This is a genomic window from Streptomyces sp. NPDC091649, assembly GCF_044756785.1.
Classification (GTDB): Bacteria; Actinomycetota; Actinomycetes; order Streptomycetales; family Streptomycetaceae; genus Streptomyces.
This window is the reverse complement of record NZ_JBIVTR010000001.1, coordinates 286,577-401,919: the sequence shown is the minus strand read 5'-3', so window position 1 is coordinate 401,919 and position 115,343 is coordinate 286,577. Positions and strand designations below refer to the sequence as shown.

Below are 115,343 nucleotides of genomic sequence, written 5' to 3'. Positions count from 1 at the left end.
TGGTTCCGCCGCCGGGTCCCGCTCCGAGTGGGCGTGGTATTCCACCGAACCGGCGGTCATCTGCATGAACGCTTCTTCCAGGGAGGCCCGCTGGGAACTCAGCTCGTGCAGCACCACCTGGTGCCGGGCCGCCAGTTCACCCAGCTCCTCGGTGGTGGCGCCGTCGACCTCCAGGACGCCGCCCGCCGTCTCGACGGGAGTGAAGCCCTCCTGGTGCAGCACGTCGCGCAGCCGCTCCTGCTGAGGGGAACGCAGTCGCGTGTAACTGCGGGAGTTCTCGTGGATGAAATCCGCCATCGAGGTGTCGGCGAGCAGCTTGCCCTGGCCGATCACGATCAAATGGTCGGCGGTCAACGCCATTTCGCTCATCAGGTGGGACGAGACGAAGATCGTCCGGCCCTCCGAGGCGAGCGCCTTCATCAGATTGCGGATCCAGTGGATGCCCTCCGGGTCCAGTCCGTTGACCGGCTCGTCGAACATCAGGATCTCGGGATCACCGAGCAGAGCCGAGGCGATGCCGAGCCGCTGGCCCATGCCGAGGGAGAACCCCTTGGACTTCTTCTTCGCCACCGCGGTCAGGCCGACCATGTCGAGCACCTCGTCGACCCGGCTGCTCGGGATGCGGTTGCTCTGGGCCAGGCACAGCAGGTTGTTGTACGCGCTGCGGCCGCCGTGCATCGCCTTGGCGTCGAGGAGTGCCCCGATGTACTTCAGCGGTTCCTGGAGTTCGCGGTAGTGCTTGCCGTCGATCCGCACCGTACCGCTGGTCGGGTTGTCGAGATCGAGCATCATCCGCATCGTGGTGGACTTGCCCGCCCCGTTGGGACCGAGAAAGCCGGTCACGATGCCAGGTCTGACCTGGCACGACAGATGATCGACGGCGATCTTACTGCCGAATCGTTTGGTGAGTCCCTCGAGCTCGATCATGCGCTCACGCTAGAACGCCTGAGCGCCCGGCGCCACCACAAAGGCGGAACCGGGCGCACACGGGGGTACCGCGCGTGCCGGGGTCAGCGGGTCTGCTGGGCCGGGACGCCGCGGGTGGCGGACTCGTCCTCCGCCGGGGAGCCGGCGGCGGCCACGGCGGCGCCGGTCAGCGTCGCCAGCATCTCGCGGACGTTGGTCAGCTGCGCGTTGATCGAGTCGCGGCGGTTGGTGAGCGCCGCGAGCTCGCGCTCCGATTCGCTGCGGATCCGGTCGGCCTTGGCGTTGGCGTCGGCGACGATGTCCTCGGCCTGGCGCTGGGCGGTCTCCACCGTCTGGCGGGCCCGGCGTTCGGCGTCCGTGCGGAGCTTCTCGGCCTCCAGGCGGAGCTGCTCGGCACGGTGCTCGATCTCGGCGAGCCGCTTCTCGGCCTTGGCCTGACGGGACGCGAGGTCGCGCTCCGACTGCTCGCGGCGCTTGGCGAGGTTGGTCTCGAAGTCGGCCGCGGCCTGGGCGGCCTTGGCGCGGGTCTCCTCGAAGAGGGCGTCGGCCTCCTCGCGCTTCTGCTGGGCGTCCTTCTGGGCGTCGGTGCGGAGCGTGTTCGCCTCGCCCTGCGCCTTCTCGACGATGCGGACGCCCTCGTCCTCGGCCTTCGCCTTGCGCTCGGCGGCGAACGACTCGGCGTCGTTGCGCACCTGCTGGGCCGCCGACTCGGCGAGCTCGCGGTGCTGCTCGGCCGCGCGACGGGCCTCCTCACGCAGGTCCTTGGCCTCCTCCTCGGCGAGGCGGAGAATCTTCTCGACACGGGCGCCGAGGCCGGCGTACGACGGCTCGGCGTCGTTTACCTGGGCCTGGGCGTTCTGCGTTTCGAGGTGCAGCTCCTCGATGCGCTTTTCCAGAGAGGTGATTCGGGCCAGAGCGCTGTCGCGGTCGGCGACGAGCTTGGAAATGCGGTCGTCCACCTGACCGCGGTCGTAGCCACGTCGCACGAGCTCGAAGCCGAAGGGGGAGGAAGGGTCACTCATGAGGTTCCTGTCGAATGAGACCGGTGAGGTGATAGAGGGAATCCTAGGGGCCATAACGGCGTGTCAGCGTGCAGATGCCTATTTGATCTGGAGAATGACACCCCTTTTGAGTGGCCGGCCCCCGGAGCGCTTGCCACTCGCAGGGTCTGAACGTCCATGACGAAGCGCGGCGCGCCGGGGACCGGCTACCGCTCGGACGACTTGCCCCCCGATCGCGTGCCCGCCGCCGCGGGAGCCTTGGCGCCTCCCCCGGAACCGCCGGCCGGTTTCCCGCCCCCGGTCGGAGCCTCGAAAGACTCCAACGCCTCCAGTACGTCCTGGACACGGGAGATCTCCGTATTGATGTCCGCGCGCCTGCGCACCAGGACGTCCAGCTCGCGCTTGCCCTCCTCGACCGTCCGCTTCGCCTCGGCCTCGGCGTCGGCGCGCAGCTTCTCGGCCTCGCGGATCAGGCCGGCCTTCTTGGCCTCGGCCTCCTTCAGCAGCGACTCGGCCCGCTTCACCGCGGCGATACGGACCTTGCTCGCCTCCGAATTGGCGTCCGCCATCAGCTCCTTGGCCTTCGCCTCGGCCTCGTCGCGCTGCTCGGTCGCCGCCCTCATCAGGTTGTCGACACGCTCCCCCGCGGTCTTCATCTGCTCGGACGTCTCCCGGCGGGCCCGCTCGTGCAGCTCCTCGATCTCGCTCTCCAGCCGGGCCCGCAGCTCCTCGGCCCGCTCCCGGATCGCGGTCGCGTCGCGCCGGGCGCCGACCAGCAGTTCGTCGGCGTCGGCGCGGGCACGCTCCACCAGGGTGTTGCCCTCGACGGTCGCCTCCGAGGTGATGCGCACGGCCTCCTTGCGGGCCGCGCCGACCATCGTGTCGGCCTGCCCCTCGGCCTCGGTGGCCGTACGCAGCGCCTCTTCGCGCGCCTTGTCGATGAGCTGGTCCGCCTGCTCGGCCGCGTCGGCCCGGCGCTTGGCCGCCGCCTCCCGTGCCTCGTCCAGCAGCCGGTCCGCCTCCTGGCGGGCCTCGGAGCGCAGCTCCTCCGCCGCCGACTCCGCCTCGGCGCGCAGCTGTTCGGCCTCCTCGCGGGTGCGGGCCGCGTGCTCCTGCGCGGAGCCCAGCCGCTCGGCCGCCTCCGCGCGCAGCCGTTCGGCCTCGCCGGTCGCCTCGGCCAGCATCCGGTCCGCCTGCTCGGTGGACTCGGCCCGGCGGCGGTTGGCCTCCGTGGTGGCCTCGACGACGAGCTGCTCGGACGCCTGGGCGGCCTCGTTGCGGATGCGTTCGCTCTCGGTGGTCGACTCGCCGATCAGACGGTCCGACTGGGCCGCCGCGTCCGAACGGATCCGGTTGGCGTCCTGCCGGGCCTCGGCCCGGGCACGCGAGGCGTCCTGCTCCGCCGACGCCAGGGCGTCGGACGCCTCGGTCCGCATCCGCTGGCTGTACTCGGAGGTGTCCGCGCGCAGCCGCTCCGACTCGCTGATCGCCTCGGCGACGGTCCGCTCGGCCAGCGCCTTCGCCGCGTCGGTCTCCTCCTCGGCCTCCCGCCGGAGGCGGGCCGCCTCCTCGTTCGCCTCCCGGCGCAGGCGGACCGCGTCCTCGGCGGCACGCTCCCGCTCCGCGTGCGCGTCGGCGCGGACCCGGTCCGCCTCCTCCTGCGCCTCGCTCCGGGTGCGCTCCGCGACGTGCTCCGCCGTCGAGCGCAGCCCGGCGATCTCCTCCTCGGCCTGCTCCTGCAGACCCGCGACGGAGTCCCGTACCTGCTGGGCGGTCTGCTCGGCTGCCGTGACCAGCTCGGTCGCCCGGGCGTCCGCCTCCTCGACGAGCCGGTGCGCCTCGGCCTCCGCCTCCTCGACCCGCTTGCGGGCGGAGGCGAGCAGCTCCTCGCTCTGCTCGCGGGCCCGCTCGCGCTCCTGCTCCGCCTCCGTCCGGGCCGCGCCGAGGATCTCCTCGGCCTCCCGGCGGCGGCGCGTGGCCTCCTCCTGGGCGGCGTCCAGCGCCTCGGCGGCCTCGGCGGAGACCCGCTCGGCGGCGGCTGCGGCCTCCGCGCGCACCCGGTCGGCGCTCTCCTGGGCCTCGGACCTGAGCCGCTCCGCCTCGGCGGCGGCCTCGCCGCGCAGCCGTACGGCGACGCTCTCGCCCTCGGCGCGGGACTGGGCGGCGTCGGCGGCGGCCTCGTCACGCAGCCGCTCGGCCTCCGCCTCCGCCTGCTCGGCCAGCGCCCGCAGCCGCTCGGCCGCCTCGTTGCGCAGCCGCTCCGACTCCTCGCTCGTCTCGCGGCGGACGCGTTCGGCTTCGGTCCTGGCCTCGCCGAGCGCCTCCTCGGCGGCGGTGAGCCGGCTCTCGGCCTCGGCGTGCAGCCGGGCCAGCTCGTCGGCGGCCTCCGTCTGCCGGGCGGCGACGGCGCGCTCGGTCTCCTCGCGCAGTTCGGCCGCGGCGCGCTCGGCGGCCTCCGTGACGGCCGCCGCCTGCTCCTCGGCCTCGGCCCGCAGCCGGTCGGCCTCGGTCCGGGTGCGCTCCAGCGTCTCCTCGGCCTGCTTGCGCAGGGTCGCGGCGCGCTCGGCGGCCTCGGTGCGGATGCGTTCGCTCTCGCTGTTCGCCTTGGTGCGCAGCTCGTCCGCGTCGGAACGGGCCTCGGTCAGCAGCTCCTCGGCCGTGCGGGCGCCCTCCTCCAGCTGCTGGACCGCCTCGCGGCGGGCCTCGCCGCGGATGCGCTCGCCCTCGGCGACCGCCTCGGCGCGCAGCTGCTCGGCCTCGCCGCGCAGCCGGCGGGCGTCCTCCTGGAGCTCGACCGTCTTGGCCCGGTACTCCTTGGTGTCGTCCTTGGCCGCGCCCTTGAGCTCGTCGGCCTGCTCGGCGGCCTCGCCGCGCAGCCGGTCGGCCTCGGCCTCCGCCTCGCGGCGGATGCGCTCGGCCTCCTCGCTCGCCGCCTTCGTCGTCGACCGGGCGTCCTCGGATGCCTTGGTCAGCACCTCCTCGGCGCTGCGGGCCGCCTTGGCCAGCTGGGCGGCGGCGTCCTCGGCGGCGGCCGTACGGGCCTTCTCGCCCGCCTCGGCGACCAGTCGCTCCGCCTCGGCACGGGCGTCGACGAGGGCCTGTTCGGCCTCTTCCTTCAGCGCCTCGGTGTTCTTGGTGGCCTCGCCGACCAGCCGGGCGATCTCCGACTTGGCCGTACGGGTGCGCTGTTCGTTCTGCGACTCGGCGGCGGCCAGCTGCCTGGCGGCGGCGTCCTTCGCCTCGGAGAGGAGCTTCTCGGCCTCCAGGCGGGACTCGCGCAGCCGGGTCTCGGCCTCCGAGAGGCGCTGCTCGGCGGACCGGTTCAGCTCGGCGGTCTGCTGGCGGGCCTGGTCGGTCTCCGCGGTGGTGCTGGAGCGCAGCCGCTCCGCGTGGCTGGTGGCCTCCTGGGCCTGCGCGGAGGCGGTCTGGACGAGGCGCTCGGCGTCCTTGCGGGCGCGCAGCAGGATCGCTTCCGCTTCGGTCCTGGCGGCCTCGGTCTCCGAGCCGGCCCGCCGACGGGTCTCCTCGGCCAGCCGGGCGGCCTCGTCGCGGGCGGCGGCCAGGGCCTGTTCCGCCTCGGCGCGGGACTCCTCCAGCAGGCGGCGCGCCTGCGACTCGGTGCGGGCGCGCAACTGCTCGGCCCAGGCGACGTTCTCGTTGACGTGCGACTCGACGGTCTGGCGGCGTTCCGCCAGCTCCTGGTCGAGCCGCTGCCTGCGCTGGACGGCCTCGGCGTGCAACTCGGCCTGGAGGCGCGCCTGGTGCTCGGCGTGCTCCTGCAGGATCCGCTGGGTCTGGGCCCGCGCCTCGCGCAGTTCGCGCTCGGCGTCGCTGCGCAGCTGCTCGGCCTGGACCTGCGCGTTCCGCAGCATCTGCTCGGCCTGGTAGCCGATGTCAGCGCTGTCGTAGGCGGGACGGGTCGCGAGATTGCGCCGGGCCTCGTGCAGCTTGGCACGCAAGACCTCGACCTGGTAACCGAGGTCCTCGGCGTGCTGGACGGCCTTCTCCCGGTCGGTCCTCAGCCGGTCCATCTCGGCTTCGAACCGCGAGAGATGGTCGTCTTCAGCCCGGTGGCTCTCCTGGCGTTCGTAGCCCCGCACTGCGCGGTCCCATCCTTCCCCGAGCTCTCAACTCTTTCCCCAGACTCTCGACTTCGTTCGAGCAGGGGATGCCCCACTGAGCAGGGGGAGACCCCAACCCTGGTCGTAACTCTCCACACGGCGCGTACTGCACGCCGGCGAGCGGTCCCCCGGGGAATGGTGACAGACAAATGACGAGGACGTGGTACGGCCCCGACCCGGCCCCGGTCCGGAACCGCCCACTCTACCGGGCCGGGTATGCGGTGGTCAGTGCTCCGCCCGGCTCGTGACCAGTTCGGTCAGGACGCCGTGGCAGTCCTTGGGGTGCAGGAACGTGATCCGGGACCCCATCGACCCCGTCCTGGGCTCGTCGTACAGCACGCGGACGCCCTTCTCGCGGATGTCCGCGGCGTCCCCGTCCACGTCCTCGGTGCCGAAGGCGATGTGGTGCACCCCCTCCCCGTTCTTCGCCAGCCACTTGCCCACGGCCGAGTCCTCGCGGGTGGGCTCCAGCAGCTGGAGGTAGGAGGCCCCGCCGTCCGAGGTCCCGTTGATCCTGAGCATGGCCTCCCGGACGCCCTGCTCCTCGTTGATCTCGGAGTGATACATCTCGAACCCGTACGTGGCACGGTAGAACTCGACGGTCCTGTCCAGGTCGAAACAGGCGATCCCGATGTGGTCGATTCGCGTCAGCATGAATCCAGTGCAGCGTTCCCGCCATGGTTACGCAACGTGCGCGCCGTCACACCGGTTGCCGGATGACGGGCGCGGTACCGCTCAGTACATTCAAGTAAACCCTCGTTCACATCCGATCCCAAGGGGCCGTGCCCATGCCAGCAACGACCGGTACCACCACCTCAGTGATCGTCGCGGGCGCCCGGACGCCCATGGGCCGCCTCCTCGGCTCCCTCAAGAGCTTCTCCGGCGCCGACCTCGGCGGCTTCGCCATCAAGGCCGCCCTGGAGCGGGCCGGCATCGGCGGTGACCAGGTCCAGTACGTGATCATGGGCCAGGTGCTCACGGCCGGAGCGGGCCAGATGCCCGCCCGGCAGGCCGCGATCAAGGCCGGCATCCCGATGAACGTCCCGGCGCTCACCGTCAACAAGGTGTGCCTCTCCGGGCTCGACGCCATCGCGCTGGCCGACCAGCTCATCCGCGCCGGGGAGTTCGACGTGGTGGTCGCGGGCGGCCAGGAGTCCATGACCAACGCCCCGCACCTGCTCCCCAAGTCCCGCGAGGGCTACAAGTACGGCGCGATCGAGATGCTGGACTCGATGGCGTACGACGGTCTCACCGACGCCTACGAGAACATCCCGATGGGAGAGTCCACCGAGAAGCACAACGGCCGCCTCGGGCTGGACCGCGCCGCCCAGGACGAGATCGGCGCGCAGTCCCACCAGCGGGCCGCCGCGGCGCAGAAGAACGCCCTCTTCGAGGCCGAGATCACCCCGGTCGAGATTCCGCAGCGCAAGGGCGGCCCGGTGCTCTTCGCCCAGGACGAGGGCATCCGTCCGGAGACGACCGTGGAGACCCTCGGCAAGCTGCGCCCGGCCTTCGCGAAGGACGGCACGATCACCGCCGGCACCTCCTCGCAGATCTCCGACGGCGCCGCCGCGGTCGTCGTGATGAGCAAGGCCAGGGCCCAGGAGCTGGGCCTCGACTGGATCGCCGAGATCGGCGCCCACGGAAACGTCGCGGGCCCCGACAACTCCCTCCAGTCGCAGCCCTCCCAGGCCATCCGGCACGCCCTGAAGAAGGACGGCCTGACCGTCGACGACCTCGACCTGATCGAGATCAACGAGGCGTTCGCGGCCGTCGCCGTCCAGTCCATGAAGGACCTGGGCGTCACCTCGGACAAGGTCAACGTCAACGGCGGCGCCATCGCGCTCGGCCACCCCATCGGGATGTCCGGCGCCCGGGTCGTCCTGCACCTGGCCCTGGAGCTGAAGCGGCGCGGCGGGGGCACCGGCGCGGCGGCGCTGTGCGGCGGCGGCGGTCAGGGCGACGCGCTGATCATCCGCGTTCCCGGCAAGTAGTACCCGGCAGGACACGAGGGCAAGGCGAACGGAGCGGTGAACGTGGACATGGACGTCCCCACGCTGGTCGAACAGGCGAGAGCGGGCAGGCCGCGTGCGGTGGCCCGGCTGATCTCGCTGGTGGAGGGGGCGTCCCCGCAGCTGCGGGAGGTGATGGCCGCGCTGGCTCCGCTGGCGGGCCACGCCTACGTCGTCGGGCTCACGGGATCGCCGGGCGTCGGCAAGTCGACCTCCACCTCGGCCCTGGTCACCGCCTACCGCCGCGCGGGCAGGCGGGTCGGCGTCCTCGCCGTCGACCCGTCCTCGCCGTTCTCCGGCGGGGCGCTGCTGGGCGACCGGATCCGGATGGCGGACCACGTCTCCGACCCGGGCGTCTACATCCGCTCGATGGCGACCCGGGGCCACCTCGGCGGCCTCGCCTGGTCCGCGCCGCAGGCCATCCGGGTGCTGGACGCGGCGGGCTGCGACGTGATCCTCGTCGAGACGGTCGGCGTCGGCCAGTCCGAGGTGGAGATCGCCTCCCAGGCAGACACCTCCGTCGTGCTCCTCGCCCCGGGCATGGGCGACGGCATCCAGGCGGCCAAGGCCGGAATCCTGGAGATCGGTGACGTCTACGTGGTCAACAAGGCCGACCGGGACGGCGCGGACGCCACCGCCCGGGAGCTGAACCACATGCTGGGCCTCGGGGAGTCCCGGGGCCCCGGCGACTGGCGCCCCCCGATCGTGAAGACGGTCGCCGCCCGGGGCCAGGGCACGGACGAGGTCGTCGAGGCCCTGGAGAAGCACCGGGCCTGGATGGAGGAGCACGGCGTCCTGGCCGAGCGCCGCACCGCCCGCGCCGCGCACGAGGTCGAGACGATCGCCGTCACCGCGCTCCGCGAGAGGATCGCCGACCTGCGGGGCGACCGCCGCCTGCACGCCCTGGCCGCGCGCATCGTGGCGGGGACCCTGGACCCGTACGCGGCGGCGGACGAGCTGGTGGCGGGGCTGACGGGCAACCCCTGAGCAGGTGCTGACGCCCCGGCCGCCGTGAAGCGGCCGGGGCCATGGGGTCAGGGCGTGTCCGGCGGATCAGTGCCGGACAGGCCGTGCCCGGCGCCGCGGGCCCGGTCAAGATCCGCCGGACGCGCCCCAGCGCACCGGACCCGGCGTTCCGGTCGCCGCGATTCCCGCCGCTGCGACCGCCGCACGGCAGAATCTCTCGGGTGGGCGGTAGCGGTGCGCGGTGATGTAGTGGATGACCAGATTCGGCGCGGCGTAGACCGTTCCGTCCTCTCCCCGCACCCGGATCTCCGCCGAACCGAGCCATACCCGGGCGTCCCCGTTCGGCCCGCCGGAGACGGAGATCCGGTCCGTGTCGCAGAACCCGCACCGATGGAAGCCGCGCATCTGGTTGTCGTAGGCGGCGCTGAGGAGCACCAACGCCCGCACCACCCGTGCGTCCACGACCCCGGTGGCGTGACCGCGTCCGGGATGCAGCCAGCCGACGTTGAGCATGGCGTGGGGTGACTCGTCGTAGACGTACGGTGACAGGTCGGGGTAGTGGCTCATGTGCCGGTCCTCGGCGTCGTGGGTGGAGGCGCCTCCGGCGGATCGCCGGAGGGGCCCGGCCCATATTCGGTCCGAGAATCCCGCCGAGCAAGGTCTCCTCGCCCACCGTGACGGAACCGCTCGTATCCGGGGGTCGCACCCGGACCCGGACGCCACGGCGCGGGGCGGGAGTGGCGTGCCGGGGCCGGTGATCTCCGTGGGCCCGGTCTTGTTCCCCGGGCCGCGCCACGGTGGGACCGGCGGACTGGCGCAGACGGTGGGCGGCGGGTCAGCCGTCGTCGCCGTCCCGGTCGTCCGCGCGGTCGTCCCGGTCGTCGTCACCGTCGTCGTCGCGGTCCGCGGTGACCTCGCCGGTCTGCGCGTCGACGCGCAGTTCGTGCTGCTCGCCGTCCTTGCCCGCGATGTCGATGTCCCAGTGCGAGACCTGGCCCCGGCGGCTGTCGTCATCGTCATCGTCGTCGTCCAGGTCGATCGACGTGATGCTGCCCGGAGCGTGCTTCCCGGCCGCGTCCGCCGCCGCGTTCAGCGTGACGGCGGAGGCGCGGGGCGCGTAGCGGTCGCGGTCGTCGTTGTCGTCGTCGCGGGTCTTCAGGACCTTGCCGTCGCCGGCGTCGACGGTCACGTCGTGCCAGGTCCTGTCGGAGCCGTACACGTCGAGCTCCCAGACCGTGCGGCCGCCGTGGTCGTCGTCATCGTCCAGCTCGGCCTCGGTGACCGTGCCCGGGACGCTCTTCAGGGCGGCGGCGACGGCCCGGTCGAGGGTGATCCGGGTGGTCTTCGCGGCGGCCGGGGCCCCGTCGTCGTCGGGGGCGTCGTCGGCGAGGCTCACGGCGCTCGCGCTCCTGACGGGCGTACGGTCGCCGTCGCTGTCCGCGAAGGCGACGGTGGCGGCGGTGGTGCCGCCGATGAGAACGGCCGCGGTGATCGCCGCGATGGTGACGTTGCGCTTCATGAGGGTTCCTCCCCGAGTGCTGCCGCTGTGTTGACGTGAGCCACACTGCCGGGGCGATGCTGAACGCAGCCTGAAGCCACCTGAAGCCGTCTTCAGGTGGAGTTTGCGAGGCTGTGCGCATGCGCCTGTTGATCGTGGAGGACGAGAAGCGACTCGCGGTGTCCCTGGCCCGGGGACTGACCGCCGAGGGCTTCGCCGTGGACGTCGTGCACGACGGGCTGGAGGGGCTGCACCGGGCGAGCGAGGGCGTTCACGACCTGGTGATCCTCGACATCATGCTGCCCGGCATGAACGGCTACCGCGTCTGCTCGAACCTGCGCGCCGCCGGACACGAGGTGCCGATCCTCATGCTGACCGCCAAGGACGGCGAGTACGACGAGGCCGAGGGCCTGGACACCGGCGCCGACGACTACCTGACCAAGCCCTTCAGCTACGTCGTCCTCGTCGCCCGGGTCCGCGCTCTGCTGCGCCGCCGGGGGGCCGGCACCGCCGCGCCCGTCCTGGCCGTCGGGTCCCTGCGCATCGACACCGCCGCCCGCCGCGTGGTCCGCGGCGAGGACGAGATCGCGCTCACCGCCAAGGAGTTCGCGGTGCTGGAGCAGCTCGCCCTGCGCGCGGGCCAGGTGGTCAGCAAGGCGGAGATCCTGGAGCACGTGTGGGACTTCGCCTACGACGGGGACCCGAACATCGTCGAGGTCTACGTCTCCACCCTGCGCCGCAAGCTCGGCGCGCCCACCATCCGCACCGTGCGGGGCGCGGGCTACCGGCTGGAGGCGAAGTGAGGTCCGTACGGGCCAGGGCCGCCCTCGGGGCCACCCTGGTCGTCGCCGTCGCTCTGGTCGCGGCCGGCCTCGCCGTGCTCCTGGTCCTGCGGGCCAACCTGATCGACCAGGCGGACCTCCAGGCCGAGGTGGCGGCCCGGGAGGTGGCCGGACAGCTCGCCACCGGCACCCCGTACGGCGAACTGGAACTGGACGACGACGAGGACCACCCCGTCCAGGTGACCGACGAGGAGGACCGCGTCGTCATCGTCTCCAAGGACCTGCGGGCCGTCACCGGCACCGGCACGCCCGGCGTCACCCCGGTGCCCTCGGCCTCGGCCGGGGCCCCCGTCCCGCCGGGCGACGACGACGAGGACGACGACGCCGACGATGACGACCGCGGACGCCCCGGCCGGGGCGAGGTCTCCTCCGACGACCCGGACTTCTCCGACGGCGCCGCCACCGTCGACCGCACCACCGCCGACTACCGCTTCGCCGCCGTCGAGGCGACCACCCCCGACGGGGTCACCCTGACCGTGTACGCGGGGGCGCCGCTCGCCGCCGAGCAGGAGGCGGTGAACACGGTGCGCGGGGCGATGCTCACGGGGCTGCCGCTGCTCCTGCTGGTCGTCGCCGGGGTGACCTGGCTGGTGACCCGCCGGGCGCTGCGGCCGGTCGAGGGCATCCGCCGCGAGATGGCGGCGATCACCGCGTCCGAGGACCTGGCCCGCCGGGTGCCGGAGCCCGGTTCGCGGGACGAGATCGCCCGGCTGGCCCGGACGACGAACGAGACGCTCACCGTGCTGGAGGCGTCCGTGGAGCGCCAGCGGCGGTTCGTCGCGGACGCCTCGCACGAGCTGCGTTCCCCGATCGCCTCGCTGCGCACCCAGCTGGAAGTGGCCGAGGCCCACCCCGAGCTGCTCGACCTCCCGGGCGCCGTCGCCGACACCGTACGGCTCCAGGTACTGGCGGCGGATCTCCTGCTGCTGGCCCGGCTGGACGCGGGGGAGAAGCCCGGAAGCGCCACGGTGGAGCTGGGGGCGCTGGTCCGGGAGGAGGTGTCGCAGCGCGCCGCGGACCGGATTCCGGTGGCGGTCGAGGTGCCGGAGGGCGGTGCGTTCGAGGTGAACGGGTCGCGCGGGCAACTGTCCCGGGTGATCGGCAACCTGCTGGACAACGCCCAGCGGCACGCCGAGGAGAGCGTCGCGGTGTCGGTGGCGGCCGACGGGCGCGGGGTGCGGGTGGAAGTCCGGGACGACGGGGCCGGTGTTCCGGACGGCGAACGCGAGCGGATCTTCGAGCGGTTCGTCCGGCTCGACGACGCCCGCAGCCGGGACGACGGCGGCGCCGGCCTCGGCCTGGCCATCGCCCGGGACGTCGCCTCGCGGCACGGGGGGACGCTGACGGTGCACCGGGCGGCCGAGGGCGGCGCGGCCTTCCGGCTGTGGCTGCCCCGCCCGGCCTGACCTGCCGCCCGGCCCGATCCGCTGCCCGGCCCGGCCTGCCGACACGGCTGACCGGGCGGGCGGCGGATCGGCCCGGTGCGGCCCGCCCGGGGCCGCCCGCGCCGAGCCGGCCGGGCCGCACCCGCCCGGCCCGACACGGGTTTTACAGCTTGCCCCGCTTGCCGCGCAGGTGTTCCGCGATCGGGGTCAGCGCCGCGTTCAGCTCGGCGAGCGCCTCGGGGGCCAGCAAATCCATGAAGTGCTGCCGCACCGAGGCGACATGGTGCGGTGCGACCTTGCGCATGGTCTCCGCGCCGTGCTCGGTGAGGACCGCGAAGAGTCCGCGCCGGTCCGACTCGCAGTGGGTGCGGCGGACCAGCCCGGCGGTCTCCATTCGGGTGATCTGGTGCGAGAGCCGGCTCTTGGACTGGAGGGTGGCGGCGGCGAGGTCGCTCATCCGCATCCGCTGGTCGTCCGATTCCGAGAGGTTGACCAGGATCTCGTAGTCGTTCATGGTCAGGCCGAACGGCTGGAGGTCCTTCTCCAGTTGGTGCATCAGCAGCCTGCTGACGTCCAGGTGGGTGCGCCAGGCGCACTGCTCCGTGTCGCTCAGCCAGCGGGTGGCCGTCTCGGTCTCCATATATGGATTCTACCTAAGAAGTTGAAAGCCGGACGAAATAGGGAGGTGTGACGACCGGCACTCCCGGACCGACGGAGTGCTGACGGGCCCGTCGGCAAGCACCGCAGGCTGGGCGCAGACGTTCGACGTCACACTCCGCAGACTACCGCTCACAACCCGAAGCGACGCTGGAGATCCCCCAGCTGGCCGGGCATGCGCGGGGCGGACCCGTGTTGACCGCCACCGCCCGGGACGCCCGGTTCGTTCGGTACCGCCCCCGCCGCCTGCTCCGCCATCAGCGCCTCGCTCGACTGGAGCAGCACCGTGCCCGCCCCGGCGAACTCGAACTGGTGCTCCTCGCCCGACGTTCCGCCGATCCCCGTGAGTGACCGGATACCGCCCATCACGCCCGTCATGTAGCCGTGGTCGTAGTGGTGGCACGGGGAGGGGCAGTCGGCCCAGCCCACCAGTGCCTGCGGGTCCACCCGCAGCGGCGGTTCCATGAAGACCACAGGACCGTTCGACGCGGCCACGAACTTCCCCGTGCCGATCAGCGTCACGAACCCCGGCACGATCGACTGCTTCAGCGCCATCGTCGGCTGGTACGCCAGCAGGTTCCCGGACCGGATGGTGAGGTTGCCGTCCTCCAGGTCGAAGGAGTTCACATCGAAGGCCCGGTCCGCCAGCAGCATCTTCCCGCTGCCCTCGGCCACCACCCAGTCGCTCGCGTGCAGCGGCGAATGGAAGCCGGCGCGCACCAGCCGCTCGAACCGGCCGTGCCCGATGCCGTCGAAGGCGATCTGCCCGTAGTAGGCGATCATCTTGCCTTTCTGCAGGAACCACCGGCTCCCCTTGAGCTCCACGCAGAAGGTGTAGGAGTTGACGTTGTCGTCCGACGGCAGCGTCATCGGGTCGAAGACCACGGGCGTGCTCACAGCTTCTCCTCCGACGCCTGGACGTACACCGCACCGCTGCCGCTCAGCTCCAGCTGGAACGCCTCGCCCGAGCCCCGTCCCACCATGTCCCGCCAGCCGACCGCCGTGGACAGCTTGTTGCGGACCTCGCCGTGGTGGGCGACGTACGCCTGCGGGTCGACATGGACGTCCCGGCCCGGCGTGATCGGCAGTTCGATCACTCCGCCGTGCGCCATCACCGCGACCGCACCGTGTCCCTTGAGGGTGGTGGTGAACAGGCCCTGGCCGGTCACCTGGCCGCGCACCATGCCCATCACCCCGCCCTGCGAGCCCATGAACATCGTGCCCTGCTGGAGGGTCCCGTCGAACGCGAGCAGCCGGTCGGCCTCCACGTACAGGGTGTCGCCCGCCAGCTCGATCACCTGGATGTGGTGGCCGCCGTGGCCGAACATCACCGTGCCCGAGCCCTCGACCGTCATCAGCGGTGTCGACTCGCCCGCCGCCCGGCGGCCGATCATCGACGCGACGCCGCCCTGGCCGCCCTGGACGTTCGGGGTGAAGGACACCTCGCCCCGGTACGCCAGCATCGCGCCGCGCTGGCTGAACAGCTTCCGGCCCGGGGCGAGGGTGGCCTCGACCATCTTGGAGTTGATCTCCCGGAACGGCATCAGACATCGCCCCCGACGGTGTTGCGCTCGCTCGGCTGTACGTAGACCAGGCCGTCGCCCTCGAAGCGGATCTGGAACGCCTCGCCGGAGCCCTCGCCCATCAGCGTCCGGAAGTTCACCCCGGCCTGGAAGCTCTGCTGGAGCCGGCCCTGGTGGGCGATGTACGCGCCGGGGTCGACCGTCAGCGGATACTGCGGCGACACCCGCAGCAGCACCGCCGTGCCGTCCGACATGACCGCCGCCTGCCCGGTGCCCTCCACCGTGGTGGTGAACAGGCCGTTGCCGCTCGCCCCGCCGCGCAGCCCGGTGAACGTCGTGCCCGTGCGCAGCCCGGCGTCCGTGGCCAGCAGATTGCTCGACTCCACGTACAGGGTCTCTCCGCGCAGCGCGACCAGGTTGATCTCGCTCGCCCGGTCGGCGAAGTAGCAGGTGCCCTGCCCGGACACCTCCATCACCGTCAGCTGCTCGCCGGTCAGCCGGCGGGTCACCATGCCGCGTATCCCCTCACCGCCGCCGGACATCTTCTTGAAGGTCATCCGGCCGTCGTACGCGACCATCGAGCCGTTCTTCGCCTTGACGGCATCGCCGGTCAGATCGACGGCGAGCGTCTTGCTGCCTTGGAGTCGGAACATCGCCACGCATCGAAGGTAGCCCTCGACCCCCTGCCGGGGCCAGGGCCCCCAAGCCGAGGGCCGAGGGCCGTGGTGCTCGGGCCGCGCACCGGGAGGCACCGCCGGTGCGCGTGCGGGGCGGCCCTGATATGCGGCGATACGCCCGCCGTGCCCGGTGCGGCCCCCGACGCCGGGGACGCGGCGGCGCGATGCCACAATGGGGGCGGCTTGTGCCTGGGTTCACAAGCCCTCGCGACCCTCCCACCGAAGGTGCCCCTGTGGACATCAAGACCGCTTCCGCCCTGCACCGGCTGCGCCTCATCTCGATTCCCGAGGCGCTGTCCTTCCCCGCCCTGATCCTCTTCGGCTCGGTTCTCAGCCGCGTCTCGGACATCGACTTCCTGATGATGCCGCTCGGCATGATCCACGGCGCGCTCTTCGTGATCTACGCCGTGTTCCTGCTCGACGTCTGGGTGAAGGCCAAGTGGCCGCTCAAGCGCGTCGCCCTCTTCTTCGTCCTGTCCGTGATCCCCTTCGGCGGGCTCTACGGCGACAAGCTCCTCAAGAGTTACGAGGCCGACGGCGTCATCGCCGCCCGCGCCCGCCGCGAGGGCACGGTCAGCGCATGATCGTCGCGTTCTCGGTCTCCCCGCTCGGTGTCGGCGAGGACGTCGGGGAGTACGTCGCCGACGCCGTGCGGGTCGTCCGCGCCTCCGGGCTCCCCAACCGCACCGACGCCATGTTCACCTCCATCGAAGGGGAGTGGGACGAGGTCATGGACGTCGTCAAGCGCGCCGTCGCCGCCGTCGAGGCCCGCGCCGGCCGCGTCTCCCTGGTACTGAAGGCCGACATCCGGCCCGGTGTCACCGACGGCCTGACCTCGAAGGTCGAGACCGTGGAGCGTCACCTCTCCCCCTGACGCACCGTTCGCGCGGAACGGTCCGCGTTCACCCGATAAGCCCCCGGCGCCACACGGCCGGGGGCTTTTCCGGTTCCGGATCAAAAACCGCTCACTCGGACCTGCCAAGTCGACACACCGTTAGCTGTCCCCTTCTGTGGGGATATCAACCCGTTCGACAGTGGGAGGCACGGTGCGGTCGGAGGGCTACGACTACGACACCTACAGCCGGCTCGCGGGTCCGCTCACGGAGCCGGATCCGACGGGGTACCGGGTGCGGTACAAGAGCCTGCTCTCGACGGAGAAGCACCGGGTGAGGGCCGTCCTGCTGATGACCCTCGCCCCGGTGCTCACCGGCATCCTGCTGCTCTACCTGGTCTGGCCCACGCACTGGACCGAGCGGGAGAACGGGGAGCGCTGGCTGGTCGTCGCCGACACCGTGATGCTGGTGTCGATCGCCCTGATCGAGCTGTTCATGCTGGTCAACGTGGCCTCCATCGCCCACGCCACGCTCGTCGCGCGGGACCCGGTCCCGGTGACGCCCGAGCCAGGCACCCGGGTCGCCTTCCTGACCACGTACGTCCCCGGCAAGGAACCGCTCTCGATGGTCCGCGCCACCCTCAAGGGGGCCGTACGCCTCAGACACGCCGGTCCGCTGGACGTCTGGCTGCTCGACGAGGGCGACGACCCCGGGGCCCGGATGCTCTGCGCCGAACTGGGCGTCCACCACTTCACCCGGCGCGGCGTCCCCGAGTGGAACCGTGACCGGGGCGTCCACAAGGCGAAGACCAAGCACGGCAACTACAACGCCTGGATCGCCCTGCACGGCGGCGACTACGACTTCTTCGCCTCGGTCGACACCGACCACGTGCCCATGCCCAACTTCCTGGAACGGATGATGGGCTACTTCCGCGACCCGGACGTCGCCTTCGTCGTCGGACCCCAGGTCTACGGGAACTACGACTCGGCCGTCACCAAGGCCGCCGAGTCGCAGCAGTTCCTCTTCCACGCCCTGATCCAGCGCGCGGGCAACCGCTACGGCGCCCCGATGTTCGTCGGCACCAACAACGTGGTGCGCATCGCCGCGCTGCGGCAGGTCGGCGGCCTGTACGACTCGATCACCGAGGACATGGCCACCGGCTTCGAGATCCACCGCCGCCGCAACCCGCGCACCGGGCGCTACTGGCGCTCCGTCTACACCCCGGACGTGCTGGCCGTGGGCGAGGGGCCCGCCTCCTGGACGGACTTCTTCACCCAGCAGCTGCGCTGGTCCCGGGGAACGTACGAGACGCTGTTCAAGCAGTACGGCAAGGCGCTGTTCCGGGTGCCCCCCGGACGGCTCCTCAGCTACACGCTGATGCTCGTCTACTACCCGATGACCGCCGTCAACTGGCTGCTCGGCGTGGGCAGCTGTGTGCTGTTCCTCTGGTTCGGGGCGTCCGGCACCCAGGTCGCCGCGTCCATCTGGCTGATGCTCTACAGCGACGCCGCCGCCCTCCAGATCGGGCTCTACCTCTGGAACCGCCGGCACAACGTCTCGCCGCACGAGCCCGAGGGCTCCGGCGGCCTCGCCGGCATGGCGATGTCCGCGCTCTCCGCGCCGATCTACCTCAAGTCGCTCGGGTCGGCGGTGCTGCGCACCGACGGCCGGTTCGTCGTCACGCCCAAGGGCGGCCAGACCTCCCCGGACCGGCTGCTCACCTTCCGTATCCACCTCTTCTGGGCAGCGGTCCTGCTGTCCTCCCTCGCCGCTTCCGTGTACCTGGGCCACACCCATGTCGCGATGCGGACCTGGGCGACGCTGGGCCTGGCGATATCCCTGTCCCCGGTCGTCGTGTGGGCCTGGACCGTCCGGCAGGACAAGCGGGCCGAGGCCGCACGCGCCGTCCCCGTCCCGGCGCCCCCGCAGCCCGAACCGGTGTACGTCACCGCTGCCCCCACCCCGTCGGCGACCACCACGGCGGGCGCCGGCACCACCGCCACCACCGCAGGAGGGAACTGAACCATGGCCTACCGGCCCTCGAAGAAGATGAGGAAGACGCTCCTGGGAGGCGGTGCGGTGATGCTGCTCGCCGGGCTGAACGCTCCAGCGGCCCTGTCCTTCGCCGAGGACAGGTATCACGCGTACAAGATCGACCAACCGGAGTACAAGGCGGAGTACGGCTCCTGGGCGAAGGTGGACATCCCGAAGGAGTACCGGACCAACGCGATCCACGCGGCGCTCCTGCACACCGGGAAGGTGCTGATCGTCGCGGGCTCCGGCAACGACGAGGAGCACTTCGACGCCGGCACGTTCGACACCGTGCTGTGGGACCCGGCCGAGAACACCTTCCAGAAGATCCCCACCCCCGAGGACTTCTTCTGCGGCGGCCACGCCCAGCTCCCCGACGGCCGCCTCCTGATCGCGGGCGGCACCGCCCGCTACGAGGTGCTCGACGACAAGGTGAAGCGGGCCGGCGGCGGCATGCGGGTCAAGAACGAGAACCCCGACAAGCCGCTGAAGCTCAAGAAGGGCACGGTCTTCCGCTCGCCCTCCGGCACCGAGTACGTCGCCAAGTTCGACGTCACGGTCCCCAAGGCCAAGCGCGAGTTCGAGGTCGACTACTTCGAGAGCGGCCAGATGAAGCCGTGGAAGACCAAGGTGACCGCCTCCGAGCAGCGGGTCTTCGTCGAGGCGGTCAAGGACGGCCCCGAGGCGGTGACGACGGAGGCCGCCCAGTACGAGATCGTCGGGCTGAAGGGCAAGGCCGCCGACAACTCCTACGGCCTCGCCGAGAAGATCACCATGGACAAGCAGGACTTCCAGGGCATCCGGGCGGCCTACGAGTTCGACCCGACGGCGGAGAAGTACATCAGGGTCGACCCCATGAAGGAGGCCCGCTGGTATCCGACGCTCGTCGGCCTGGAGGACGGCAGGGTGCTCGCCGTCTCCGGCCTCGACGACGTCGGCGCGATCCTCCCCGGAGACAACGAGATCTACGACCCCAAGACCAAGAAGTGGTCCGAGGGCCCCTTCCAGTACTTCCCGACCTACCCGGCGCTCTTCCTCACCAAGGGGGGCAAGCTCTTCTACCCGGGTGCGAACGCCGGTTACGGACCGGCGGACAAGGGGCGCGAGCCCGGGATCTGGGACATCAAGAAGAAGACCTTCACCAAGGTGCCGGGCCTGACCGACACCGACGAGCTGGAGACGGCGGCCTCGCTGCTGCTGCCGCCCGCGCAGGACCAGAAGGTGATGGTCCTGGGAGGAGGCGGGATCGGCGAGTCCAAGGAGTCGACGGCCCGCACGGCGGTCATCGACCTCAAGAAGGACAGCCCGGCCTTCGAGCCGGGCCCCGACCTGCCGCAGGGCACGCGCTACCTGAACAGCGTGATCATGCCCGACGACACCGTCTTCACCAGCGGCGGATCGGTGGACTACCGGGGCCGCGGGAACAGCAACATCCTGAAGGCGCAGACCTACGACCCGAAGACCAACGCCTTCAAGGAGGCGGCCGCGCCGACGGTGGGGCGCAACTACCACTCCGAGGCGCTGCTGCTGCCCGACGGGCGGGTGGCGACCTTCGGCTCCGACCCGCTCTACGGCGACAAGGACAACACCAAGCTCGGCAAGTTCGAGCAGCGCATGGAGGTCTACACCCCGCCCGCCCTGCACCGCGGCGAGGACAAGCGTCCGGTGATCGGGAAGGGCCCCGAGGAGACCGAGCGCGGCGCGACCCTCACGTACGAGAGCGCCGACGCGGACCGGATCGCCACCGCCCGGCTGATGCGGCCGAGCGCCGTCACCCACACCACCGACGTGGAGCAGCGCTCCATCGAACTGGACCTGAAGAAGGGCGACGGCGAACTGAGCGTGACGGTGCCGGAGGACCCCACGCTGGTGCCGCCCGGCTGGTACATGCTCTTCGTCACCGACGCCGACGGCGTCCCCTCCGAGGCGAAGTGGGTCAAGGTCGCCTGACCCACGTCCCCTCCGGGGCCCAGTGGGCCGGGGCCGCCTGATCCCGCGGCCCCGGCCCGAAGGCGTGGCGCGGCCGTCTCAGGAGGCGGCGCGCCGCGCCAGGCCGAGCGCGTACTCCGGCCACCAGTCGCCGGCCGGCGGGCCGCCCCGGCAGGTGCCGTCGGAGTCGCCCGGCCGCTTGATCCACAGATAGGCGTCGAGCCGGCCGTCCCCGGTGTCGGTGGTCGGCGGCGTGCCGAGCCCCCGGCCCGGCGGATTGCACCAGGCTTCCTCGCGGCCCCCGGACAGGGGGCCTCTGCCGTTGCGGCTGGTGTCGATCACGAAGTGCGAGCCGCCCACGGCGTCGGAGAGCCGGGTGGCGTACGCCTTCACGCTCTCGTTCGGCTGGAAGTTGGAGACGTTCAGCGAGAAGCCGTCGGCCCGGTCGATGCCGGCCTGCCGCAGCGGCTGCGCCATCTTGGACGGCTCGTCGATCCACTCCGGGTTGCCCGCGTCCAGGTAGACCCGGGTGTTCGGCCCGGCCTTCAGCGTGTCCACCGCCTCGGAGAGGAGCTGGTAGCGCTCGGCGTGGTGCTCGGGCGGGGTGCAGCCGTCCACGATGTGGGGGAGGGCGTCCGGTTCCAGGATCACGGTCGCGGGCGCGTCCCCGATGGCCTCGGCGAACTCCCCGATCCAGGACCGGTAGGAGTCCGCGTCCTTCGCGCCGCCCGCGGAGTACAGCCCGCAGTCGCGGTGGGGGATGTTGTACGCCACGAGCAGGACGGTCTTCTCGGTCCGGGCGGCGGACTTCACGGCGGCCCGGATCCCGGGGGCGGGGTCGTCCCAGGCCGGCCAGTCGGCCACCGGCCGGCCGGAGATCCGCCGCAGCAGCTTCGCGTCCGCCTCGCGCCCCTCCTTCTCCCAGACGCGCACCTGGCGGGCCGCGTCGCTGTTCGGATCGACCCAGTACGGGGAGGCGGCGGCGGGGGCGGGCTCCCCGCGGAGCGGATCGGTTCCCTCCTCGCCGTCCGCCCCGGCGTCCGGGGAGGAGCAGCCCGCCACGAGGGCGGTCGCCAGGGCGGCCGAGGTCAGGACGGGAAGGACGCGGGAGAGAGCGCGCGGGAGAGCGAAGGCGCGGGGGACGATTCTGCGGCCGGACATCCAGACCCCTCAGACGGCGGTGGCTCACGGGCACGGGAACGTGAGCAATCGTGACACAACGGTTACGGGGAGTGGTGGTGCGACACTGTCCGTGACCCGTGACCCGTGACCCGTGACCCGTGCCCCGTCGTCCCGCAGCGTCTCAGTCGGAGGCGGCCAGCGCGGCCCCCAGCGGTGTGCGCTCGTACAGCACCTGGTGGCCGTGGCGCCGTGACGTCAGCAGTCCGGCCCCGCGGAGCACGGACAGCTGGGCCGACACGGACGAGGGGGCGAGACCCAGCCGGTGTGCCAGGGCGCTGGTCCCGGCCGGTTCGTCCAGCGCGCACAGCACATCGGCCCGGACCCGGCCCAGCAGCCGGGCGAGGGTCTCGGGGGTCCGGTCGCCGGACTCGCTCCACAGCCCGCCGATGCCGCGCGCCGGGTAGATCAGCCCCGGCTGCCACGGCTCCTCGTGGCCGCCCACCACCTCCGGCCAGACGAACACGCTCGGCATCAGGACCAGCCCCTGCCCGCCCAGCACCCGTTCGTGGTCGCCCTGGGTCCCGGCCAGGATCAGCGTCGAGCCGTTCCACCTCAGCCGGGGACTCAGCTCACCCAGCAGCTGTTCCAGCCCGCTGTCCGCGAGCCGCCGGGAGTGGTAGGCGATGTCCGCCTCCAGCAGGGCCCGCAGCCGGGGCCAGTACGGCTCGATCAGCGTCTGCCAGGCACGCTCCAGCAGATCGGCGAGTTCCCGCACCGCCCGCACCGGATCGGCCAGCAGCTGACGGCCCGTCGCGGACCCGGCCCCGCCGGGCCGGTCCGCCAGGGCCAGCGCCATGTCGGCCCGTGCCACCTCCGGATCGACCGCCCGGACGGCCGCGATCTCCTCCTCGAACGTCGCGAGCGGCCCGATCGGCGGCGGGCAGAAGAAGTCCGGGTTGTGGCCGGAGGCCGGCATCAGCAGCCACAGCGGTTCGAGGTCCAGCGCCCCGGACGCCTCCCGGATCCGGCGGAGCCACGGCAGGTGGTAGCCGTGGCGGTTGGTGCGGTACAGGGTGCGCACCGCTTCCTGGGTCTCGAACAGGGGCGACAGCGCGAACCGGCAGCGCAGCAGATCGCTCTCGCCGAAGTGCAGCTGGAACGGCATGCCTCCCCCTCACTGAACGGCCCTGGACATTCGTCTCCAGCCGAAAGTCTAGGATCGCCCCCGCCCCGGCCGCAGGCTCGTCCCATGCCGACCGACAGCCCCGCCCCGGCGGACACACCCCGTACTCCCGCCCCGGCGGCTCCGGTCCCGGCTTCGCCCCCGGAGCGTGCCGCCCACCCCGACCCGGGCCCCGCGCCCACGCTCCGGGAGCCCGCCGCTCCCAAGGCCCCCGCCGGCGCCCCTGCCGTCCCGCACGGCTACCGGGCCGTCTTCGCCGTCACCGAGTTCCGGGCCGTCTTCGCCGCGCATCTGCTCTCGCTCCTCGGCGTCGTGGTCAGTGAGCTGGCGCTCACCGTGCTGGTCTACGACCTCACCGGCTCCCCGCTGCTCAGCGCCCTGACGTTCGCGCTGGGGCTGCTCCCGTACATGATCGGCGGAACCCTGTTCGCCGGGGTCGCCGACCGCTACCCGGCCCGCCGCGTCCTGGTCGTCTGCGACCTGCTCTGCGCGGCCTGCGTCGCCGTGATGCTGGTGCCCGCCACGCCGGTCGCCGGACTCCTCGCCCTGCGCTGTCTGGTCGCCGCCATCGCCCCCGTCTTCACCGGGACCCGGATGGCGGCGCTCACCGACATCCTCGGCGAGAGCGACCTCTACGTCCTCGGCCGCTCGCTGCTGCGGATCGTCTCGCAGAGCGCGATGCTCATCGGGTTCGGCGCCGGCGGGGTGCTGCTGACCGTGCTGTCCCCGCGCGGCGCGATCACCGTCACCGTGGTGACCTTCCTGTGCTCGGCCGCCCTCCTCCGCTTCGGCACCCGCGACCGTCCGGCCCGCACCGCCACCGGAGAGAGCGGCGGCACGCTTCTCAAGGAGTCGCTGTCCGGGGCCCGTCTGGTGCTGGGCGACCGCCGGGTCCGGGCGCTCATGCTGCTGTTCTGGCTGCCCGCGATGTTCGTGGTGGCCCCGGAGGCGCTCGCCGCCCCGTACGCCGACGCGATCGGGGCCCCGCCCGCCGCGCTGGGGCTGCTGCTCTGCGCGATGGCCTTCGGGCACATCGGGGCCGAGCTGTTCGTGGGCTCCGCGCTCAGCGCCCGCAACCGCTCCCGGATCGTCCTGCCGGTCGCCGCGGCCGGCCTGCTCCCGCTCCTCGTGTACGTCGTCCGGCCCGGGCTGCCGCTCGCCCTGGCGGCCCTCGCGCTGGCCGGCGCGGGCGCCGCGTACGTGATCGGGCTCGACCAGTGGTTCGTCGACGCCGTGCCCCAGGAACTGCGCGGCCGGGCCATGACGCTGCTCACCGCCGGGCTGATGACCGTCCAGGGCCTCGGGATGGCGCTGGCGGGGCTCGCGGCGGAGTTCTTCCCCGTGCACCAGGTGGTCGCCGGATCCGGAATCATCGGTACCGTCTGCACGCTCCTCCTCGTCGCCGAGGTCCGCAGGACAGCCCCCGGACGGATGTCCGATACCGAAGGACGAGACGGGGCTGACCGGCATGTGACCAGTCGGTAAGGTCGGGTCCGTGCCGAAGCCGCTCAGTCTCCCCTTCGACCCCATCGCCCGCGCCGACGAGCTCTGGCGGCAACGCTGGGGACCCGTGCCCTCGATGGGGGCGATCACCTCGATCATGCGGGCCCAGCAGATCCTGCTCGCCGAGGTCGACGCCGTCGTCAAGCCGTACGGACTGACCTTCGCCCGGTACGAGGCCCTGGTGCTGCTCACCTTCTCCCAGGCCGGTGAGCTGCCGATGTCCAAGATCGGGGAGCGGTTGATGGTGCACCCCACCTCGGTCACCAACACCGTGGACCGGCTCGTCAGGTCCGGCCTCGTCGACAAGCGGCCCAACCCGAACGACGGCCGCGGAACGCTGGCGTCCATCACCGACAAGGGCCGCGACGTGGTCGAGGCGGCCACCCGGGACCTGGTCGCCGTCGATTTCGGGCTCGGGGTGTACGACTCCGAGGAGTGCGCCGAGATCTTCGCCCTGCTGCGGCCGCTGCGGGTGGCGGCCCGGGACTTCGAGGAGGGGTGAGCGCGGTCCTCGCCGGCCCGCCCCGACGAGGCCGGGGTCGCGCGAAGATCGCCCCGGTCGCCCCGTTACGCTCGTAGCCATGAAACAGAACGTGCTCACCCGCTACCGGGTGATGGCCTACGTCACCGCCGTCTGGCTGCTCGTCTTCACCGCGGCGATCATCGCGAAGTACGGCTTCGAGACCGGCGACACCATGCTGATCTCGCAGATCCACGGCGTGCTGTTCATCGTCTACGTCGTCTTCGCCTTCGATCTCGGCTCCAAGGCGAAGTGGCCCTTCGGCAAACTCCTGTGGGTCCTCGCCGCGGGCTGCATCCCCTTCGCCTCGTTCTTCGTCGAGCCGAAGGTCAGCCGCGAGGCCCGCGCCCTGGTCACCGACCCCGCACCGGTCACCGCCGAGGTCTGACGCCGCACCCCGGACCGCCCCGCGCGAAAAGCGCCGGGCGGTTTCCCATCGACATTTAGTAGGACGTCCTAGTAAATTCGAGGTATGGACGCTGACGCGATCGAGGAGGGCCGCCTCCGCTGGCAGGCCCGTTACGACAAGGCCCGCAAGCGTGACGCGGACTTCACCACGCTCTCCGGGGACCCGGTCGAGCCCGTCTACGGGCCGCGACCCGGTGACACGTACGAGGGATTCGAGCGGATCGGCTGGCCGGGGGAGTACCCCTTCACGCGCGGGCTGCACCCCACGGGCTACCGGGGCCGCACCTGGACGATCCGCCAGTTCGCCGGCTTCGGCAACGCCCAGCAGACCAACGAGCGCTACAAGATGATCCTCGCGGCGGGCGGCGGCGGACTCAGCGTCGCCTTCGACATGCCGACGCTGATGGGCCGGGACTCCGACGACCCGCGCTCGCTCGGCGAGGTCGGCCACTGCGGGGTCGCCATCGACTCCGCCGCCGACATGGAGATCCTCTTCGGCGGCATCCCCCTCGGCGACGTCACCACCTCCATGACGATCAGCGGCCCGGCCGTGCCCGTCTTCTGCATGTACCTGGTCGCCGCCGAGCGCCAGGGCGTCGACCCGGGGGTGCTCAACGGCACGCTCCAGACCGACATCTTCAAGGAGTACATCGCGCAGAAGGAGTGGCTCTTCCAGCCCGAGCCCCATCTGCGCCTCATCGGCGACCTGATGGAGCACTGCGCCCGCGACATCCCCGCCTACAAGCCGCTCTCCGTCTCCGGCTACCACATCCGGGAGGCCGGAGCGACGGCCGCGCAGGAGCTGGCCTACACCCTCGCGGACGGCTTCGGCTACGTGGAGCTGGGCCTTTCGCGCGGCCTGGACGTCGACGCCTTCGCCTCCGGGCTCTCCTTCTTCTTCGACGCGCACCTGGACTTCTTCGAGGAGATCGCCAAGTTCCGCGCCGCCCGCCGCATCTGGGCCCGCTGGATGAAGGAGACGTACGGCGCGAAGACCGACAAGGCGCAGTGGCTGCGCTTCCACACCCAGACCGCCGGGGTGTCGCTCACCGCTCAGCAGCCGTACAACAACGTGGTGCGCACCGCCGTCGAGGCGCTCTCCGCCGTCCTCGGCGGCACGAACTCACTGCACACCAACGCCCTCGACGAGACCCTCGCGCTGCCCTCCGAGCAGGCCGCCGAGATCGCCCTGCGCACCCAGCAGGTGCTGATGGAGGAGACCGGCGTGGCCAATGTGGCCGACCCGCTGGGCGGCTCCTGGTACGTCGAGCAGCTCACCGACCGGATCGAGGCCGAGGCCGAGAAGATCTTCGACCAGATCAGGGAGCGCGGCACCCGGGCCCACCCCGACGGGCAGCACCCCATCGGGCCGATGACCTCCGGCATCCTGCGCGGCATCGAGGACGGCTGGTTCACCGGCGAGATCGCCGAGTCCGCCTTCCAGTACCAGCGGGCCCTGGAGAAGGGCGACAAGCGGGTCGTCGGCGTCAACGTCCACCACGGCTCGGTCACCGGCGACCTGGAGATCCTCCGGGTCAGCCACGAGGTCGAACGGGACCAGGTCAGCCAGCTCGCCGACCGCAAGTCCCGCCGCGACGACGCGAAGGTGACCGCCGCCCTGGACGCGATGCTCGCCGCCGCCCGCGACGGCTCGAACATGATCGCGCCGATGCTGGACGCGGTACGGGCCGAGGCCACGCTCGGCGAGATCTGCGGGGTGCTGCGCGAGGAGTGGGGCACCTACACGGAGCCGCCGGGCTTCTGAGGGTCGCCGCCGCCGGCGCGGGCGGGACGCCGGGCCCGTCGCGGGCCCGGCCGCCGGGGCACTACACCGCCTGCGCGCCCGCCAGTCCCAGCAGCAGCAGCGAGGTGAAACCGCTCGCCCACGCGGAGTCCACCGGCTCCGCGCTCACCAGGGTGCGGTGCACCACGGCTCCGGCGATCACGTCGAAGATCAGGTCCGCGTTGCGGGTGGCCGTCGAGGCGTCGTCCTCGTAGCGCAGCTCGCCGCGGGCCTGGGCGCGCTCCCGGCCGAGCAGCACCAGCCGCTTCTGCCGGTCCACGATGGCCGAGCGGATCCGGTGGCGCAGCGAGTCGTCGCGGGTGGACTCGGCGACCACCGCCATCAGCGCGGTCCGGGCCTCCGGCCGCTCCAGCAGGGCGGCGAACTGGAGTACGACGCCCTGCACATCGGCGGCCAGGCTGCCGCGGTCGGGCAGCTCCAGTTCGTCGAAGAGGACCGCGACGGCGTCCACGACCAGCTCGTTCTTGCCGGCCCAGCGCCGGTAGAGGGTCGTCTTGGCGACCCCGGCCCGGGCCGCCACATCACCCATCGTCAGCTTGGACCAGCCGAGATCGACCAGGGACGCCCGTGTCGCTTCGAGGATCGCGGCATCGGCCGCGACGCTCCGCGGGCGTCCTGTCCGGGTGGCTCGGGAGTCGCTGTCGCTCATGATGCGGCGACCATACCGGCCGGTAGGGAGAACCGTTGCGCCCCGGCACCCGTGAGACAGATCACCGGGAGGCCCTGTGCCGACGGGCCGATCGGCAGTTACGCTACGGGTCGTAGCGTAAGGAGGGCGGTCAGCCCGTCCCCGTACGCCACGGAACGCACGAGCGACAGCCACCGGGGTTCTCCACGAGAACTCCAGGCTCCGGGTGGGGACCCGGGGCCGCACGGACCGGCCGGACGGGGATCCGGAAGGTCCACCCGCCGGGCCTCCAGGGGCCCGGTCGGTTCCATCGGGGTCCTTGGGGATCCGGCCGGGAGCCAGCCGGGCCCTTCGGGCGGCCGGCCGGTCCCGCCGGGCTCTTCCTGGGCCCGTCGGGCCCCTTCCGGAGCCCGGGACCGCGCCGCGCCCGTCCGCCCCCGCACGCCGGTGGGGGCACCGGGCCGGTCCGGTTCTCGCACTCGCTTTTCGAAACGGTGCGGTCAGGGGGGAGGATGTACGTATGCAGCCTAGGAACATGTCCATGAGCGGCGTTGTCGACCTCGCCGCCGTCAAGGCGGCCGGAGAGGCCAAGGCCAAGGCGGAGCAGGCCCGCGCGGAGGGCTCCCGTACCGGGGGCGCCGGAGCCGTCGCGCCCGCCGCCCTGGTGATCGACGTCGATGAAGCCGGTTTCGAGCGCGATGTCCTCCAGCGCTCCGCCGAAGTCCCCGTCGTCATCGACTTCTGGGCCGAGTGGTGCGAGCCGTGCAAGCAGCTGGGCCCTCTGCTGGAGCGCCTGGCCGTCGAGTACAACGGCCGCTTCCTGTTGGCCAAGGTCGATGTCGACGCCAACCAGATGCTGATGCAGCAGTTCGGCATCCAGGGCATCCCGGCGGTCTTCGCCGTCGTCGCCGGGCAGGCCCTCCCGCTCTTCCAGGGCGCGGCCCCCGAGGCCCAGATCCGCGAGACGCTCGACCAGCTGATCCAGGTCGGCGAGGAGCGCTTCGGCCTCACCGGGATCGCCGTCGACCCGGGCGCCGAGGCGCCGGACGCCGCCCCGGCCGAGGTGCCGGCCGGTCCCTACGACGCCGTGCTGGAGGCCGCGGCGTCGGCTCTCGACGCCAACGACTTCGGCGGCGCCGTCCAGGCGTACAAGAACGTCCTGTCCGACGACCCGGGCAACCCGGAGGCCAAACTCGGCCTGGCTCAGGCGGAGTTGCTCGGCCGCGTGCAGAGCCTGGACCCGCAGGCGGTCCGCAGGGAAGCCGCGGACCGGCCGGACGATGTGAACGCCCAGCTCGCCGCCGCCGATCTCGACCTGGTCGGCGGACATGTCGAGGACGCCTTCGGCCGGCTCGTCGAGGCGGTCCGGCGCTCCGCGGGCGACGAGCGCAACACCGCCCGGCTGCGCCTGCTGGAGCTGTTCGAGGTGATCGGCCCGGAGGACCCCAGGGTCACCGCCGCGCGCACCGCGCTGGCCCGCGTCCTGTTCTGACACCGGCCCGCCGTCCGTTCCGGACGAGCCCGATTGTTCCGAAGTGACAAGACGGCCGCACTGCTCTCCGGGCAGCGCGGCCGTTTTGCCGTGCCGCCGCCGAAGAAGGGCGCGCGAAGCCTTCGCTTTGCCAAATCTTGACAAAGATGCGAGCTGTTACTCGCAGTAAGGCAGGCTGGTGATTCTGTCCCGTTTCCAGGAAGTTTCCGGCCATTCTGATGTCCTTTTCGTGCCACCCTGCGTCGCCGTGTGATGTCACCCTGTCGTGCTGTGATTAACGGGCCATTACCAGCCAGTAATGATCCCTCTTGTGCCCCGGCCGTGAATGGACCACGATCGGCCACGCTCGGTCCAACACCTCCGGCCCGGTCTCCAGCCGGTGGCCGAGGGTCTGTTGGGTCCCCACCGAGTGGTCGGCGGCAGTGGCGCCGACCTCGGACAGGGGGGTTCCCGCTCACCCGCGGGGCCTGTCCGGCCGGCTGCGCGGAAAGCGCGGCCAGTGGTTGTCGCTCGGGGGTGAACGCCGGCGCATCGGATGCGGGACACGCCTCCGGTCGCGGGCGCTCTCCTTCCCGAGGACGTAGCACTTCTCCCATCCCAGACGGGCACGAAGCCCGGCCGGAGATGTACGTCCGAGAAGAAGGAGCAAGTATGAGTTCCCAGGTTCGCGGTGGGACGAGATGGAAGCGGTTCGCTCTGGTCATGGTGCCGAGCGTCGCCGCGACGGCCGCGGTGGGCATCGGCCTGGCGCAGGGTGCGCTGGCGGCCTCGTTCAGCGTGTCCGGCCAGGAGTTCAAGGTCAAGGCCAAGGAGCTGGAGGGCTGGGACTTCGTCCAGTACGGCAGCGTGGCGTCGGGCAAGACGCTCAAGGGCGAGGAGATGGCGGCTCCGGTCGCTGTGTCCGGCTTCAGCCGGGCCTACATCACCGAGATGTGCCAGTCGGTTGTCACACCTGACCTGCCGTTCGGCCTCGGCAGCGTCACCCTGAGGCTGGAGGCGGGTGGCAAGGGACACGACCGTGTCTTCGCCAAGGACCTCTACCTCGATGTGTCGGAGCTCGATGCCGACGCCAAGTTCAAGAACATCGACATCGGTGTCGCGGCGGGTTCGCTCAAGGACTTCCCGGGCGGCAAGAAGGGGCCGACGGGCATCCAGCCCAATACCGAGGCCAACCCCCACGGCTTCTCCCAGCGGGCCGAGAAGGCCGTGCTGTCGAACGTCGAGCAGAAGGCGTGGGCCACGACGGCGGGCACCTTCAACCTCAGCGGTCTGAAGCTGCGCCTGCACAAGGGCACGGAAGAGGAGTGCTACTAAGCACCCCCTCGGGTGGCCGGAGCCCGCGCCTCGCCGGTTCCGGTCACCCACCCCTCACTTCTCACGGCAGTACCGGTTCCAGGGAGCTGTTTTCCATGAGCCCCGAGTCCACAGGGCAGAACGAGCACTACATCCGCGTCTATCGGCGACGCTTCCGCGCCTGGCGGGGTAACCGGCCGTTCTGGGCCGGACTGTTCACCATGGCCGGTGGCGTTCCCATCGCCTACTTCCCGTACGCCAACATGCACCTCGGCAACGTGACGCTGGCCATGTCCACCACGGCCGGCGCCGGTTCCCTGATCATCGGGGTCCTGCTGGTCACGCTCGGCCTGACGATGTGGTTCCACAGCATCGTCCGGGTCTTCGCCGGTGTCGCGGCCATCCTGCTGGCGCTGATCTCCATACCCGTCGCCAACATCGGCGGCTTCGTCGTCGGCTTCCTTCTCGCCCTCGTCGGCGGAGCCCTGTCCGTTTCCTGGGCCCCGGGTGAGGCTCCGAGCGCGGAGGAGCCGTTCGACGAGCAGACCTCCCGGCGCACCGCGTCCCCGAACGGCGTGCCGTACGAGGAGCGTTCCGAGGACCGGCCCGACGCCACCACCGTGCCCCTGCAGCAGAACGCCGCGCTCGGCGCCGCGGCCGGGGACGACGGAGGGAGCCGTCGTGCGGGGTGACGACGGACAGCGGACGGACGCCCGGCCCGGCGACGACCTCCGTGAGCGCCGGGGCCCCCGGCACGCGGCCCCCAGGAAGTCGCTGCTGGCCAAGCTCAACCTGCCCAGCGGCAAGAAGGCGCTGGCGCTCGCGGCGATGCCCACGGCGGTCTTCGTGGGCATGGGGCTGACGCCCAGGCCGGCCCTGGCCGACGACCATGCCGACATCCCGTTCGCGCCGGGCCCCTGCGTCACCCGGTCCGACGAGCCGAGCGCTTCCGAGCCGCCCGGAGCGACCCCGTCCCCGTCGGCCACGGCGAAGGACGAGAAGGGCGAGAAGGACGAGGCGTCCGGCGGGGACGGGGCCGCGTCCCCGAAGCCCTCGGCAAGCGGTTCCGCCTCCGAGGCGGACGGGGAGTCCGCGCCCGACGCGGACGCGTCCGCGCGGTCCGCCGAGGAGAAGCCCGCGCAGGCCCCCTCGCCGACGCCGACGCCCACGAAGTCGAAGAACCCGCTCGACCCGCTCGGGGTCGGCGACGCGCTCAAGGACCTCTTCGACGGGCCCGACAGGACGGCGGAGGAACCGGCGAGCCCGTCCCCGGCCCCCACGGCCGAGGCCCCCGGGCCGTCCGGCCGGCCGGACGGCCCGGCGGCGGACCGGCCCGAGGACCCGGAGAAGAGCGCGGCGGACCGTGCGAAGGAGGCGTCCGACAAGACGGCCGACGCCATCCGCGAGGCGGCCGGGAAGGCCGGCAAGGCCGTCGAGGAACTCGACGAGGACGTCAAGGGTCTCGACCCCAAGAAGGACGAGGACATCCCGGACGGCGCGAAGCCCCGCTTCCCCTGCCCGGAGCCCGACCCGGACGCGCTCGCCGCGGCCGAACTGGAGCCCGGCCTCCCGCTGCTCCCGGCCGACCCGTGGATCCTGGAGTCGACGCTGCTCACCCTCAACGGCCTGGACTACCACGGCATCGTCGAGGTGAGAAAGGCGGACGGCAGCGTCAAGAAGGTGCTGAAGTTCACCGCCAGTTCCATCGACATCAAGGACCTGCACCAGCTGACCGTCGGACCGGCGGGCACGACCGGCCATGTGAGGTCGCGCCCCGGCTCCACGTCGAAGATCCGCGACGGGGAGGTGACGATGTACACGGAGGAGCTGAAGGGCAATCTCTTCGGCCTGTTCCCGGTCACCTTCAGTCCCGAGACCCCGCCGCCGCTGAACGTGCCCGTCGCCTTCTTCACCAAGGTGAAGGTGACCCAGGCCGGCCAGTTCGGCGGCACACTCACCGTGCCGGGGCTGCGGAACTTCCTCGACGGCGGCAGGAGCTAGCAGCCTCCCCGGCCCGCCCGGGAGCCGCGCAGCGCCGTGGGCCGCACTCCTCACCGGGAGTGCGGCCCACGGGTCCGCGGTGCGAGGTGCGGGTCAGTCCCGCTCGCCGCCCAGGTGGTGCACCCTCACCATGTTGGTGGTGCCGGGGATGCCGGGGGGCGAGCCGGCGGTGATGACCATCGTGTCGCCGTCGTTGTAGCGGTTCAGCTTCAGCAGCTCCGCGTCGACCAGGTCGACCATGGCGTCGGTGTTGTCCACGTGCGGGACCACGTGCGACTCGACGCCCCAGCTCAGGGCCAGCTGGTTGCGGGTGCCCTCGTCCGTGGTGAAGGCCAGGATCGGCTGGGCCGTGCGGTAGCGGGAGAGGCGGCGGGCGGTGTCGCCGGACTGGGTGAAGGCGACCAGGGCCTTGCCGTCCAGGAAGTCCGCGATCTCGCAGGCCGCGCGGGCCACCGAACCGCCCTGCGTACGGGGCTTCTTGCCGGGGACCAGCGGCTGGAGGCCCTTGGCGAGCAGCTCCTCCTCCGCGGCGACGACGATCTTCGACATCGTCTTGACCGTCTCGATCGGGTACGCGCCCACCGAGGACTCGGCGGACAGCATGACCGCGTCCGCGCCGTCCAGGATCGCGTTGGCGACGTCGGACGCCTCGGCGCGGGTCGGGCGCGAGTTGGTGATCATCGACTCCATCATCTGGGTCGCCACGATCACCGGCTTGGCGTTGCGCCGGCACAGCTCCACCAGGCGCTTCTGCACCATCGGGACCTTCTCCAGCGGGTATTCGACGGCCAGGTCGCCACGGGCCACCATCACACCGTCGAACGCCATGACGACGCCCTCCATGTGCTCGACCGCCTGCGGCTTCTCCACCTTGGCGATGACGGGGACCCGGCGGCCCTCCTCGTCCATCACCTTGTGCACGTCCTTGACGTCCTCGGCGTCCCGGACGAAGGAGAGGGCGACCAGGTCGCAGCCCATCCGCAGGGCGAAGCGCAGGTCCTCGACGTCCTTCTCGGACAGGGCCGGGACGTTGACCGCCGCGCCGGGCAGGTTGATGCCCTTGTGGTCGGAGATGACACCGCCCTCGATGACGATGGTCTTCACCCGGTGGCCCTCGACCGCCACGACCTTCAGCTCGACGTTGCCGTCGTTGATCAGGATCGGGTCGCCCTTGGTGACGTCACCGGGCAGACCCTTGTAGGTCGTGCCGCAGATCGACTTGTCGCCGGGGACGTCCTCGGAGGTGATGGTGAACTCGTCCCCGCGGACCAGCTCGACCGGGCCCTCGGCGAACTTCGCCAGCCGGATCTTGGGTCCCTGGAGGTCGGCGAGCACGCCGACCGCGCGGCCGGTCTCGGCGGCCGCCTGACGGACGCGGTCGTAACGGCCCTGGTGTTCCTCGTGGGAGCCGTGACTGAAGTTGAAACGGGCCACGCTCATGCCGGCCTCGATCAGAGCGACGAGCTGCTCATGGGAGTCGACGGCGGGACCGAGGGTGCAGACGATTTTGGAACGGCGCATGAGGCGGATCCTATCGGTTTGTTTCGTTGCGGAATATTCCGTCTGGTGGAAGATACAAAGGGGCGCGGGGGTGCTCAGTTGTCGACCTGTCCGAGGCGCTCGGACCCGGATGCCGACCGGGGCCCCGTTTCGGCGTTGACCGGGCCCCCGACCAGCGCGAACGTCTGGCCGGCGATCTCCAGCTCTTCGTCCGTCGGCACCACGGCGACCGCCACCCGGGCGTACTGGGGCGAGATCAGCCGCGGCTGAGCGGACCGTACGGCGTTGAGCGTGGCGTCCACCGCCATGCCCAGCTCCTCCAGGCCCGCGATGGCAGCTTCCCGTACCGGAGCCGCGTTCTCCCCGACCCCCGCCGTGAAGGCCACCGCGTCCACCCGGCCGAGCACCGCCGTATAGGCGCCGATGTACTTCTTCAGCCGGTGGATGTAGATGTCGAAGGCCAGCGCGGCCCGCTCGTCGCCCTCGTCGACGCGGCGGCGGATCACCCGCATGTCGTTGTCGCCGCAGAGGCCGACCAGCCCGCTCCGCTGGTTCAGCAGGACGTCGATGTCGTCGGCCGACATGCCCGCCACGCGCTTGAGGTGAAAGGTGACCGCCGGATCGATGTCCCCGGAGCGCGTACCCATCACGAGCCCTTCCAAAGGCGTCAGCCCCATGGAGGTGTCCACGCACCGCCCGCCCGCGACCGCCGAGGCGGACGCCCCGTTGCCCAGGTGCAGCACGATGACGTTCACGTCATCCGGCGCCCGGCCCAGCAGCTCGGCCGTCTTCCGGGAGACGTACGCGTGCGAGGTCCCGTGGAAGCCGTAGCGGCGGATGCGGTGCGCGTCGGCGGTCTCCACGTCGATCGCGTACCGTGCGGCGGCCTCCGGCATCGTCGTGTGGAACGCCGTGTCGAAGACCGCGACCTGGGGCAGGTCGGGCCGCAGCGCCCGTGCGGTGACGATGCCCGTGATGTTCGCCGGATTGTGCAGCGGGGCGACCGGGACGAGGCGCTCGATCTCCTCCAGCACCTCGTCGGTGATCACGGTCGGCGCACTGAACTTCAGCCCGCCGTGGACCACCCGGTGCCCGATCGCGGCGAGCTCGGGGGAGTCGAGCCCGAGGCCGTCCGCCGCCAGCTCCTCGGCCGCCGCCTCCAGGGCCGCCGTGTGGTCCGCGATCCGGCCGGTGCGCTCGCGCGGCTCCGCGCTGGCGCCGGTCAGCGGCGTGTGCACCAGCCGCGAGGTCTCCTCGCCGATCCGCTCGACCAGGCCCGAGGCGAGCCGGGACCGGTCGCGCATGTCGAGGAGCTGGTACTTCACCGACGAGGAGCCGGAGTTGAGGACGAGTACGCGGTGCGGTTCCACAGGGGCTGCCGTGCTTTCGTGGTCGGGGGCAGGGGTCGTCATGCGGGGCGCTCCTCGCTCTGCGCCTGGATCGCCGTGATCGCCACGGTGTTGACGATGTCCTGGACGAGCGCGCCGCGCGACAGGTCGTTGACCGGCTTGCGCAGGCCCTGGAGCACCGGGCCGACCGCCACCGCGCCCGCCGAGCGCTGCACGGCCTTGTAGGTGTTGTTGCCGGTGTTCAGGTCCGGGAAGATCAGCACGGTCGCCCGGCCCGCCACCTCGGAGCCGGGCAGCTTCGTCGCCGCGACGGACGGCTCGACGGCCGCGTCGTACTGGATCGGCCCCTCCACCCGCAGCTCGGGCCGCTCCGCCCGCACCCGCTCGGTGGCCTCGCGCACCTTGTCGACGTCCGCGCCGGAGCCGGAGGTCCCGGTGGAGTACGACAGCATCGCGACCCGGGGCTCCACGCCGAACCGGGCCGCCGTCACCGCCGACTGCACCGCGATGTCCGCCAGCTGCTCCGCGTTCGGGTCCGGGTTGACGGCGCAGTCGCCGTAGACGAGCACCTTGTCGGCCAGGCACATGAAGAAGACGGACGACACGATTCCGGCGTCCGGCTTCGTCTTGATGATCTCGAACGCCGGGCGGATCGTGGCCGCCGTGGAGTGCACCGACCCGGACACCATCCCGTCGGCAAGGCCCTCGCGCACCATCAGCGTCCCGAAGTAGTTCACGTCCGCCACCACGTCGTGCGCCAGTTCCACCGTCACCCCGCGGTGCGCGCGCAGTTCGGCGTACCGCTCGGCGAAGAGCCCTCGCAGCTCCGAGGCGTGCGGGTCGATCAGCTGGGTGTCCGCGAGGTCGATGCCGAGGTCGGCGGCCTTCTTGCGGATCACGTCCGCGTCGCCGAGCAGCGTGAGGTCGCAGACGTCCCGGCGCAGCAGTACGTCGGCGGCGCGCAGCACCCGCTCCTCGGTGCCCTCCGGCAGCACCACGCGCTTGCGGTCGGAACGGGCCTGCTCCAGCAGTTCGTGCTCGAACATCATCGGTGTGACCCGTCCGCTGCGGGCCACCGAGATCCGCTCCAGGAGCGCGCCGGTGTCGACGTGGCGCTCGAACAGGCCGAGGGCGGTCTCCGCCTTGCGGGGGGTCGCCGCGTTCAACTTCCCTTCGAGGGTGAAGAGTTCCGCGGCGGTGGGGAAGGATCCGCCGGCCACCGACACGACCGGGGTCCCCGGTGCGAGCCGGGCGGCCAGCGTGAGTATCTCCTCATCGGGGCGTTCGTCCAGGGTGAGCAGCACGCCGGCGATGGGCGGGGTGCCCGCGCTGTGCGCGGCCAGCGAGCCCACCACCAGGTCGGCCCGGTCCCCGGGGGTGACCACCAGGCAGCCGGGCGTCAGCGCGTTCAGCAGGTTCGGCAGCATGGCCCCGCCGAACACGAAGTCCAGCGCGTCGCGCGCGAGCCCCGAGTCGTCGCCGAGCAGCACCGTGCCGCCCAGCGCCGCGGTGATCTGGGCGACCGTGGGCGCCGAGAGCGCCGGGTCGTCCGGGAGGACCGAGACGGGCACCGGCAGCCGGGCCGCGAGGCGCTCCGCGATCATCTCGCGGTCCTCGGCGGCGACCCGGTTCACCACCATGGCCAGTACGTCGCAGCCGAGGCCGGCGTAGGCGCGGTAGGCGTTACGCGTCTCGGCGCGGACGGACTCCGCGTCCTGCCCCCTGCCGCCGACGACCGCGATCACCGAGGCCCCGAACTCATTGGCCAGCCGGGCGTTCAGCGCCAGTTCGTCGGGGAGCTGGGTGGCGGCGAAGTCGCTGCCCAGGACGAGGACCACCTCGTACTCCCGGGCCACCTGGTGGAAGCGCTCGACGAGCCGCGAGACCAGCTCGTCGGTACCCTTCTCCGCCTGCACGGCGGAGGCTTCGTGGTAGTCCAGACCGTAGACGGAGGCCGGGCTCTGGGAGAGCCGGTAGCGGGCCCGCAGCAGCTCGTAGAGCCGGTCGGGCCCGTCATGGACCAGCGGGCGGAAGACGCCGACCCGGTCCACCTGACGCGTCAGAAGCTCCATGACTCCCAGCTCGACGACCTGTCGGCCGTCCCCCCGGTCGATCCCGGTCACGTACACGCTGCGCGCCACGCGTGCTCTCCCGTCCTCGTGTCGGTGCCGCGGCCCGCGGGGCGCCCGGACGTGCGGTGACGCCCCCGTGCCCGCCCGGTGTTCCGCCGGGTGCGGCAGTGGCCTGCATTGGCTCTTGACGATACCCGCGAGGGCCGCTAGGCCGCCCGCCGGAGGCCCGGGCGTCCGTGCCCGGCGGTCCGGGCCCTCCGGTCTCCTCCTGCCCCGCTTCCGCCCTCGTGCCCGGCCGAAAGCGCCGTGTCCGCGAGAGGCGTGGGAGAATCGTGGAGGTTCAGGGCACGGGGGCCGCCCAGGTCGGCCTCCCGGAAAGCGCGGTAACTAACGAGCAGGAGACACACCTCGATGCGCATCGGAATTCTCACCGCGGGCGGCGACTGCCCCGGCCTGAACGCAGTGATCCGGTCGGTCGTCCACCGGGCCGTCGTCGGCCACGGCGACGAGGTCATCGGCTTCGAGGACGGCTTCAAGGGGCTGCTCGACGGCCACTTCCGCCCTCTCGACCTCAACGCGGTCAGCGGCATCCTCGCCCGCGGCGGCACCATCCTCGGCTCGGCCCGCCTGGAGCGCGACCGCCTGCGCGAGGCCGCCGAGAACTGCGAGGAACTGTCCCGTCGCTACGGCATCGACGCGCTCATCCCGATCGGCGGCGAAGGCACGCTCACCGCGGCCCGCATGCTCTCCGACGCGGGCATGCCGGTCGTCGGCGTCCCGAAGACCATCGACAACGACATCTCCGCCACCGACCGGACCTTCGGGTTCGACACGGCGGTGGGCGTCGCGACCGAGGCCATAGACCGTCTCAAGACCACCGCCGAGTCCCACCAGCGCGTGATGGTCGTCGAGGTCATGGGCCGGCACGCCGGCTGGATCGCGCTGGAGTCCGGCATGGCCGGCGGCGCCCACGGCATCTGCCTGCCCGAGCGGCCCTTCCAGGTCGACGACCTGGTCAAGATGGTCGAGGAGCGGTTCGCGCGCGGCAAGAAGTTCGCCGTCATCTGCGTCGCCGAGGGCGCCCACCCGGCCGAGGGCTCCATGCCGTACGCCAAGGGCGAGATCGACCAGTACGGCCACGAGCGCTTCCAGGGCATCGGGAACCGCCTGGCCGTCGAGCTGGAGACCCGGCTCGGCAAGGAGGCCCGGCCGGTCATTCTCGGCCACGTCCAGCGGGGCGGCACGCCGACGGCGTACGACCGGGTGCTCGCCACCCGCTTCGGCTGGAACGCCGTGGAGGCCGTGCACCGCGGTGACTTCGGCCGGATGACGGCCCTGCGCGGCAACGACATCGCCATGGTCCCGCTCGCCGACGCCATCACCCAGCTGAAGAGGGTGCCCGCCGAGCGGATGTACGAGGCCGAGTCGGTCTTCTAGGGCCTGCCGGTCTTCCGGAACCGCACCGGCCGCACCGGCCGTACGGACCGCGTGGGCCGCACGGACCGCACCGGCCGCACGGACCGCACGGACCGCACGGGCGGTCCGTGCGGAGTCACATCCCGGCGGTCCGCCAGAACTGATCCACCACCCGGGCCAGGAACGCCCGGCCCGCGTCGCCGGTCGACCCGGAGCGTTCCTGGCCCGTGCTGCTCCAGCTCAGTGTGGAGACCATCAGGGCCTGGTACTCGGTGTGCAGTTGTTCCAGCACGTCCTGGACCCGCGCCCGGTCGAGCGGGACGATCTTGGCCACCGGGCGGACGTACGCCTGCCACCGCGTCGTGACCGCGCTGCTCAGCAGCTCCGCCAGCTCGTCGTCGCGTCCCGTCGCCGTCAGGAACTGCGCCGCCGACAGCCCCAGCGCCCGGCACAGCGCCGCCGACTGCTTCTCGTTTCCCCGCCACCGCCCCGACTCCTCCATCCGCAGATACGAGGCGCCGGTCATCCCCAGCCTTCGGGCCAGGTCGTCCACGGGCAGGTCCTGGGCCATCCGGTGCTGGCGCAGGGTGGTGGCGGCGGCCAGCAGCTCTCCGGGGGCGCACCACAGGACGCCGGCGAGGGCGGTCAGCTCGCGTTCCCCGGGGGTGGCGACGCCGCGTTCCCAGGCGATGACGGTCTCTGCGCTGATCCGGAGGCCGTACTGGGCGGCGAGCCCGTAGGCGACATGGCCGGGAGCCATCCCCAGAGCCTCACGGAGACGGCGCGCGGCGGGGGCGTTGAAGGGCGGGGTGGGGTGCACGGCCACCACCGTAGGAGTCCATTTCCGCCCTGGCTACGGTACGTTCCCCACAGAACACGCTTCGTAGGAACCTCCTAGCGCGAACCGCGCGGACGGTACGTGAACCCCGCCCCACCAGCGCTTTCTTTTCCCCCTGCGCACAGGTGCGCCAGGACCGGGAAACCGACCGGCAAGCGGTTGTCGGCCAACTCGGCGGCGGCCGGTCAGCGCCCTGCGGCCAGCCACCTGTAGTGCAGTTCCGGTCGGCCGACCTGCCCATAATGCGGACGCCTCGCGGCGCTGCCGACGGCCACCAGGTGCTCCAGGTACCGCCGGGCGGTGATGCGCGAGATGCCCAGCCGCTCCCCGGCGGCGGCCGCCGTCACCCCCTCCGGCGACTCCTTCAGCACCCGGGTCACCGCCTCCAGCGTCGGGCCGCTGAGCCCCTTGGGCAGGGCGGCCGGATGCGCGACCCGCAGCGCGCCCAGCGCCCGGTCCACCTCCTCCTGCCCGCTCGCCTCCCCGGCGGCGGCCCGGAACTCCGCGTACCGCACCAGCCGGTCCCGCAGCGTGGGGTAGGTGAACGGCTTCAGCACGTACTGCACGACGCCGAGCGACACCCCCTCCCGCACCACCGCGAGATCCCGGGCCGAGGTCACCGCGATCACGTCCGCCCCATGTCCGGAGGCCCGCAGCGAGCGCAGCAGCCCGAGCCCGTGCCCGTCGGGCAGATAGAGGTCGAGCAGCAGCAGGTCCACCGGGGTGCGCTCCAGTGCCCGCACCGCCGCCGCCCGGGTGTGCGCCACCGCCGTCACGGTGAAGCCCGCCACCCGCTCCACGTACAGCTGGTGCGCGTCGGCGGCCACCGGATCGTCCTCCACCACCAGTACCCGGATCACGCCGTGGCCTCCTCGTTCGCGCTGCCGGAAGGGACACCGGAGGCGGACTCGGGCATGGACCCCGGGCCCGCCGTACGGGCCGGCAGCGGCAGCCGTACGGTGAACCGGGCCCCGCCGTCCGGACCCGCGTCCAGCTCCACCGTGCCCCCGTTGCGGTAGGCCGCCTGCCGTACCAGCGCCAGGCCCAGCCCGCGACCCGCCCCATGCGTCGACCAGCCCCGCCGGAACACCTCGTCCGCCGCCTCCGGGCCGATGCCCGCCCCCGAGTCCGCGACCCGCAGCAGCAGCTCCCGCTCGTCCGCGAGCGCGGTCACCGTGACCCGGGCGCGCCCCGGGCTTCCCGGCGCCCGGGGCGCGGGCACCGTCCCGGCGCCGCCCGCGACCTCGGAGTTCTCCGAGGCGGCGTCCACCGCGTTGTCGATCAGATTCCCGAGGATCGTCACCAGGTCACGCTGGGCCAGCGAGGGCGGCAGCGCCCCGTCGTCGATCAGGCTGTCCTCCGCGAGCACCAGCTCCACGCCCCGCTCGTGTCCCTGGGCGGCCTTGCCCAGCAGCAGCGCGGCCAGGACCGGCTCCTCCACGGCTCCCACCACCCGGTCGGTCAGCACCTGGGCCAGCTCCAGTTCCTCCGTCGCGAAGTCCACCGCCTCCTCCACCCGGCCCAGCTCGATCAGCGACACCACGGTGTGCAGCCGGTTCGCCGCCTCGTGGGCCTGGGAGCGCAGCGCCTGGGTGAAACCGCGCTCGGAGTCCAGCTCACCGGTCAGCGCCTGCAACTCGGTGTGGTCCCGCAGCGTCACCACCGTGCCCCGCCGCTCACCGCCCACCACCGGACGGGTGTTGACCACGACGACCCGCTCCGCCGTCAGGTGCAGCTCGTCCACCCGCGCCTCGGACGCCAGCAGCGCCCCGGTCAGCGGGGCGGGCAGGGCCAGCTCGTCGACGGTACGGCCGACCGCTTCCGCGTCCGGCTCCAGGCCCAGCAGTTCCCGCCCGGCGTCGTTGATCAGCGCGATCCGCCGCCGCCCGTCCAGCATCAGCAGCCCCTCGCGCACCGCGTGCAGGGTGGCCTGATGGTAGTCGTGCAGCCGGCTCAGCTCGGCCGCGTTCATCCCGTGGGTGTGCCGCCGCAGCCGGGCGTTGACCACATAGGTGCCGATCCCGCCGAGCGCCAGCGCCCCGCCCGCGGCGAGCGCGAGGGCGCCGAGCTGGTCCCGTACCTGCGAGGAGACCCGGTCCACGGTGATGCCCGCGCTGACCAGGCCGACGATCCGCCCCTGGTCGCGGATCGGGGTCACCACCCGTATCGAGGGTCCCAGCGTGCCGGTGTACGTCTCGGTGAACGTCTGCCCGCGCAGGGCCTTCGCCGTGTTCCCGAGGAAGGTGTCACCGATCCGCGCCGCGTCCGGATGCGTCCAGCGCACCCGCTCGGGGTCCATGATCGTGATGAAGGCGATCCCGGTGTCCTCGCGTACCCGCTCCGCGTACGGCTGGAGTGCGGCGGACGGGTCCGGGGTGCGGATCGCCTCCCGTACGGAAGGGGAATCGGCCACCGCCAGGGCCGCCACCCGCACCTGCCGGGCGGCCGTCTCCTCGGCCTGCGCGCTGCCCGAGGCGTACGCGAAGACCGCGCACCCGGCCACCACCGCGGCGATGAGCACCACCTGCATGGCGAAGAGCTGGCCCGCCAGGCTGCGGGGGAGAGTACGGGGGAGGCGCATCCCCACAGTCTGCCTGGCACCGCCGGCCCTTTCCCGGGTGGCCGGAAAACGACTGTGAACGATATGAACGCAAGGGTGACCGGGGTCACAGGTGGGTGGATAGTCACCGGAGCCCCCAGGGACGGGGGCGTCAAGGGCCTTTGACCGAGCCGAGGAGCCAGCCGTGGCAGTGGCAGCCAAACAGCGGGACCGAACCCACTATCTGTACATCGCCGTCATCGGCGCCGTCGCGCTCGGCATCCTCGTCGGCTTCGCCGCCCCCGGGGTGGCCGTCGAGCTGAAGCCCGTCGGCGCCGGTTTCGTCAATCTGATCAAGATGATGATCTCGCCGATCATCTTCTGCACGATCGTCCTGGGCGTCGGCTCGGTGCGCAAGGCCGCCAAGGTCGGCGCGGTCGGCGGTCTGGCACTGGGCTACTTCCTTGTCATGTCGACCGTGGCCCTCGCCATCGGCCTGCTCGTCGGCAACGTCCTGGAGCCCGGCTCCACCCTCCACGTCACCGAGCAGGCGCGGGCCGCCGGCGAGGCACAGGCGTCGGGCGCGAGCGAGTCCACCGTGGACTTCCTGCTCGGCATCATCCCGACCACGATCGTCTCCGCCTTCACCGCGGGCGAGGTCCTCCAGACCCTGCTCGTCGCCCTGCTCGCGGGCTTCGCGCTCCAGGCGATGGGCTCGGCCGGCGAGCCGGTCATCCGGGGCATCACGCACATCCAGCGCCTCGTCTTCCGCATCCTCGCCATGATCATGTGGGCCGCCCCGGTCGGTGCGTTCGGCGCGATCGCCGCGGTGGTCGGCGAGACCGGCCTCGACGCCCTGAAGTCCCTGGCGATCATCATGGTCGGGTTCTACGTCACCTGCGCGCTCTTCGTCTTCGTGGTGCTCGGCGCGATCCTGCGCCTGGTCGCCGGGGTGAACCTGTTCTCGCTGCTGAAGTACCTGGGCCGCGAGTTCCTGCTCATCCTGTCCACGTCCTCCTCGGAGTCGGCGCTGCCGAGGCTGATCGCGAAGATGGAGCACCTGGGCGTCAGCAAGCCCGTCGTCGGCATCACCGTGCCGACCGGCTACTCCTTCAACCTCGACGGCACCGCGATCTACCTCACGATGTCCTCGCTGTTCATCGCCAACGCGATGGGCGACCCGCTGAGCGCGAGCGAGCAGATCTCGCTGCTGGTCTTCATGATCATCGCCTCCAAGGGCGCGGCGGGCGTGACCGGCGCGGGCCTGGCGACCCTGGCCGGCGGGCTCCAGTCGCACCGCCCCGAACTCGTGGACGGCGTCGGCCTGATCGTCGGCATCGACCGCTTCATGAGCGAGGCCCGTGCGCTGACCAACTTCGCGGGCAACGCCGTCGCCACCGTGCTGGTCGGTCACTGGACCAAGGAGATCGACAAGGGCCGGGTGCACGAGGTGCTGGCCGGACGGGTCCCCTTCGACGAGAAGACCCTCCTCGACGACGGCCACGGCGCCGCCCAGGACCCGGCCGACGCCGGCGAGGTCCCCGAGCAGCGGGAGACGGCCGCCGAGCAGCCCGCCAAGGTCTGACCCCGGCCCGGCACTGCCCAGCCGCCGACACGACCGCGGCCCGCCCTCCCCACACACGGCCGCAGCGGCGCCTCCCCCACAGCCGCTGCGGCACCCCCCACGCGAGGACACCCGTACCCCCCCGGTGCGGGTGTCCTCGTATCGCTCGCGTGCCGGGGCCGGCCGGTGCAACCCTTCATGCCCGGCAGGGGTCTTGAGAGGTGAAGTGCCGCAGTCCGCCCCACGAGCCCCACGACCGAAGGACTTCCATGCGTATCACCCCTTCCCGTCGCCGTACGCTGCGCGGCGGGACCGCCGCCATGGCCGCCGCCGCACTGGTGGCGCTGGGCGCCGCACCCGTGCTCGCCGACGAGCCGGAGCCGGACCTCGGCGTCGGAACGATCGCACCGGTCAAGGGGGTTCAGGCCGGAAGCGGGTTCTCCACACCCCTGACCTTCCTCAACAAGGGGGCGGAGGAGGTGCCCGTCTCCTACGTGACGTACGCCGTGTCGCCCGGTCTGAAGGCCGAGGAGACGTACGAGAACTGTGTCTACTACACGGTCCCCTCCCACGACGAGATGCCCGACACCCACGTCGCTGCCTGCAAGATCGACCAGCCGCTGAAGCCGGACGTCCTCTACCGGACCGAGAAGCCGCTCTCCCTCAAGGCGCTCGACTCCGCGCTCAACGACGACCTGCGGGTGACGATCGGCGTCGTCGAGCCGGACCCGGACGCGGGCGACAGCGGCTCCACCGAGCCGGTGCCCGGCGCCGGCGACCCGCTCAGGCTGGTCGAGGAGCGCCCGGCCACCGACGCCGACCGCGAGAACCACCCCGCATCCGCCGCCTCGACCGAGGTCACCGCGGCGAACACCGCCGACTTCGGCCTGACCGGAGCCGAGCTGAAGGGCGAGGTCGGCGACCAGGTCACCGCGTCGGTGAAGTTCGCCAACAAGGGCCCCGCCCGGGTGCAGGGGAAGTCGGGCCAGAGCGTGACCCATGTCGACATACGCATCCCGAAGGGCACGTCCGTCGTCAAGGCCCACGGGTACTGCGACGCGGTCACCGAGACCCACTACCGCTGCGGGACCTCGCAGTCCTGGGTGGACGTGGACGGCGGCGAGAGCTACCCCCTCGTCCTGCGTATCGACAAGGCGGTCGGCCGCACCACCGGCGAGGTCTCGTTCAGCGGGCAGGAGCGCCCCTTCGACCGGAACGCGGCCAACGACACCGCGCAGATCGTGATCGACACCGGCAAGGGCTCGGACACCTCCGGTTCAGCCGGTTCAGCCGGTTCCGCCGGTTCCGCCGGAGGCACGGGTGGCCCCTCGCCCACCGCGGGCCCCGGCACCGCGGGCCCCGGCACCACGGGCACCACCGGCACCACGGGCGGCTCCGCGGACACGGGCGGCTCGACGACCGGCGGTGCGGCGAACCCGCAGACGGCGGGGGGCGGAGACCTCGCGGCGACCGGCTCGGACTCCACCGTGCCGCTCGCCGGTATGGCGGCCGCGGCGGTCGCCGCGGGCGCCGGCATCGTCTGGGCCGTGCGCCGGCGCTCCGTGGCCCGCGCGCACTGACCACGCGGACGCCGGCCCGCCGCGCCGTCCCCGGGCGTCGGTCCGGGGACGGGGCGGGGCCACCGGACGGCGGGGGGCTCGAAGGACGGGACCGGGATCGTGGGACGCGGCGGTAGACGTTCGGCCGGGAAGCCGGGAAGAAGGTCCGGCCGGGCGGAACGCGCTGAGCTGGACCCTTTCCCGAAAGTGCGTATCTGACAGTCAAGTGGGTTCTGGTCAGACCCTGTTCGCCCGCCCAGCATGGTCCCCATGACGCAAGCGAACACCACCACCGCACCCACCACCCCCGTCACCGTTCTCGGCCTCGGTGACATGGGCCGTTCCCTGGCCCGCGCCTTCGTGGCGGCCGGTCACCCCACCACCGTCTGGAACCGTTCCCCCGAGAAGGGCGAGGACGTCGTCGCGCTGGGCGCGGTGCGGGCCGCGTCCGCCGACGAGGCCGTGCGGGCGAGCGGACTCGTCGTGGTCTGCCTCGTCGACTACGACGCCTCCGACGCGGTCCTGGAGCCGCTGGCCGGGGCCCTGGCGGGGCGGGTCCTGGTCAACCTCACCTCGGACACCCCGGCCCGTTCGCGGCGGACCGCCGCCTGGGCCGAGAAGCACTCCCTGGCCTACCTCGACGGGGCGATCATGGTGCCGGTCGACGTGGTCGGATCGGCGGAGGCGCTGGTGTTCCACTCCGGCGACCGGGCCGCGTTCGAGGCGCACGAGACCACCCTCAAGGCGCTCGGCGAGCCCGCCACCTTCCTCGGGGAGGACCACGGGCTCGCCGCCGCCTACGACATGGCGATGCTGGACTTCTTCTACGGAGCCATGGGCGGCCTCGTCCACGCCTTCGCGCTGGCCCGCGCGGAGGGCATCGACGGCGCCTCGCTCGCCCCGTACCTCAACACGATCGCGGGCATCCTGCCGCCGATCGCCGCGTACACGGCGACCGACATCGACACGCGCTCGTACGCGGGCGAGGGCGCCAACCTCGCCATGATGGCGGCCAGCGTCGACCACATCCTGCACACCGCGAAGGACCGCGGCCTGGACGTCTCGCAACTGGCCGCGCTCAAGGGCGTCACCGACCGGGCGATCGCCAAGGGCCACGGCCCCGACTCCTGGTCGAGCATCGTCGAGGTGATGGCCGCCGAGGGCTGACCCGTCGCGAACGGGGGAGGGGCCGGTACCGCGTCCGAAAGGGACGCGCTACCGGCCCCGGCCGTTCACCGGGCCCGGACGGGCTACGCCGGGCGGAACCACACCGTCGCCAGCGGCGGCAGCGTCAGCGAGATGCTGCACGGGCGGCCGTGCGCGGGCACCGCCTCCGACTTCAGCGGCTCCTCGTTGCGCACGTCGCCACCGCCGTAACGGGCCGCGTCGGTGTTCAGGACCTCCACCCAGCCCTCCGCGCCGGTCTCCGGCACCCCGAGGCGGTAGTCGCTCCGGACCGCCGGCGAGAAGTGCGAGACCGCGAGCAGCGGGGAGCCGTCCGCGTCGTACCGCAGGAACGCGAACACGTTGTCCTCGGCGGCCCCGCCGTCCACCCAGCTGAACCCCTCCGGCACGGTGTCGCGCTGCCACAGCGCGGGCACCGCCCCGTACACCGCGTTCAGGTCGCCGACCAGGGTCCGCACCCCGCGGTGGTCGCCGGACGCCTCATAGGAGGGGTCCAGCAGCCACCAGTCCGGGCCGTGCCCCTCCGACCACTCCGCTCCCTGTGCGAACTCCTGCCCCATGAAGAGGAGTTGCTTGCCCGGGTGAGCCCACATGAAGCCCAGGTAGGCGCGGTGGTTCGCGCGCTGCTGCCACCAGTCGCCGGGCATCTTCGCCACCAGCGCCTGCTTGCCGTGCACCACCTCGTCGTGCGAGATCGGCAGCACGTAGTTCTCGCTGTACGCGTACACCATCGAGAACGTCATCTCGTCGTGGTGGTACTTGCGGTGGACCGGCTCCTTGGCGATGTACTGGAGCGAGTCGTGCATCCAGCCCATGTTCCACTTCAGCCCGAAGCCCAGTCCGCCGCCGTCGGTGGGGCGGGTGACGCCGTCCCAGGCGGTGGACTCCTCGGCGATGGTGACGACACCGGGATTGCGGCGGTAGACCGTCGCGTTCATCTCCTGGAGGAAGGCGACCGCGTCCAGGTTCTCCCGGCCGCCGAACTCGTTGGGCGACCACTGGCCGTCCTCGCGGGAGTAGTCGAGGTAGAGCATCGAGGCCACCGCGTCCACCCGGAGCCCGTCGATGTGGAACTCCTCGCACCAGTACGTGGCGTTGGCGACCAGGAAGTTGCGGACCTCGGTGCGGCCGTAGTCGAACTCCAGCGTCCCCCAGTCCGGGTGCGCCGCGCGCCGCGGGTCGGAGTGTTCGTACAGCGGGCGTCCGTCGAACTCCGCCAGCGCCCAGTCGTCGCGCGGGAAGTGGGCCGGGACCCAGTCCATGATCACGCCGATGCCCGCCCGGTGCAGGGAGTCCACCAGGAAGCGGAAGTCGTCCGGGGTCCCCATCCGCGAGGTCGGCGCGTAGAACCCGGTGACCTGATAGCCCCAGGAGCCGCCGAAGGGATGCTCGGAGACCGGCATCAGCTCGACGTGCGTGAAGCCCAGGTCCTTGACGTACGCCGGGAGCTGCTGCGCCAGCTGCCGGTAGTTCAGTCCCGGTCGCCAGGAGGCGAGATGGACCTCGTACACCGAGAAGGGGGCCTCGTGCACGGGCCGGTCGCCCCGGTGCTCCATCCAGTCCGCGTCCTGCCACTCGTGGTGCGACGCGGTGACGATCGAGGCGGTCGCGGGCGGCACCTCGGTGCGCCGGGCCATCGGGTCGGCCCGCACCGTGTGCGAACCGTCCGGGCGGCAGATGTCGTACTTGTACAGCGCGCCCTCGCCGACCCCGGGCAGGAACAGCTCCCACACCCCGGTCGAGCCGAGCGAACGCATCGGGAAGCCCGTGCCGTCCCAGAAGTTGAAGTCACCGGTGATCCGCACGCCGCGCGCGTTCGGCGCCCAGAGGGTGAACCGGGTCCCGGTCACCCCCTGGTGCTCCATCGGCTCCGCGCCGAGCGCCCGCCACAGCTCCTCGTGGCGGCCCTCGCCGATCAGGTGCAGATCGAGTTCGCCGATCGCGGGCCAGAAGCGGTAGGGGTCCTCCACCTCGATGGTGGTGTCGTCGTACGCCACTTCCAGCCGGTACGCGGGCACCTGCGGCACCGGCAGCACACCGGAGAAGAAGCCGCCGCCGTCGTCGTGCAGCTCCGCCCGCAGCCCCGCCGCCAGCACGGTGACCGACCGCGCGAACGGCCGCAGCGCCCGTACCAGCACGCCGCCGGGGATCGGGTGCGCGCCGAGCACGTCGTGCGGCGCGTGGTGGTCGCCGGCCAGCAGCCGGCCGCGGTCGGCGCCGTCCAGGGCCGGCGCGGGGCGGGCGCTCCGGCCGTCACCGGCCTGCCGGGGGCGCGGCGGGCCCGCGTCGGCGCGGCGGGGCCGGGCGCGCTCGGCGGGGGCGGCCTTCGCGGCGGGCACGGGCGTCGGCGCGGCCGCCCTGGCGGCCGGGGCCTCGGCGGTGGCTTCGGTGACGTCTTCGACGGGGACCTCGACGGGGACTTCGACGGTCTTGCGCGATGCCTTGCGGGACGGCTTGCGGGCGGTCACAGGGACAGCCTCCTCGGAGGGTGAAGGGGAGAAGCACGAGTGGAAGGGGAGGGACGGGGCGGGGGACGGGCCGGCTCAGGCCGCGACGGACTGGGCCAGCCGTTGGATGGCCGCCATCGGAACCGGCAGCCAGTCGGGGCGGTGCCGGGCCTCGTACAGCACCTCGTACACGGCCTTGTCGGTCTCGTGGGCGCGCAGCAGTTCCGGCTCGCCGCGCGGATCGCTGCCCGACACCTGGGCGTAGCCCTCGCAGTAGGCGGCCCGGCAGCGGGCCGCCCACTCCGGGTTCCACGGGCGGTGCGAGCGGGCCGCGTAGTCGAAGGACCGCAGCATGCCCGCGACATCGCGCACCGGGGGCGCGGGCATGCGGCGCTCGGGGAGCGGGCGGGCCGGCTCGCCCTCGAAGTCGATCAGCGACCAGAAGCCGTCGGCCGAGCGCAGTGTCTGCCCGAGGTGGAGATCGCCGTGCACCCGCTGCTGGGCCCAGCCACTGCCCCGGACCCCGAGGTCCGTCACCGCCTCGAAGGCGGCGCGCAGTCCGGGGACGTACGGCACGAGCGCCGGGACCGCCTGGGCGGCGGCCTCCAGCCGCTGCGTCATCTGGGAGGCGAGCTGCCGGGTCCGGGTGCCGCGCAGCGCCGGGGTGGGCAGCGCGGTGGCGAGCGCGGTGTGCACCTCGGCGGTGGCCCGGCCCAGCGCCCGTGCCTCCGGCAGGAAGTCGCGGCCCGCGGTGAGCGCGGCCAGCGCGAGCTGCCAGCCGTCGCGAGCGCCGTGCAGGAAGGGCTGGAGCACGCCGAGGGTGAGCGGTTCGCGCCCCGGCGCCTCGAACCAGGCGACCGGGGCCGGGACCCGCTCGCACCCCTCGCCGGCGAGCGCGAGGGGAAGCTCCAGGTCCGGGTTGACGCCCGGGAAGACCCGCCGGAAGATCTTGAGGATGAACGCGTCCCCGTAGACGAGCGAGGAGTTGGACTGCTCGGCGTCCAGCACCCGGGGCGTGAGACCGGCCGGGACCGCGGCGGTCCGCTCGAACCGGAGCGAGCCGAGGCTCCCGGGATGGCGGAATCGTTCCAGCAGCAGCTCGGCCAGCCGCGGGTCGTGCAGCGCGTCGTAGACGGTCAGGCCGGCGAGCGGACCCTGCTCCACCCGGCCGATCAGGGCGCCGGCGAGCATCGGAGGCAGTGACGTCCGGGCGCCCAGCAGCAGTTGGTAGCAGTCCTCGGCTGGACGGGCCTGCTGGGCGGGCTGCTCGACCCGCAGCAACAAATGCAGGAGACCCGGGCCCGCGGCGCCGTCCAGCGGCAGCATCTCGGTGGCCGAGACCAGGGAGAAGCCGGTGACCGGCCGGCCCTTGCCGGCGAACCAGCGCTGCCGGGGCAGCCAGGCGTGGAGCAGGGGGGCGAGGGACGGGAGCAGGGCCCGGTCCGCCGTCCCGCCGGGCGTGGTCGTGCTGTTCCTCGTGCTCTTCGCCAGGGCGACGTGAGTTGATGCGGCCTCCGACATGGCATCGCGTCCTTTCCCCGGGCACACCACAGGATGCGAAGAGTGTCCCGGATTGCGGCAATGGCTGTCCGGCTGTGCGGGACGTGTCGGGAGAGGAGGGTCCTTACGGACTCGAACGGCGGAACCGTGAAGGCGCGGAGCGGCGGAACCGTGAGGGCCCGAGGGCTCTCGTTGGGCTCAGGGTGCCCCGTGCGGGACGGAGGAAACCGTCCCGCACCGGGCCGCGGCGCCTCAGGCCGGCGGCGCGTCCTTGCGCAGCCGGAACCAGTAGAAGCCGTGTCCCGCAAGGGTCAGCAGGTAGGGCCACTGGCCGATGGCCGGGAAGCGCACCCCGCCGATCAGTTCGACCGGATGACGTCCGTTGAACGACCGCAGGTCCAGCTCCGTCGGCTGCGCGAACCGCGAGAAGTTGTGCACGCACAGGACGAGGTCGTCCTTGTACTCGCGGGTGAACGCCAGCACCGCCGGGTTGGAGGACGGCAGTTCCGTGTACTCGCCCAGACCGAAGGCCGGATTCTGCTTCCGGATCTCGATCATGCGGCGGGTCCAGTGCAGCAGCGAGGACGGCGAGGCCATCGACGCCTCGACGTTGGTGACCTGGTAGCCGTAGACCGGGTCCATGATCGTGGGGAGGTAGAGCCGCCCCGGATCACTGGAGGAGAACCCGGCGTTGCGGTCGGGCGTCCACTGCATCGGGGTGCGTACCGCGTCCCGGTCGCCCAGCCAGATGTTGTCGCCCATCCCGATCTCGTCCCCGTAGTAGAGGATCGGGGAGCCGGGCAGCGACAGCAGCAGCGCGGTGAACAGCTCGATCTGGTTGCGGTCGTTGTCCAGCAGCGGCGCCAGGCGCCGCCGGATGCCGATGTTGGCGCGCATCCGCGGGTCCTTGGCGTACTCCGCGTACATGTAGTCGCGCTCTTCGTCCGTGACCATTTCGAGGGTCAGCTCGTCGTGGTTGCGAAGGAAGATGCCCCACTGGCAGTTCTTCGGGATCGCCGGGGTCTTCGCCAGGATCTCGGAGACCGGGTAGCGGCTCTCGCGGCGCACCGCCATGAAGATCCGCGGCATCACGGGGAAGTGGAACGCCATGTGGCACTCGTCCCCGCCCTGCTCGTAGTCGCCGAAGTAGTCGACGACGTCCTCCGGCCACTGGTTGGCCTCGGCGAGGAGCACGGTGTCCGGGTAGTTCGCGTCGATCTCCTTGCGGACCCGCTTGAGGAAGTGGTGGGTCTCCGGGAGGTTCTCGCAGTTGGTGCCCTCGCGCTGGTAGAGGTAGGGCACCGCGTCGACCCGGAAACCGTCGATGCCCAGGTCCAGCCAGAAGCGCAGGGCCGCGAGGATCTCCTCCTGCACCGCCGGGTTCTCGTAGTTGAGGTCCGGCTGGTGCGAGAAGAAGCGGTGCCAGTAGTACTGCTTGCGCACCGGGTCGAAGGTCCAGTTGGACGTCTCGGTGTCGACGAAGATGATCCGGGCGTCCTGGAACTGCTTGTCGTCGTCCGCCCAGATGTAGTAGTCGCCGTAGGGCCCGTCCGGGTCGGTGCGGGACTGCTGGAACCACTCGTGCTGATCGCTCGTGTGGTTCATGACGAAGTCGATGATGACGCGCATGCCCCGCTGGTGCGAGGCGTCCACGAACTCCACGAAGTCGGCGAGGTCGCCGAACTCCGGCAGGACGGCGGTGTAGTCGGAGACGTCGTAGCCCCCGTCGCGCAGCGGCGACTTGAAGAACGGCGGCAGCCAGAGGCAGTCGACGCCGAGCCACTGGAGATAGTCCAGCTTGGCGGTGATGCCCTTGAGGTCGCCGATTCCGTCGCCGTTGGAGTCCTGGAAGGACCGGACGAGCACCTCGTAGAAGACGGCGCGCTTGAACCAGTCGGGATCGCGGTCCTTGGCGGGAGTGTCCTCGAACGTGTCGTGGACAGGCTCATTGACGATCATGGTGTGGGTGACCCTCCGGTCGGCGGGGACGGTCGCAGGACGGCGATGTGCGCGGGCGTGATGCCCGGCTCTAGGCGCACATAGAAGGCCCTGCCCCAGTGGTAGGTATCGCCGGTGAGCTCGTCGCGCACCGGTACGCGCTCGTGCCATGAGAGGCCGAGCCGCTCCATGTCCAACGAGACCGTGGCCTCCTGGGTGTGGTGCGGGTCGAGGTTCACGACCACCAGAACGGTGTTCGCTCCGGAGCGCTTGCTGTAGGCGATCAGCGCTTCGTTGTCGGTGTGGTGGAAGTGGACGTCGCGCAGCTGCCGCAGAGCGGGGTTACGCCGACGGATCCGGTTCAGCGAGGTGATCAGGGGCGTCAGCGTGCGGCCTTCGCGTTCCGCCGACTCCCAGTCCCTCGGGCGCAGTTCGTACTTCTCCGAGTGCAGGTACTCCTCGCTCCCCGGCCCCGCCGGAGTGTTCTCGCACAGCTCGAATCCCGCGTACACGCCCCAGGACGGGGAGAGCGTCGCGGCCAGGACCGCCCGTGCCTCGAAGGCCGGGCGGCCGCCTTCCTGGAGGTAGCCGGGAAGGATGTCGGGGGTGTTCACGAAGAAGTTGGGCCGCATGTACGAGGCGGCCTCGCCGGACAGCTCCGTGACGTACTCGGTCAGCTCCTGCTTGGTGTTGCGCCAGGTGAAGTACGTGTACGACTGCTGGAAGCCGACCGCGCCCAGGGTGTGCATCATCGCCGGGCGGGTGAACGCCTCCGCCAGGAAGATCACGTCGGGGTCGGCGCCGTTGATCTCCTCGATGACCTTCTCCCAGAAGACCACCGGCTTGGTGTGCGGGTTGTCGACCCGGAAGATCCGCACCCCGCGGTCCATCCAGAAGCGCAGGATGCGCACGGTCTCCGCCACCAGGCCGCGCATGTCCTTGTCGAAGGCGATCGGATAGATGTCCTGGTACTTCTTCGGCGGGTTCTCGGCGTACGAGATCGAACCGTCGGGGCGGTGATGGAACCAGTCCGGGTGCTCCTTGACCCACGGGTGGTCCGGCGAGCACTGGAGCGCGAAGTCCAGCGCGATCTCCATCCGCAGATTGCGGGCCACGGAGACGAAGTGGTCGAAGTCCTCCAGCGTGCCCAGCTCCGGATGGACCGCGTCGTGCCCGCCGTCCGGCGAACCGATCGCCCACGGCACGCCCGGGTCGTGCTCCCCGGGCGTGAGGCTGTTGTCCGGACCCTTGCGGTGCGTCGTCCCGATCGGATGGACCGGCGGCAGATACACCACGTCGAACCCCATCGCGGCGACCGCCGGCAGCCGCTCGGCGGCCGTCCGGAACGTGCCGCTGACCAGCCGGGTCTCCGCGTCCGGCGAGGTGTCGGACGGATCCACCGGCACTCGCCGCGCCCCCTCCGAGCGCGGGAACAGCTCGTACCACGACCCGAACAGCGCCCGCTCGCGCTCCACCCGCACCGCCAGCGGCTTGGAGCGGGTGACCAGTTCGCGCAGCGGGTGGCGGGCCAGGACCGCCTCGGCGGCCGGGGTCAGCGCCGCGGCCAGCCGGGCGGCCGGGGGGTGGGCGGTGTCGCGCAGCGCGTCCACCGCCGCCAGCACCGCCTCGCGGCCGTGCTTCTTCGGTACCCCGGCGGCGGCCCGCTCCAGCAGCGCCGCGCCCTCCGCCAGCACCAGGTCCGTGTCGATGCCCGCCGGGATCTTGATCACGGCGTGGCGCCGCCAGGTGGTGACCGGATCGCTCCACGCCTCCACCGTGTACGTCCAGCGGCCCTCGGCCCCCGGCGTGACCTCCGCCCCCCACCGGTCCGTCCCCGGGGCCAGCTCGCGCATCGGGGTCCACGGCCCGACCCGCCCGCTCGGGTCGCGCAGCACGACGTTGGCGGCCACCGCGTCGTGGCCCTCGCGGAAGACGGTGGCGGTGACCTGGAAGGTCTCACCGGAGACGGCCTTCGCCGCTCGTCTGCCGCAGTCGACGAGAGGACGGACGTCCAGGACGGGAATACGACCGATCATGGAATCACCTGAGGGCTGGAGGAGCTCTGCGGGCACGGGAGGCGGCACGGGTGCGGAGGACCGACCGCGCGTGCCGCGAATACGGGGATCTGTCCTTTGTAGCTGCTCAGCAGGGTGCTGACTGGCTGTGGGCATGGCCGCTCCTGTCCGCGTTCACTCGAATGGCACTCGAATGGGTGGGTCGCGGGGGTTTCGCACATGTTTCGGGACGCGCGGAGCACGTCTGCGGGCGGGGTCGTGCCGCGTACCGGGAAAGCCCTTCCCGCGTCCGCAGGTGGGAAATCCGGCGCCGTGCCGGCTACTCGGTCGTAGCCGACCGTTCGGGAACCGCCGCGCGCGGCGCGCACGCCCCGGCGGGCGCGGGGGACCCGAAGCGCCCCCACGGATTCCGGATACCCGTTCTGCGGCGCCACACGGCAGCTTTCCCTGTGACGAGGTGGTCCACAAGGCTGCGTACGGGGGTGAAATCGGCCAAACCCCCAGGTGAGCGGAGTGACGGGAGGTCACCGGCGAGGCGTGTGGGGCCGCTGTGAGGAGGCGCGCGCCGGCCGGCCCGGGGCCTCGCGCGCCCTCCGCGCGCCGTGGCGGGCCGCGACGGACGACCGCTACCGTCAGGGGTGACGGAAGGGGCGCCCCCCGTGGTGCGTCCGCCCGGATGCGCGAGTCCCCTGTAAAGGTGGAGTACGTGAAGGCCATTCGTCGATTCACCGTGCGCCCTGTCCTCCCCGAACCCCTCCGACCCCTCCACGACCTCGCGCGCAACCTGCGCTGGTCCTGGCACACCGAGACCCGTGAACTCTTCCGGTCCGCCGACCCCGAGGGCTGGCGGCCTGCGGACGCCGACCCCGTACGGCTGCTCGGCTCCCTCTCCGCCGGGCGGCTCGCCGAACTGGCCCGGGACGAGGAGTACCTCGGCCGGCTCGCCGAGGCGTCCGCCGACCTGGCCGACTACCTCCAGGGCCCCCGCTGGTACCAGGAGCAGCGGGCCGCCGGCGTGGAACTGCCCTCCGCCGTCGCCTACTTCTCGCCCGAATTCGGCGTCACCGCGGCGCTGCCCCAGTACAGCGGCGGCCTCGGCATCCTGGCCGGGGACCACCTCAAGGCGGCCAGCGACCTCGGCGTCCCGCTCATCGGCGTCGGCCTGCTCTACCGGCACGGCTACTTCCGCCAGACCCTCTCGCGCGAGGGCTGGCAGCAGGAGCACTATCCCGTCCTCGACCCCAACGAACTCCCGCTCGACCTGGTCCGCGAAGCCGACGGCGCCCCCGCCCGGGTGGTGCTCGCCCTGCCCGGCGGACGCTCGCTGCACGCGTGCGTCTGGCTGGCCCGGGTCGGCCGCGTGCCGCTGCTCCTGCTCGACTCCGACGTCGAGGAGAACGCGCCGGGCGAACGCGACGTCACCGACCGGCTGTACGGCGGCGGCAGCGACCACCGCCTGCTCCAGGAGATGCTGCTCGGCATCGGCGGGGTCCGCGCGGTGCGTACCTGGTGCCGGCTCACCGGCACCCCGGAGCCCGAGGTGTTCCACACCAACGAGGGCCACGCCGGCTTCCTCGGTCTGGAGCGCATCCGTGAACTGGCGGCCGGCGGTGCGGACTTCGACGCCGCCCTGGAAGTGGTGCGGGCCGGGACCGTCTTCACCACCCACACCCCGGTGCCCGCCGGGATAGACCGTTTCGACCGAGGGCTCGTCGCCCGCCACTTCGGCGACGACGGCGAGCTGCCCGGCGTCGGCGTCGAGAAGATCCTCCGGCTCGGCACCGAGACCTACCCCGGCGGTGAGCCGGAGCTGTTCAACATGGCGGTGATGGGCCTGCGGCTCGCCCAGCGCGCCAACGGCGTCTCCACCCTGCACGGGGCCGTGAGCCGGGAGATGTTCTCCGGGCTCTGGCCGGGCTTCGACCCCGCCGAGGTGCCGATCACCTCCGTCACCAACGGGGTCCACGCGCCGACCTGGGTCGCCCCCGAGGTGTTCCGGCTCGGCGCGGGCCAGGTCGGCGAGGGCCGCGCCCACCAGGTGCTGGCGGGCGGCGCGGTGGACGACGGGGCATCCTCGGGGGGTGGCGCCCCGCGCCGCTGGGACGCGGTGACCGGCATCGGCGACCAGGAAATCTGGGACCTGCGCCGGGACCTGCGTGGCCGGCTGGTCACCGAGGTCCGCCGCAGGCTCTACGCCTCCTGGCGCCGGCGCGGCGCGGGCACCGCCGAGCTGGGCTGGATCGACGGCGTCCTGGACCCGGACGTCCTGACGATCGGCTTCGCGCGGCGCGTTCCCTCGTACAAGCGGCTCACGCTGATGCTGCGCGACCGCGACCGGCTGCGGGCGCTGCTGCTCCACCCGACGCACCCGATCCAGATCGTCGTCGCGGGCAAGGCCCATCCGGCGGACGACGGCGGCAAGCGGCTGGTGCAGGAGCTGGTGCGGTTCGCGGACGACCCGCGGGTGCGCCACCGCATCGTCTTCCTCCCGGACTACGGCATGGGCATGGCGCAGAAGCTCTACCCGGGCTGCGACGTCTGGCTGAACAACCCGCTGCGCCCGCTGGAGGCGTGCGGCACGAGCGGGATGAAGGCGGCCCTGAACGGCTGCCTCAACCTGTCCGTGCGCGACGGCTGGTGGGACGAGTGGTTCGACCCGGACTTCGGCTGGGAGATCCCGACCGCCGACGGTTCGGCGGTCGACGAGGACCGCCGCGACGAGCTGGAGGCGAACGCCCTGTACGCCCTGATCGAGGACCGGGTCGCCCCGCGCTTCTACGACCGGGGGGCCGGAGGTCTGCCCGACCGCTGGATCGAGATGGTCCGCTCCACCCTGGTGAATCTGGGGCCGAGGGTGCTCGCGGGGCGGATGGTGCGCGAGTACGTGGAGCGCCTGTACGCCCCCGCCGCGCGGTCCCGGCGGGCCCTGGAACCCGGGGTCGCGCGGGATCTGGCCGAGTGGAAGGCCAAGGTCCGGACGGCCTGGCGGGGGGTGTCCGTCGACCACGTGGAGTCGGTGACCGACACGGCAGCGGGCGGCTCGGCGGAGCTCGGCGCCACCCTGGCACTGCGGGTGCGGGTCGCGCTCGGCGGCCTGGACCCGGACGACGTGGAGGTCCAGGTGGTCGCGGGCCGGGTCGACTCCGGCGACGCCATCGCGGACGCCCAGGTCTTCCCGCTGAAGCCGGCGGGCGGCCAGGACCTGGAGGACCGCTGGCTGTACGAGGGCCCGCTCGCCCTGGACCGGACGGGACCGTACGGCTACACCGTGCGCGTGCTGCCCGCCCACCCGTTGCTGGCCTCCGGCGCCGAACTGGGCCTCATCGCGCTGCCGGCCGAGGCGGCGGGGGAGGGCGCGGGCGTGCTGATGCGCTGAGCGCGCCATGGCGAACGGCCCGGGAGGGGGTGAACTCCTCCCGGGCCGTTCCGTGTGTGCTCCCGCGGGCCGGCGGGGTTTCGGCGCCGGGCCGGTGGGCCCGGTGGGATCAGAAGGTGAGCTTGAAGCTGTTGATCCGCCCGGTGTCGTACCGCGCGAAATCCTGGACCTTCAGCTTCCAGACTCCGTTGGCCACCTCGGACGAGGCGTTGACCGTGTAGGTCGCCACCACGTTGTCCGCGGAGTCGCCGGAGGAGGAGTTCTTCAGCCGGTAGGCGGTCCCGTCCGGGGCCACCAGGTCGACGACCAGGTCACCGCGCCAGGTGTGCGTGATGTCCACGCCGACCTTGAGGGTGCTCGGCGCGTTGCCGGTCACACCGGAGACGGTGACCGAGCTGGTGACGGCCGCGCCGGCGTCCGGGATGTTCACGACGGTGGTGTTCTCGAACACCTTGCCGCCCGGGTCGGGGTCGCCGCCGCCGGGGCGGGCGCCCACGTTGATGCCGGCCCAGGCGTGGGCCACGGCCGCGTACTCGGGGCTGGTGGCCCCGTACAGCTCACCGGCGACCGCGAGCGTGCCGGTGCGGGCCGCGGCGTAGTTGGTCGTCGAGGTGAACTTGGTGGTGAGCGCCTTGAACCAGATCTGGGCGGCCTTGTCCCGGCCGATGCCGGTCACCGGGAGTCCGTCGGAAGTCGGCGAGTCGTAGTTCACGCCGTTGACGGTCTTGGCGCCGCTGCCCTCGGAGAGCAGGTAGAACCAGTGGTTCGCCGGGCCCGAGGAGTAGTGGACGTCGACGTTGCCGATGCCCGAGTACCAGTAGTCCTTGGACGAGCCGTCCCTGGAGGGCTTGTCCATGTAGCGCAGCGGGGTGCCGTTGCCCCTGATGTCGATCTTCTCGCCGACCAGGTAGTCGCCCGGGTCCTCGGCGGTGTCGGAGTGGAACTCCACGCCCGCGGCGATGATGTCGGAGGTGGCCTCGTTCAGGCCGCCGGACTCGCCGCTGTAGACCAGCCTGGCCGTGGCCGAGGTCAGACCGTGCGTCATCTCGTGCGCTGCCACGTCCAGGGAGGTCAGCGGCTTGACGTTGCCGTCGCCGTCCCCGTACGTCATGCAGAAGCAGCTGTCCTGCCAGAACGCGTTGACGTAGTTGTTGCCGTAGTGGACGCGGGAGTACGCGCCGACGCCGTCACCCCGGATGCCGGAGCGGCCGTGCACGTTCTTGTAGTAGTCCCAGGTCTCGGCCGCGCCGTAGTGGGCGTCCGCGCCGGCCGTCTCGGCGTTCTGCGGAGTGCCGTCGCCCCAGACGTCGTCCGGGCCGGAGAACAGTGTGCCGGTGCCGGAGCTGCCCCGGTTCAGGTTGTACGTCTTGTGGTTGCCGCGCGCGGTGTCGGTCAGGGTGTACGAGGGCGCGGTGCCCAGGGTGACCTGGCCGTTGTACTGCGTGTTGCCGGTGCCGTTGTGGACGGCCTGCCACTCGTAGAGCTTCTCGCCCGAGGCGGCGTCGGTGAGCACGTGCAGCTCGTTCGGGGTGCCGTCGTGCTGGAGTCCGCCGACCACGGTCTCGTAGGCGAGCCGCGGGGAGCCGCTGCCCAGCCACACGACCTTGCGCGGGGCCTGGCTGGCCTTCTTCGCCGTCGAGCCCTCGGCCTTCGCCGCGCCGAGCGCCTGCTTCTCGGCTGCGGCCGGGGCCACGTCGGCGGTGCGGTCGACGGCCTTCAGCTGCGCGCTGGTCGCCCTCGACGCCTTGCTGACGCCCTGGGTCGCCCCGGCTGCGGACTCCTTGACCACGAGGTCGCCGCCGAGGACGGGGAGCCCGTCAAGGGTGCGCTCGTAGCGGGTGTGCGTCGTGCCGTCGCGGTCCTGCACGACGTCGCGGACCACGAGCTTCTCCGTGGACCCGAGGCCGAGTTCCTTGGCGGTGGCCGCCCTGGTGGCGTTCGCCTCGCTGAGCAGCTCGGCGCGCTGGGCGGGGGAGAGCTTGGCGGGCAGGGCGCCCGGGTCGGCCTTCGTGCCGGCGGTGATGCCGCCGAGCGGGGCCGAGGCCGGGGCAGGGGTGGCGGTCGCGGCGCCGGAGGGGACGGCCACGGCTATCAGGGCCGCGGCGGCTATCAGGGCGCCGGTCGCGGTGGCGCGACGGCTGGGCGTGGATCTCACGCGGACTCCTTCTGCGAGGGGGGTACCGGCGGCGCTGGACGGGCCGTCCGGACGGTGCAGGCGGTGCGCAGAACGGGTGAAGAGTGTCAGCAGATGCGGCCACCTGTCAGGGGCGCGTCAACAACTTGGCCGGAATTCGTTCGTTGCCGGAATGGTCATGTTCGTTAAGCGGACGTTTCGCCGGACGTTGCCGCAGTGTTGCCGGGCGTCCAGAAGCCCGGTCCTCACAGGGTGGTCACAGGTTTCGGGTCCGCCGGGACTCAGCGAGCCGCAGGCGGGGGCGGCGGTGGGGACCGCCTGCTGAGACGGCGTCGCATTCTGGCCAGATTCACGCGTCGGAATGCGCCGATCCGTCTCCGCCGTGCGGGCTGGACCGCGGCCGTTCCGGAGTGCCGTGCCGAACGGGATCGGTGCGGTGCGCCCTTCGGCGTCCACCGCACCGCGAGGTGTGACCCGCCGGGGAGTCAGGCGCTGGTCCGGGCGGCCCGCCTCCCGTGCGGGAGCGGCGGGTCCGGGCGCCAGGCCAGCAGGTCCGTCATGGCCACGCGGACGAGGTCGAAGAGCGTCGCAGCCGGCCTGCCGCCCGCCCCCGCCGTACGGAGTTTCCAGACGCTCGTCGCCCACCTGGCCGCCTCCCTGGCGATGGCCGTACAGGCCGGGACGCGGGACCACCGCTGGGGCCAGGTGCGGGACATGGTCAACGCGCTCCCGGCGCCGATGCCGCCGGGGACGACCTGTTCGTCGTCGGCGGCGAGGAGCAGTTCCGGTTCGGGCTGCGGCTGTTGCTGGCCGGCATCCGGGCGGAGGCCGCGGCCGCTCCTCGCCCCTGACGCGCGGCCTCGGCCGCCGCGACCGGAGAACCGCGGCGCCGCCGAGTCGCGCAGCCCGGAGCCCCCGGCCCCACCCGCTCAGGCCAGACTGTCCCGCCACGTCCGGTGCAGCCCCGCGAACCGCCCGGTTCCGCCGATCAGTTCGGCGGGCGCGCCGTCCTCCACGATCCGGCCGTTCTCCATCACCAGCACCCGGTCCGCGATCTCCACCGTGGAGAGCCGGTGGGCGATCACCACCGCCGTGCGGCCGTGCAGCACCGTGTCCATGGCCCGCTGCACGGCCCGCTCGCCGGGGATGTCCAGGGAACTGGTCGCCTCGTCCAGGATCAGTACCGCCGGGTCCGCGAGCAGCGCGCGGGCGAAGGCCACCAACTGGCGCTGGCCCGCCGAGATCCGGCCGCCCCGCTTGCGTACGTCGGTGTCGTAGCCCTCCGGCAGGGCGGCGATGAAGTCGTGTGCGCCGATCGCCTTCGCCGCGTGCTCGATCTCCTCGCGGGTCGCGTCCGGGCGGCCGATCGCGATGTTCTCCGCGACCGTCCCGGAGAACAGGAACGCCTCCTGCGTCACCATCACCACTCCCCGGCGCAGCTCGGCGGTCTCCAGGTCGCGCAGGTCGGTGCCGTCCAGCAGGACCCGGCCCTCGGTCGGGTCGTAGAAGCGGGCCAGCAGTTTGGCCAGCGTCGACTTGCCCGCGCCCGTCGAGCCGACGACCGCCACCGTCCGGCCCGCGGGGATGTGCAGGTCGAAGGTGGGCAGCACCTCGCCGCCCGTACGGTAGGCGAACCGCACCCCGTCGAACGTGACCTCCCGGCCCGGCAGTTCGCCCGAGCGCGGCGGAAGTTCCTGCGGCTGGTCGGTCTCCGGGACGTTCGGCGTCTGGGCCAGCAGGCCGGCGATCTTCGCCAGCGAGGCCGCCGCCGACTCGTAGGAGTTGAGGAACATCCCCAGCCGGTCGATCGGGTCGTACAGCCGGCGCAGGTACAGCACCGCCGCCGCCAGCACCCCGAGCGCCAGCGTCCCCGACGCCACCCGGTGGGCGCCCCACAGCACCATGCCCGCCACCGCCGTGTTCGCCACCAGCCGGGAGCCGATGACATAGCGCGCCATCTCCAGTATCGCGTCACCGTTGCGCCGCTCGTGATGCGTGTTCAGCGCGCCGAACGCGGCGTCGTTGTCGCGCTCCCGGCGGAACGCCTGGACCGGGCGGATGCCGTTCAGCGTCTCCGCGAACTTCACGATCACCGCGGCGATGGCCGTCGACCGGGCCGCGAACACGACGGACGCCCGCCGCCGGTACATCCGCACCAGCAGGTACAGGGGGACGAAGGAGAGCGTCGCGATCGCGCCGATCCCCAGGTCCAGCCAGAGCAGCACCAGCGAGATCGACACGAACGACAGGACCACGCCGATCAGTTCCTGGAGACCTTCGCTCAGCAGCTCCCGCAGCGACTCCACATCCGTCGTGGAGCGCGAGATCAGCCGGCCCGAGGTGTAGCGCTCGTGGAAGTCGACGCTGAGCGCCTGCGCGTGCCGGAAGATCCGCCCGCGCAGGTCGAGCAGCACGTCCTGGTTGATCCGCGCGGCGGCCCGGATGAAGCCGTACTGGAGGACGCCCGCGCCGACGGAACACACCGCGTACCCGACCGCGACCGCCATCAGCGGCCCGTAGTCGTGGTCCCGGAACGCCGGAACCCCGCGGTCGATCGCGTACGCCACCAGCAGGGGGCCGGCCTGCATCGCGACCTGCTGGGCCAGCAGGAGCAGGGCCGTCAGCGCGACCCGCCCGCGCATCGGGGCCAGCAGCGAGAACAGCAGCGCCAGGGTCGCCCCGGGCGGCGCCGGCAGGTCGTCCCGGTCGAACGGGTCGTCGGCGCGCCCGGGGACGGGCGCGATCCGGACCTTCGGCGGGCCGTCGTCGGCGGCCGGGAGCGAGGCGTCGTCGGTGGTCGTGGTCATCGGGCACTGCCTTCCTCGGCGGGGGCCCGCCGGACGGCGCCCCGGTCGTCCTCGTCCCCCGCGCCCGACATCAGCCAGGCGTACTCCGCGTTGTCGCGCAGCAGCTCCTGATGGGTGCCGACGGCGGCGATCCGGCCCCCCGACAGCAGCGCCACCCGGTCGGCCAGCATCACGGTGGAGGGGCGGTGCGCCACGACCACCGCCGTCGTCCGCTCCAGCACCTGCCGCAGCGCGGCCTCCACCAGCGTCTCCGTGTGCACGTCCAGGGCGGAGAGCGGGTCGTCCAGCACCAGGAAGCGCGGCTCCCCGACCACGGCGCGGGCCAGCGCCAGGCGTTGGCGCTGGCCGCCGGAGAGGCTCAGGCCCTGCTCGCCGACCTCGGTGTCCAGCCCCCGCGGCAGGTCGTGCACGAAGTCGGCCTGGGCCACCGACAGGGCCCGGCGCACCTGCTCCTCGTCCGCGTCCGCCGCGCCCATCGTCACGTTCTCGCCGACCGTCGCGGAGAACAGGGTGGGCTCCTCGAACGCCACCGATACCAGCTCCCGCAGCCGCGAGCGCTCCATCGCGGCGATGTCCTCGCCGTCCAGCGTGATCCGCCCGCCGGTCACCTCGTGCAGCCGGGGCACCAGAGCGGTGAGCGTCGTCTTGCCCGAGCCCGTACTCCCGACGAGGGCCAGCGTCTCACCCGGCCGGATGTGCAGATCGACCCCGGCGAGGACCGGGGGCGAGCCCGGATCCGCGTCCGGATAGCGGAACTCGACGCCCTCGAACACCATCCCGGGGGCGGCCTTCGGCGCGCCCGGGCGCACGGCCACGGCCACGGCCCCGGTCTCCTCCGCCACGTCCATCACCTCGAAGAACCGGTCGGTGGCGGTCGCCGACTCCTGGCTCATCGCCAGCAGGAACCCGATCGACTCCACCGGCCAGCGCAGGGCGAGCGCCGTGGACAGGAACGCCACCAGCGTGCCCGCGGACAGCGTGCCGTCCGCCACCTGGACGGTGCCGAGCACCAGCGCCGCGCCGATCGCCAGCTCCGGAATGGCGGTGATCAGCGCCCAGATCCCCGCCAGCAGCCGGGCCTTGCCCAGCTCCGTGGTGCGCAGCCGCTGCGACAGCGCCCGGAACGCCCGCGCCTGGCTGCGGTGCCGGCCGAAGCCCTTGACCACACGGATGCCCAGCACACTCTCCTCGACGACCGTGGTGAGGTCGCCGACCTGGTCCTGGGCCCGGCGCGCGACCACGGAGTACTTCGTCTCGAACAGCGAGCACAGGATCATCAGCGGCACCGCGGGGGCCAGCAGCACCAGGCCGAGCGTCCAGTCCTGGGCGAACAGGAGGACGAACCCGACCAGGATCGTCGTCGCGTTGACGATCAGGAAGGTCAGCGGGAACGCCAGGAACATCCGCAGCAGCATCAGGTCCGTCGTCCCGCGCGACAGCAGCTGGCCCGAAGCCCAGCGGTCGTGGAACGCGACCGGCAGCCGTTGCAGATGGCGGTACAGATCCGCCCGCATCGACGCCTCGACCCCGGCCAGCGGACGCGCCACCAGCCAGCGCCGGAACCCGAACAGCAGCGCCTCCGCGATGCCCAGCAGGAGCAGGTACAGCGCCCCCAGCCACACCCCGCCCGGATCGCGGTCGGCGACGGGACCGTCCACCATCCACTTCAGGACCAGCGGGATCACCAGCCCCAGGCAGGACGCGAGGATCGCCACGAACGCGGCTGTGAACAGGCGCACCCGCACGGGTCGGACATAGGGCCACAGACGCAGGAGGGAGCGCACGGCGGACCGGTCCGTGTGCTCTGCAGGCTTTTCGGGCATCAGGGCCGACCTTACGTTTCACCACTGACATCGGTCCTGCCAATTTCCCTCCGCCCGGGGCCGCCCCGGGCGGGCCGGCCCGCCCGGGGCGGCCCCGGGCCCTCGGTCCCGACGGGGAGCGAGACCACCACCTACGCCGTCACCCGCAGCAGCAGCACCGAGCGGGCCGGCACCGTCATCTCCCTGCCGCCGTCCAGGACCGTGCCGGGAGCCTCGGCCTGCTCCTCCCGCGAGGTGTCCAGGAGCAGTTCGTACGCGCTCGCCCACGGGGCTCCGGGCAGGGCGAAGGCCGTCGGCTCCGCGCCCGCGTGCAGCACCGCCAGGAAGCTGTCGTCGGTGACCGGCTCGCCCCGCGCGTCCCGCCCCGGGATGTCCCGCCCGGAGAGGTAGAGGCCGAGCGTGGCGGCCGGGGCGTACCAGTCGCCCTCCGTCATCTCCCGGCCGTCCCGGGTGAACCACGCCAGGTCCCGCAGCCCGTCCGGGGCCTGCGCCCGGCCGGAGAAGAACGCGCGGCGCCGCAGCACCGGATGGGTCCGGCGCAGCGTCAGCACCCGGGCCGTCAGCTCGGTCAGCTCCCGCCACTCGGGCCGCTCCAGCAGCGACCAGTCCAGCCAGCCGGTCTCGTTGTCCTGGCAGTAGGCGTTGTTGTTGCCGCCCTGCGTCCGGCCCATCTCGTCGCCCGCCACCAGCATCGGCACCCCCGTGGACAGCAGCAGGGTGGTCAGCAGGTTGCGCAGCTGACGGCGGCGCAGCGCGTTGACCTCAGGGTCGTCGATCTCGCCCTCCGCCCCGCAGTTCCACGCCCGGTTGTCGCTCGTCCCGTCCCGGTTGCCCTCCCCGTTGGCCTCGTTGTGCTTCTGCTCGTAACTGACCAGGTCGCGCAGGGTGAAGCCGTCGTGCGCTGTGACGAAGTTGACCGAGGCGTACGGGCGCCGGCCGCCCCAGGCGTACAGGTCACTGGAGCCGGTCAGCCGGTAGCCCAGATCCCGGACGTCGGGGAGCGCGCCGCGCCAGAAGTCGCGCACCGCGTCGCGGTAGCGGTCGTTCCACTCGGTCCACAGGGGAGGGAAGGCGCCCACCTGGTAGCCGCCGTTGCCGACGTCCCACGGCTCGGCGATGAGCTTGACCCGGCGCAGCACCGGGTCCTGGGCGATCACCGCGAGGAACGGGGAGAGCATGTCGACGTCGTGCATCGAGCGGGCCAGCGCCGCCGCCAGGTCGAAGCGGAAGCCGTCGACACCCATCTCGGTGACCCAGTAGCGCAGTGAGTCGGTGATGAGCCGCAGCACCTGGGGCTGCACCACGTGCAGTGTGTTGCCGCAGCCGGTGTAGTCGGCGTAGCGGCGCGGGTCGTCCCGCAGCCGGTAGTAGCCCCGGTTGTCGATGCCGCGCAGCGACAGCATCGGGCCCAGCTCACCGGCTTCCGCGGTGTGGTTGTAGACGACGTCGAGGATCACCTCGATCCCGGCGTCGTGCAGCGCGTGCACCATCCGCTTGAACTCGCCGACCTGTCCGCCCGCCGTCCCGGAGGCGGAGTAGTCGGCGTGCGGGGCGAAGTAGCCGATGGAGTTGTAGCCCCAGTGGTTGCGCAGCCCGCGCCGCAGCAGATGGTCCTCGTGGGCGAACTGGTGCACCGGGAGCAGCTCGACGGCGGTCACCCCGAGCCGGGTGAGGTGCTCGATCGCGGCCGGGTGCGCGAGCCCCGCGTAGGTGCCGCGCAGTTCGGGCGGGATGTCCGGGTGCAGTTCGGTGAAGCCGCGCACGTGCAGCTCGTAGATGACGGAGTCGGCCCACGGGGTCTTGGGCCGGCGGTCAGCCATCCAGTCGTCGTCATCGTGGACGACCACGCCCTTGGGCACGAAGGGCGCCGAGTCCCGGTCGTCGCGCACGGTGTCGGCGACATGCTGGTCCGGCCAGTCCCGTACGTGCCCGTAGACCTCGGGCGGCAGGGCGAAGGTCCCGTCGACCGCGCGGGCGTACGGGTCCAGCAGCAGCTTCGCCGCGTTCCAGCGGGCCCCCGTCCACGGGTCCCAGCGGCCGTGCACCCGGTAGCCGTACCGCTGACCGGGCCGCACCCCGGGCACGAAGCCGTGCCAGATCTCATGGGTCAGCTCGGTCAGCGGGCAGCGGGTCTCGGCGCCCCGCTCGTCGAACAGGCACAGCTCGACCGCCTCGGCCCCGCCCGCCCACAGGGCGAAGTTGGTCCCCGCCACCCCGTCCGGGCCGACCCGGAAGCGGGCCCCCAGCGGCATCGGGGCCCCGGGCCACACGGCGGGGGCCGGCGCCCCCGCCCGCACGGCCTCGGCGCGCCCGGCGCGGTGCGCCTGGGCGGCCTCCGCGCGCACCGCCGCCTCGGCGTCCGAGCGCACCGGGCCCGCGCCCCTCGGGCGCGGTGCGTCCGTACGGGTGCCCGCCCCCGGCCCGCCCGACGGCTCGCCGGTCTCCGCCGGCGTCCCCGCCGGACCCTGTCCTGCCTCCTGCTCGGCTGCGCTCGACACCGTGTAGCCTCCCGCGGCTCGTGGGACGGGCACCGGAGAGGAGGGCACGCCGCGTCCCGGCCGCGGCCCTCCTCGGGTAGTCCTCCCCCCTGTTCTGCCCACCGGTGGCCCCGCACTCACGTTTCCCCCGACCGGCCCTGGTCGTTGGGGGAGCGTGAACCACACAGCGAAGAGCGCACGGACCGGCTCGGCCGCCGTGCTGACATGGGCAGGACTGCTGACCGTGCTGGCCCTCCTGACCGGCTGCACCGACACCCGGGACGCCGTGCTCAACGGCAAGGCGCGATCCCCCGACGCGATCAGCGTCTACCCCGAGGACGGCGCCACGGGCGTCGACGAGGAGACCCGCGTCGCGGTGAAGGTCCCCGACGGGCGGCTGGAGAGCGTCAAGGTCGTGCGGATCGAGGACGCGCGACAGCAGACGGTGGCGGGGCGCATCGCCGGGGACGGACGCTCCTGGGCCCCGGAGCCACGGGGGGCCCGGCTCGCCCTCGCCGCGAAGTACAGCGTCGACGCGGTGGCCGTGGACGGGGCGGGACGCCGCTCCGCCCGGCACACCACCTTCACCACCCTCGTGCCCGAGCACCGCTTCATCGGCTACTTCAAACCGGAGAACCGGTCCACGGTGGGCACCGGCATGATCGTCTCCTTCTCGTTCAACCGCCCGATCACGGACCGGGCAGCGGTGGAGAAGGCCATCCGGGTGACGTCCGATCCGGTGGTCGAGGTCGCCGGCCACTGGTTCGGCGAGGACCGGCTCGACTTCCGCCCGAAGGCGTACTGGAAACCCGGCACCGAGGTCACCGTCGACATCGGGCTGCGGGACGTCGAGGGCGCCCCGGGCGTCTACGGCAGCCAGGACAAGACCGTCGTCTTCACCGTCGGCCGCTCCCAGGTCTCCCGGGTCGACGCGGAGGCCAAGACCATGGAGGTGCGCCGGGACGGAGAGCTCGTCAGCACGGTCCCGATCACCGCGGGGGCGCCGAAGACGACCACGTACAACGGGAGGATGGTGGTCACCGAGATGCACGAGGTCACTCGGATGAACGGGGCCACCGTCGGCTTCACGGACAAGAAGGGCAAGGGCGAGTACGACATCAAGGACGTGCCGCACGCGATCCGGCTCACCGAGTCCGGCACCTTCCTGCACGGCAACTACTGGGCCGACGCCTCGGTCTTCGGCGAGGAGAACGTCAGTCACGGCTGCATCGGGCTGCGCGACACCAAGGGCGGGGGCGGCTCCACGCCCGGCGGGTGGTTCTTCGACCGGACCCTGATCGGCGACGTGGTCGAGGTGGTCAACTCCAAGGACAAGAAGGTCGCACCGGACAACGGGCTCAGCGGCTGGAACCTCGGCTGGAAGAAGTGGAAGGCGGGCTCCGCCCTGCGCTGAGCCGCGCCCGGCCCGCCGGCGGCCCGGCCCGCCCTGCGCCGCGCCCGGCCCGCACGGTGCCGGGCCGGGCCGGGCTCTGCCCGCGCCGCGGCCGTGGTCGCGGGCCCTGCCCCCGCCGCCGCCCCTCGCCGGCACCCCGCGTCACCTGCACGGCTCCCCGGCCACTTGGTACGGAACGGTGACATTCCGGGGGGAGTTCACCCCGCCCGCGATGTGATTATCTTGCGGCGGCGCGCATGTTCGGCGCGTGGGGGTGCGGGCCATGGCGGGGCCAGGCCGTGCGAGGGGAGAAGACCACAGTGAACGGGCAGCCGATATCGGGGGCATCGGCAGGGGCGGGCCGGAAGCGGCGCGGCGGAGCAGGGGCCCCGGCCCTGGTTCTGGGAGCACTGCTCTTGCTGGTGACGGCGTGCGGCGGCAGTGCCGACGCCGGGGACAAGAAGGGGCCGGCGGGCAGCACCAAGAAGGAGGACACGGCCGCTTCGCAGGCGGTGGTGACCGTCGCGCCGAAGGACGGTGCGGAGTCCGTGGCGACCAGCGGTGCGCTGAAGATCGGCGCCACGCGGGGAAAGCTGACCGAGGTGAAGGTCGCCGACCCCAAGGGCAACGAGGTCGAGGGCGAGATCGCGGCCGACGGCGCGAGCTGGACGCCCGAACGGCACCTCGCCGCCTCCACGAAGTACACGGTCCACGCGGTGGCCGAGGACGCCGAGGGCCGCGAGTCGGCTAAGGACACCTCCTTCACCACGCTCGTGCCGGCGAACACCTTCATCGGGCACTACACGCCGGAGGACGGCTCCACCGTGGGGGTCGGCATGCCGGTCTCCATCAACTTCACCCGGGGCATCACCGACCCGGACGCGGTGGAGCGGGCGGTCAAGGTCACGGCCGAGCCGGCCGTCGAGATCGAGGGGCACTGGTTCGGCAACGACCGCCTCGACTTCCGCCCGGAGAAGTACTGGGCGGCGGGCACCAAGGTGACCGTCGAGCTGAACCTCGACGGTGTCGAGGGCCGGCCGGGCGTCTACGGCAAGCAGGCCAAGACGGTGAAGTTCACCATCGGCCGCAGCCAGGTCTCCACCGTCGACGCCGGCGCGAAGCGGATGAAGGTGGTCCGCGACGGCAAGCAGATCAAGGACATCCCGATCTCCGCCGGCGCCCCGGCGACGACCACGTACAACGGTCAGATGGTCATCAGCGAGAAGCTCAAGGTGACCCGGATGAACGGCGACACCGTCGGCTTCGGCGGCGAGTACGACATCAAGGACGTGCCGCACGCCATGCGGCTGTCCACCTCGGGCACCTTCCTGCACGGCAACTACTGGGGCGCTTCCTCCATCTTCGGGCGGACCAACACCAGCCACGGCTGCGTCGGTCTGCGCGATGTGCGCGGCGGCTACGACAGCCAGACGCCGGCGGCGTGGTTCTACAACAAGTCGCTGATCGGCGACGTGGTCATCGTGAAGAACTCCCACGACAAGACGATCCAGCCGGACAACGGCCTCAACGGCTGGAACATGGACTGGGAGGAGTGGAAGAAGTAGGACCTCCTTCCCCTCCCCGGCGTGATCCGGCGGGCCCGGTGCTGTGACCAACGGCACCGGGCCCGCCCGCGTTAGCACTGGTTAACCTGCCTCCATGACTGTGACCCTCGAAGTACGTGACAACGTCGGCACGATCCTCCTGGACCGGCCGCCCATGAACGCCCTGGACGTGGCGGTCCAGGACCGGCTGCGGGAGCTGGCCGAGGAGGCGACCCGGCGCGAGGACGTGCGGTCGGTGATCCTCTACGGCGGTGAGAAGGTGTTCGCGGCCGGCGCGGACATCAAGGAGATGCAGGCGATGGACCACGCGGCGATGGTGCTGCGGTCCAAGGACCTCCAGGACGCCTTCACCGCCGTCGCCCGCATCCCCAAGCCGGTCGTCGCCGCCGTCACCGGCTACGCGCTCGGCGGCGGCTGCGAGCTGGCGCTCTGCGCCGACTTCCGGATCGCCGCGGACAACGCCAGGCTCGGCCAGCCGGAGATCCTCCTCGGGTTGATCCCGGGCGCGGGCGGCACCCAGCGGCTCGCCCGGCTGATCGGCCCCTCCCGGGCCAAGGACCTCATCTTCACCGGCCGCATGGTCAAGGCGGAGGAGGCCCTGACGCTGGGCCTCGTCGACCGGGTGGTTCCGGCCGCCGAGGTCTACGAGCAGGCGCACGCCTGGGCCGCCAAGCTGGCCAAGGGTCCCGCCCTGGCGCTGCGCGCCGCCAAGGAGTCGGTGGACGCCGGACTGGAGACGGACATCGACACCGGGCTCACCGTCGAACGGAACTGGTTCGCCGGTCTGTTCGCCACCGAGGACCGCGAGCGGGGGATGCGCAGCTTCGTCGAGGAGGGGCCGGGCAAGGCCACGTTCCGCTGAGCGGTAGTCAGAACGGGTGGCCCGGTAGTCGGGTCGGACGGTCCCGCGCGGGGAGTTCATCCGTCAGAGCGCATTATCCGCGCCTTAAGGCAGCCTTAAGGCGCGGCGCCGCCCTCCGCCGGGCGGTCCTCGCCGGACGAGGCGTCCTCGCAGGTCAACGCGGCCGCCCAGAGGGTTGTTCTGCCAGTGGCATATGCCGAAAGCCTTCTGCGGAGCGAGTCGTTCCGGGGGGCGGATTCCCGTGGAACGACCACGGAGGGCGATCCGTGCGGCCATGATGGTGGGCATGGCGGGCTTGGAGGATGTGGACCAGCCGCGACCGCGCAGCAGCGCGACCGCGGCACGCTGGACGTCGACCATGGATGACGAACAGGCGTTCAAGGCGCTGGAGTTGTTCGGGAATCCGACCGAGGAGGAGGTCCGGCTGCCGTCCCGCCCGGAGTCGGCCGCGACGGCCCGCCGGCTCACCTCCTGCGTCGTGCTCCGCCAGTGGGCCCTCTCGCCGCAGACCGCCGAGTACGCGGTGCTCCTCGTCTCCGAACTCGTCGGCAACGCGGTGCGCCACACCGGGGCGCGGATCTTCGGGTTACGCATGGTGCGCCGCCGGGGCTGGATCCGCGTCGAGGTGCGTGACCCCTCGCGCGGGCTGCCGTGTCTGATGCCGGTCCGTGCGATGGACGTCAGCGGGCGAGGGCTCTTCCTCGTCGACAAGCTCTCCGACCGGTGGGGCGTGGACCTGTTGCCGCGTGGCAAGGTCACCTGGTTCGAGATGCGGATCTCCGACCACTGATCCCCTCTCCCGTCGCCCGAGGCCGCCCTGCTCTCTCCCGCCCCGTCCGCGCCCGGTCCGCGCTCTCGTCCGTGCCGCCCCGGTCCCGCCGGACGCGCGGAAGCCTCGGCCGGCACGCGCAGAAGCCCCCGGTCGGCCGGGGTGCGGCGCTGCGGGGGCTTCTGGCGGGGGGCCGTGAAATGGGGGGTGTGTTCACGGCCGCTCAGGACGACCTGGCCCGGGTCAATGGAGGTCGTGGCTCCGACTATGGCAGACGGGCGACCCGGGCGCCAAAGCGGCTTGTCGGGATTTTTTAGGAACAAACGGGCATAAGGCGATTGAATCGTAGGTGTGCTCGGTCACTTGCCTGGCATTCTGTGCATGGTTATCGCAGGGTATGAATGATTCATTGATCATCTGGTGAGCTGCTCAATCGCCGCATTTTCCCCGTTTCGCCTCTACTGTGTGCCGGGAACCGGTGGACCCGTGGAACGCGAGGTGGTCGGGCATGGACGGACGCGGGACCCCGCTGGGACGCCGCGACGCGCTGGGCGCCGGGGCCGGGGCGCTGGCCGCAGTCCTCGGCGCGGGATGCGCCCGGAGCGACCGGGCGGGCGGAGCCGCCGGGCCCGCGCCCGCCGCCCGCCCTTCCGGCCCGGCCGCCGCCTCCCCAGCCCCGGACCCCGCCGCCTCTCCGGCCGCCGCCCCCGCACCGCACCGCTTCCCCGGGCTCCCCGTGCGGATCGCGCACGGACCGCGTGACCGGCCCCGCGTCGCCCTCACCTTCGACGGGCGGGGCGACCCCGGCCTCGCCCGCACCGCGCTCACCCGGTGCGAACAGGCGGGGGCGCGCGTCACGGTGCTCGCGGTCGGCACCTGGCTCGCCGAACACCCGGACATGGCCCGCCGGATCCTCGACGGGGGCCACGAGATCGGCAACCACACCGAGCGCCACCTCGACCTCTCGGTCCTGGACGAGCACGCGGCGTACGAGGAGATCACCGCGTGCGCCCGTCGGCTGCGCGGGCTCACCGGGTCCATCGGCGCCTGGTTCCGCCCCTCGCCCACCGCGTACGCCTCCCCGCTCCTCCAGCGGCTCGCCCAGCGGGCCGGCTACCCCCATGTCCTCGCCTGCGACGTGGAGTCGCTCGACCACAAGGCCACCCGCGTCGCGGCCGTCACCCGGAAGGTCGCCGGAGAGCTCCGCAACGGATCGGTGGTGGAGCTGAGCCTCGGCCGCCCGGTCACCGTCGCCGCGCTGCCGCTGCTCCTCGCCGAGATCGGCCGCCGCGGGCTGCGCGCGGTGACCGCCACGGAGCTGGTGGGCCGGCCCGGCGACCCCTGGCGGCGCCCTTCCGGTCCGGGGCCGGCGACCGCCGCCGGCCCCACCCGGGCGGCCCGATAATCTGACCCTGACATTCGGCATCACGAAGGGGCGGAACAGTGGCGGACATCGAGTCGGCGCGGACGGCATTCGAGCGGTTCGACCGGGACGGCGACGGGCTCATCACGGCCAACGAGTACAAGAGCGCGATGGCTCAGCTGGGCGACCCCTTCGTCACCGAGACGGTGGCGCAGGCGATCATCAACGCCCACGACGCCAACGGGGACGGCCGGCTCACCTTCGACGAGTTCTGGGCCTCGCAGAACAAGGGCTGAGCCGCACGACGAGGCCCCGGCCGGCGGAACACGGCCCGAGCCGCACCGCCCGCCGGGGCCGCCGTGCGTGCCGCCCCGTCAACACCCGCCCGTCAGCGGCCCTTCGCGCCCTTCTGGCCGGTGCGGTACGGCTCCCAGCCGTGCAACTCGTCGTCGCGCGGGGCCGACACCACCTCCGGAGCCCCCGGTCCGAAGACCCCCACGGGCCGCCGTGCGTCCCAGGACGGCCATCCCGGGTCCCCGTGCGTCGCGAAGTCCACCCACGCCCGGTGCATCGCGTCCGCCAGCTCCTGCGGGGCGTCAGGGCCGGTCAGGGCCATGGTGTCGGGGTGGCCGAGCGTGTCGAAGACGAAGCCCAGCTCCAGCGCGTGACAGGCGCCCAGACGCTGTACGGGGGTGGGCCAGCCGAACTCGTACACATACGTGGAGCCCGGCGCGTGCGTCCGGGCGTCGGCCAGCCGGTTGAGCGGGACCCGCAGCAGCAGGTCCGTCGCCAGCGCGCCGAGGATCTCACCGGGCGTGGCGTCCGGGCGGTTGGCGCGGTAGGTGCGGGCGGTGGCGTTCGGCACCCCGAACTTCAGCTGGGCCAGACGGAGTCGCAGCCCGCTGATCCGCTCGGTCAGTCCGCCGGGCACGAACCAGAGCCGGTACTCCTCGGTGTTCGCCCCCATCAGCAGGTCGATCCCGGCGGACGCGCCCGCGTGCAGCGCCGCCACGGGGTCGTGCGGCAGCAGAGCGCCGTCCACGACCGCCTGGAAGGAGTTGCGGCCGGTCAGCGGGTTCCCGCCGCCGGTGACCTCCGTCTGCGCGGTCAGCAGCGCCTCCGGGCCCACGGCGGCCAGGGCGGCGGCCGTCGCGGGGACGCCGAGCCGCTTCGCGATCAGCTCGGTCGTCCCGCGCCCGGCGTCCGGGGGCAGTGCGGCGGGCGCGCCGCTCTGGAGCACCGCCCGCCGCAGCAGCCCCGCCGACCGGGGCGCGGCGAGCAGGGCGGCGATGCAGACCGCCCCCGCCGACTCTCCTGCCACCGTCACCCGGTCCGGGTCGCCGCCGAACGCCGCGATGTTGTCGCGCACCCACTCCAGGGCCGCCAGTTGGTCCAGCAGCCCCCGGTTGGCGGGTGCGTCGGGGAAGACGCCGAACCCCTCGACGCCCAGGCGGTAGTTGACCGAGACGAGGACCACCCCGTCCCGGGCGAACGCGGACCCGTCGTACACCGGCACCGCCGAGGAGCCGTGCACCAGCGAACCCCCGTGGATCCACACGAGGACCGGCAGCCGGGCGGCGCCCGGCGAGGGCGTCCACACGTTGAGGTTCAGCCAGCCCTCGCCCGGCACCGCCGGATCCGGCAGCAGCCGGTCCAGCGGCGGGGCGTAGGGCCGCTTGGGCGCCGTCGGGCCGTACGCCACGGTCTCGCGGACCCCCGTCCACGGCTCGGGCGGAGCGGGTGCGCGGAACCTCCCCGCACCCACCGGCGGAGCCGCGTACGGGATGCCGCGGAAGACCGCGACACCCCGTTCCACCGCACCGCGCACGGTGCCGTGCACAGTCAGCACCCGTGGGGGAGTACCCGCCTCGATGTCGGACATGGTGCGTGCCAACCCCTCTCGCGGTGCGGTGGTCCGGACGGCTACTTCAGGTAGACCAGCCCGTCCGTGGTGAGGGCCGGGCGGCCCTTCGTGCCGACGACCACGATCTTGACCGTGTGCTTCGCACTGGAGGACCAGGACTTCGTCCAGATCGCCTGCCGGTACTTCGTGGCGGAGGACTTCAGGTCCACCGTGGCGGCCTTCCTGCCGTCGACATAGACGTATGCCTGCCCCGAAGTGGCGGCCCGCGACACCACCCAGGCGGCCGATCGGCCGGTGAACGTCCAGGTCAGGGACGCGCCCTTGGCGTTGCTGGAGTACGACTTCCCGCCCAGGTAGCTGCCGGAGGACCTCGTGGTCCACTTGCCGCTCTTCCTGGCGGCGGACTCCTGGAGGATCACCGGGGTCCCGGAGACGGAGGCGGCGGCCGTGTTGCCCGCGCGGTCGTAGGCCGTCATCTTCCAGGCGGTCGCCCGGCCGGACTTCGAGGTGTGCGAGGCGCTGCCCGTCGTCGGGCCGTACTTCTTGGCGACGGGAGCGGTGAGCCGGACCTCCTTGAGGGCGGCGGCGTCGGTGGCCTTCCACTTCAGGGTGAGCGGGACGGCGGTGGTGTTCACCGTGCCGGTGCGCAGCGTGAGGGCCGGCTTGGTGGAGAAGACCGGCCGCGCGGTGTCGGCGACCACGGTCGCGGCCGGGGACAGGGACGTCTTCCCCGACTGGTGGGTGGCCCGCACCTGTACGGAGTGCTTGCCGGCGGCGAGGGTGGCCGCGGCCGAGGTGACGCTGCCCTTGACGGTGGCCACCGGCTTTCCGCCGACGAGCAGTTCGTAGCTCTTGACGAAGGACGCGGGCGTGGCCGCCTTCCAGCCGACGGTGATCTTCGACCGGGTGTAGTACGTGGAGCCGGAGGCGTTCGCTCCGGTCACCGAGGTGACGGTGAGGCCGGTGACGGGACCGGCGGCCAGCGCGCGGATGCCGGGGAGCTGGTGGTAGAGGGAGAGGCCGGGACACTCGGTGGCGAACCCGTCCCGGTGCCCGGAGATCTGCTGGAAGGAGTACTGCTGCCCGGCGACGAACTGCTTGTGGACCATGTTCTTGCCGTTCGCCCCGGCGGTGAGCTGGACCGTGCCGGCCGGGTCGCCCCGGTACTGGCCGAGCTTCCACGCGGCGACGCGGGCGACCGCGGTGGTCGCCGCGGTCGCGGCCTTGGTGTCGGTGTGCATGCCGATCACGGCGATGCCGGTGGTGTCCCGGTTGAAGCCGTAGGTGTGCGCTCCCATCACGGGCCGGTCCACACCGCCCTTGCGGCCCTCGAAGACCGTGCCGCACTTGTCGACGATGAAGTTGTAGCCGAGGTCCTTCCAGCCGTTCGACTTCACGTGGTAGGTGTGCAGGCCGCGCACGATGGCCGCCGAGTCGGCGCAGGAGTACGCGTTCGTCTGCGCGGTGTGGTGGACGAAGACGGCCTTGACCCGGTCCAGGTAGTCGGGCGACTCGTTGTTGAGCGACTCGTCCGCCTGCCAGCCCGCCCGGGAGACGACCGGCGGCTGCGGAACGGTGGACGGCGGGGCGGGCGGCAGGACCGGCGACGGGGAGCCGGTGGGCGCCGTCGGCGACGGGGGCGGGGTGGGGGACGCGGTGCCCGGGTCCGGCGTGGGGCTCGGCGGCGGGGCGGGGGACTCGGTGTCCGGGGCGGGGGACGGCTCGCCGGTGGACTCCCCGCCCGGTTCCTCCGTGGGCGGGGTGACCGGCGACGGCTCCTCGCCCGGTGACGGCTCCTGACCCGGCGACGGCTCGTCGGAAGGGGTCTCCTCGACGGCGAACGCGGCCGGCTCGGCGGCGAGCGGGGTGGGGTCGCCGCCCGGGTCGACGGTGTCGAGCCGCAGCCCCTCGGGCAGCCCGGTCCGTACGCCCTTCCCGGTGCTCACCCGGACCTCGACGCCGTTGGAGGGGCCGACCCAGCGGGGTTCGGTGGTGCCGCGGACGCCGGACCGGCCGGCCTCCGTCCGCCCGTCGATCTCGGTGTCCAGCGGCAGCCAGCCGGTCCACTCGCCCGTGGCGGCGGACCGGGTGCGGGCCTCGACGCGGCCCGTCACCTCGGCGGCGGGGTCGGTCCAGGTGACGCCGAGCAGACTGAACGGTTCGGTGTCGCGCCGCGCGAGCGAGGCGGAGCCGCCGTCCGGCGCGGTCTTCAGCGCGGTCCTGTGCACATCGGACTTCACAGGGGCCGACTTGGCGTCCGCCGCCCGCCGCTCGCGGTCGGTGTCGGAGGTGCCGGTGACGCCCTGGAACACCAGGACACCCGCCACGGCCGCCGTCGTGACGGCGGCCGTGGTCCAGATTCTTCGCTGTGCTCTCACGTGTGATCTCCCCGGGGGTGACGCTGGCTGAATGGCAGGGCATTCCGGCCGGTCAGTCGCTGACCGGGGGCACGACGTCGCCGTCGGCCCGGTCGGTGGGGCGACCCGGGACATGCTTGCGAAGCACAGTCTTCCACGCGGTCCGGCAGAGCTTGACCCGGCCCGGCCGGGCCCGGGAGGCAAAGCCCGGGCCCGGCCCGCCCGAGGGGCCCTCGTCGCCGCGCGAGTGCTTCTAGGCGGCGAAGAACTGGGACAGCGAGTCCCGTTCGTCCAGCTCCACCAGGTCGGGACGGGTGTAGCGCTCGGCGCGCGCGTGGTAGTCGAAGTCGCCGCGCACGAGCCCCCGGTAGTCCTGGACGCAGCGTTCCAGGGCGGCCCTGGCCGGTCCGCCGATGCCCGCCGCCTCGATCTCCTCCAGCAGTTCCCTCTCCGCCCGCCGCACCCGCTCGGCGACGCGGGCCAATTGGACCCCGGCCTCGTCGACGGCTTCCTGGAGGGTGCAGCCCCGGTCGCGCTGAATCAGCCGTACGGCGTTGTGCTCGTAGCCGAGAGCGGCTTCCTTCTCGAAGGAGCAGATGTCGTTGCAGAGACCGGAATGGTCGGTGACGGCGTTCCGCAGGGCGATATACGCGGGAAGGCTCCGCGCGGACTCCGGGAGATCGATTCCGGCGGTGATCTCATGCAGGCAGAGGAAGGGCTGCATGGCGACCGACTCCCGCCGGTGCCTGACGAATTCGGCGCGGCTCGGCACCTGCCCGGCGGCCCGCTCGACGGCCTCCGCGTAGTACGTCCACAGCCAGGCGGCGGTGTCCCGCCGGAACTGCCGGTTCCACTGCGGCGACCGCCCGTGGCAGGTCCGGTCCCGCAGTCCGGCGAGCGCCCGCTCCATCGGCCCGTTCGGCTCGGCCCCGTCGAAGACGTCCACCAGGCGGGTGATCGCCTTCTCGCACATCAGCGGGTCGCGCCCGGCCGGCCCGTCGTCGAACTCGTCGTCCACCAGGAAGGCCCAGAAAAGCCATTGGCCGAACAGGTCGAGATGCTCCTGCGCGGCCTTCGGAAAAATGAGGGAGATCCACAGTTCCGGGCGGGTCCGGATCATCTTCCGCCGGGCCGGTACGGACAGGTCGAGCCCTTCGGCGTCGGCCCATTCCCAGGCCGCCTCACGGGTTTGCGCCAGGCCGGGATGGCATCCGGCACTCTCGAACGGCATGTGAAACGCGGGTAACGCGATCTGGCTCATTGCTGTCCCTCGTCTGATGAATGCGGGCGGACGATGTCAACGGCGCCTGCCGGGCGACCGGGCGGGCGACGGGTCACCGTGGGGGGCGGCGCCCATGGCGCGGAGGCCGGGCGGCGGGACGACGTACGAGGTGAGAGGGGCCTCACCGTCCTCCTTTCGCCGCCGGAAGCCGGAGCGCCGGGGCAGGGCCGACGAACCGGTGGGCGGACGCGTCACCATGTGTAGTGCTCAGTCAACCCCGTGTGGGGGTGCCGAGGGAAGTCATGTGTGACCGAAATTGTCTGATCGGCGTGAACTCCCTGATCACTCATGGGCCATGAGTGAACGTGTCGGCCCTTCGTGTCGGCAGTGGCCGGGGTTCGGCAGTGGGTGCCGAGTGAACCGCCGGAACCACGGCACCCGGTTCAGGTCCGCCGGAAGAACTCCACCTCGCCGACCGCGATCGGCCGGCCCTCGCCCTGGCCGACCGCCTGCCGCAGCACCAGCTCGACGGAGACGACGTCGCTGATGCCCGTCCGCACCGTCTGCTTGCCGGGCTTGTCGTTGAAGGTCACCGCCTTCTCGTGGACCTTGCCGTCCTTCGTGGTGACGCGCAGGTCCGCCCGGACCGGCCGCGCGCCACGCCGGAACTCCTGCGGCTCCTTGGACACACCGGTGTGCACCACGACCCCGACCAGCCGGAACGGGGTCCCGAACGAACAGGTCAGCGACGCGCCGAGCGCGGGAGCGCCCCAGTATTCGTTCGTCAGCCCGTCGACCGCCGCGCCGGCCGGGTGGCCGGCGGCCGCCGCGCTGGCGGTCACCCCCGTGGGGCTGATCTCCGCCGTGCCGCCGAGCTTGTCCCGGACGTCCTCGTAGACGTAGCGCCCCAGCGGGAAGAACAGGAAGCCCGCGACCAGCAGCCCGGCCACGGCCAGGACCAGCAGCGTCCGCCGCAGCGCCCGGCCCGAACCGCCGCGCACCCGGCGGCGGAACGGCCACACCGTGCGCCACCAGGGCAGAGCGGCGGGCTGTTCCCGGGTCCGCAGGGGAGCGGCGCACCGCCGGCAGAACTGCCGCCCCGGCAGGTTCGGCGTGCCGCAGGCCGGGCAGGGGGGACCGTCCGGCGTCTCGTCAGCCGCCAACGGCCGCACGACGGGCCGCCGGGCCACGGGCTTGGCCGGCCGTACCGCCCCGATCGGCTCGTCCTCGTCGGGCACTCCGGCGGAGGCGTTTCCGGACGCCGCCGGTGCGGACACCGGCATTCCGGGGCGTACGGGAGCGGGCGCGGGCCGCGCCGGGGGCACGGGCGGCGTCGCCGGCCGGGGTTCCACCGGCGGCGCGGCGGGCCGCGGTGGTACGGGAGCGGGGGCTGGAGGTTTCGCGGGCCCGGGCGTCGCCGCGGGTCCGGGGGCCGGCCGGGGCGGAGCCGTCGGCTGACCGGGGCGCGCCGGGACGGGGCGTGCCGGTGGTTCGGTGCGCTCCGGGGGCGCCGGGGCGGGGGGCGTCGACGGTTCGGGCCGCACCGGGGGCGCGGGCTCGGGCCGTTCCGGTGCGGCCGACCGTTCCGAGGGCGCGGGCGAGGGCGCGGGCTTGGGGGCAGGCGCGGGCTTGGGGACAGGCGCGGGCGCCGCGGGCGCGGGCCGCGTCGGTCGTGGCGGCAGGACGGAGCCCGGTACGGGCGTGGCCGGCGGCGGCCCGGACGGCTCCGCCGCGGGCTCCGCCCCGCCCCCGCTCCGAGGATCTTCCGGCTCCGGCTCGGGCTCCGGCTCGGGAACCGCCGTCCGCGTCGGCCGCACGGGCTGGGAGGACCACCCCAGGTAGCCGCCGCAGTTGCCGCAGAAATCGTCACTCTCGCCGTTGGCCGTACCGCACGCCGGGCATGAACGCATCGCGTCAGCCTCCTGTCTGTTCGGGCTCGTCGGGCGGGTCCGGCAGGACCTCCACCCGGCAGGTGAGGTGGACGGGGCACGAGGCCGTGGCGACGTCCAGGACGCGGCGGGCGTCCACCGAGGCGCCCTCGCGCACCGGCCAGACGCGGACCAGCAGTTCACCGGTCGGCGGCGGCGGGAGGGCGGCGCCCGGCTCGGCCGACCAGGTGGCGCCCCCGCCGTCCCGGACCTCCGCGTGCACACCGCAGCAGAGCCGCAGGCGCTCGACGAGACCCCGCCGGGTGCCGCGCCACCGGTGCAGCTCGACGGCGCGCGCGACGACCGCCCGGCGCAGCTCCACCGGCCACGCCGGATCGGCGTCGACGCCCACCCAGGACGCCAGCCACGGCAGGAAGTCGGCCGGGGCCAGCGACGGGTCGAAGTAGGCGGGCAGGTTGTCCAGGGTCGACAGGACCGGGGCCAGCACCGTGTCCAGCCCCGCCGTGAACCGCTGGGCCAGGTCGTCGTCCGCGTACAGGGCGGGCAGCAGGTCGCCGATCGGGTACCGGCTCGGCAGCCCGGGTATCGCGGCCCGCGTCATACGCCCTCACCGGCCCCGCTCGCGGTGACGACCACCTGGTGCTGGTGCGAGAAGACCAGGGCCCCCGGCGCGACGTCGACACGGTCCACCGCCGCCCCGCGCCGCCCGGTGATCGGGTCCGCCGGGAACAGCCGGACGTCCTCGACCAACCCCGCCCCCTCCACGCCCTGGAGCACGGCGAAGACCTCCCCGTACTGCACGGGCCTGCCGAACGGCCACCCCCGGCCGTCCGCCCCGCCCCGCAGCGGGTCGATGTGGCGGAACAGCGCCTCCAGCGCCTCCGACCGGACCCGGTCCACGTCCCCGGGCGCGGCCACCAGCCGGGCGACGACCGTGACGCCCTGGTAGGCGGGCGGCTCCACGACCAGCCGGGTGCCGACCAGCCGCCGTTCGTCGAGCCGCTCCGTGACCGCCGCGAGCACCGGGTCCGAGGGGATCAGCTGCTCGAACCGCAGCCGGCCGTCCTCGTCGGCGACCGCGTCGGGCACCACCAGCAGCCGCACCGCGCCGGCCTCGCCCGCCACGGCCGGCAGGCACCGTACCCGGCGCAGGGACGGTGCGGCCTCCCGGGCGATGACCTCGTAGTCCTCGGCCGTGACCGCCCGCTCCTGCACCCGCAGGATGTTGGGCGCGCGCACCTTCGCGTTCTCCACGGTCTCCCCGTCGACGCCGCCGGTCGCCGCCTCGCGGTTGTTCACGCCGGCGACGTACGGCACCGAACTGCGGAGCACGGAGATCGCGCCCCGGGCGACGTTCCCGGCAGCGCCGCCGCCGGTGCGGTAGCGCGGGACGCGGAGCTGGGCGCCCTTCTCCGGCACCGCCCCGTACGCGCGCATGGTGCCGTCCGGCTCCCGCACCTCGGGCGGGAACGCGAACTCCCCGGAGACCGCGTCGATCCGGACGTGCCGGTCACCGGGCCCGGAAGCGCCGAAGTGCTCGACCGGGGTCCAGATCTGCCAGCCCTCGTCCGCCGACACCTGCACGACCGGCGGCTCCCCGTCCAGCAGCAGAGGCGCCCGGCTCACCGAGAACCGCTGCCCGGCGACGCCCTCGGACACCCCGAGGGGCACGTCCACGACGGCCTCCGCGTGCTCCGCCGGCGCCGTGCCGCCGACCGTGAACACCTCGGCCTCCCGGATCGTCGGCGACTCCGAGTAGAACGGCTGGCCCGGCTCCGGAGCGGTGACCCGGCAGCGCAGCCACCCCGCCCGGGTCCCGGCCACGACGGAGGCGGTGTGACCGGCCGGGACGAACACGACGATCTCGCCGGGCCGGTTCAGCCCGCCGGTGCTGTCGGTGCCGGTCGCACACGTCACCCAGCGGGCGCCGTCCCACGCCTCCCACACCAGCGGCGGCTGACGCGGGTCGACGCCCACGCCCTCCACCCGGCTGTCCAGCCGGACGGCGACGATGCACCGGGGCACGGCCGTCGGCAGCCCGAACAGCAGGGCGTCGCCCGGCTCCGGCCGGGACTGGAAGCACGGGATGTCCTTGCCCGCGCCGAGCGGCGCGGTCCGGTCGGTCTGGTCGCCCGACACCGGCGCGGTGACCAGCCTGACCAGCGAACTCGGCACGATCGGCAGGTCCTGCGAGGTGGAGAACACCACCGGCTCCTCGGCCTCCCCGCGCGCGGTGGCGACCTCGGTGCCCGCGAGGAGGTGCACGGTCTCCGGCTGCGGCGCGGACAGCCAGAAGTCGATCTCGGCCCGCGCCACGGCCGGCGGGAACAGGGTCACGCCCAGCAGGTCGAGGAAGGCCGCGTAGTTCTTGTCCGGCACCCGGTTCAGCCGGTACAGCAACTGGTCGACCAGATACGCGAACGTCTCGATCAGCGTGACCCCCGGGTCCGACACATTGTGGTCGGTCCACTCGGGGGAGCGCTGCTGCACGTACCGCTTGGCCTCGTCGACGAGCTGCTGGAAGCGCCGGTCGTCCAGATTGGGCGAAGGCAGGGCCATCAGCGCACTCCCGTTTCCTGAGCAGTCCCGGACGGGCCCTCCAACGAGCCCTCCGAGGACGGGATGGTGTAGAAGGGAAAGACGAGGTTGCGCAGGTCGTTGGTGGCCCGCACGGTGTAGTGCACGTCGATGTAGAGCGTGCCCTCCTCGATGGCGTCGAACGCGATCACCACGTCCGTCACCTCGATGCGCGGCTCCCACCGCTCCAGGGAGGTGCGGACCTCCTGCGCGATCCGCCCGGCCGTCGCCCCGTCGCCGGGCGCGAAGACGTAGTCGTGGATGCCGCAGCCGAACTCCGGGCGCATCGGCCGCTCGCCGGGCGCGGTGCCGAGGATCAGGCCGATCGCCTCCTCGATCTCCCGGTCCCGCTCGACCAGCGCGATCCCGCCCGTGGGCCCGACGCGCAGCGGGAAGCCCCAGCCGCGCCCGATGAAGCCGCCGCCGCTCACACCGGGCCCCCGATCAGGACGTTCGGCGCGCCGCTGATGATGGGCGCGCCGCAGCTGGTGACGTCCCGCATCCGGGCGGCCGGCAGTCCGCCGATCAGAACCTGCCCGGTGAGGGCACCGGCCGGGTTGGGCATGATCACGTTGGCCGGCCCCAGCGCGGCGTGCGGAGGGACGACGCACACGTGGAGGCTCCCGGTGACGGCCGCGGGCCGGCCGCCGATGAACACGGTGGCCACGGCCACCGCACCCGGGGGCGGGGTGCCGATGAGACCGCCGTGGGCGGTGCTGTCGCCCGTGCGGGCTGCGGGGGGCATGGCCGGGGTTCTCCTTGCTGTGAAAGGGACTTCGGAGGTACGGGGGAGGAGCGGGGAGCGGCGGCGGGGTCAGTTGATCCTGATGAGCTTGGCCTTGAGGACCGCGAGCAGCCCGCCGTCGACCGTGACCCCCGTCTTACCGTTGACGGTCACCGAACGGCCGTTGATGGTCACGTCGCCGGTGGCCCCGGCGTCGAGGGTGATGCCCGAGGCGGACAAGGTCACCGAGCTCAGCTCCCGGGTGCCGCCGCGGGCCTTCACCGTCAGCCGGATCTCGCCCTTCTTCTCGTCGAGGACGACGTCGAGCCGCTTGTCGCCGGTGGCGACGCGCACCCCGGACGGGCCGCGCGGCGCGTCCAGCAGTTCCAGCCGGTTGCCGGAACGGGACACCAGGGAGCGGCGGTTGACCTTCCCGCTCGTCGGGTCGACCAGCGGGACGTCGTGCGGTGAGGGCTTGTCGACCCCGTTGTAGAGGCCGCCGAGCACGTACGGGCTGTCCAGCAGCCCCTGCTCGAACCCGACCAGCACCTCGTCGTTGACCTCGGGGCTGAACACCCCACCGCCGCCCTGGCCGCCCCACTGCACCGTACGGACCCAGTCGGTGACGTAGGTGTCGTCGAGCCACGGGAACTTCAGCCGCACCCAGCCGCGTTGACCCTTGCCCTCCTCGCGGATGTCGGTGACCACCCCGATCGCCAGGCCCGGAATGCGCGGACCCCGGGCGGGGGCGTTCCCGCCGGTGGCCAGCCCCGACAGCGAACGGTCCGGTGAGGCGCTGACGATCACCGTCGTGCGGTAGCCGGTGTCCGGTTCGAGGACGTGGTGCGCGGCGGTCGCGGTGTAGCGGCCGGAGAAGGCGGGCCCGACGTTGCCGAGGGCCACCGGCAGGCCCGCCCGCAGTTGCGGGTTTCCGTAGGCGACGGCCTCGACCTCCCCGAAACCGGCGCTGACCGACGCGGCGAGCGCTCCGGCCACGGCCCGGGTCTCCGCCTGGGTGCGGTACGGGGTGTCGGTGATCGTCGTACGGGAGTTGGAGCCGAACACCCTCGCCGCCGTCGACGGGCTCATCCCCGGGGTGACGGTGTCGCTGCGGACGGACTGCTGCCGGGCCACCAGCCGCGTCTTGGTGTCGACGTTCCAGCCGCGCACCTCGACGCTGTCCGCCCCGTCCGCCCCGGTCAGCACCGCACGCAGGGCCAGCAGGTTGTTCCCGTACTCCAGGACCATCGGATCGCGCGAGGCGGACGTCGAGGGCGCCGGGGCCGACGCGGCAGGCTCCGGCTTCGTGAACTGCAGCAGGCCCTTGGCGTCCACCCGCACCGTGGCGCCGCTCTCGGCCGCGAGGTGCTGGAGGAACTCCCAGTCCGACACGTTCGGCTGGGTCACCTGCTTGTACGTGACCGGCGCGGCCTCGATCCTCCCGCAGGCCAGGCCCGCGCCGGTGGCGACCTTGCGGACGATGTCCGCCGTCTTCATGTTCCGGTACGCCACGACCTTCCGGCCGCGCTGGAGCCGGTGCGCCTTGGAGAACGCCCGTACGACGGTGAACGAGCCGGTGGTGTCGGTGTCCAGCTCGACGGCGGTGACCTCCCCGGTGAACAGCCGCTCGCGCACCCGGTCCTGCACGGTGATCACCGAGATCTTCAGGGGGGTGCCCATGCCGATGCCGGTCTTGGCGAGGAAGGTGTGGTCGGGGTCCCGGTACATCAGGACGGCGGTGTCCGGCAGGCCCACGTTCTCGTCGACCACGCAGCTCACCAGCTGGGTGGCCCAGGCGGCGGGCAGCTCGGCGGGCGCCTCGACGATGGGGTCGGCGGCGAAGGAGCGGCCGGGGGAGTCCTTGCCGCTCATCGGTTCTCCTCCGCCAGGTGGTCTTCCCGCCCGGGCACGAGGAGTTCCCTCCCGGGGGTCAGCTGCATGGGGTCGTCGATGTCGTTGGCATGCGCGATGGTCCGCCAGGCGGTGGCGTCGCCGTACTCCCGCCAGGCCAGCAGCGGCAGGCTGTCCCCGGCCACGACCCGGTGGGTGCGTCGCGCCTCCTTCGAACCCGAGGTGGGGTTCTGGCCCGCCGGGTCGACGCTGGCCTCCTCGATCGACAGGGAGCAGGTGGCGCGCAGCGGCTTCCCGTCGACGTCGAAGAGGGTGTAGGAGACCGAGAGGTTGGAGAGCACCCCGTCGAACGAGGTCGTCTTGGACGTCCCCCAGTCGAAGCGCACCCAGGGGCTGGCGGGCGTCTTGCGGGCCAGGCTGCTCGGGGTGGGGACACACGCGGTCATCAACTGCTCCACCGCCTTCTCCACGGAGTTGTCGTGGGTGGCGGTGGCGTCGAGGAAGACCTCCAGCGACAGGGCCCGGGGCCCGCTGCCGACGAACTCGGGCAGCGCGGACTGTCCGGCCATCCGGGACGGAGTGCGCCGCCACTCGGTGCTCTTGCTCAGCGACAGCTTCGCGGGGTTGAACTGCAACGTGAGCCGGGCGAGCGCGCCGCCGGGCTTGGCGCCGACGGTCGACGGCGGCTCCATGATGGTCAGCTGGGCACGAGCGCGGCTCGCACGGAGAGCGGGTGACATTGCGTTTCTCCTTCCTTCGTCGTGGTCTTGTCGTCCGGTCGGACGCGTTGCTTCCGGTCAGGAGGGCTCCAGGCCCTCGTGTGCGATCTCCAGCGTCTCGATCGCCGCCTGGGAGTTGGCCGGATCGAAGGACGGGCCCTGCCAGCGCACCGGCACGATGCCGTGCACCTGCCAGCTGATGATCCGGCTGAGGTCGGGGCGCAGCGCCACGATCTCGCCGTCCTTGGGCTCGACCCGCTGGATCGTCTCGTTCAGCCAGCGTGCGATCTTGAGGGTGTCGGCGGTCACCGGGCGGGTCAGCGTGATGTTCGTCCAGGTGATCCGCCCCGGCAGCTGCCAGGTGAAACCGTTGTTGCCGCCCTCGGCGTACGTCTCCATCTCCACCTCGGCGCCCAGGCCGGAGCAGGTGTGGAACGCGCCCAGGTCGCTGCCGCCGATCGCGAGCTTGAAGAACACGCTCGTCGCGAAGATGTTGTCCGTCATGGGTCTCTCGTCTTCCGTGCTGTCTGCCGTACGGGTCGTGCGGGGGTGGTGCGGGGGCCCGGCGGATCCGGTGCGCCGGGCGGCGCGCGACCGGGACGGCCGTGCCGTCAGCGGCGGCCGTCGTGCGGTCGCCCGCTGCGTTCCCGGCCCCGCCGCAGGTCGGCGCGGATGAGCCGGCTCACCGGGTCGAGGAGCCGTCGTGCCAGCTCCTCGATCTCCGTTCCGCTCAGCCGGTTCGCCGCGGGAGCGCCGGCGGTGTCGTCGGAGCCGGCGGCCGCCCCGGTCGTCCCGGCCGCGGGCTTCGCCGGGGCGGCCCGCACGGGAACCCCGGTGATCCCGGCCTCCTCCGCCGCACGCTGGACCGCCTGCGCGGCGCCGCTCTGCGGGCGACCCGCTCCGGCGGCCCGCGCGGGGGTGCGCGGCGGCACCCGTACGGAGGGCCCCGGCGGCGGACCGGGAGCGGTCCCGCCCACGGGGGCCGGCCCGGCGGCCGGCGGACCGGCGCCGTCCGGCACCACCGGCATCGCCGCCCGCTGTACGGGTACGGGGGCTTCCGGCCGGGCCGCCGCGGGCGGATGCGGCCGGACGACCGGGACGGGGCGCGTGCCGGGGGCGGAGGCGGGGCGGATGCCGGGGGCGGTCGCGGAAGCCGCCGCTCCGGAAGCGGCGGCCGGCCTTCCCGACCAGGGAGGCGCGGTGTGCGGAAGCGGCGTCGCGGGCGCGGCCGAAGCGGCGACGCGCTGGACGGCGACAGCCGGAGCCGAAGAAGCCGCCGAGGCCGCCGGAGCCGAGGAAGACGGGGAGACGGGGGCAGGTCGAGCGACCGGTCCGGCGGCCGGGGAGGCGTGCCGCGCGGAGCCCGGCCGAGGGGCCTGGGCGGTACCCGGCCCGGGAGCCTGACGCGGCGGCGTGCCGGGGAGCTCGGGAGAGTCCGTCGCGGCCCGCCCGGACCGCCGTACGAGTCGCTGGAGCACACCGCCGGCGGATGCCGCGCGCCCGGCCGGGGCAGGCGTCGCCTGCGGGGCGCGACCGGGCTCACGCCGGCCGGCGGGTCCGGCGCTCCGTGTCACGGCGCCCGGGGCCGGAGCGGTGAGGGAGGTGCCGCCCCCATGGGCGGGGCGCGCGCTCGTGGAGCGCTGGACCGGGGCGCCGGACGCCGCTCCGGACGGCGCCGGCTGCTGGGAGCCCGCGCTCGGACGGGTCCCGGCCCGCCCGTCGAGCGCGCCCGGCTGCCCCACGTCGCGCCGCCAGGTGGCCGCCACGACCGGGCGGGCGGCGCCGCCCGCCGCAGGCGCCGGAGGGGCCGAGAAGCCCTCGGCGGAACCGGTGGTCACCGTCAGGCCGCGGCTCGGGAGCAGTGACCGGGACCGCTGGACCGCGGGCGACGACGGTGTCGCGCCGCCGGAGCCCCGTGCCGTCGCACGTTCTCGACCGACCGGCCGGACGCGTACGGGCGGCGGGGGAACGGCGGCCCTGCCCGTGCCGGTACGGGTGGTGGCGGGGCCTGGGCCCGCCGAGCGCTGGACGGCCGCGCTCCCGGGCGAGGACGCGGCGGGCCCGGTGGGCGCGGCGGCAGCGGACCGCACCGGCATCGCGGCGGGCACGCCCGTCGGAGCGGGGGCCGGAACGGCCGGCCGGGAGCCCGGTGCCGACGCGGGCCCCCGGCCCGTGGCCCGGCCCGCGTCGACTCCCGTCCCGGCGGACCGGCGGTCACCGAGGAGCGGCGCGTCACGGCCGACCCGCGCGGTCGGCGGCAGCGAGGCAAGCGGTGCGCCGATTCCGCCCCGCGCACGGGCGCGTGCGCTACCGGAAGCATCGGGTCCCGGCATCGGGGAGGGGGCGGCGGGCGTCGCGCCGCCCGGGGCCGGTGCACGCTGCACCGGAGGAGAGGGCGCCGGGGGACCGGGCGGCCCGGCGGGCCGGGGCGGCTGCGGCGCCCGGGACCGGGCGTCCGGCGACGGCTGCTGCCGCTCCGGCGCCTTGGCATCCTTCGAACCGGCCGGAGGAGTCGCCGGCCGGCGAGACGCGGCCCGCCCACGAGGAGTCGTGGGAATCGGGGGCGTTGGGGGAACCGGAGGCGTCGTGGCCGGAGGGCCGGCCTGGTCCGACGCCTGGCGCTGGAGCACCGGCAGCGGTCCCGCCGGCTGAGCCGTCGCGGGGGCGGACGGCACGACGCCCGCCGGGCCGTCGGCGCCGGCCGGCCTGGCCCCGGCGGGCATTTCGCGCAGTGGCCTGCCCAGGGCCGGGCGCACCACCTCGGCGGCGGGCCGGCCGGGGGATCGGTCAGAGGGCGGGGCGCTCGGGGCGTCGCCGTCCGGACGCGCACGGTCCGGTCCGTTCAGCGGCCCGGACCCGGCCCGCTGGACGGCGACGGAGCCGGCCGCTGCCGGAGAAGTCGAAGAAGCCGGAGACGCCGGAGCGGGCGAAGCCGCCGGGGGGCCGGCGGGCGTGGCGGGCGGGAGCCCGGCGATCTGCCGCAGCGGCATCGACGGTCGCCGCGCGACGATCAGCGGCGGGGCGATCCGCTGCGGACGCACGGGTGCCGGCCGGGCCCGCTGCCCCACGGCCGGACCGCTGTCGTCGGCAGTCCGCGGACGTGGCGGGGCGGCGGGAGCGCGTGCACCGGAAGGCGTGGGCGAGCCGGACGGACCGGCGGAACCGGCGGACTGACCCGAGGAGCGGGACGGGGCCGGGGACATCGACGGTCCCGACGGCGACCGGTTCGCGGCGGAAGGGGCCGAACCACGCGCCGCGCCCGCCCGCTGGACCGACGGCGAGCCGGCGTCCGGCTTCCCTGCGCTGCCCGATCCCGTACGTGTACCCGTACCGCTGGTCGTACCGCCGTTCGCCCTGGCGCCCTTTCCCGCCGCCTTGCCGGCCGGGGCGGACGGCAGGCCCGGCGAGGGCTCGGCGGGCTCCTCGGCGCCCGGGGCCCGGACGGCGCGCAGCAGCAGCGGCCCACCGGGGGACGCGGCCCGCGCGCCGCCCGGACGGGCGACACCGTGGATGAGGCCGACCGGGGCCGACGGCAGGACGGAGTGGCCGAGTTCGCCGCCCAGGGCGGGGTTCTGCCAGGAGGCCAGCCGCGACCGGAACCGCAGCCCGTCGCTCACCCCGATCGAGGACCGGGCGACCGTCACCGACGGCGGGGCCACCCGCCGCCAGCCGCCGTCCCAGCCGCCGCCGTCCCCGCCTCCGTCGCCGGACGTCGCCGACGTACCGGAAGCGGGGTCGGGGGCTGGGGCGGGAGCGGGCACGCCCGGCGTACCCGCGTGTCCGCCGCCCTCCGGAGAGGGAGCGGCGGACCGCTGCCCGTCCGTGCGGCGGAACCAGTCCCCGAACCCCACGCGATCACCCGCCTTCGTTGACGCGGGTGTTGATCCGCGCTATCTCCCGCACCCACTGCTGACGCTCGCCGTGGGTGAGATCGAGAATGTCCTCACGCTGCCAATGGAAGTGGTAGGCGACGTACGCGATCTCCTCCCGCAGCCGGGGAAGCGCGTACGTCACGATTCCCCCAGGCGCCCACCCGAGAGATCCACCTCGAACGACCCGTGGCACAGCGGGCAGGTCACCGCGGCATGCGTGTGGCCCTCGCTGTTGATCCGGCGGTAGAAGTCCTGGAGGAACGCCACGTCGGTCGCGTACATCCGCTCGACGATCCCGGCGTGCACATCGGTGACCGTGCCGAGCTGGGTGATCACCTGGCTCAGCAGCACCACGGACAGGTACGCCGGGTTCTCCTTCACCCGCAGGTCGATCTGCGGGCGCAGCTCGTCCCGGGCCGTCGCGAGCCGCATGGTGCCGTTCCGGTGCACCTGGCCCTCGTCGTCGACGAACCCGCGCGGCAGCTCGAAGGCGAACTCCGTCTGCAGCGTCTCCCGTTCCCGGGGGCGCGCGGGAGGGGGCGCGGAAGCCTCCTCCCGTGCGGCGGGCGCGGCGGCGAGGTTGTCGAGGACCTCTTCGAGTCCGCCGCCCGGCGTAACGGTCCGGCGCCTCATTCGACCACGATCTCCTCGAAGGTGATGGTCACCGTCTCGGTCGCCGCGCTGGACTCGCCGGCCTTGAGGGAAGGGCCCTCCCACTTGGAGGCCCAGCCCTGCATCAGCTGGATGCGACGGACGGTCTCCCCGGTCGAGTCCTTGATCTCGATCGTGAGGTTCTGCCGCGCGGTGTCGACGGCCCCGTTGTTCAGGGTCTCCTTGATCCACGTGGTGAACTCGCTGCTCTTGTCGAGCCCGCGGGTGATCGTCACCTCGCCCGCCTGGCGCGCGCCAGGCTGCTTGCGGATGATCTGCTTGCCCTCGGCGGTCACCTGACGGACCTCGACGACTTCTTCCTCGACGGTCATGCCGCTGATCTCCTGGATGGACTCCACGAGATAGCCGCCGAGCTGTACGCCGAAGACGTGGGTGGAAAGAGCGTCGCCCTCTGCCATGACTCTGTGTCACCTGTTCCGATCGGAAGTGAAAGGGTGGGGGAGGACCGGGAAGGTCACTCGTCGATGAGGCTGGTGCTGTCGGAGAACTGCGCCAGGCGGAAGATCACGAACTCCGCCGGCTTCACCGGAGCCACCCCGATCTCGCAGACGACCTGACCGAGGTCGATCGACTCCTGCGGGTTGTTGCTCCGGTCGCACCGGACGTAGAACGCCTCCTCGGCCGTGCGGCCGAACAGCGCGCCCCGGCGCCACTCCTCGGTGAGGAAGGCGGTGACATTGCGCCGGATGCTCGACCAGAGGCGGTCGTCGTTCGGCTCGAACACCACCCACTGGGTGCCGAGGAGGATGGACTCCTCCAGGTAGTTGAAGAGGCGGCGCACGTTCAGGTAGCGCCAGGCCGGGTCGGAGGAGAGGGTGCGCGCGCCCCAGATGCGGATGCCGCGGCCGGGGAAGGCGCGCACGCAGTTCACGCCGATCGGGTTGAGGAGGTCCTGCTCACCCTTGCTCAGACGGATCTCCAGGTCCACCGCACCCCGGATGACCTCGTTGGCGGGCGCCTTGTGGACGCCGCGCTCACCGTCGCTGCGCGCCCAGACGCCGGCCACGTGACCGCTCGGCGGCACCAGGGAGTTCCGGCCGCTCGCCGGGTCGAAGACCTTGACCCACGGGTAGTAGAGGGTCGCGTAACGCGAGTCGTAGCCGGCATCCTCGTTGCGCCAGGTGCGTACCCGCTGGGCGTTCATGCCCGGAGGGGTGTCCAGGACGGCGACCCGGTCGCCCATCTGCTCGCAGTGCGAGATGACCGCCAGCTGCACGGTCTTGACGCCCTCGGCGTCGATGTCCCCGCGCTGGAAGGCGCTCATCAGGTCCGGGACGGCGACCATCGTGATCTCGTCGATCGCTTCCAGGGCGGAGAACCCGGTACGCGCGGAGGCGTCGCCCACGTACTCGGAGGCGTCGAGGCGTGCCACACCGGAGCCGGGAGCGCCCGCGGCGGCCGGGGCGAGGGCGACGGTCTGCTTCTCGGGGCGGCTCTGTGCCGTGCCGGGCTGCTCGGCGACCTGGACGAACTTGGAGTCGCGGGCCTGGGTGACCAGGTAGCCCTTCACGTTCTTGCGGGTGGAGACGTCGTAGGTCTCCACGGCCTTGCCGCCCTGGCGGACCAGCAGCCGGAAGCGGTCCTCCGGAGGGTTCTCGCCCTCGGCGTCGGCGATCTCCACGGAGAGGTCGGCGCCCGTGCCGGGCTTCGCGGAGAGGAGGAACCCGCCGAGCGCGACGGCCGCGGGGGTCTGGGAGACCGCGCCCTGCGCCGCGTTCGCAGCGCCCTGCGCCGGACCGCCGATGCGCACGATGTAGGCCGCGCCGCCGCCGTTGGCGAAGAAGCCGTAGACGGCGTGCGCCAGGTAGGTGTCGGCGGTGAAGGTGCCGAACGTCTGCACGTACTGGTCCCAGTTGGTCACCAGCGTCGGCTGGTGGAAGGGGCCCGTCCCGGCGAAGCCGACGAAGGCTGCGACCGCGGTGCCGACTCCTTCGATGGGCCGTGCTCCGGACTGCACCTCCTCCACGTAAACACCGGGGGTGAGGTACGACGGCATGCTCGCTCCTTCTGGACGGTCACTTGATCACCGCCCAGTCTTGACCGCCCGAGCGGGCGGAGAGTAGGCCCCAGGGTCCTGGGCACGGGGCAAGGAGGCTGCCTTTCCGGGCCTCCGTACGCCGGGTAACGCTGCCCTTGGCGGGCGGAGCGGAGCGACCGCCGCATTCACGGTCGCCGCCGCGCAATTGGACCGGCGACGTGAAGGGAACGGGAACACCGTGTTACGAAAGAACCCCGATCGCCACCGCTGCCGGGCGACGGGGCGAAAAGGCGGACGGCCGCACCGGGGACCTGATGTGTTTGGTATCTCTTTTTCCCGGTAAACCCCGGCCGGCCGGGGACCGTCCGGGGTCGCCGCGGGAACTCTTCGAGGCGACGTGATTCGGCCAGAATGCGCCGAGAAGGTGGGTGGATCCGGCCGGGTACGGGGAAGAAAAGCGGGCGCGAGGACGCTCCGAACGGGCACCGGGCGCTTCCCCCGTACCGTCAGGACCATTCCTGAGCAGGCTTGTTCGCGCCCGTGGCCACCGGAAGCGGATATTCTTCCGGTGCTGTCGCCGTCACGGGCGACCGAACTGGCGGAGACCCCTGAGGCACGGGGGAGGGTGAATCCGCCATCGCCCGGCACGCCGGGTTTCCTCTCGGCCGGGTTTCTGCTGTTGTCTCGTCGGCAGGCGAAGCGGAGCGCTCGGCGTCGCTGTTTCTACTGTGGGAGATCGCTCAGCACGCCGCTGACATTCAGAACCTGATGGCACCCGGAAGCCTGTGTTCCGGTGGCCGGAGTGCCGGGCTTGGCACAGGTGACGGAAGCGGTGACGGTGGCGTTCTCCGGAACCTGAATGGGGGTGACCCAGTGATAGTCCTGGTTGCGGAAGGTCTCCAGCGCGATCGTCGTGATCTTGTTCTCTCCGAAGGAGATCGTCACGATCCCCTCGTCACCCTGGAAGTTCGCCACCACGACGTCGGTGACGCCGAACACCTTCCCGGCCGGAACCTTGTAGGCCCCCTCCTTCGTCGCCCCCGCCCGGGTCTGCACGTCGATGGTCTCGGACGCCTGCTGACCGCCGAGGCCCGAGCCCGCACCGCCGCCGCCCCCGCCCGTACCGGAACCGCCTGTACCGGAACCGCCCGCGCCGGGACCCGTTCCGCCCGGAGCGGTCCCCTGCCCCTGGCCGCCGGCCGGGTCGCCCGCACCGCCCCGGGGGGCCGCGCCCTGCTCCTTGCCGCGCTCGGTCTCCTTCTGCGCGGCCTCGGTCCCGGCCTGCTTTGCCGTGCTCTGCACCGCGGGCCGCACCAGGGCGAACCACGCGAGCAGCAGCGCCAGCAGCGCCGCCAGCACGATCAGCAGCCACTTGGGCAGCACCGGCATCTGGGCGAACTCCCCGGGCAGCGGCTCGGGCCCGCCGGGCCGCTCGTCCTCGGCCCCGCCTTCGGCGCCCTCGGTCGCGTGGACCTCGAACGGCCAGCTGACGGGCTCACCGAACCAGATCAGCTTCCGCGCCCGGACCTTCAGCCGCACCTCCGCCGCCTCGCCCGGCTCCAGCCGCTTCTTGTCGGGCGTGAAGACCAGCCGCAGATCCTCCCCCGCCTGCTTGCCCGCGAGGGCCACGTCGACCGGGGTGTTCCCCTTGTTCTGCACGGCCGTACCGAAGCGGGCGCCCAGCCAGCCCCGGCGGCGGCGCGGTTCCAGCTCCGTGCGGAGCTCGTGGAAGGGCTCCACGGTCACCGTGCCCTCGGGCACCACCACCGACTCGGGCCGCTCCGCGGGCAGGACCCGTACGGCCAGGGGGGTTTCGCCCGCCCGGACCTCGTGGGAGCGGGGCGGGGCGAAGGTGAGGGTCACCGTCTCGGAGGTGCCCGGGTACAGCGACACACGCGCCGGCTCGACGGTGCTCCAGGCGGAGCAGTCGCCGACCACTTCGAGTGTGTAGCCCTCGACGATGTCGCCGTCGTTGCGCACGGTCAGGGTGGTCGTCGCGGTACCGCCAGGCGACACCGTCACCGTGGGGCTTTCGAGTTCGGCAGATGTGGTCACTCTGCGACCGTAGGCGGCCCGCACCCCCCGGCAGCAGAGACGCGAGGGCAACGAGCGGGCAGGCGTGGTGCCCCGGAGGTCCATCGGCACGGTGTACCCGCGCCTCCTCCGCGGGCCCGCGCGCCCTGCCGCCCGCCCGGCGGGGGCGACACGAGCAGCAGCAGGCAAACCGGGCTGAAGTACCTGAGGAAGACGGGCACGGAACGATGACGATCACGGATACGACGAACAGCACGGCGATACGCGGGCAGTACCGCAGGCCCGACGCGGCGGACCGCCGCACGGCCGGCACCGGAGCGGCGCCCGGGGGCAGGGTCTCCGTAGCGGTGTACGCGGAGGACCTGATCCTGCAGACCGGCATGATCCACCAACTGCGGGTGCGGCCCGAGATAGAACTGCTGCCGGAGGCCGAGGCGGACCGCGCACAGGTCTCCCTGGTCGTGGTGGACATGGTGGACGAGCCCACCGTCCAGCTCCTGCACCGCCTCCAGCGCAACACGTCCACCCGCACCGGGCTGGTCGTCGGATTCTTCGAGTCGGGCGCGCTCCAGACCCTGATCGAGTGCGGGGTCGCCGCCGTCCTCCGGCGCGGCGAGGCCGACCAGGACCGGCTCGTCCACCTGGTGCGGGCGATGGCCAACGGCGAGGGCGTACTGCCGGGCGACCTCCTCGGCAAGCTCCTCGACCACGTCAGCTCCCTCCAGCGGACGGTCCTCGACCCCCGCGGGCTCACGCTCTCCACTCTCACCGCGCGTGAGGCGGAGATGATCCGGCTGGTCTCGGAGGGCTGCGACACCGCGGAGATCGCACGGAAGACCTCGTACTCCGAACGCACCGTCAAGAACGTGCTGCACGAGGTCGCGACCCGCCTCGAACTGCGCAACCGCGCCCACGCGGTGGGCTACGCGATGCGGCACGGCCTCATCTGAGACGCCGCCCGCCGCAAAGGGCAACGCTCCCTTCCCCCGCCCCGGGTACTCGCGGCCTGTCCTTCACCCCCGCGCGGGGGTGAAGCTGGCCGGTGGAGAGTCATCGACAGACTGTGAGGTGGGCCGTGACCGGCACTGCTGGCCCGGCAAGGCATTCCCGGCTGGGCCGACTGACCGGCGCGGTGGTGCTGTTGGCGCCGCTGCTGCTGGTCGGCTCGGCCGCCGCCCCGCACGGGGCGGCCGAGGCCGTCGCCGCGGAGGCGGCCTCGGAACCGCTCCAGGCGGGGCGCATCGCCTTCGCCGGCACCGAGCACCGCAGCCTCGGACAGGCCAACGACAAGGACACCACCGACCAGCTGTTCGGCGACGGTCCGGCCCACTACGACCAGGACCCCTCGGCACGCGGTGACGTCCTGGTCTTCACCAGCCTGCGTGACAGCCCCCGGCCCCAGGTGTACGTGCGCGGCGCGGACGGGTCGGTGCTCCGGCTCACCACCGACCGGGACGCCGCCCACCCCGAACTCTCCCCGGACGGCCGGACCGTGGTCTTCGACTCGGCCGAGCCCGGGCCCGGCGGCACGGTCCAGCGCGACCTGTGGTCGGTCGGCGTCGACGGCGCGGACCCCCCTCGCCGGCTCACCGACACCTCCGACAACGAGGAGTCCCCGACCTGGTCGCCGGACGGCACGAGGATCGCGTACGCCTACGACGGCGACGCCCTGCGGGGATGGCAGATATTCGAGCGGGCCGTCACCGGCGGCCCGCAGACCCGGATCAGCGACGGCCCGGCCGGTGACGCGACCGAGCCGTCCTGGAATCCGGTCGACGACGAGGAGCGCCGGGGCCTCGTCGCGTACACCCTCACCACCAATCCCGACCCGGACGTCGACGACGGCACCGAACTGCGGGCCACCCAGGGCCTCGGGACCGACCGGCCGCTGCTGGCCGGCGCGCACGCCGCCTGGGGTACCCGCTCGGCCTCCTGGCTGCCCGACGGCAACGACATCGTCTTCCTCAGCCCCTACCACACCTGCGGCTGTGACGACTTCGACCACGTCTACCGGGTGACCGCGTTCGAGGGCGACGAGCCGCCGGACCAACTGGTCAACGAGAACCGCCGGGTGGGGCCGCCCACCTGGTTCCCCCCGGCCGGGACCGTCGTGATCCCCCGGATCACCGCGAAGCCGGTCGGCCTCCTGTCGGCGGCGTCCGTCGTGACGCTCCAGGACGTCCGCCAGGACGGCTCCGACCCGCGCGACCTGCACCTCACCATCCTGAAGGAGGACCCGGCGGCCCGCACGAACGACGACCCCGCCGTGAACCCCCTGTTCCGGCCGGCCGAGGGGTACGACCCGTGGCACGAGCGGCAGAACTACACGCCCGACGGCCGGCGCATCGTCGTCACCCGCTTCGAGGACAGCCCCGACGGGCGGATCGAGCAGATCTGGATGGCCGACGCCGAGGGCGCCGGAGCGAAGCCTCTGCGGCTCGACGGGCGTGGCCCCAAGGACTGGGACACCGACCCCACCTTCTCGCCGGACGGCACCAAGCTCGCCTTCACCCGGACCTCGCCCGGCGGCGTCGGGGACAAAGCGGGCCCGAGCCGCATCCTCATCGCCGACGTCGCCACGGGCGCGATCCTCGACGAGATCCGGCCGCCCGCAGGCCGGCCGGCGGGCGACGACGCCCAGCCGACCTGGTCCTCCGACGGCGCCAACCTCGCCTTCACCCGCAAGCAGGTCGTCAACGGCAACGGCGGCAACAAGCACATCTGGGTCGTGCCGCTGGCGGACCTCGACCGGCAGCGGGACCTGAGCGCCACCATCTGCCCCGGCGACTGCGAAGTCGTCGACGACAGCCCCGCGTTCTCCCCGGACGGCCTGAAGGTGGCGTTCAACCGCAAGGACGGCGGCGGCCGGGTCAACCAGCGGGCCGGCGTCCTCATCAAGCCCCTGCGCGGCGGCGGCTGCCGGGTCGTCCTGCCCTCCGTCCAGAGGGACAACCCCGAAGGCTGCGACCTGCCGATCCCCGACACCAGCGCGACCGGCCCCCACCAGCCCCGTGACGTGGCCTGGTCGCCCGACGGCGGCAAGCTCCTCTTCACCTCGCGCCGCGAGCTCCCGCCCAACTCCATGGAGCAGCTCTCCGTACTCGACATCGCCTCCGGCGACCTGGCCCCCCTGGAGAACGGCCACGACGGGCGGCAGAAGGAGCCCGCCTACCAGCAGTCGGTGGACCTGTCGCTGACCGCGCCGCCCACCAGGGACCCGGTGGAGATCGGCTCCTCCACCGAGGTGGCCGTCACCGTCACCAATCAGGGCCCCTCGCCCTCGCCCGGCACCGTCCTCACCGTCGACGCCCCGCCCGGCGTACGGCTGGAGGAGCTGACCACCGACGCCGGGACCTGCGCCGCCCATACGCCCCAGTGCGACCTCGGCATCGTCCCGCCCGGGACGGGCGTGACGGTCACGGCCCGGCTGACCGGCGTCACCGCCGGCGACCAGCGGATCAACTGGTCCGTGACCGGAGCGGTCCTCGACCCCAACCCCACGGACAACGCCACCGGAACGGTCGTCCCGGTCCAGGACGTACCGCCACCGCCGACACCGACGCCGTCCCCGACGACGCCGTCCCCCACGCCCACTCCGACGACTCCGGCCCCGCCTCCGACGACCGCGCCTCCGACGACCACACCGCCCCCGCCGCCGGCCCCCGCGCCCCCGCCGCCCGCGCCCGAGGCCGGACCCGGCGTCACCGTGCGGGCCCAGCCCGGCCCCGGCTATGTCGGCGGCAAGGTCGTGGTCACCTACACCGTGCGCAACGGCAGGAACGCCATGGCCACCGGGCTCCGGCTGAAGCTCGGCCTGCCCGCGGACATCCCCGCCGGACGGCTGCCCGCAGGCTGCGCCGGCGGCGCCTGCGCGCTCCCCGACCTCGCCCCCGGCGCTTCCACGGTCGTCAGCGTCGTCCTGTCGCCCGACAAGGCCCTCCGCGCGACGATCACCGGGTCGCTCACCACCACGGGCACCGACGCCGACCTCCGCGACAACGTCTCCCGGACCCGGCTGCGCATCCTCCAGCCCCGCATCATCGCCGTGCCCGCCATCGGCAAGCCCGGCTTCGTCACCTCCGTACGGGGCAAGGACTTCCCGCCCGGCACGCCCGTCACCCTCAGCTGGAAGCCCGGCATCACCGCCACCGCGGCCCCGACCCGGCCGCTGGGCGACGGCACCTTCATCGCCCAGCTCCTCATCCTGGCCAAGGACCAGACCGGTCCGCGCACGATCATCGCGAAGGGCCCCGGGTTCAGCCCGGTGAAGACGCCGTTCCTCGTCGTGCTCGGCACCATCACCCCGCCGGACGAGGTGGTCCGCCGATGATCCACGAAGTCGACGAGGGACTGCGGCTGCTGCTGGCCGAGGCCGGACTGGAGGAAAGCGGAGTCGACCTGGTCTTCGACGCCCCGACGAAGGACTGGTCCGCCCGCCGCAACGCCCCCACCATCAGCGTCTTCCTGCACGGCATCCGCGAGGACGCGGGCAGACGGCGCACCGGTACGGCCGAGACGCACGACGAGGAGGGCGTGGTCACCGGGTGGCGGACCCCGCCGCGCTGGTTCGAGCTGACCTATCTGGTCACCGCCTGGACCAACCGCCCGCAGGACGAACACCGCCTGCTCTCCGAGGTGCTGCGCACCCTCGTCCGCTCCGACGTGCTGCCCGCCCGGACGCACACCGGCAGCCTCGCCGAACTCGGCCTCACCGTGGAGCTGGAGGCGGCCGGGCCGGGAGCCGGCGGACCGTCCGCCTCGGACGTATGGTCCGCCCTCGGCGGTGAGCTGAAGGCCGCGATCGACCTGCGGGTTCTCGCACCGCTGGCCGGCGAACGCACCCCCGCGGGCCCGCCGGTCACCGAAGGACTCGTGATGAAGGCCGCTCCCCACCTGGACGGCGACGACGGCGGCCCCGGCCGCCGCCTGCGCTACGACGGAACGTCAGACCCGGGCGGTCAGGGCTTCGCGGCCCCCCGCGAACGGCGACTGCCGCCCGGCCGGCGCAGGCGGGGGAACGCGGCACGATGACCCTGGCACCCCAACAGACCCACGACCACGGCCCCATGGCCGGCATCCGGGAACTCTGGGAGCGGCTCGGCCGCGTCGAGCAGCGGGTCAGGGAAGCCGTCGCGGCACGCCGGGCCGCGGACCCGGACCCCGACGACCCCTACCGGGGGCAGTACCTCACCCCCGAGGCCGCGATGCGCGTCCTGGAGACCCGCGACGCGTTCACGCCCGTACCGGTGTACGAGGACGGAGCCCCGCCGGACGGCCCCGCCGAAGGGCGGCTCGGCCGTCTGGCCGAGCGCTTCGGCCTGGCGCCGCCGGACGTCGAACTCCTGCTGGTCGCCATGGCCCCGGACATCGACTCCCGGTTCGAGCGGCTGTACGGCTACCTCAACGACGACCTGACCCGCCGCCGGCCCACCATCGGCCTGGCCCTGGAACTCTGCGGACTGCCCGCCGCGGGCTCCGGCCGCTTCCGGTTCGCGCCGACGGCCCCGCTCGTCGCGGGCGGGCTGCTGGAGATCGCGGACGGCGAGCGGCCGCTGCTCTCCCGGACCCTGCGCGTACCCGACCGGGTCACCGCCCACCTCCTCGGCGACGACGAGACCGACGGCCGGCTGCGCGGACTCGTCCACGAGGCCGCGCACCCGCGAGAGCCGGAGGAGCGGCCCGAGGTCCCCCGGATCGCGGCCGCCCTCGGCACGGGCAGCGGCCTGGTGCACCTGCTCGACCGGGGCGGCGACCCGCGCGGCCTCGCGGTCGAGGCGCTGCACTTTGCCGGCCGGCGCCCGCTGGTCGTCGACATCACCGCGCTCGCCACCGCGACCCAACCGGCCCCGCTCGTACGGGCCCTGGCGACCGAGGCCCGCCTCGGCCGCGCCGGGGTGGTCCTCGGCCCGCTCGAAACGCTCGCCCCCGAACGCCCCGAGGGGGCCCGGGTGCTCGGGTCCCTGTGCGCGGCGCTCGGCGGCACACCCCTGATCGCGTACGGCAAGAGGAACTGGGACCCGCTGTGGACCGCGGAGAGCCCGGTGCCCGTCACCGTCCCGCCCCCCGGCCCCGACGGCGCCGCACGGCAGTGGCGGCGCGCGCTCGCCGACGCGGGCCGGTCCGTCGGGATGTCCGCCGAGCACGCGTCCGCCGACGACAGCCTCGTCGAGGCCGCCGCCGCCTACCGGCTCGACTCCGGCCAACTGCGCAGGGCCGCGACCGTCGCGTCCCGGCTGGCCGTCCTCGGGCAGCGGCCGGTGACCGCGGAGGACCTGCGTACGGCGGTCCGCGCCCAGAACGGCGCCGGACTGGAACGCCTCGCCCGCCGCATCGAGCCCGCGGTCGGCTGGGACGACCTGGTGCTGCCCCCGACGACCCGCACCCAGCTCTCCGAACTCGCCCTGCGCGCCCGCCACCGCGAAACGGTGCTCGGGCAGTGGCGGATGCGGCCGGGCGGCGGCCGGGGCCGGGGCGTCATCGCCCTGTTCGCCGGGGAGTCCGGCACCGGCAAGACCATGTCCGCCGAGGTGATCGCCGCCGAACTGGGCATGGAGCTGTACGTCGTGGACCTGTCCACGGTGGTGGACAAGTACATCGGGGAGACCGAGAAGAACCTGGAACGGATCTTCGTCGAGGCGTCCGACGTCAACGGCATCCTCCTGTTCGACGAGGCCGACGCCATCTTCGGCAAGCGGTCCCAGGTCAAGGACGCGCACGACAAGCACGCCAACGTGGAGTCGGCCTACCTCCTCCAGCGCATGGAGTCCTTCGACGGCATCGCCGTGCTCACCACCAACCTGCGGGCCAACCTCGACGAGGCGTTCACCCGCCGCCTCGACGTGATCGCCGAGTTCCCGATGCCCGACGCCCCGCAGCGCCTGGCCCTGTGGGACCGCTGCCTGGGCCCGGCGATCCCGCGCGATCCCGCGCTCGATCTGGAGTTCTGCGCGCAGCGCTTCGAGCTGGCGGGCGGGTCGATCCGGGCCTGCGCGGTGACCGCCGCCTACCTCGCGGCCGAGTGCGGGGCACCGCTGGACATGGACCAGCTCGTCACGGCGGTGCTCCAGGAGTACCGCAAGCTCGGACGGCTGGTGCTGGAGAGCGAGTTCGGACCGTGGCTGGGGAAGGAGCGGGCACGCGGCGGACGGTAGGCGCCCGGGGCCCGGGGCGGACGCGGCCCGCGTGCGGGCCCCGAAGCCCTCTCGCGTCCGTCGTCCCGTTGACCCGAACGGGGACGCGACGCGGGCGGCTTCCGCCCCTTCCGCCACCTGGCTCCGATACTGAGCCGATGATCACAGGACTGCGCGCATGGATGCTCCCGGAGCGTCAACGGCGGACGACCCAGGAGCGGCAGCTGGAGATCGGCCGGGTCGGAGACTGACCGCCGGCAGGGGCGGTGTGATCACCTGGCCGAGTTCGTCACGGCCGGTAGACCATGTCGATCAGGCCCCCGGCGATGAGAGCCCACACTCCGACGCCTACCAGCCACCACGACCCGCTGGCGGCCCCGGCCGCGAGGAGCAGCACGGCGGCCAGGAACAGGGAGTACTCGGTGCGCCGCAGGCCCCGGGCGAAGTCCGGACCGTTCACCCGATCGGCCGCCGGGCCGGCCCGGGCCGGCGAGAGGAGTGGAGGCGCAAGCCCCTTCGGAGTCGCATGGCCCCAGCGTAGACACGGTCCGGGGCGAACGGCAGAGCCTCGTGTCGAATACGGCGTCAGGATTGTCTATCGTCTACCAGTGCGAAGAATCGTGATGCCTGACCGCGGCGCGGAGGGCCTGGTGTGGTGAGGCGGCGATGGCCGCGGCTCCGGCATCCCGCGCAGTTCGTCGTGGCCGGTTTCGCCACGGCGGTCGCGGGCGGCACCGGTCTGCTGATGCTGCCGGTGGCCAAGGCCGGACCGGGGGGGCGCCGGAGCGATGGAGGCGCTGTTCACCTCGACCTCCGCCGTCTGCGTGACCGGTCTGGTGGTGGTGGACACACCCGGCTACTGGACCGGCTTCGGGCAGGCGGTGATCCTCGGGCTCATCCAGGTGGGCGGCTTCGGCATCATGACCTTCGCCTCGCTGCTGGTGCTGCTGGTCTCCCACCGCATCGGTCTGAAGGCACGCATGACGGCCGCCGCCGAGACCAAGACCCTGGGCCTGGGCGATGTGCGCTCGGTCGTGACCGGTGTCGTCAAGGTCAGCCTCCTGCTGGAGGCCGTCACCGCGCTGATCCTGGCCGTGCGGTTCGCCACCGCCTACGACGAACCCGTGCCCCGGGCCGTGTGGCTGGGCGTCTTCCACGCCGTCTCCGCGTTCAACAACGCCGGTTTCGCCCTGTACTCCGACAGTCTGATGGGCTTCGTCAGCGACCCGTGGATCTGCCTGCCCATCGCCCTGGCCGTCATCGCCGGCGGACTGGGCTTCCCCGTGCTGTTCGAGGTGCGCCGCCGGTTCCGCAGGCCGCGCGGCTGGTCCCTGCACACCAAGATCGTGCTGTGGGCCACCGCCGTGTTCCTGGTCGGCGGCAGCGCCTTCATCACCGCGATCGAGTGGTCCAACCCCGCCACCCTGGGGCCCTTGAACGCACCGGGGAAGCTGCTGGCCGGGTTCTTCCAGGGCGTCATGCCGCGTACCGCCGGGTTCAACAGCATCGACACCTCCCAGATGTACCCCGCGAGCTGGCTGGGCACGGACGTGCTGATGTTCATCGGCGGGGCCAGCGCGGGCACCGCCGGCGGCATCAAGGTCACGACCTTCGCCGTGCTGTTCTTCGTCATATACGCGGAGATCCGAGGCGAAGGAGCGGTCAACATCTTCCACCGCCGCCTGCACGGCGACCTCCAGCGCCAGGCCCTGACCGTGGTGCTGCTGTCCGTGGCCGCCGTCGCCGTCACGACCGTGGCCTTCATGGTCTTCTCCGACCACAACCTGGACAGATCACTGTTCGAGGTGACGTCCGCCTTCGCCACCGTCGGGCTGTCCACCGGCATCACCGCCGACCTGCCCGTCGGCCTCCAGCTGCTGCTGATCGGGTTGATGTTCATCGGCCGCCTGGGCCCCATCACCGTCGCCTCCGCGCTCGCCCTGCGCAGCCGCGTCCGCCTGTACGACCTTCCCGAGGAGCGACCCGTCATTGGCTAGGAAGACCACCCCCAGGAAACGCCGTTCGGGGCCGCAGGGCTCCGTCGTCGTCATCGGTCTGGGCCGCTTCGGCCGCGCCCTGGCCCTCGAACTCGTGGACGAGAACACCGAAGTACTCGGCATCGACGAGAGCGCCGAAGTCGTCCAGGCCATCTCCGGCCATCTCACCCACGCGGTCCGGGCCGACTCCACCAAGGAGGACGCCCTGCGCCAATTGGGTGTGCACGAGTTCGACCGTGCGGTCGTCGCCATCGGCACCGACCTGGAAGCCAGCATCCTCACGGCCTCGCTGCTGATCTCCTTCGGCATCGAGAACGTCTGGGCGAAGGCCATCAGCGAGGCCCACGGGCGCATCCTCACCCAGCTCGGCGTCCACCACGTGGTCTACCCCGAACACGACATGGGGCAGCGGGTCGCCCACCTCGTACGGGGCCGCATGCTCGACTACATCGAGTTCGAGGACGACTTCGCCATGGTCAAGACCAACCCGCCCGCCGACATCATCGGCCTCCCGCTGGCGAACAGTGCCGTCCGCTCCCGCTTCGGTGTCACGGTCGTCGCCATCAAGCGCCCTGGAGAAGGGTTCACCTACGCCACTCCCGATACGGTCGTGGAGGCGGACGACACCGTCATCGTCGCCGGGCGGACCCGGGCGACGGAACGCTTCAGCGAACTCCAGTAGGGCCTGCCCCGGCGAAGGCCGCGGACGTCCACGGTGTCCTCCGTACCCTCGGGGCAGGCCCTGGCAACGCTGACGGCGCGAGTGGAGCCGGGGCGGCGCCCCTCACCCGGTCGGCGATCGGCGGCCGGGTGTCAGCGGGCGCGCCCCGCCGGCCGGCTCACCGGCGGACGGCTCAGTCGGCCTTCCGCGGGTCGAACGCCTCGGTGTCGACGGCCAGCGGCTGGGGGAACGCACCCGCCACGGCGTCCCACCGCGTGAACTTGAAGTTGGTGCTGTCCTCGCGGTCCGGGTCCGCCGGAGTGGCCTCACCGTCGTGGGTGATCAGGAGGCCCTTCGGGAAGGCGTCACCCAGCGGTACGTTGACCACGGTGGAGCCGTCGGAGTGCTGCACCCCGTCGGTGGCCGGGCCGTCCTTGATGGAGAAGGAGCCGAGGTAGGCGTTGTCGCCCTCCCGCTCGTACACGGCGAAGGTGTCGTCGCCCTGGCTGGAGACGAGGACGTAACCGGTGCCGTCCTCCGCGTGGTAGATCGTGACGCCCTCGGCATCGGCGCTCACGTGCTTGCCGCCGAAACCGGGGTCGTTGTCGGTGTCGAGGACGCACTCCTCGTCCGCGTTCTCGTCGTACGTCCACGGCGTGCCGTACTCACGCACCCGGTCGACCAGCTCGGGCTTCTCGAACTCCTCGTCGTCGAGCTCGATGCGCCACAGGCCCACGGCTTCCTGGCCCGCGTAGAGGACGCCCTCCTCCTTGTCGACGGCCATGCCCTCGACCTGCGGGAACTCGCCGGGGTCGGCGCACGGCGTCCACTGGGTGCCGTCGGGCAGCGCGAAGGTGCCGGGCAGGTCTACCGTGTCCTCCTTCTCGTAACCGACCTTGCCGTCGCGGTCCTTCAGCTCCAGCAGGCGCAGCCGGGATTCGTTGCGCCTCGACACCACGACGTAGGCGTCGTCGTCGTCGCTGAACGCGGTCAGGCCGTAGGCGGTGCGCTGCTCCTCCACCTCCGCCTCGCTCGACGCGAAGACCGGCTTGACGTTCGGTGCGGTGACGTCCTTGAGCGGCGGCTTGCCCGCGGCGACGGCGGCCGGGTCGATCGCGTAGGCGCGGATGCGGTCACGGCCCCGGTCGCTCACGAGCGCCAGGTCGGTCGCCTTGCCGTCGAGCTCGAAGCCGTAGATGACGTCCACGTTGTTGAACCGGCCGGCGGAGGCGCCCTCGCCGGGAGCCTCGGGTGCGGAGATGTGCTGGAGCCGCTTGCCGTCGAGTCCGTAGACATCGAGGCCGGCCTCCTTGAGGGTGCCGATGACGATGCTGCGGCCGGAGTCCTTCGGATCGATCCAGACCGCGGGGTCGTCGGCGTCTGCGTTGCCGCCGGCGTCGTCGTCGTGGACGGCGGGCGTCTCCACGTCGGCGGTGACGGACACCGGGACCTGGCTGTGCGCGGGGGCGCCGGTCACCATGATCAGCGTGGTGGCCAGAGCGGTCAGAGCGGAAGCGCTCACGATACTCCTCAGTAGGAAACGGACGGTCGAGACGGTACGAGCCGTGTGTGTAGCCGCCGGAACGCGCACATGAACAGCGGATGGCCCGTCATCCCGCGCGTTCAGCCGGGTTCGGCGCCGACCGGTGGGAAGGGCCGCCCACCTCGCGCCGGCCGGACAGCCCGCCGGCCGGCCGGCCCCTCCAGCCGCCCGCGCGGATGCCTACCGGACAGTCCGGGGCGAACGGGGGCACGTTCCCGACGCGTCACTCGAATGCCGCAATCCCTCGGGGGAGGGGATTCGTTGGGTGGAGTGCAGCAACGTAAAACCCATGTGCTTGCAGATGTGACGACTTTCGAAGCCGCCTCCGCGATGGCGGGCGCGCTTGCGACGACACCCGTACGTTCCGGCTCCGGCGCGCGCCGAGGGAACGATGCAGAAAACGAGGAGCAGATGTACGAAGGAAGCATTCCGCTTGAGGACTTCCTCGACACCTTGAACCGGTTGCAGGCCGACTTCGAGCGACGCCTCGGAGGTATCGAACGCAAGGCGTTGCCAGGGCCCCTGGTGCGCTCCCGTGGGCAGGAACGATCCGGCGCATGGGCATGGAACCAGGAGGACGACTACCGTCCGTTCGGGCTGGAGGCCATCTGGACCTCGCCCCGCACGTCCCCGGGTGAACGCTCGGGCGATCGCCGCGACCCCATCACCTCATGCCGCTCGGAGACCCTTCTCGACTGACTCTGCCGAAGAAACGTTCCCTCGATGGTCTCCCGCGGTCGCTGGGCCGCCCGGCCCGCCGCTGGATCGGGGTCGCGCGGCGCACAGCTGACGGCCCGGCAGGCAGATGACCTGAGCGTCCGACGGTGCGGCGGGGGAGTTCCGGCTGGTCGCCGTCGTCAGCGGGCGCCCCTGTCGCCGCGCTCACGGGCGGAGCGGTCGCCGCCCTCGGCGCGGAGCGCCGTGCCGGTCACGGAGGAAGCGCCCTTCCGGTCGTACCCCCGGTCGGTCTTCCCGTACTCCCGGTCGGCCTCCGGTCCGGTTTCGGGGCCGGATTCCGGTACGGACTCCGACTCGCGTACGGACGCCGTGGGCTTCTTGGCCGAGCGCACGGCGATCAGCAGCACGGCCGCCCCGACGAGCGACACGAGCATGATCCAGACCGCCCCGACGTGCATGGCGTGGATGAACGCCGCGTCGGCGGCGCGCCCGAGGGCCGGCCGGCCGGTGGCCCCGGCGATGTGCCGGGCCTGTTCGGCGGAGATCCGCGCCTGCTCCCGCGCGGCTCCGGACACGCCGTCCAGGGAGGGCTCGACCGTACGCCGGTAGACGATCGACATGATCGTGCCGCCGACGGCGATCCCGACGACGCTGCCGGTCTGCCGCACGGTGTTGGTGACGGCCGCCCCGGCGCCGGCCCGCTCCAGCGGCAGCGTGCTGATCAGCGCGGCGGTGACCGGGCCGATCACCATGCCGATGGCGAGGCCCTGGACCAGCAGCAGGAGCTCGATCCACAGCAGCGGGGTCTGAAGGCCGAACAGCCCGTACGCGCCCATGGTCAGCGCCGCGACGGTGAGGGCCGGGACGGTGACGAGCGCCGGCGACCAGCGTTGGACCAGGCGCGCGCCGACGGGCGCCCCCGCGATCGCGCCGATCGCGGTCGGGAGGCCGGCCAGGCCCGCCTCCATGGGGGTGTAGCCGCGTGCGCCCTGAAGGTAGAACGCGTGGTAGAAGGTGACGGCGGAGATGGCGAAGAAGAGCAGGCCGAGCGCGACGTTGCCGCCGCCGAACGCACGCTGCGCGAGCAGCCTCGGGTCGAAGCCGGGGGCCTTGCTGCGCAGTTCGACCAGGACGAAGGCGGCAAGAAGGACCAGTCCGACGACGGTCGGCGCGAGGACGTCCGCACGCCCCCAGGCCGCCACCTGACCCGCGCGGATCAGGCCGTAGGCCAGCGAGGCGAGGCCGGTGACCGACAGCAGCATCCCCGCGGGGTCCAGCGGCCGGGCCACGGGGCTGCGGAATTTCGGGACCAGCAGGGCGATGCCGATCAGGGCCAGCACCACGACCGGGACGTTGATCAGGAAGACCGAGCCCCACCAGAAGTGATCGAGGAGTACTCCGGCCAGGACCGGGCCCACCGCCATCCCCACACCGGCGGAGACCGAGGAGACGGCGATCGCGGTCGAGCGCGAGGGACCGGTGAAGGTCCACATGAGGATCGCCAGGTTGGCCGGCATGATCAGCGCGCTGCCGACGCCCATCGCGGCCCGTGCGGCGATCAGCTGCCCCGCGTCGCCCGCGTACGCCGCCCACACCGAGGCCCCGGCGAAGACCACCAGCCCGATCACGAGCACGGCCCGGTGGCCGAAACGATCGCCCAGGGCCCCCGCGGTGAACATCAGGGTGGCGAAGGTCAGCGTGTACGAGCCGGTGGCCCATTGCAGCTCGGACGGACCGGCGTCCAGTCCACGGACCGGGTCCGCGAGGGTTTCCAGGGTGATGCTCAGGACGGTGTTGTCCAGCCAGATCAGCAGTGAGCACACCATGAGAACGGCAAGAATCAGCTGCTGCCTGAGCTTGGGCACGGCAGTGGTGGTCATGAATACCTTCGGATGCGCTCGGGAAAAGATGACGAGCGGACCGTAAATAAACTTGAGTTGTGTGTCAATTCCCGGAAGGCTGGAAACAGGCGCCGACTTTCGAGCGAATCCGAGGGCATGCTGCCGCGTTCCGTGTCAATTCCTGGGGTAATGGACTGGCCGAGTATCGAAGGGGCGGCGAAGGGTCCCGCGAAGAGTTTCCCGCGAAGGCTCCCGAGGGCTTCGGAGGCATGTCGAGGGTGCCGTGTGCCTTGCGTGCCGGGGGTTGACCTCGCAGGCATTTCATGCCCCGCCGGACACGCCCCAGGGGGCCCAGGGGGCCTAGGGCCGATGGTCCGCTCCCGGTGCGCGTCTGCTCGGGGCTGCGGGGAGCGGCGGCGCATCCGGATTGCCGTGCCGTGCGGCGGCGGCACGGATTCGACGGTTCGATTCGGCTCGCCGAACGCTTTTTCCGCGCTTCTCCCGAAGAGGGGAAACCGGAATTCCGGCTTCACTCGGGGTGGATTGACCAGAATGCACCAGGGCGCGCACGGAGAGACGCGGGGCGGCCTCGGAACCGGAGCGGAGCGGGAGCCGGAAGGGGGCGGGAGAAGTGCCCCCCAACATCTTCGGGACTTCGCGATCGAGGCGCTGCCTCACGGTCAGACCTTGATGACGCGGACGCTGGGGCCGCAGAGCATCAGGAGGTCTTCCGGGTCCGATGTCAGAACGGTCACCGGGGCCGGCGAGGTGAGCGCGGTGGCGGCCACGATGGCGTCGAGGGCGTACGTGTGGCCGTGCAGTCCGGCCGTGGCCAGGAGCTTGCTCGCATGGCGGGCGATGGCTTCGTCGGGCGGGATGATGTTCACCCGGGAGACGGCATAGTCGAAGCGGACCTGATCGACCTTGGGGCCGCGTGCTTCGACGAGAGTGACGGAGCTGGTGACGACGCGGATGTCTTCGGCTTCGGCTGCCGTCAGCCACTCGGTGATCTCACGTGTGCGCCGTACCAGTTCGGACATGCCTTCGCAGTCCAGGACGAGCGTGCCGCTCACGCGGCGTCCGCCGGGCCGGCCGTCTCGCCGCGAAGGATCGCACGTTTGGCGTCGACGGCCGACTGGCCGACCGGGCCATGGTCGGCTTCCGCGTCCTCGATGAGTTCGCGCAGTCGGTCCCGCTCCACGAGGGCAGCGATGGTGCCCTCGTGGAGCGAGACCGATACGGGTCGGACGGTTCCTTCGCCGGGCGCCGGAACGGTAGCCATGGGGCCCGGTTTAACAAATCTTTTATCATTGGGCGGGGCGTCCGGGGCTTCTCAGGGACTCTCATGTCTGCCCCCGGGGAGGTTTCAGGGACTTTCCGCCGCGTGGGCAGGGAAGGCCCTGACAGCGCTGAAAAATACGAACGCGCTGGTCAGGGCCTATCTGCCTAACACTCGATGATGTTCACCGCGAGCCCGCCCCGCGCCGTCTCCTTGTACTTCACCGACATGTCGGCCCCGGTCTCCTTCATGGTCTTGATGACCTTGTCGAGGGAGACCTTGTGGCTGCCGTCGCCCCGCAGTGCCATCCGCGCCGCGGTGACCGCCTTGACCGCCGCCATGCCGTTGCGCTCGATGCAGGGGATCTGGACGAGACCGCCGACCGGGTCACAGGTCAGGCCCAGGTTGTGCTCCATCCCGATCTCGGCGGCGTTCTCCACCTGCTCGGGGGAGCCGCCGAGGACCTCGGCCAGGGCTCCGGCCGCCATCGAGCAGGCGGAGCCCACCTCGCCCTGGCAGCCGACCTCGGCGCCGGAGATCGAGGCGTTCTCCTTGAACAGCATGCCGATCGCACCGGCCGCGAGGAGGAAGCGCACCACGCTGTCCTCCTTCTCCGTCTCGGTGCAGCCGCCGGCCGCGAAGTTCATGTAGTAGTGCAGAACGGCGGGGATGATGCCCGCCGCGCCGTTGGTGGGGGCGGTGACGACACGGCCGCCCGCCGCGTTCTCCTCGTTGACCGCCATCGCGTAGAGGGTGATCCACTCCATCGCGTGGGCCTGCGGGTCGCCCTCGGCGCGCAGCTGGCGGGCCGAGTTCGCGGCGCGGCGGCGGACCTTGAGGCCGCCGGGGAGGATGCCCTCGCGCGACATGCCGCGCGAGACGCATGCCTGCATGACGCGCCAGATGTCCAGCAGTCCGGCGCGGATCTCCGCCTCGGTGCGCCAGGCCAGCTCGTTCTCCATCATCATCGAGGAGATGGAGAGGCCGGTCTCCCGGGAGAGCCGCAGCAGCTCGTCGCCGGTGCGGAAGGGGTGGCGCAGGACGGTGTCGTCCGGGACGATCGGGTTCTCCCCGGCCACCGCGTCCTCGTCGACGACGAAGCCGCCGCCGACCGAGTAGTACGTCTTCTCCAGGACCGGGGCGCCCTCGATGTCGTACGCGAAGATCGTCATGCCGTTGGCGTGGTACGGGAGCGCCTTGCGGCGGTGCAGGACGAGCTGCTCGTCGAAGTCGAACGGGATCTCGTGCATGCCCAGCAGGTTGATCCGGCCGCTGCTCCGGATCTCCTCGACCCGGCCGTCGGCGGACTCCACGTCCACGGTCTGGGGCGATTCGCCCTCCAGGCCGAGCAGGACGGCCTTGGGCGTGCCGTGCCCGTGGCCGGTCGCGCCGAGGGAGCCGTACAGCTCGGCGCGTATCGAGGCGGTGTGCGCGAGCAGACCCTCGTTCTTCAGGCGGCGCGCGAACATCCGGGCGGCGCGCATCGGGCCCACCGTGTGGGAGCTGGACGGGCCGATGCCGACCGAGAAGAGGTCGAAGACCGAGATGGCCACGGGAGTACTCCTTGGGGTTGGAAGACGCCGTTGTCTGCCTGGGTGGTGCGGGAACGGGCCGGGGGTGCGGGACGGGCCGGGGTGGGGCCCGCGGGGGCAAGCGGGACGAAAGGTGGAGCGGGGGACACGGGTCGGGGCACCGCGCTCACTCTGTTCAGTGTGCGCGGTGCCCCGTCCGAACGCGTGGAACCGCAGGCCAGGTGTTACTTCAGGCCGGGGTACAGCGGGAACTTCTCGGCCAGCGCCACCACGCGGGCCTTGAGGTCGTCGGCGTCGTAGGACGGCTTGAGGGCGGCGGCGATGATCTCCGCGACCTCGGTGAAGTCCTCGGTGCCGAAGCCCCGGGTGGCCAGCGCCGGGGTGCCGATCCGCAGACCCGAGGTGACCATCGGCGGCCGCGGGTCGTTCGGGACGGCGTTCCGGTTGACCGTGATGCCCAGCTCGTGGAGCCGGTCCTCGGCCTGCTGGCCGTCCAGCTCCGAGTTGCGCAGATCGACCAGGACCAGGTGCACGTCGGTGCCGCCGGAGAGGACGGAGACGCCGACCTCGGTGACGTCCGGCTGGACCAGGCGCTCGGCCAGGATCCGCGCGCCGTCCAGGGTGCGCTGCTGGCGCTCCTTGAACTCCTCGCCCGCCGCGATCTTGAACGAGACCGCCTTGGCCGCGATCACGTGCTCCAGCGGGCCGCCCTGCTGACCCGGGAAGACCGCCGAGTTGATCTTCTTGGCGAGCTCCTGGGTGGAGAGGATCACGCCGCCGCGCGGACCGCCGAGGGTCTTGTGCGTGGTGGTGGTGACGACATGGGCGTGCGGCACCGGGTTGGGGTGCAGGCCGGCCGCGACCAGGCCCGCGAAGTGCGCCATGTCGACCATGAGGTACGCGCCGACCTCGTCCGCGATGCGGCGGAAGGCGGCGAAGTCCAGCTGGCGCGGGTAGGCGGACCAGCCGGCCACGATCAGCTTCGGCTGGGACTCCTTGGCGAGGCGCTCGACCTCCTCCATGTCCACGACGCCGCTCTCGTCGACGTGGTACGGGACCACGTTGTAGAGCTTGCCGGAGAAGTTGATCTTCATGCCGTGGGTCAGGTGACCGCCGTGGGCCAGGTTCAGGCCCATGATCGTGTCGCCCGGCTTCAGCAGGGCGAACATCGCGGCGGCGTTCGCCTGGGCGCCGGAGTGCGGCTGCACGTTCGCGGCCTCGGCGCCGAACAGGGCCTTGATCCGGTCGATCGCGATCTGCTCGACGACGTCGACGTGCTCACAGCCGCCGTAGTAGCGGCGGCCCGGGTAGCCCTCGGCGTACTTGTTGGTGAGGACGGAGCCCTGGGCCTCCATGACGGCGACCGGAGCGAAGTTCTCCGAGGCGATCATTTCGAGGGTGGACTGCTGACGGTGGAGCTCGGCGTCGACGGCGGCGGCGACGTCCGGGTCCAGCTCGTGGAGGGAGGAGTTCAGAAGCGACATCAGGGGGTCCCTTAAGGTCTCAGTTGCCGGAGAACGCGGTGTACTCGTCGGCGGAGAGCAGGTCGGCCGGCTCCTCCGCGACGCGCACCTTGAACAGCCAGCCGCCCTCGAAGGGAGCGGAGTTCACCAGCGAGGGGTCGTCCACGACGTCCTGGTTGGCCGCCGTCACCTCGCCGGTCACCGGCGAGTACAGATCGCTGACGGACTTGGTCGACTCCAGTTCGCCGCAGGTCTCGCCCGCGGTCACCGTGTCGCCGACCTCCGGGAGCTGCGCGTAGACGACGTCACCGAGCGCGTTGGCCGCGTACTCCGTGATGCCGATGGTGGCGACGCCGTCCTCGAGGGCCGACAGCCACTCGTGCTCCTTGCTGTACCGCAGCTGCTGGGGGTTGCTCATGACCTGAATTCTCCTGTACGCGGGGGAGTGCTGATGAACGGTGGTCTTACGGTGTGAGACGGAGGTACGTCACTTCCGTGACGCCTGCGCGCGGTGCGGGGGCCCGGGTTCTCCCCGGTCCTCCCGGGATATCACTTCTGGCGCTTGTAGAACGGCAGCGCGACGACCTCGTACGGCTCGTGCGTGCCGCGGATGTCCACGCCCACGCCCTCGGTGCCCGGCGCGGCGAAGGCCGCGTCCACGTAGGCCATGGCGATCGGCTTGCCCAGCGTCGGGGACGGGGCGCCGGACGTGACCTCGCCGATCACCTTGCCCTCGGCGACGACGGGGAAACCCGCGCGCGGGACCCGGCGGCCCTCGGCGATCAGGCCCACCAGCTTGCGCGGCGGCGCGGTCTCGGCGCGCTCGGCGGCGGCCTTCAGCGCCTCGCGCCCGACGAAGTCGCCCTCCTTCTCGAACTTCACGACCCGGCCCAGGCCCGCGTCGAACGGGGTCAGCGCGGTCGTCAGCTCGTGCCCGTACAGCGGCATGCCCGCCTCCAGGCGCAGCGTGTCCCGGCAGGACAGCCCGCAGGGGATCAGGCCGTGCGGGGAACCGGCCTCGGTCAGCGCCCGCCACAGCTGCTCGGCGTGCTCGGGCGCGACGAACAGCTCGAAGCCGTCCTCGCCGGTGTAACCGGTACGGGCGATGAGCGCCGGGACCCCGGCGACCGTGCCCGGCAGGCCCGCGTAGTACTTCAGTCCGTCCAGGTCGGCGTCGGTGACGGCCTTCATGATGGCGGGCGACTCGGGGCCCTGGACCGCGAGCAGCGCGTAGGCGTCCCGGTCGTCGCGCACCTCGGCGTCGAAGCCCCCGACGCGGGCGGTCAGCGCGTCCAGCACGACCTGCGCGTTGCCCGCGTTGGCGACGACCATGTACTCGGGGGCCTCGGCCTCGCCCAGGCGGTAGACGATCAGGTCGTCCACGATCCCGCCGTCCTCCTGGACGATCATCGTGTAGCGGGCCCGGCCGTTGCCGACGGTGGCGATGTTCCCGACCAGCGCGTAGCTCAGGAAGGCGGCGGCCTCGGGTCCGGTGACGGTGATCTCGCCCATGTGCGACAGGTCGAAGAGGCCGGCCCGGGTGCGTACGGCGTTGTGCTCGTCGCGCTCACTGGCGTACCGCAGCGGCATGTCCCAGCCCGCGAAGTCGGTCATGGTGGCGCCGAGCGAGCGGTGCAGCGTGTCGAGGGCGGTGAGACGGGGGGCAGTGCTCATGGCTACGGCTCCAGGGCATGACGACGTCAGGACGAATCCTCCCCATCTGTCATCGGAACCTGAGAGGTTCGCCGACAGCCCCCGACGGGGTAGGCCCTGGGAGGGCGCCCCCGGTTCGGGGGGCTCGGCTTGCACCTTGGGTGGAGCCGCGGGGCGGCTCGCTTTTCAGATCTGCCTCATCCACGCGGTACGGGGCCTGAGAGATTCAAGGGAGGATCTTGCTCCTTCGGCGCCCGGCTCACACTGTGGCCGGAACTCTCCCGCGTGGATTCGAACGGCCGGTATGCAGTTTGGCGGGGTCATCATCGCACGCATTGGGGGAGAGTGGGGGGTCCGGTCCCCCCGCAGGTGAAGACGGCGAGGGCGGTTGTGCCGCATTGCCTTTTCTTTACACTTCAGGGGCAGGCGTGGGTGGGCCCGACGGCAGGGGGACAGGCGATGACGTTGCAGCGGTCGGTACCGACCGCGGGGGTCGCGCACGGCGCGATGCCCGCACAGTCCGGCGCACCCGCACGGGAGCTGTCGGCCGAGGGTGCGCCGGTGGTACGCGACCTGCGCGGGCGCGCCGGCCGTGGCCCGTACAGCCTCGATTTCACCGCCGGTGACGTCGTCGTGGTCTCCGGGCTCCCCGGCAGCGGGAAATCGACCCTCATCCGGCGGGCCGCGCCCGGCCGTGCCATCGACTCCCAGAACACCCGCGACAGCTGGGCCGCGGCCCTGCCCCGCTTACTGCCCTACGCCCTCTACCGCCCCCTGGTCCGCGCCGCGCACTACCTCGGCCTCTGGAACGCCCTGCGCTCCGGTGAATCCGTCGTCGTGCACGACTGCGGGACCCAGACCTGGGTACGCCGCTGGCTCGCCCGGCACGCCGTGAGCCGGGGCCGCACCCTCCATCTGGTCCTTCTCGACGTGACGCCCGAGGTGGCGCGGCAGGGGCAG

89 protein-coding genes and 1 riboswitch (2 of these 90 running past the window's edge) are annotated in these 115,343 nt (G+C 72.5%); of the genes, 35 read left to right on the top strand and 54 right to left on the bottom strand.

Translation table 11 applies throughout. The features are described 5' to 3' along the window. The 4 genes from ACIQMU_RS01705 to mce form a co-directional block, all read right to left on the bottom strand. Positions 1 to 927, bottom strand: partial view of an ABC transporter ATP-binding protein gene (locus ACIQMU_RS01705; protein ID WP_352238242.1) — the 5' portion only. Its footprint begins 69 nt before the window's first position; 927 of the gene's 996 nt are visible here — the first part of the coding sequence; the start codon lies at positions 925 to 927; its stop codon lies beyond the left edge, outside the window. 83 nt (positions 928 to 1,010) lie between these two features. Beyond that, entirely contained in the window at positions 1,011 to 1,949 is a 939-nt protein-coding gene (locus tag ACIQMU_RS01700; protein WP_352238243.1) for a cellulose-binding protein, read from the bottom strand. 185 nt (positions 1,950 to 2,134) lie between these two features. Then, positions 2,135 to 6,028 carry a polarized growth protein Scy gene (gene scy / locus ACIQMU_RS01695; RefSeq protein ID WP_352238244.1) on the bottom strand — a complete coding sequence of 1,298 codons (3,894 nt, stop codon included), beginning with the start codon at positions 6,026 to 6,028 and terminating at the stop codon, positions 2,135 to 2,137. 246 nt (positions 6,029 to 6,274) lie between these two features. After that, positions 6,275 to 6,703 (bottom strand): methylmalonyl-CoA epimerase, encoded by a 429-nt coding sequence (gene mce / locus ACIQMU_RS01690; RefSeq protein ID WP_352238245.1) that lies wholly within the window; start codon positions 6,701 to 6,703, stop codon positions 6,275 to 6,277. A 134-nt stretch (positions 6,704 to 6,837) separates the two neighbouring features. Here mce and ACIQMU_RS01685 point away from each other — a divergent pair, with 134 nt between their 5' ends. After that, a complete protein-coding gene (locus ACIQMU_RS01685) occupies positions 6,838 to 8,043 on the top strand; it encodes an acetyl-CoA C-acetyltransferase (RefSeq protein WP_402688043.1) in 1,206 nt (401 codons plus the stop codon). 48 nt (positions 8,044 to 8,091) lie between these two features. After that, positions 8,092 to 9,048: a methylmalonyl Co-A mutase-associated GTPase MeaB gene (meaB, locus tag ACIQMU_RS01680; protein ID WP_352238558.1), complete on the top strand. Its 957-nt coding sequence runs from the start codon at positions 8,092 to 8,094 to the stop codon at positions 9,046 to 9,048. A gap of 105 nt (positions 9,049 to 9,153) precedes the next feature. On the opposite strand, the gene ACIQMU_RS01675 is transcribed toward meaB, so the two are convergent. After that, positions 9,154 to 9,594 (bottom strand): hypothetical protein, encoded by a 441-nt coding sequence (locus ACIQMU_RS01675; RefSeq protein WP_352238247.1) that lies wholly within the window; start codon positions 9,592 to 9,594, stop codon positions 9,154 to 9,156. 268 nt (positions 9,595 to 9,862) lie between these two features. Beyond that, a complete protein-coding gene (locus ACIQMU_RS01670; RefSeq protein ID WP_352238248.1) occupies positions 9,863 to 10,546 on the bottom strand; it encodes a PepSY domain-containing protein in 684 nt (227 codons plus the stop codon). Positions 10,547 to 10,665: 119 nt separating this feature from the next. On the opposite strand from ACIQMU_RS01670, the gene ACIQMU_RS01665 reads away from it, so the two are divergent. Beyond that, positions 10,666 to 11,328 (top strand): response regulator transcription factor, encoded by a 663-nt coding sequence (locus tag ACIQMU_RS01665; protein WP_352238249.1) that lies wholly within the window; start codon positions 10,666 to 10,668, stop codon positions 11,326 to 11,328. After that, complete coding sequence (locus ACIQMU_RS01660) at positions 11,325 to 12,773, top strand: HAMP domain-containing sensor histidine kinase (RefSeq protein ID WP_352238250.1); 1,449 nt, start codon at positions 11,325 to 11,327, stop codon at positions 12,771 to 12,773. Before ACIQMU_RS01665 ends, ACIQMU_RS01660 begins: the two co-directional genes overlap by 4 nt. Positions 12,774 to 12,915: 142 nt before the next feature. On the opposite strand, the gene ACIQMU_RS01655 is transcribed toward ACIQMU_RS01660, so the two are convergent. From ACIQMU_RS01655 to ACIQMU_RS01640, 4 genes are all read right to left on the bottom strand, one after another. Beyond that, the gene (locus ACIQMU_RS01655) at positions 12,916 to 13,392 is read right to left on the bottom strand and encodes a MarR family transcriptional regulator (protein ID WP_352238251.1); all 477 of its coding nucleotides are present in this window, start codon (positions 13,390 to 13,392) and stop codon (positions 12,916 to 12,918) included. 149 nt (positions 13,393 to 13,541) lie between these two features. Beyond that, entirely contained in the window at positions 13,542 to 14,306 is a 765-nt protein-coding gene (locus ACIQMU_RS01650; protein ID WP_352238252.1) for an AIM24 family protein, read from the bottom strand. Beyond that, positions 14,303 to 14,953 (bottom strand): AIM24 family protein, encoded by a 651-nt coding sequence (locus ACIQMU_RS01645; protein ID WP_352238253.1) that lies wholly within the window; start codon positions 14,951 to 14,953, stop codon positions 14,303 to 14,305. Before ACIQMU_RS01645 ends, ACIQMU_RS01650 begins: the two co-directional genes overlap by 4 nt. After that, a complete protein-coding gene (locus ACIQMU_RS01640) occupies positions 14,953 to 15,585 on the bottom strand; it encodes an AIM24 family protein (protein WP_402688236.1) in 633 nt (210 codons plus the stop codon). Before ACIQMU_RS01640 ends, ACIQMU_RS01645 begins: the two co-directional genes overlap by 1 nt. 257 nt (positions 15,586 to 15,842) lie before the next feature. On the opposite strand from ACIQMU_RS01640, the gene ACIQMU_RS01635 reads away from it, so the two are divergent. The 4 genes from ACIQMU_RS01635 to ACIQMU_RS01620 all read left to right on the top strand — a co-directional run bounded on the left by ACIQMU_RS01635 (position 15,843) and on the right by ACIQMU_RS01620 (position 20,423). After that, positions 15,843 to 16,193, top strand: a complete 351-nt coding sequence (locus ACIQMU_RS01635) for a DUF3817 domain-containing protein (protein ID WP_352238254.1) — start codon at positions 15,843 to 15,845, stop codon at positions 16,191 to 16,193. Then, positions 16,190 to 16,483, top strand: coding sequence for an MTH1187 family thiamine-binding protein (locus ACIQMU_RS01630; protein ID WP_352238255.1), 294 nt, complete (start codon positions 16,190 to 16,192; stop codon positions 16,481 to 16,483). The genes ACIQMU_RS01635 and ACIQMU_RS01630 overlap by 4 nt, the downstream gene beginning before the upstream one ends. A gap of 172 nt (positions 16,484 to 16,655) precedes the next feature. Continuing rightward, on the top strand, positions 16,656 to 18,464 hold the full coding sequence (locus ACIQMU_RS01625; protein ID WP_352238256.1) for a cellulose synthase catalytic subunit: 1,809 nt from the start codon (positions 16,656 to 16,658) through the stop codon (positions 18,462 to 18,464). 3 nt (positions 18,465 to 18,467) lie between these two features. Then, positions 18,468 to 20,423 (top strand): kelch motif-containing protein, encoded by a 1,956-nt coding sequence (locus tag ACIQMU_RS01620; RefSeq protein WP_352238257.1) that lies wholly within the window; start codon positions 18,468 to 18,470, stop codon positions 20,421 to 20,423. Between the two features lie 78 nt (positions 20,424 to 20,501). Here the strand turns inward: ACIQMU_RS01620 and ACIQMU_RS01615 are convergent, their stop codons facing one another. After that, the gene (locus ACIQMU_RS01615) at positions 20,502 to 21,563 is read right to left on the bottom strand and encodes a glycoside hydrolase family 6 protein (protein WP_352238258.1); all 1,062 of its coding nucleotides are present in this window, start codon (positions 21,561 to 21,563) and stop codon (positions 20,502 to 20,504) included. Positions 21,564 to 21,705: 142 nt separating this feature from the next. After that, positions 21,706 to 22,689 (bottom strand): DUF5937 family protein, encoded by a 984-nt coding sequence (locus ACIQMU_RS01610; protein WP_352238259.1) that lies wholly within the window; start codon positions 22,687 to 22,689, stop codon positions 21,706 to 21,708. 84 nt (positions 22,690 to 22,773) lie between these two features. Between ACIQMU_RS01610 and ACIQMU_RS01605 the strand changes: the two genes are divergently transcribed. The 4 genes from ACIQMU_RS01605 to ACIQMU_RS01590 all read left to right on the top strand — a co-directional run bounded on the left by ACIQMU_RS01605 (position 22,774) and on the right by ACIQMU_RS01590 (position 26,903). Next, the gene (locus ACIQMU_RS01605) at positions 22,774 to 24,192 is read left to right on the top strand and encodes an MFS transporter (RefSeq protein ID WP_402688042.1); all 1,419 of its coding nucleotides are present in this window, start codon (positions 22,774 to 22,776) and stop codon (positions 24,190 to 24,192) included. 10 nt (positions 24,193 to 24,202) lie between these two features. Next, on the top strand, positions 24,203 to 24,712 hold the full coding sequence (locus ACIQMU_RS01600) for a MarR family transcriptional regulator (RefSeq protein WP_352238261.1): 510 nt from the start codon (positions 24,203 to 24,205) through the stop codon (positions 24,710 to 24,712). 79 nt (positions 24,713 to 24,791) lie between these two features. Next, a complete protein-coding gene (locus ACIQMU_RS01595) occupies positions 24,792 to 25,118 on the top strand; it encodes a DUF3817 domain-containing protein (protein WP_173316028.1) in 327 nt (108 codons plus the stop codon). An 84-nt stretch (positions 25,119 to 25,202) separates the two neighbouring features. Then, a complete protein-coding gene (locus ACIQMU_RS01590; RefSeq protein ID WP_356730867.1) occupies positions 25,203 to 26,903 on the top strand; it encodes a methylmalonyl-CoA mutase family protein in 1,701 nt (566 codons plus the stop codon). Positions 26,904 to 26,964: 61 nt separating this feature from the next. Here ACIQMU_RS01590 and ACIQMU_RS01585 read toward each other — a convergent pair whose 3' ends face one another. Further along, positions 26,965 to 27,591 carry a TetR/AcrR family transcriptional regulator gene (locus tag ACIQMU_RS01585; protein WP_352238263.1) on the bottom strand — a complete coding sequence of 209 codons (627 nt, stop codon included), beginning with the start codon at positions 27,589 to 27,591 and terminating at the stop codon, positions 26,965 to 26,967. 499 nt (positions 27,592 to 28,090) lie between these two features. Between ACIQMU_RS01585 and ACIQMU_RS01580 the strand changes: the two genes are divergently transcribed. The 4 genes from ACIQMU_RS01580 to ACIQMU_RS01565 all read left to right on the top strand — a co-directional run bounded on the left by ACIQMU_RS01580 (position 28,091) and on the right by ACIQMU_RS01565 (position 32,356). After that, positions 28,091 to 29,062, top strand: a complete 972-nt coding sequence (locus tag ACIQMU_RS01580) for a tetratricopeptide repeat protein (RefSeq protein WP_352238264.1) — start codon at positions 28,091 to 28,093, stop codon at positions 29,060 to 29,062. A gap of 651 nt (positions 29,063 to 29,713) precedes the next feature. Next, a complete protein-coding gene (locus ACIQMU_RS01575) occupies positions 29,714 to 30,376 on the top strand; it encodes a DUF6230 family protein (protein WP_352238265.1) in 663 nt (220 codons plus the stop codon). Between the two features lie 95 nt (positions 30,377 to 30,471). Then, complete coding sequence (locus tag ACIQMU_RS01570) at positions 30,472 to 31,047, top strand: DUF6114 domain-containing protein (RefSeq protein ID WP_402688041.1); 576 nt, start codon at positions 30,472 to 30,474, stop codon at positions 31,045 to 31,047. Then, positions 31,037 to 32,356, top strand: a complete 1,320-nt coding sequence (locus ACIQMU_RS01565; RefSeq protein ID WP_402688040.1) for a hypothetical protein — start codon at positions 31,037 to 31,039, stop codon at positions 32,354 to 32,356. The genes ACIQMU_RS01570 and ACIQMU_RS01565 overlap by 11 nt, the downstream gene beginning before the upstream one ends. Before the next feature lie 93 nt (positions 32,357 to 32,449). Here ACIQMU_RS01565 and pyk read toward each other — a convergent pair whose 3' ends face one another. The 3 genes from pyk to pta form a co-directional block, all read right to left on the bottom strand. Next, positions 32,450 to 33,877, bottom strand: coding sequence for a pyruvate kinase (gene pyk, locus ACIQMU_RS01560; RefSeq protein ID WP_352238268.1), 1,428 nt, complete (start codon positions 33,875 to 33,877; stop codon positions 32,450 to 32,452). A 74-nt stretch (positions 33,878 to 33,951) separates the two neighbouring features. Next, complete coding sequence (locus ACIQMU_RS01555; protein WP_402688235.1) at positions 33,952 to 35,226, bottom strand: acetate kinase; 1,275 nt, start codon at positions 35,224 to 35,226, stop codon at positions 33,952 to 33,954. Positions 35,227 to 35,264: 38 nt separating this feature from the next. Next, positions 35,265 to 37,346, bottom strand: a complete 2,082-nt coding sequence (gene pta, locus ACIQMU_RS01550) for a phosphate acetyltransferase (protein ID WP_402688039.1) — start codon at positions 37,344 to 37,346, stop codon at positions 35,265 to 35,267. Positions 37,347 to 37,688: 342 nt separating this feature from the next. On the opposite strand from pta, the gene ACIQMU_RS01545 reads away from it, so the two are divergent. Beyond that, complete coding sequence (locus ACIQMU_RS01545; RefSeq protein WP_352238271.1) at positions 37,689 to 38,714, top strand: ATP-dependent 6-phosphofructokinase; 1,026 nt, start codon at positions 37,689 to 37,691, stop codon at positions 38,712 to 38,714. 115 nt (positions 38,715 to 38,829) lie between these two features. On the opposite strand, the gene ACIQMU_RS01540 is transcribed toward ACIQMU_RS01545, so the two are convergent. From ACIQMU_RS01540 to ACIQMU_RS01530, 3 genes are all read right to left on the bottom strand, one after another. Next, positions 38,830 to 39,453 (bottom strand): helix-turn-helix transcriptional regulator, encoded by a 624-nt coding sequence (locus ACIQMU_RS01540; protein WP_352238560.1) that lies wholly within the window; start codon positions 39,451 to 39,453, stop codon positions 38,830 to 38,832. 263 nt (positions 39,454 to 39,716) lie between these two features. After that, positions 39,717 to 40,391, bottom strand: a complete 675-nt coding sequence (locus tag ACIQMU_RS01535; protein ID WP_352238272.1) for a response regulator — start codon at positions 40,389 to 40,391, stop codon at positions 39,717 to 39,719. Then, complete coding sequence (locus tag ACIQMU_RS01530; RefSeq protein WP_402688038.1) at positions 40,388 to 42,112, bottom strand: ATP-binding protein; 1,725 nt, start codon at positions 42,110 to 42,112, stop codon at positions 40,388 to 40,390. The genes ACIQMU_RS01535 and ACIQMU_RS01530 overlap by 4 nt, the downstream gene beginning before the upstream one ends. Before the next feature lie 163 nt (positions 42,113 to 42,275). On the opposite strand from ACIQMU_RS01530, the gene ACIQMU_RS01525 reads away from it, so the two are divergent. From ACIQMU_RS01525 to ACIQMU_RS01515, 3 genes are all read left to right on the top strand, one after another. Further along, positions 42,276 to 43,655, top strand: a complete 1,380-nt coding sequence (locus tag ACIQMU_RS01525) for a cation:dicarboxylate symporter family transporter (RefSeq protein ID WP_352238274.1) — start codon at positions 42,276 to 42,278, stop codon at positions 43,653 to 43,655. Positions 43,656 to 43,903: 248 nt separating this feature from the next. Further along, positions 43,904 to 45,214 carry an LAETG motif-containing sortase-dependent surface protein gene (locus tag ACIQMU_RS01520; protein ID WP_402688037.1) on the top strand — a complete coding sequence of 437 codons (1,311 nt, stop codon included), beginning with the start codon at positions 43,904 to 43,906 and terminating at the stop codon, positions 45,212 to 45,214. A gap of 249 nt (positions 45,215 to 45,463) precedes the next feature. Further along, complete coding sequence (locus ACIQMU_RS01515) at positions 45,464 to 46,360, top strand: NAD(P)-binding domain-containing protein (RefSeq protein ID WP_352238276.1); 897 nt, start codon at positions 45,464 to 45,466, stop codon at positions 46,358 to 46,360. 83 nt (positions 46,361 to 46,443) lie between these two features. On the opposite strand, the gene glgB is transcribed toward ACIQMU_RS01515, so the two are convergent. The 4 genes from glgB to ACIQMU_RS01495 all read right to left on the bottom strand — a co-directional run bounded on the left by glgB (position 46,444) and on the right by ACIQMU_RS01495 (position 54,299). Beyond that, on the bottom strand, positions 46,444 to 48,846 hold the full coding sequence (gene glgB, locus ACIQMU_RS01510) for a 1,4-alpha-glucan branching enzyme (protein ID WP_352238277.1): 2,403 nt from the start codon (positions 48,844 to 48,846) through the stop codon (positions 46,444 to 46,446). 75 nt (positions 48,847 to 48,921) lie between these two features. Further along, entirely contained in the window at positions 48,922 to 50,346 is a 1,425-nt protein-coding gene (locus ACIQMU_RS01505; RefSeq protein ID WP_402688036.1) for a phosphotransferase, read from the bottom strand. 231 nt (positions 50,347 to 50,577) lie between these two features. After that, positions 50,578 to 52,284: a maltose alpha-D-glucosyltransferase gene (gene treS / locus ACIQMU_RS01500; RefSeq protein ID WP_352238279.1), complete on the bottom strand. Its 1,707-nt coding sequence runs from the start codon at positions 52,282 to 52,284 to the stop codon at positions 50,578 to 50,580. Beyond that, entirely contained in the window at positions 52,281 to 54,299 is a 2,019-nt protein-coding gene (locus ACIQMU_RS01495; protein WP_402688035.1) for an alpha-1,4-glucan--maltose-1-phosphate maltosyltransferase, read from the bottom strand. Before ACIQMU_RS01495 ends, treS begins: the two co-directional genes overlap by 4 nt. Positions 54,300 to 54,984: 685 nt before the next feature. Here ACIQMU_RS01495 and glgP point away from each other — a divergent pair. Beyond that, positions 54,985 to 57,654: an alpha-glucan family phosphorylase gene (glgP, locus tag ACIQMU_RS01490; RefSeq protein WP_402688034.1), complete on the top strand. Its 2,670-nt coding sequence runs from the start codon at positions 54,985 to 54,987 to the stop codon at positions 57,652 to 57,654. Positions 57,655 to 57,763: 109 nt separating this feature from the next. Here glgP and ACIQMU_RS01485 read toward each other — a convergent pair whose 3' ends face one another. The 5 genes from ACIQMU_RS01485 to glgX all read right to left on the bottom strand — a co-directional run bounded on the left by ACIQMU_RS01485 (position 57,764) and on the right by glgX (position 66,916). Continuing rightward, complete coding sequence (locus ACIQMU_RS01485) at positions 57,764 to 59,809, bottom strand: M4 family metallopeptidase (protein WP_402688033.1); 2,046 nt, start codon at positions 59,807 to 59,809, stop codon at positions 57,764 to 57,766. 464 nt (positions 59,810 to 60,273) lie between these two features. Further along, the gene (locus tag ACIQMU_RS01480) at positions 60,274 to 60,504 is read right to left on the bottom strand and encodes a hypothetical protein (RefSeq protein ID WP_402688032.1); all 231 of its coding nucleotides are present in this window, start codon (positions 60,502 to 60,504) and stop codon (positions 60,274 to 60,276) included. 213 nt (positions 60,505 to 60,717) lie between these two features. Continuing rightward, on the bottom strand, positions 60,718 to 62,595 hold the full coding sequence (locus ACIQMU_RS01475; protein ID WP_352238284.1) for an ABC transporter ATP-binding protein: 1,878 nt from the start codon (positions 62,593 to 62,595) through the stop codon (positions 60,718 to 60,720). Then, positions 62,592 to 64,418, bottom strand: coding sequence for an ABC transporter ATP-binding protein (locus tag ACIQMU_RS01470; RefSeq protein ID WP_352238285.1), 1,827 nt, complete (start codon positions 64,416 to 64,418; stop codon positions 62,592 to 62,594). The genes ACIQMU_RS01475 and ACIQMU_RS01470 overlap by 4 nt, the downstream gene beginning before the upstream one ends. A gap of 131 nt (positions 64,419 to 64,549) precedes the next feature. Continuing rightward, entirely contained in the window at positions 64,550 to 66,916 is a 2,367-nt protein-coding gene (gene glgX / locus ACIQMU_RS01465) for a glycogen debranching protein GlgX (protein WP_402688031.1), read from the bottom strand. A 154-nt stretch (positions 66,917 to 67,070) separates the two neighbouring features. Here glgX and ACIQMU_RS01460 point away from each other — a divergent pair, with 154 nt between their 5' ends. From ACIQMU_RS01460 to ACIQMU_RS01435, 6 genes are all read left to right on the top strand, one after another. Beyond that, positions 67,071 to 68,309 (top strand): Ig-like domain-containing protein, encoded by a 1,239-nt coding sequence (locus tag ACIQMU_RS01460; RefSeq protein ID WP_352238286.1) that lies wholly within the window; start codon positions 67,071 to 67,073, stop codon positions 68,307 to 68,309. A 299-nt stretch (positions 68,310 to 68,608) separates the two neighbouring features. Further along, entirely contained in the window at positions 68,609 to 69,853 is a 1,245-nt protein-coding gene (locus tag ACIQMU_RS01455; RefSeq protein WP_352238287.1) for an Ig-like domain-containing protein, read from the top strand. Between the two features lie 94 nt (positions 69,854 to 69,947). After that, positions 69,948 to 70,715, top strand: coding sequence for an enoyl-CoA hydratase-related protein (locus ACIQMU_RS01450; RefSeq protein ID WP_352238288.1), 768 nt, complete (start codon positions 69,948 to 69,950; stop codon positions 70,713 to 70,715). 274 nt (positions 70,716 to 70,989) lie between these two features. After that, positions 70,990 to 71,505, top strand: coding sequence for an ATP-binding protein (locus ACIQMU_RS01445; protein WP_352238562.1), 516 nt, complete (start codon positions 70,990 to 70,992; stop codon positions 71,503 to 71,505). A gap of 487 nt (positions 71,506 to 71,992) precedes the next feature. Continuing rightward, a complete protein-coding gene (locus ACIQMU_RS01440) occupies positions 71,993 to 72,889 on the top strand; it encodes a polysaccharide deacetylase family protein (protein ID WP_402688030.1) in 897 nt (298 codons plus the stop codon). A gap of 38 nt (positions 72,890 to 72,927) precedes the next feature. Beyond that, positions 72,928 to 73,143, top strand: a complete 216-nt coding sequence (locus ACIQMU_RS01435) for an EF-hand domain-containing protein (protein WP_352238290.1) — start codon at positions 72,928 to 72,930, stop codon at positions 73,141 to 73,143. Positions 73,144 to 73,235: 92 nt separating this feature from the next. Here ACIQMU_RS01435 and ACIQMU_RS01430 read toward each other — a convergent pair whose 3' ends face one another. The 17 genes from ACIQMU_RS01430 to ACIQMU_RS01350 form a co-directional block, all read right to left on the bottom strand. Next, the gene (locus tag ACIQMU_RS01430) at positions 73,236 to 74,729 is read right to left on the bottom strand and encodes a carboxylesterase/lipase family protein (protein WP_402688029.1); all 1,494 of its coding nucleotides are present in this window, start codon (positions 74,727 to 74,729) and stop codon (positions 73,236 to 73,238) included. Between the two features lie 41 nt (positions 74,730 to 74,770). Then, on the bottom strand, positions 74,771 to 77,089 hold the full coding sequence (locus ACIQMU_RS01425) for an N-acetylmuramoyl-L-alanine amidase (protein ID WP_402688028.1): 2,319 nt from the start codon (positions 77,087 to 77,089) through the stop codon (positions 74,771 to 74,773). A gap of 232 nt (positions 77,090 to 77,321) precedes the next feature. Next, positions 77,322 to 78,299 carry a terpene synthase family protein gene (locus tag ACIQMU_RS01420; protein WP_352238293.1) on the bottom strand — a complete coding sequence of 326 codons (978 nt, stop codon included), beginning with the start codon at positions 78,297 to 78,299 and terminating at the stop codon, positions 77,322 to 77,324. Positions 78,300 to 78,733: 434 nt separating this feature from the next. Then, the gene (locus ACIQMU_RS01415) at positions 78,734 to 79,573 is read right to left on the bottom strand and encodes an NADase-type glycan-binding domain-containing protein (protein ID WP_402688027.1); all 840 of its coding nucleotides are present in this window, start codon (positions 79,571 to 79,573) and stop codon (positions 78,734 to 78,736) included. Between the two features lie 631 nt (positions 79,574 to 80,204). Continuing rightward, positions 80,205 to 80,780, bottom strand: a complete 576-nt coding sequence (locus ACIQMU_RS01410) for a phage tail protein I (protein ID WP_352238295.1) — start codon at positions 80,778 to 80,780, stop codon at positions 80,205 to 80,207. Beyond that, on the bottom strand, positions 80,777 to 82,738 hold the full coding sequence (locus tag ACIQMU_RS01405) for a putative baseplate assembly protein (protein WP_402688026.1): 1,962 nt from the start codon (positions 82,736 to 82,738) through the stop codon (positions 80,777 to 80,779). Before ACIQMU_RS01405 ends, ACIQMU_RS01410 begins: the two co-directional genes overlap by 4 nt. Next, a complete protein-coding gene (locus tag ACIQMU_RS01400) occupies positions 82,738 to 83,187 on the bottom strand; it encodes a GPW/gp25 family protein (protein WP_352238297.1) in 450 nt (149 codons plus the stop codon). The genes ACIQMU_RS01405 and ACIQMU_RS01400 overlap by 1 nt, the downstream gene beginning before the upstream one ends. Further along, a complete protein-coding gene (locus ACIQMU_RS01395; protein WP_352238298.1) occupies positions 83,184 to 83,501 on the bottom strand; it encodes a PAAR domain-containing protein in 318 nt (105 codons plus the stop codon). Before ACIQMU_RS01395 ends, ACIQMU_RS01400 begins: the two co-directional genes overlap by 4 nt. A 69-nt stretch (positions 83,502 to 83,570) precedes the next feature. Next, positions 83,571 to 85,352, bottom strand: a complete 1,782-nt coding sequence (locus ACIQMU_RS01390; protein WP_402688025.1) for a VgrG-related protein — start codon at positions 85,350 to 85,352, stop codon at positions 83,571 to 83,573. Next, entirely contained in the window at positions 85,349 to 86,071 is a 723-nt protein-coding gene (locus ACIQMU_RS01385; protein ID WP_388533332.1) for a LysM peptidoglycan-binding domain-containing protein, read from the bottom strand. The genes ACIQMU_RS01390 and ACIQMU_RS01385 overlap by 4 nt, the downstream gene beginning before the upstream one ends. A gap of 57 nt (positions 86,072 to 86,128) precedes the next feature. Next, positions 86,129 to 86,554, bottom strand: coding sequence for a phage tail protein (locus ACIQMU_RS01380; RefSeq protein ID WP_007457195.1), 426 nt, complete (start codon positions 86,552 to 86,554; stop codon positions 86,129 to 86,131). A gap of 107 nt (positions 86,555 to 86,661) precedes the next feature. Next, a complete protein-coding gene (locus tag ACIQMU_RS01375; RefSeq protein WP_402688024.1) occupies positions 86,662 to 87,078 on the bottom strand; it encodes a hypothetical protein in 417 nt (138 codons plus the stop codon). Between the two features lie 2,827 nt (positions 87,079 to 89,905). Next, complete coding sequence (locus ACIQMU_RS01370; protein ID WP_003966147.1) at positions 89,906 to 90,064, bottom strand: DUF6760 family protein; 159 nt, start codon at positions 90,062 to 90,064, stop codon at positions 89,906 to 89,908. Next, the gene (locus tag ACIQMU_RS01365; protein WP_352238302.1) at positions 90,061 to 90,555 is read right to left on the bottom strand and encodes a hypothetical protein; all 495 of its coding nucleotides are present in this window, start codon (positions 90,553 to 90,555) and stop codon (positions 90,061 to 90,063) included. Before ACIQMU_RS01365 ends, ACIQMU_RS01370 begins: the two co-directional genes overlap by 4 nt. Continuing rightward, positions 90,552 to 90,992: a phage tail protein gene (locus ACIQMU_RS01360; RefSeq protein ID WP_007457189.1), complete on the bottom strand. Its 441-nt coding sequence runs from the start codon at positions 90,990 to 90,992 to the stop codon at positions 90,552 to 90,554. The genes ACIQMU_RS01365 and ACIQMU_RS01360 overlap by 4 nt, the downstream gene beginning before the upstream one ends. Positions 90,993 to 91,048: 56 nt before the next feature. Continuing rightward, complete coding sequence (locus tag ACIQMU_RS01355) at positions 91,049 to 92,590, bottom strand: phage tail sheath family protein (RefSeq protein WP_352238303.1); 1,542 nt, start codon at positions 92,588 to 92,590, stop codon at positions 91,049 to 91,051. Between the two features lie 705 nt (positions 92,591 to 93,295). After that, the gene (locus ACIQMU_RS01350; protein ID WP_352238563.1) at positions 93,296 to 94,594 is read right to left on the bottom strand and encodes a hydrolytic protein; all 1,299 of its coding nucleotides are present in this window, start codon (positions 94,592 to 94,594) and stop codon (positions 93,296 to 93,298) included. Between the two features lie 239 nt (positions 94,595 to 94,833). Between ACIQMU_RS01350 and ACIQMU_RS01345 the strand changes: the two genes are divergently transcribed. The 4 genes from ACIQMU_RS01345 to ACIQMU_RS01330 all read left to right on the top strand — a co-directional run bounded on the left by ACIQMU_RS01345 (position 94,834) and on the right by ACIQMU_RS01330 (position 101,757). Beyond that, positions 94,834 to 95,556 carry a response regulator transcription factor gene (locus ACIQMU_RS01345; protein WP_352238304.1) on the top strand — a complete coding sequence of 241 codons (723 nt, stop codon included), beginning with the start codon at positions 94,834 to 94,836 and terminating at the stop codon, positions 95,554 to 95,556. A 125-nt stretch (positions 95,557 to 95,681) separates the two neighbouring features. Continuing rightward, positions 95,682 to 98,936 carry a hypothetical protein gene (locus ACIQMU_RS01340; RefSeq protein ID WP_402688023.1) on the top strand — a complete coding sequence of 1,085 codons (3,255 nt, stop codon included), beginning with the start codon at positions 95,682 to 95,684 and terminating at the stop codon, positions 98,934 to 98,936. Beyond that, the gene (locus ACIQMU_RS01335; RefSeq protein WP_352238306.1) at positions 98,933 to 99,637 is read left to right on the top strand and encodes a DUF4255 domain-containing protein; all 705 of its coding nucleotides are present in this window, start codon (positions 98,933 to 98,935) and stop codon (positions 99,635 to 99,637) included. Before ACIQMU_RS01340 ends, ACIQMU_RS01335 begins: the two co-directional genes overlap by 4 nt. After that, positions 99,634 to 101,757 carry an ATP-binding protein gene (locus ACIQMU_RS01330; RefSeq protein ID WP_402688022.1) on the top strand — a complete coding sequence of 708 codons (2,124 nt, stop codon included), beginning with the start codon at positions 99,634 to 99,636 and terminating at the stop codon, positions 101,755 to 101,757. Before ACIQMU_RS01335 ends, ACIQMU_RS01330 begins: the two co-directional genes overlap by 4 nt. Positions 101,758 to 102,025: 268 nt before the next feature. On the opposite strand, the gene ACIQMU_RS01325 is transcribed toward ACIQMU_RS01330, so the two are convergent. Next, on the bottom strand, positions 102,026 to 102,196 hold the full coding sequence (locus tag ACIQMU_RS01325) for a hypothetical protein (RefSeq protein WP_352238308.1): 171 nt from the start codon (positions 102,194 to 102,196) through the stop codon (positions 102,026 to 102,028). 328 nt (positions 102,197 to 102,524) lie between these two features. Between ACIQMU_RS01325 and ACIQMU_RS01320 the strand changes: the two genes are divergently transcribed. Together ACIQMU_RS01320 and ACIQMU_RS01315 are read left to right on the top strand one after the other, a co-directional pair. Next, positions 102,525 to 103,733 (top strand): TrkH family potassium uptake protein, encoded by a 1,209-nt coding sequence (locus tag ACIQMU_RS01320; RefSeq protein WP_402688021.1) that lies wholly within the window; start codon positions 102,525 to 102,527, stop codon positions 103,731 to 103,733. Then, positions 103,726 to 104,415 (top strand): TrkA family potassium uptake protein, encoded by a 690-nt coding sequence (locus tag ACIQMU_RS01315; RefSeq protein WP_352238310.1) that lies wholly within the window; start codon positions 103,726 to 103,728, stop codon positions 104,413 to 104,415. The genes ACIQMU_RS01320 and ACIQMU_RS01315 overlap by 8 nt, the downstream gene beginning before the upstream one ends. Before the next feature lie 172 nt (positions 104,416 to 104,587). Here ACIQMU_RS01315 and ACIQMU_RS01310 read toward each other — a convergent pair whose 3' ends face one another. Next, positions 104,588 to 105,916, bottom strand: a complete 1,329-nt coding sequence (locus ACIQMU_RS01310; protein ID WP_402688020.1) for a phytase — start codon at positions 105,914 to 105,916, stop codon at positions 104,588 to 104,590. Between the two features lie 291 nt (positions 105,917 to 106,207). On the opposite strand from ACIQMU_RS01310, the gene ACIQMU_RS01305 reads away from it, so the two are divergent. Then, positions 106,208 to 106,636: a hypothetical protein gene (locus ACIQMU_RS01305; RefSeq protein WP_352238312.1), complete on the top strand. Its 429-nt coding sequence runs from the start codon at positions 106,208 to 106,210 to the stop codon at positions 106,634 to 106,636. A 158-nt stretch (positions 106,637 to 106,794) separates the two neighbouring features. Here ACIQMU_RS01305 and ACIQMU_RS01300 read toward each other — a convergent pair whose 3' ends face one another. The 7 genes from ACIQMU_RS01300 to gcvT form a co-directional block, all read right to left on the bottom strand. Further along, entirely contained in the window at positions 106,795 to 108,495 is a 1,701-nt protein-coding gene (locus tag ACIQMU_RS01300) for an MFS transporter (protein ID WP_402688019.1), read from the bottom strand. 641 nt (positions 108,496 to 109,136) lie between these two features. Further along, on the bottom strand, positions 109,137 to 109,529 hold the full coding sequence (locus ACIQMU_RS01295) for a PIN domain-containing protein (RefSeq protein WP_352238314.1): 393 nt from the start codon (positions 109,527 to 109,529) through the stop codon (positions 109,137 to 109,139). After that, positions 109,526 to 109,738 carry a hypothetical protein gene (locus ACIQMU_RS01290; RefSeq protein ID WP_352238315.1) on the bottom strand — a complete coding sequence of 71 codons (213 nt, stop codon included), beginning with the start codon at positions 109,736 to 109,738 and terminating at the stop codon, positions 109,526 to 109,528. The genes ACIQMU_RS01295 and ACIQMU_RS01290 overlap by 4 nt, the downstream gene beginning before the upstream one ends. Before the next feature lie 164 nt (positions 109,739 to 109,902). Next, positions 109,903 to 111,288 (bottom strand): L-serine ammonia-lyase, encoded by a 1,386-nt coding sequence (locus ACIQMU_RS01285; protein ID WP_352238316.1) that lies wholly within the window; start codon positions 111,286 to 111,288, stop codon positions 109,903 to 109,905. A gap of 203 nt (positions 111,289 to 111,491) precedes the next feature. Beyond that, a complete protein-coding gene (glyA, locus tag ACIQMU_RS01280; RefSeq protein ID WP_402688018.1) occupies positions 111,492 to 112,751 on the bottom strand; it encodes a serine hydroxymethyltransferase in 1,260 nt (419 codons plus the stop codon). Positions 112,752 to 112,770: 19 nt separating this feature from the next. Further along, positions 112,771 to 113,148 (bottom strand): glycine cleavage system protein GcvH, encoded by a 378-nt coding sequence (gene gcvH, locus ACIQMU_RS01275; RefSeq protein WP_010060008.1) that lies wholly within the window; start codon positions 113,146 to 113,148, stop codon positions 112,771 to 112,773. A gap of 131 nt (positions 113,149 to 113,279) precedes the next feature. Beyond that, the gene (gene gcvT, locus ACIQMU_RS01270) at positions 113,280 to 114,404 is read right to left on the bottom strand and encodes a glycine cleavage system aminomethyltransferase GcvT (protein ID WP_352238317.1); all 1,125 of its coding nucleotides are present in this window, start codon (positions 114,402 to 114,404) and stop codon (positions 113,280 to 113,282) included. A 175-nt stretch (positions 114,405 to 114,579) separates the two neighbouring features. After that, a riboswitch (glycine riboswitch) is annotated at positions 114,580 to 114,677 on the bottom strand. Between the two features lie 165 nt (positions 114,678 to 114,842). On the opposite strand from gcvT, the gene ACIQMU_RS01265 reads away from it, so the two are divergent. Further along, on the top strand, positions 114,843 to 115,343 hold the 5' portion of the coding sequence (locus tag ACIQMU_RS01265; RefSeq protein ID WP_352238318.1) for an AAA family ATPase. Its footprint extends 198 nt past the window's final position; the window shows 501 of its 699 coding nt (coding positions 1-501); the start codon lies at positions 114,843 to 114,845; its stop codon lies beyond the right edge, outside the window.

Coding starts and splice junctions, on each gene's coding strand:
- ACIQMU_RS01700 (WP_352238243.1), bottom strand. CDS start 1,949: ATGAGTGACCCTTCCTCCCCCTTCGGCTTCGAGCTCGTGCGACGTGGC.
- mce (WP_352238245.1), bottom strand. CDS start 6,703: ATGCTGACGCGAATCGACCACATCGGGATCGCCTGTTTCGACCTGGAC.
- ACIQMU_RS01685 (WP_402688043.1), top strand. CDS start 6,838: ATGCCAGCAACGACCGGTACCACCACCTCAGTGATCGTCGCGGGCGCC.
- meaB (WP_352238558.1), top strand. CDS start 8,092: ATGGACGTCCCCACGCTGGTCGAACAGGCGAGAGCGGGCAGGCCGCGT.
- ACIQMU_RS01675 (WP_352238247.1), bottom strand. CDS start 9,594: ATGAGCCACTACCCCGACCTGTCACCGTACGTCTACGACGAGTCACCC.
- ACIQMU_RS01670 (WP_352238248.1), bottom strand. CDS start 10,546: ATGAAGCGCAACGTCACCATCGCGGCGATCACCGCGGCCGTTCTCATC.
- ACIQMU_RS01665 (WP_352238249.1), top strand. CDS start 10,666: ATGCGCCTGTTGATCGTGGAGGACGAGAAGCGACTCGCGGTGTCCCTG.
- ACIQMU_RS01655 (WP_352238251.1), bottom strand. CDS start 13,392: ATGGAGACCGAGACGGCCACCCGCTGGCTGAGCGACACGGAGCAGTGC.
- ACIQMU_RS01645 (WP_352238253.1), bottom strand. CDS start 14,953: ATGCCGTTCCGGGAGATCAACTCCAAGATGGTCGAGGCCACCCTCGCC.
- ACIQMU_RS01640 (WP_402688236.1), bottom strand. CDS start 15,585: ATGTTCCGACTCCAAGGCAGCAAGACGCTCGCCGTCGATCTGACCGGC.
- ACIQMU_RS01630 (WP_352238255.1), top strand. CDS start 16,190: ATGATCGTCGCGTTCTCGGTCTCCCCGCTCGGTGTCGGCGAGGACGTC.
- ACIQMU_RS01620 (WP_352238257.1), top strand. CDS start 18,468: ATGGCCTACCGGCCCTCGAAGAAGATGAGGAAGACGCTCCTGGGAGGC.
- ACIQMU_RS01615 (WP_352238258.1), bottom strand. CDS start 21,563: ATGTCCGGCCGCAGAATCGTCCCCCGCGCCTTCGCTCTCCCGCGCGCT.
- ACIQMU_RS01610 (WP_352238259.1), bottom strand. CDS start 22,689: ATGCCGTTCCAGCTGCACTTCGGCGAGAGCGATCTGCTGCGCTGCCGG.
- ACIQMU_RS01605 (WP_402688042.1), top strand. CDS start 22,774: ATGCCGACCGACAGCCCCGCCCCGGCGGACACACCCCGTACTCCCGCC.
- ACIQMU_RS01595 (WP_173316028.1), top strand. CDS start 24,792: ATGAAACAGAACGTGCTCACCCGCTACCGGGTGATGGCCTACGTCACC.
- ACIQMU_RS01590 (WP_356730867.1), top strand. CDS start 25,203: ATGGACGCTGACGCGATCGAGGAGGGCCGCCTCCGCTGGCAGGCCCGT.
- ACIQMU_RS01585 (WP_352238263.1), bottom strand. CDS start 27,591: ATGAGCGACAGCGACTCCCGAGCCACCCGGACAGGACGCCCGCGGAGC.
- ACIQMU_RS01580 (WP_352238264.1), top strand. CDS start 28,091: ATGCAGCCTAGGAACATGTCCATGAGCGGCGTTGTCGACCTCGCCGCC.
- ACIQMU_RS01575 (WP_352238265.1), top strand. CDS start 29,714: ATGAGTTCCCAGGTTCGCGGTGGGACGAGATGGAAGCGGTTCGCTCTG.
- ACIQMU_RS01570 (WP_402688041.1), top strand. CDS start 30,472: ATGAGCCCCGAGTCCACAGGGCAGAACGAGCACTACATCCGCGTCTAT.
- pyk (WP_352238268.1), bottom strand. CDS start 33,877: ATGCGCCGTTCCAAAATCGTCTGCACCCTCGGTCCCGCCGTCGACTCC.
- ACIQMU_RS01545 (WP_352238271.1), top strand. CDS start 37,689: ATGCGCATCGGAATTCTCACCGCGGGCGGCGACTGCCCCGGCCTGAAC.
- ACIQMU_RS01540 (WP_352238560.1), bottom strand. CDS start 39,453: ATGGCTCCCGGCCATGTCGCCTACGGGCTCGCCGCCCAGTACGGCCTC.
- ACIQMU_RS01530 (WP_402688038.1), bottom strand. CDS start 42,112: ATGCGCCTCCCCCGTACTCTCCCCCGCAGCCTGGCGGGCCAGCTCTTC.
- ACIQMU_RS01520 (WP_402688037.1), top strand. CDS start 43,904: ATGCGTATCACCCCTTCCCGTCGCCGTACGCTGCGCGGCGGGACCGCC.
- ACIQMU_RS01515 (WP_352238276.1), top strand. CDS start 45,464: ATGACGCAAGCGAACACCACCACCGCACCCACCACCCCCGTCACCGTT.
- ACIQMU_RS01505 (WP_402688036.1), bottom strand. CDS start 50,346: ATGTCGGAGGCCGCATCAACTCACGTCGCCCTGGCGAAGAGCACGAGG.
- treS (WP_352238279.1), bottom strand. CDS start 52,284: ATGATCGTCAATGAGCCTGTCCACGACACGTTCGAGGACACTCCCGCC.
- ACIQMU_RS01495 (WP_402688035.1), bottom strand. CDS start 54,299: ATGATCGGTCGTATTCCCGTCCTGGACGTCCGTCCTCTCGTCGACTGC.
- ACIQMU_RS01480 (WP_402688032.1), bottom strand. CDS start 60,504: ATGTCCCGCACCTGGCCCCAGCGGTGGTCCCGCGTCCCGGCCTGTACG.
- ACIQMU_RS01475 (WP_352238284.1), bottom strand. CDS start 62,595: ATGACCACGACCACCGACGACGCCTCGCTCCCGGCCGCCGACGACGGC.
- ACIQMU_RS01470 (WP_352238285.1), bottom strand. CDS start 64,418: ATGCCCGAAAAGCCTGCAGAGCACACGGACCGGTCCGCCGTGCGCTCC.
- ACIQMU_RS01450 (WP_352238288.1), top strand. CDS start 69,948: ATGACTGTGACCCTCGAAGTACGTGACAACGTCGGCACGATCCTCCTG.
- ACIQMU_RS01445 (WP_352238562.1), top strand. CDS start 70,990: ATGATGGTGGGCATGGCGGGCTTGGAGGATGTGGACCAGCCGCGACCG.
- ACIQMU_RS01440 (WP_402688030.1), top strand. CDS start 71,993: ATGGACGGACGCGGGACCCCGCTGGGACGCCGCGACGCGCTGGGCGCC.
- ACIQMU_RS01430 (WP_402688029.1), bottom strand. CDS start 74,729: ATGTCCGACATCGAGGCGGGTACTCCCCCACGGGTGCTGACTGTGCAC.
- ACIQMU_RS01420 (WP_352238293.1), bottom strand. CDS start 78,299: ATGCCGTTCGAGAGTGCCGGATGCCATCCCGGCCTGGCGCAAACCCGT.
- ACIQMU_RS01415 (WP_402688027.1), bottom strand. CDS start 79,573: ATGCCGGTGTCCGCACCGGCGGCGTCCGGAAACGCCTCCGCCGGAGTG.
- ACIQMU_RS01410 (WP_352238295.1), bottom strand. CDS start 80,780: ATGACGCGGGCCGCGATACCCGGGCTGCCGAGCCGGTACCCGATCGGC.
- ACIQMU_RS01405 (WP_402688026.1), bottom strand. CDS start 82,738: ATGGCCCTGCCTTCGCCCAATCTGGACGACCGGCGCTTCCAGCAGCTC.
- ACIQMU_RS01395 (WP_352238298.1), bottom strand. CDS start 83,501: ATGCCCCCCGCAGCCCGCACGGGCGACAGCACCGCCCACGGCGGTCTC.
- ACIQMU_RS01390 (WP_402688025.1), bottom strand. CDS start 85,352: ATGAGCGGCAAGGACTCCCCCGGCCGCTCCTTCGCCGCCGACCCCATC.
- ACIQMU_RS01385 (WP_388533332.1), bottom strand. CDS start 86,071: ATGTCACCCGCTCTCCGTGCGAGCCGCGCTCGTGCCCAGCTGACCATC.
- ACIQMU_RS01380 (WP_007457195.1), bottom strand. CDS start 86,554: ATGACGGACAACATCTTCGCGACGAGCGTGTTCTTCAAGCTCGCGATC.
- ACIQMU_RS01375 (WP_402688024.1), bottom strand. CDS start 87,078: ATGCCGGTGGTGCCGGACGGCGCCGGTCCGCCGGCCGCCGGGCCGGCC.
- ACIQMU_RS01365 (WP_352238302.1), bottom strand. CDS start 90,555: ATGAGGCGCCGGACCGTTACGCCGGGCGGCGGACTCGAAGAGGTCCTC.
- ACIQMU_RS01360 (WP_007457189.1), bottom strand. CDS start 90,992: ATGGCAGAGGGCGACGCTCTTTCCACCCACGTCTTCGGCGTACAGCTC.
- ACIQMU_RS01355 (WP_352238303.1), bottom strand. CDS start 92,590: ATGCCGTCGTACCTCACCCCCGGTGTTTACGTGGAGGAGGTGCAGTCC.
- ACIQMU_RS01345 (WP_352238304.1), top strand. CDS start 94,834: ATGACGATCACGGATACGACGAACAGCACGGCGATACGCGGGCAGTAC.
- ACIQMU_RS01335 (WP_352238306.1), top strand. CDS start 98,933: ATGATCCACGAAGTCGACGAGGGACTGCGGCTGCTGCTGGCCGAGGCC.
- ACIQMU_RS01330 (WP_402688022.1), top strand. CDS start 99,634: ATGACCCTGGCACCCCAACAGACCCACGACCACGGCCCCATGGCCGGC.
- ACIQMU_RS01320 (WP_402688021.1), top strand. CDS start 102,525: ATGGAGGCGCTGTTCACCTCGACCTCCGCCGTCTGCGTGACCGGTCTG.
- ACIQMU_RS01300 (WP_402688019.1), bottom strand. CDS start 108,495: ATGACCACCACTGCCGTGCCCAAGCTCAGGCAGCAGCTGATTCTTGCC.
- ACIQMU_RS01290 (WP_352238315.1), bottom strand. CDS start 109,738: ATGGCTACCGTTCCGGCGCCCGGCGAAGGAACCGTCCGACCCGTATCG.
- glyA (WP_402688018.1), bottom strand. CDS start 112,751: ATGTCGCTTCTGAACTCCTCCCTCCACGAGCTGGACCCGGACGTCGCC.
- gcvH (WP_010060008.1), bottom strand. CDS start 113,148: ATGAGCAACCCCCAGCAGCTGCGGTACAGCAAGGAGCACGAGTGGCTG.
- gcvT (WP_352238317.1), bottom strand. CDS start 114,404: ATGAGCACTGCCCCCCGTCTCACCGCCCTCGACACGCTGCACCGCTCG.